Source organism: Achromobacter sp. FW305-C-30-7, assembly GCF_058783105.1.
In genome coordinates, this window is sequence record NZ_JBYSYI010000001.1 from 726,374 (window position 1) to 840,375 (window position 114,002).

The 114,002-nt window shown below is 66.8% G+C and carries 95 protein-coding genes (2 of these 95 running past the window's edge); 45 read left to right on the top strand and 50 right to left on the bottom strand.

What is annotated here, in order from left to right; all coding sequences use genetic code 11:
• The 7 genes from AC3WOB_RS03470 to AC3WOB_RS03500 form a co-directional block, all read right to left on the bottom strand.
• Window positions 1-8 carry the start of a serine hydroxymethyltransferase gene (locus tag AC3WOB_RS03470; RefSeq protein ID WP_492274195.1) on the bottom strand. It extends 1,315 nt beyond the left edge of the window, so 8 of the gene's 1,323 nt are visible here — the first part of the coding sequence; the start codon lies at window positions 6-8; the stop codon falls past the left edge of the window.
• Window positions 9-27: 19 nt separating this feature from the next.
• A complete protein-coding gene (locus tag AC3WOB_RS03475) occupies window positions 28-1,227 on the bottom strand; it encodes a benzoate/H(+) symporter BenE family transporter (protein WP_492274196.1) in 1,200 nt (399 codons plus the stop codon).
• Window positions 1,228-1,384: 157 nt separating this feature from the next.
• On the bottom strand, window positions 1,385-2,245 hold the full coding sequence (locus AC3WOB_RS03480) for a patatin-like phospholipase family protein (protein ID WP_492274197.1): 861 nt from the start codon (window positions 2,243-2,245) through the stop codon (window positions 1,385-1,387).
• On the bottom strand, window positions 2,246-4,243 hold the full coding sequence (locus AC3WOB_RS03485; protein WP_492274198.1) for an NAD(P)-binding domain-containing protein: 1,998 nt from the start codon (window positions 4,241-4,243) through the stop codon (window positions 2,246-2,248).
• Window positions 4,244-4,286: 43 nt separating this feature from the next.
• A complete protein-coding gene (locus tag AC3WOB_RS03490; RefSeq protein ID WP_013396353.1) occupies window positions 4,287-5,252 on the bottom strand; it encodes a Bug family tripartite tricarboxylate transporter substrate binding protein in 966 nt (321 codons plus the stop codon).
• Window positions 5,253-5,285: 33 nt separating this feature from the next.
• Window positions 5,286-6,278, bottom strand: coding sequence for a ketopantoate reductase family protein (locus AC3WOB_RS03495; RefSeq protein ID WP_492274199.1), 993 nt, complete (start codon window positions 6,276-6,278; stop codon window positions 5,286-5,288).
• Window positions 6,279-6,325: 47 nt separating this feature from the next.
• Window positions 6,326-7,084 carry a class II aldolase/adducin family protein gene (locus tag AC3WOB_RS03500; protein WP_492274200.1) on the bottom strand — a complete coding sequence of 253 codons (759 nt, stop codon included), beginning with the start codon at window positions 7,082-7,084 and terminating at the stop codon, window positions 6,326-6,328.
• Window positions 7,085-7,381: 297 nt separating this feature from the next.
• Here AC3WOB_RS03500 and AC3WOB_RS03505 point away from each other — a divergent pair, with 297 nt between their 5' ends.
• A complete protein-coding gene (locus tag AC3WOB_RS03505) occupies window positions 7,382-8,920 on the top strand; it encodes an AMP-binding protein (RefSeq protein WP_492274201.1) in 1,539 nt (512 codons plus the stop codon).
• A 16-nt stretch (window positions 8,921-8,936) separates the two neighbouring features.
• Here AC3WOB_RS03505 and AC3WOB_RS03510 read toward each other — a convergent pair whose 3' ends face one another.
• Together AC3WOB_RS03510 and AC3WOB_RS03515 are read right to left on the bottom strand one after the other, a co-directional pair.
• Window positions 8,937-9,845: a LysR family transcriptional regulator gene (locus tag AC3WOB_RS03510; RefSeq protein WP_492274202.1), complete on the bottom strand. Its 909-nt coding sequence runs from the start codon at window positions 9,843-9,845 to the stop codon at window positions 8,937-8,939.
• A 71-nt stretch (window positions 9,846-9,916) separates the two neighbouring features.
• Window positions 9,917-10,810 (bottom strand): LysR family transcriptional regulator, encoded by an 894-nt coding sequence (locus tag AC3WOB_RS03515; RefSeq protein WP_492274203.1) that lies wholly within the window; start codon window positions 10,808-10,810, stop codon window positions 9,917-9,919.
• A gap of 103 nt (window positions 10,811-10,913) precedes the next feature.
• On the opposite strand from AC3WOB_RS03515, the gene AC3WOB_RS03520 reads away from it, so the two are divergent.
• The 3 genes from AC3WOB_RS03520 (at window position 10,914) to AC3WOB_RS03530 (ending at window position 14,217) form a co-directional block, all read left to right on the top strand.
• Window positions 10,914-11,528 (top strand): NAD(P)H-dependent oxidoreductase, encoded by a 615-nt coding sequence (locus AC3WOB_RS03520; protein ID WP_013396347.1) that lies wholly within the window; start codon window positions 10,914-10,916, stop codon window positions 11,526-11,528.
• Window positions 11,529-11,564: 36 nt separating this feature from the next.
• Window positions 11,565-12,578 carry an NADP-dependent oxidoreductase gene (locus tag AC3WOB_RS03525; RefSeq protein ID WP_492274204.1) on the top strand — a complete coding sequence of 338 codons (1,014 nt, stop codon included), beginning with the start codon at window positions 11,565-11,567 and terminating at the stop codon, window positions 12,576-12,578.
• A gap of 103 nt (window positions 12,579-12,681) precedes the next feature.
• Window positions 12,682-14,217, top strand: coding sequence for an argininosuccinate lyase (locus AC3WOB_RS03530; protein WP_492274205.1), 1,536 nt, complete (start codon window positions 12,682-12,684; stop codon window positions 14,215-14,217).
• Window positions 14,218-14,295: 78 nt separating this feature from the next.
• Here AC3WOB_RS03530 and AC3WOB_RS03535 read toward each other — a convergent pair whose 3' ends face one another.
• The 6 genes from AC3WOB_RS03535 to AC3WOB_RS03560 all read right to left on the bottom strand — a co-directional run bounded on the left by AC3WOB_RS03535 (window position 14,296) and on the right by AC3WOB_RS03560 (window position 22,486).
• Window positions 14,296-16,776, bottom strand: a complete 2,481-nt coding sequence (locus AC3WOB_RS03535; RefSeq protein ID WP_492274206.1) for a heavy metal translocating P-type ATPase — start codon at window positions 16,774-16,776, stop codon at window positions 14,296-14,298.
• Window positions 16,777-16,967: 191 nt separating this feature from the next.
• Window positions 16,968-17,939: a copper resistance protein B gene (locus tag AC3WOB_RS03540; protein WP_492274207.1), complete on the bottom strand. Its 972-nt coding sequence runs from the start codon at window positions 17,937-17,939 to the stop codon at window positions 16,968-16,970.
• An 8-nt stretch (window positions 17,940-17,947) separates the two neighbouring features.
• Entirely contained in the window at window positions 17,948-19,822 is a 1,875-nt protein-coding gene (locus AC3WOB_RS03545) for a copper resistance system multicopper oxidase (protein WP_492274208.1), read from the bottom strand.
• 42 nt (window positions 19,823-19,864) lie between these two features.
• On the bottom strand, window positions 19,865-20,356 hold the full coding sequence (locus AC3WOB_RS03550) for a cupredoxin domain-containing protein (protein ID WP_207469619.1): 492 nt from the start codon (window positions 20,354-20,356) through the stop codon (window positions 19,865-19,867).
• 76 nt (window positions 20,357-20,432) lie between these two features.
• Entirely contained in the window at window positions 20,433-21,815 is a 1,383-nt protein-coding gene (locus AC3WOB_RS03555) for a heavy metal sensor histidine kinase (protein ID WP_492274209.1), read from the bottom strand.
• The gene (locus AC3WOB_RS03560) at window positions 21,812-22,486 is read right to left on the bottom strand and encodes a heavy metal response regulator transcription factor (protein WP_492274210.1); all 675 of its coding nucleotides are present in this window, start codon (window positions 22,484-22,486) and stop codon (window positions 21,812-21,814) included. Before AC3WOB_RS03560 ends, AC3WOB_RS03555 begins: the two co-directional genes overlap by 4 nt.
• Window positions 22,487-22,611: 125 nt before the next feature.
• On the opposite strand from AC3WOB_RS03560, the gene AC3WOB_RS03565 reads away from it, so the two are divergent.
• Both AC3WOB_RS03565 and AC3WOB_RS03570 read left to right on the top strand, forming a co-directional pair.
• Complete coding sequence (locus AC3WOB_RS03565; RefSeq protein WP_492274211.1) at window positions 22,612-22,758, top strand: hypothetical protein; 147 nt, start codon at window positions 22,612-22,614, stop codon at window positions 22,756-22,758.
• 14 nt (window positions 22,759-22,772) lie between these two features.
• The gene (locus AC3WOB_RS03570) at window positions 22,773-23,915 is read left to right on the top strand and encodes a glycosyltransferase (protein ID WP_492274212.1); all 1,143 of its coding nucleotides are present in this window, start codon (window positions 22,773-22,775) and stop codon (window positions 23,913-23,915) included.
• A gap of 17 nt (window positions 23,916-23,932) precedes the next feature.
• Here AC3WOB_RS03570 and AC3WOB_RS03575 read toward each other — a convergent pair whose 3' ends face one another.
• The gene (locus AC3WOB_RS03575; RefSeq protein WP_013396337.1) at window positions 23,933-24,055 is read right to left on the bottom strand and encodes a putative transporter small subunit; all 123 of its coding nucleotides are present in this window, start codon (window positions 24,053-24,055) and stop codon (window positions 23,933-23,935) included.
• Window positions 24,056-24,083: 28 nt separating this feature from the next.
• Window positions 24,084-25,775, bottom strand: coding sequence for a sodium:solute symporter family protein (locus AC3WOB_RS03580; protein WP_492274213.1), 1,692 nt, complete (start codon window positions 25,773-25,775; stop codon window positions 24,084-24,086).
• A 637-nt stretch (window positions 25,776-26,412) separates the two neighbouring features.
• Between AC3WOB_RS03580 and AC3WOB_RS03585 the strand changes: the two genes are divergently transcribed.
• Entirely contained in the window at window positions 26,413-27,615 is a 1,203-nt protein-coding gene (locus tag AC3WOB_RS03585; protein WP_492274214.1) for an amidohydrolase family protein, read from the top strand.
• Here AC3WOB_RS03585 and AC3WOB_RS03590 read toward each other — a convergent pair.
• The gene (locus AC3WOB_RS03590; protein ID WP_492274215.1) at window positions 27,599-28,471 is read right to left on the bottom strand and encodes a LysR family transcriptional regulator; all 873 of its coding nucleotides are present in this window, start codon (window positions 28,469-28,471) and stop codon (window positions 27,599-27,601) included. The two genes, AC3WOB_RS03585 and AC3WOB_RS03590, sit on opposite strands and share 17 nt — an antisense overlap.
• A 130-nt stretch (window positions 28,472-28,601) precedes the next feature.
• On the opposite strand from AC3WOB_RS03590, the gene AC3WOB_RS03595 reads away from it, so the two are divergent.
• Complete coding sequence (locus AC3WOB_RS03595) at window positions 28,602-29,273, top strand: ankyrin repeat domain-containing protein (RefSeq protein ID WP_492274216.1); 672 nt, start codon at window positions 28,602-28,604, stop codon at window positions 29,271-29,273.
• Between the two features lie 71 nt (window positions 29,274-29,344).
• Here AC3WOB_RS03595 and prpF read toward each other — a convergent pair whose 3' ends face one another.
• From prpF to AC3WOB_RS03635, 8 genes are all read right to left on the bottom strand, one after another.
• A complete protein-coding gene (prpF, locus tag AC3WOB_RS03600) occupies window positions 29,345-30,529 on the bottom strand; it encodes a 2-methylaconitate cis-trans isomerase PrpF (protein ID WP_013396331.1) in 1,185 nt (394 codons plus the stop codon).
• 64 nt (window positions 30,530-30,593) lie between these two features.
• Window positions 30,594-33,203 (bottom strand): Fe/S-dependent 2-methylisocitrate dehydratase AcnD, encoded by a 2,610-nt coding sequence (gene acnD / locus AC3WOB_RS03605; RefSeq protein ID WP_013396330.1) that lies wholly within the window; start codon window positions 33,201-33,203, stop codon window positions 30,594-30,596.
• Window positions 33,200-33,910: a GntR family transcriptional regulator gene (locus tag AC3WOB_RS03610; RefSeq protein ID WP_013396329.1), complete on the bottom strand. Its 711-nt coding sequence runs from the start codon at window positions 33,908-33,910 to the stop codon at window positions 33,200-33,202. Before AC3WOB_RS03610 ends, acnD begins: the two co-directional genes overlap by 4 nt.
• A 139-nt stretch (window positions 33,911-34,049) precedes the next feature.
• Window positions 34,050-35,852, bottom strand: coding sequence for an NAD(P)/FAD-dependent oxidoreductase (locus AC3WOB_RS03615; RefSeq protein ID WP_492274217.1), 1,803 nt, complete (start codon window positions 35,850-35,852; stop codon window positions 34,050-34,052).
• A 193-nt stretch (window positions 35,853-36,045) separates the two neighbouring features.
• A complete protein-coding gene (locus tag AC3WOB_RS03620; RefSeq protein WP_492274218.1) occupies window positions 36,046-37,938 on the bottom strand; it encodes a sigma-54-dependent Fis family transcriptional regulator in 1,893 nt (630 codons plus the stop codon).
• A gap of 106 nt (window positions 37,939-38,044) precedes the next feature.
• Window positions 38,045-39,016 (bottom strand): Bug family tripartite tricarboxylate transporter substrate binding protein, encoded by a 972-nt coding sequence (locus AC3WOB_RS03625; RefSeq protein WP_492274219.1) that lies wholly within the window; start codon window positions 39,014-39,016, stop codon window positions 38,045-38,047.
• A 31-nt stretch (window positions 39,017-39,047) separates the two neighbouring features.
• A complete protein-coding gene (locus AC3WOB_RS03630; protein WP_492274220.1) occupies window positions 39,048-39,836 on the bottom strand; it encodes an alpha/beta fold hydrolase in 789 nt (262 codons plus the stop codon).
• Window positions 39,833-40,426 carry an amino acid synthesis family protein gene (locus tag AC3WOB_RS03635; RefSeq protein WP_054452076.1) on the bottom strand — a complete coding sequence of 198 codons (594 nt, stop codon included), beginning with the start codon at window positions 40,424-40,426 and terminating at the stop codon, window positions 39,833-39,835. The genes AC3WOB_RS03630 and AC3WOB_RS03635 overlap by 4 nt, the downstream gene beginning before the upstream one ends.
• A 126-nt stretch (window positions 40,427-40,552) precedes the next feature.
• Between AC3WOB_RS03635 and AC3WOB_RS03640 the strand changes: the two genes are divergently transcribed.
• Complete coding sequence (locus tag AC3WOB_RS03640; RefSeq protein WP_013396323.1) at window positions 40,553-41,461, top strand: LysR family transcriptional regulator; 909 nt, start codon at window positions 40,553-40,555, stop codon at window positions 41,459-41,461.
• An 8-nt stretch (window positions 41,462-41,469) separates the two neighbouring features.
• Here AC3WOB_RS03640 and AC3WOB_RS03645 read toward each other — a convergent pair whose 3' ends face one another.
• Entirely contained in the window at window positions 41,470-42,375 is a 906-nt protein-coding gene (locus tag AC3WOB_RS03645; RefSeq protein ID WP_013396322.1) for a LysR substrate-binding domain-containing protein, read from the bottom strand.
• 102 nt (window positions 42,376-42,477) lie between these two features.
• On the opposite strand from AC3WOB_RS03645, the gene AC3WOB_RS03650 reads away from it, so the two are divergent.
• Window positions 42,478-46,020, top strand: coding sequence for an indolepyruvate ferredoxin oxidoreductase family protein (locus tag AC3WOB_RS03650; protein WP_492274221.1), 3,543 nt, complete (start codon window positions 42,478-42,480; stop codon window positions 46,018-46,020).
• 13 nt (window positions 46,021-46,033) lie between these two features.
• Here AC3WOB_RS03650 and AC3WOB_RS03655 read toward each other — a convergent pair whose 3' ends face one another.
• Window positions 46,034-47,719: a GGDEF domain-containing protein gene (locus AC3WOB_RS03655; protein ID WP_492274222.1), complete on the bottom strand. Its 1,686-nt coding sequence runs from the start codon at window positions 47,717-47,719 to the stop codon at window positions 46,034-46,036.
• 278 nt (window positions 47,720-47,997) lie between these two features.
• Window positions 47,998-49,038 (bottom strand): T6SS phospholipase effector Tle1-like catalytic domain-containing protein, encoded by a 1,041-nt coding sequence (locus AC3WOB_RS03660; protein WP_013396319.1) that lies wholly within the window; start codon window positions 49,036-49,038, stop codon window positions 47,998-48,000.
• Window positions 49,039-49,376: 338 nt separating this feature from the next.
• On the opposite strand from AC3WOB_RS03660, the gene AC3WOB_RS03665 reads away from it, so the two are divergent.
• The gene (locus AC3WOB_RS03665) at window positions 49,377-50,132 is read left to right on the top strand and encodes a 5'-methylthioadenosine/adenosylhomocysteine nucleosidase (protein WP_492274223.1); all 756 of its coding nucleotides are present in this window, start codon (window positions 49,377-49,379) and stop codon (window positions 50,130-50,132) included.
• Between the two features lie 12 nt (window positions 50,133-50,144).
• On the opposite strand, the gene AC3WOB_RS03670 is transcribed toward AC3WOB_RS03665, so the two are convergent.
• Window positions 50,145-50,309: a hypothetical protein gene (locus AC3WOB_RS03670; protein WP_207469650.1), complete on the bottom strand. Its 165-nt coding sequence runs from the start codon at window positions 50,307-50,309 to the stop codon at window positions 50,145-50,147.
• Window positions 50,310-50,374: 65 nt separating this feature from the next.
• Entirely contained in the window at window positions 50,375-51,793 is a 1,419-nt protein-coding gene (locus AC3WOB_RS03675) for a tetratricopeptide repeat protein (RefSeq protein ID WP_492274224.1), read from the bottom strand.
• A 168-nt stretch (window positions 51,794-51,961) separates the two neighbouring features.
• Here AC3WOB_RS03675 and AC3WOB_RS03680 point away from each other — a divergent pair, with 168 nt between their 5' ends.
• Window positions 51,962-52,405, top strand: coding sequence for a hypothetical protein (locus tag AC3WOB_RS03680; protein WP_492274225.1), 444 nt, complete (start codon window positions 51,962-51,964; stop codon window positions 52,403-52,405).
• Here AC3WOB_RS03680 and AC3WOB_RS03685 read toward each other — a convergent pair.
• Both AC3WOB_RS03685 and AC3WOB_RS03690 read right to left on the bottom strand, forming a co-directional pair.
• Window positions 52,402-52,671, bottom strand: a complete 270-nt coding sequence (locus AC3WOB_RS03685; RefSeq protein ID WP_013396314.1) for a PAAR domain-containing protein — start codon at window positions 52,669-52,671, stop codon at window positions 52,402-52,404. The genes AC3WOB_RS03680 and AC3WOB_RS03685 overlap by 4 nt on opposite strands.
• A 36-nt stretch (window positions 52,672-52,707) precedes the next feature.
• Window positions 52,708-52,959 (bottom strand): hypothetical protein, encoded by a 252-nt coding sequence (locus AC3WOB_RS03690; protein ID WP_013396313.1) that lies wholly within the window; start codon window positions 52,957-52,959, stop codon window positions 52,708-52,710.
• A gap of 173 nt (window positions 52,960-53,132) precedes the next feature.
• Between AC3WOB_RS03690 and tssA the strand changes: the two genes are divergently transcribed.
• Window positions 53,133-54,239 (top strand): type VI secretion system protein TssA, encoded by a 1,107-nt coding sequence (gene tssA, locus AC3WOB_RS03695; protein WP_492274226.1) that lies wholly within the window; start codon window positions 53,133-53,135, stop codon window positions 54,237-54,239.
• 55 nt (window positions 54,240-54,294) lie between these two features.
• Here tssA and AC3WOB_RS03700 read toward each other — a convergent pair whose 3' ends face one another.
• From AC3WOB_RS03700 to AC3WOB_RS03720, 5 genes are all read right to left on the bottom strand, one after another.
• Window positions 54,295-55,089: an OmpA family protein gene (locus AC3WOB_RS03700; RefSeq protein WP_492274227.1), complete on the bottom strand. Its 795-nt coding sequence runs from the start codon at window positions 55,087-55,089 to the stop codon at window positions 54,295-54,297.
• A gap of 2 nt (window positions 55,090-55,091) precedes the next feature.
• A complete protein-coding gene (gene tagF / locus AC3WOB_RS03705) occupies window positions 55,092-56,075 on the bottom strand; it encodes a type VI secretion system-associated protein TagF (RefSeq protein ID WP_492274228.1) in 984 nt (327 codons plus the stop codon).
• Window positions 56,072-59,776: a type VI secretion system membrane subunit TssM gene (tssM, locus tag AC3WOB_RS03710; protein ID WP_041656560.1), complete on the bottom strand. Its 3,705-nt coding sequence runs from the start codon at window positions 59,774-59,776 to the stop codon at window positions 56,072-56,074. Before tssM ends, tagF begins: the two co-directional genes overlap by 4 nt.
• A gap of 119 nt (window positions 59,777-59,895) precedes the next feature.
• A complete protein-coding gene (locus AC3WOB_RS03715) occupies window positions 59,896-61,284 on the bottom strand; it encodes a hypothetical protein (protein ID WP_492274229.1) in 1,389 nt (462 codons plus the stop codon).
• Between the two features lie 28 nt (window positions 61,285-61,312).
• Window positions 61,313-62,164: a M15 family metallopeptidase gene (locus AC3WOB_RS03720; protein ID WP_492274230.1), complete on the bottom strand. Its 852-nt coding sequence runs from the start codon at window positions 62,162-62,164 to the stop codon at window positions 61,313-61,315.
• 238 nt (window positions 62,165-62,402) lie between these two features.
• Between AC3WOB_RS03720 and AC3WOB_RS03725 the strand changes: the two genes are divergently transcribed.
• From AC3WOB_RS03725 to AC3WOB_RS03775, 11 genes are all read left to right on the top strand, one after another.
• Window positions 62,403-63,245, top strand: a complete 843-nt coding sequence (locus AC3WOB_RS03725) for a hypothetical protein (RefSeq protein ID WP_492274231.1) — start codon at window positions 62,403-62,405, stop codon at window positions 63,243-63,245.
• A gap of 26 nt (window positions 63,246-63,271) precedes the next feature.
• Complete coding sequence (locus AC3WOB_RS03730; RefSeq protein ID WP_492274232.1) at window positions 63,272-66,577, top strand: type VI secretion system Vgr family protein; 3,306 nt, start codon at window positions 63,272-63,274, stop codon at window positions 66,575-66,577.
• 37 nt (window positions 66,578-66,614) lie between these two features.
• The gene (locus AC3WOB_RS03735; protein ID WP_013396304.1) at window positions 66,615-68,999 is read left to right on the top strand and encodes a phospholipase D-like domain-containing protein; all 2,385 of its coding nucleotides are present in this window, start codon (window positions 66,615-66,617) and stop codon (window positions 68,997-68,999) included.
• Between the two features lie 61 nt (window positions 69,000-69,060).
• Window positions 69,061-69,414: a hypothetical protein gene (locus tag AC3WOB_RS03740; RefSeq protein ID WP_492274233.1), complete on the top strand. Its 354-nt coding sequence runs from the start codon at window positions 69,061-69,063 to the stop codon at window positions 69,412-69,414.
• On the top strand, window positions 69,407-69,763 hold the full coding sequence (locus AC3WOB_RS03745; RefSeq protein WP_492274234.1) for a hypothetical protein: 357 nt from the start codon (window positions 69,407-69,409) through the stop codon (window positions 69,761-69,763). The genes AC3WOB_RS03740 and AC3WOB_RS03745 overlap by 8 nt, the downstream gene beginning before the upstream one ends.
• 397 nt (window positions 69,764-70,160) lie before the next feature.
• Window positions 70,161-70,511, top strand: coding sequence for a hypothetical protein (locus tag AC3WOB_RS03750; protein ID WP_492274235.1), 351 nt, complete (start codon window positions 70,161-70,163; stop codon window positions 70,509-70,511).
• A gap of 157 nt (window positions 70,512-70,668) precedes the next feature.
• Window positions 70,669-71,022 (top strand): hypothetical protein, encoded by a 354-nt coding sequence (locus AC3WOB_RS03755; RefSeq protein ID WP_492274236.1) that lies wholly within the window; start codon window positions 70,669-70,671, stop codon window positions 71,020-71,022.
• 280 nt (window positions 71,023-71,302) lie between these two features.
• Window positions 71,303-71,620, top strand: coding sequence for a hypothetical protein (locus tag AC3WOB_RS03760; RefSeq protein WP_492274237.1), 318 nt, complete (start codon window positions 71,303-71,305; stop codon window positions 71,618-71,620).
• Window positions 71,613-71,981 (top strand): hypothetical protein, encoded by a 369-nt coding sequence (locus AC3WOB_RS03765; RefSeq protein ID WP_492274238.1) that lies wholly within the window; start codon window positions 71,613-71,615, stop codon window positions 71,979-71,981. The genes AC3WOB_RS03760 and AC3WOB_RS03765 overlap by 8 nt, the downstream gene beginning before the upstream one ends.
• 9 nt (window positions 71,982-71,990) lie before the next feature.
• The gene (locus AC3WOB_RS03770) at window positions 71,991-72,353 is read left to right on the top strand and encodes a hypothetical protein (protein ID WP_492274239.1); all 363 of its coding nucleotides are present in this window, start codon (window positions 71,991-71,993) and stop codon (window positions 72,351-72,353) included.
• A 20-nt stretch (window positions 72,354-72,373) separates the two neighbouring features.
• A complete protein-coding gene (locus AC3WOB_RS03775) occupies window positions 72,374-72,724 on the top strand; it encodes a hypothetical protein (RefSeq protein WP_492274240.1) in 351 nt (116 codons plus the stop codon).
• Between the two features lie 23 nt (window positions 72,725-72,747).
• Here the strand turns inward: AC3WOB_RS03775 and AC3WOB_RS03780 are convergent, their stop codons facing one another.
• The 5 genes from AC3WOB_RS03780 to tssJ form a co-directional block, all read right to left on the bottom strand.
• Entirely contained in the window at window positions 72,748-73,374 is a 627-nt protein-coding gene (locus AC3WOB_RS03780; protein WP_492274241.1) for a hypothetical protein, read from the bottom strand.
• Window positions 73,355-78,556: a type VI secretion system tip protein TssI/VgrG gene (tssI, locus tag AC3WOB_RS03785; RefSeq protein WP_492274242.1), complete on the bottom strand. Its 5,202-nt coding sequence runs from the start codon at window positions 78,554-78,556 to the stop codon at window positions 73,355-73,357. The genes AC3WOB_RS03780 and tssI overlap by 20 nt, the downstream gene beginning before the upstream one ends.
• 39 nt (window positions 78,557-78,595) lie before the next feature.
• Entirely contained in the window at window positions 78,596-79,375 is a 780-nt protein-coding gene (gene icmH / locus AC3WOB_RS03790) for a type IVB secretion system protein IcmH/DotU (RefSeq protein ID WP_013396294.1), read from the bottom strand.
• 9 nt (window positions 79,376-79,384) lie between these two features.
• Window positions 79,385-80,731, bottom strand: coding sequence for a type VI secretion system baseplate subunit TssK (tssK, locus tag AC3WOB_RS03795; RefSeq protein ID WP_013396293.1), 1,347 nt, complete (start codon window positions 80,729-80,731; stop codon window positions 79,385-79,387).
• A gap of 81 nt (window positions 80,732-80,812) precedes the next feature.
• Entirely contained in the window at window positions 80,813-81,430 is a 618-nt protein-coding gene (gene tssJ, locus AC3WOB_RS03800; protein ID WP_237709949.1) for a type VI secretion system lipoprotein TssJ, read from the bottom strand.
• 189 nt (window positions 81,431-81,619) lie between these two features.
• On the opposite strand from tssJ, the gene AC3WOB_RS03805 reads away from it, so the two are divergent.
• The 20 genes from AC3WOB_RS03805 to AC3WOB_RS03900 all read left to right on the top strand — a co-directional run bounded on the left by AC3WOB_RS03805 (window position 81,620) and on the right by AC3WOB_RS03900 (window position 106,865).
• Window positions 81,620-82,300: a hypothetical protein gene (locus tag AC3WOB_RS03805; protein ID WP_454696452.1), complete on the top strand. Its 681-nt coding sequence runs from the start codon at window positions 81,620-81,622 to the stop codon at window positions 82,298-82,300.
• Between the two features lie 44 nt (window positions 82,301-82,344).
• The gene (gene tssB / locus AC3WOB_RS03810) at window positions 82,345-82,869 is read left to right on the top strand and encodes a type VI secretion system contractile sheath small subunit (protein ID WP_013396290.1); all 525 of its coding nucleotides are present in this window, start codon (window positions 82,345-82,347) and stop codon (window positions 82,867-82,869) included.
• On the top strand, window positions 82,862-84,355 hold the full coding sequence (gene tssC / locus AC3WOB_RS03815) for a type VI secretion system contractile sheath large subunit (RefSeq protein ID WP_492274243.1): 1,494 nt from the start codon (window positions 82,862-82,864) through the stop codon (window positions 84,353-84,355). The genes tssB and tssC overlap by 8 nt, the downstream gene beginning before the upstream one ends.
• Window positions 84,356-84,395: 40 nt before the next feature.
• Window positions 84,396-84,899 carry an Hcp family type VI secretion system effector gene (locus tag AC3WOB_RS03820; RefSeq protein WP_006395404.1) on the top strand — a complete coding sequence of 168 codons (504 nt, stop codon included), beginning with the start codon at window positions 84,396-84,398 and terminating at the stop codon, window positions 84,897-84,899.
• Between the two features lie 62 nt (window positions 84,900-84,961).
• The gene (tssE, locus tag AC3WOB_RS03825) at window positions 84,962-85,447 is read left to right on the top strand and encodes a type VI secretion system baseplate subunit TssE (protein ID WP_173145517.1); all 486 of its coding nucleotides are present in this window, start codon (window positions 84,962-84,964) and stop codon (window positions 85,445-85,447) included.
• 54 nt (window positions 85,448-85,501) lie between these two features.
• On the top strand, window positions 85,502-87,340 hold the full coding sequence (gene tssF, locus AC3WOB_RS03830; RefSeq protein ID WP_492274244.1) for a type VI secretion system baseplate subunit TssF: 1,839 nt from the start codon (window positions 85,502-85,504) through the stop codon (window positions 87,338-87,340).
• Window positions 87,304-88,395, top strand: a complete 1,092-nt coding sequence (tssG, locus tag AC3WOB_RS03835; protein ID WP_492274245.1) for a type VI secretion system baseplate subunit TssG — start codon at window positions 87,304-87,306, stop codon at window positions 88,393-88,395. Before tssF ends, tssG begins: the two co-directional genes overlap by 37 nt.
• A gap of 18 nt (window positions 88,396-88,413) precedes the next feature.
• Window positions 88,414-91,113 carry a type VI secretion system ATPase TssH gene (tssH, locus tag AC3WOB_RS03840; RefSeq protein ID WP_492274246.1) on the top strand — a complete coding sequence of 900 codons (2,700 nt, stop codon included), beginning with the start codon at window positions 88,414-88,416 and terminating at the stop codon, window positions 91,111-91,113.
• A 14-nt stretch (window positions 91,114-91,127) separates the two neighbouring features.
• The gene (locus AC3WOB_RS03845) at window positions 91,128-93,830 is read left to right on the top strand and encodes a type VI secretion system Vgr family protein (RefSeq protein ID WP_492274247.1); all 2,703 of its coding nucleotides are present in this window, start codon (window positions 91,128-91,130) and stop codon (window positions 93,828-93,830) included.
• A 17-nt stretch (window positions 93,831-93,847) separates the two neighbouring features.
• On the top strand, window positions 93,848-94,693 hold the full coding sequence (locus AC3WOB_RS03850; protein WP_492274248.1) for a DUF4123 domain-containing protein: 846 nt from the start codon (window positions 93,848-93,850) through the stop codon (window positions 94,691-94,693).
• Window positions 94,683-97,319 carry a T6SS effector BTH_I2691 family protein gene (locus tag AC3WOB_RS03855; protein WP_454696447.1) on the top strand — a complete coding sequence of 879 codons (2,637 nt, stop codon included), beginning with the start codon at window positions 94,683-94,685 and terminating at the stop codon, window positions 97,317-97,319. The genes AC3WOB_RS03850 and AC3WOB_RS03855 overlap by 11 nt, the downstream gene beginning before the upstream one ends.
• A 17-nt stretch (window positions 97,320-97,336) precedes the next feature.
• Window positions 97,337-98,248 (top strand): DUF6708 domain-containing protein, encoded by a 912-nt coding sequence (locus AC3WOB_RS03860; protein ID WP_492274249.1) that lies wholly within the window; start codon window positions 97,337-97,339, stop codon window positions 98,246-98,248.
• Window positions 98,249-98,347: 99 nt separating this feature from the next.
• Complete coding sequence (locus AC3WOB_RS03865) at window positions 98,348-99,046, top strand: glutathione S-transferase N-terminal domain-containing protein (RefSeq protein WP_454696445.1); 699 nt, start codon at window positions 98,348-98,350, stop codon at window positions 99,044-99,046.
• A gap of 215 nt (window positions 99,047-99,261) precedes the next feature.
• The gene (locus AC3WOB_RS03870) at window positions 99,262-100,608 is read left to right on the top strand and encodes a c-type cytochrome (RefSeq protein ID WP_492274250.1); all 1,347 of its coding nucleotides are present in this window, start codon (window positions 99,262-99,264) and stop codon (window positions 100,606-100,608) included.
• Complete coding sequence (locus AC3WOB_RS03875) at window positions 100,601-101,509, top strand: c-type cytochrome (RefSeq protein WP_013396278.1); 909 nt, start codon at window positions 100,601-100,603, stop codon at window positions 101,507-101,509. Before AC3WOB_RS03870 ends, AC3WOB_RS03875 begins: the two co-directional genes overlap by 8 nt.
• Before the next feature lie 62 nt (window positions 101,510-101,571).
• Entirely contained in the window at window positions 101,572-102,498 is a 927-nt protein-coding gene (locus AC3WOB_RS03880; protein WP_013396277.1) for a LysR family transcriptional regulator, read from the top strand.
• Window positions 102,499-102,575: 77 nt separating this feature from the next.
• Complete coding sequence (gene tcuA / locus AC3WOB_RS03885; RefSeq protein ID WP_492274251.1) at window positions 102,576-103,991, top strand: FAD-dependent tricarballylate dehydrogenase TcuA; 1,416 nt, start codon at window positions 102,576-102,578, stop codon at window positions 103,989-103,991.
• A complete protein-coding gene (gene tcuB / locus AC3WOB_RS03890) occupies window positions 103,978-105,207 on the top strand; it encodes a tricarballylate utilization 4Fe-4S protein TcuB (RefSeq protein WP_492274252.1) in 1,230 nt (409 codons plus the stop codon). Before tcuA ends, tcuB begins: the two co-directional genes overlap by 14 nt.
• A 74-nt stretch (window positions 105,208-105,281) precedes the next feature.
• Window positions 105,282-106,259: a Bug family tripartite tricarboxylate transporter substrate binding protein gene (locus AC3WOB_RS03895; protein WP_492274253.1), complete on the top strand. Its 978-nt coding sequence runs from the start codon at window positions 105,282-105,284 to the stop codon at window positions 106,257-106,259.
• Between the two features lie 39 nt (window positions 106,260-106,298).
• Window positions 106,299-106,865, top strand: a complete 567-nt coding sequence (locus AC3WOB_RS03900; protein ID WP_492274254.1) for a WG repeat-containing protein — start codon at window positions 106,299-106,301, stop codon at window positions 106,863-106,865.
• Between the two features lie 15 nt (window positions 106,866-106,880).
• Here AC3WOB_RS03900 and AC3WOB_RS03905 read toward each other — a convergent pair whose 3' ends face one another.
• From AC3WOB_RS03905 to AC3WOB_RS03935, 7 genes are all read right to left on the bottom strand, one after another.
• Complete coding sequence (locus AC3WOB_RS03905) at window positions 106,881-108,293, bottom strand: aminotransferase-like domain-containing protein (protein WP_492274255.1); 1,413 nt, start codon at window positions 108,291-108,293, stop codon at window positions 106,881-106,883.
• 27 nt (window positions 108,294-108,320) lie between these two features.
• Window positions 108,321-108,464 carry a DUF2474 domain-containing protein gene (locus AC3WOB_RS03910; RefSeq protein WP_013396269.1) on the bottom strand — a complete coding sequence of 48 codons (144 nt, stop codon included), beginning with the start codon at window positions 108,462-108,464 and terminating at the stop codon, window positions 108,321-108,323.
• Window positions 108,464-109,471 (bottom strand): cytochrome d ubiquinol oxidase subunit II, encoded by a 1,008-nt coding sequence (gene cydB, locus AC3WOB_RS03915; RefSeq protein ID WP_013396268.1) that lies wholly within the window; start codon window positions 109,469-109,471, stop codon window positions 108,464-108,466. Before cydB ends, AC3WOB_RS03910 begins: the two co-directional genes overlap by 1 nt.
• A gap of 4 nt (window positions 109,472-109,475) precedes the next feature.
• The gene (locus tag AC3WOB_RS03920) at window positions 109,476-110,912 is read right to left on the bottom strand and encodes a cytochrome ubiquinol oxidase subunit I (protein WP_013396267.1); all 1,437 of its coding nucleotides are present in this window, start codon (window positions 110,910-110,912) and stop codon (window positions 109,476-109,478) included.
• A 342-nt stretch (window positions 110,913-111,254) separates the two neighbouring features.
• The gene (locus AC3WOB_RS03925) at window positions 111,255-111,950 is read right to left on the bottom strand and encodes an alpha/beta hydrolase (protein ID WP_492274256.1); all 696 of its coding nucleotides are present in this window, start codon (window positions 111,948-111,950) and stop codon (window positions 111,255-111,257) included.
• An 81-nt stretch (window positions 111,951-112,031) separates the two neighbouring features.
• Window positions 112,032-112,910, bottom strand: a complete 879-nt coding sequence (locus tag AC3WOB_RS03930; protein ID WP_492274257.1) for an EamA family transporter — start codon at window positions 112,908-112,910, stop codon at window positions 112,032-112,034.
• An 18-nt stretch (window positions 112,911-112,928) separates the two neighbouring features.
• On the bottom strand, window positions 112,929-113,546 hold the full coding sequence (locus tag AC3WOB_RS03935) for a nitroreductase family protein (RefSeq protein ID WP_013396265.1): 618 nt from the start codon (window positions 113,544-113,546) through the stop codon (window positions 112,929-112,931).
• Between the two features lie 138 nt (window positions 113,547-113,684).
• Between AC3WOB_RS03935 and AC3WOB_RS03940 the strand changes: the two genes are divergently transcribed.
• Window positions 113,685-114,002 carry the 5' end (the start) of a LysR family transcriptional regulator gene (locus AC3WOB_RS03940; protein WP_013396264.1) on the top strand. The gene runs 579 nt beyond the window's last position, so only the first 318 of its 897 coding nucleotides appear in the window; its start codon is at window positions 113,685-113,687; the stop codon falls past the right edge of the window.

Consider the following 114,002-nt stretch of genomic DNA (forward strand, 5'->3'; position numbering starts at 1 on the left):
ATGAGCATGATGTGGCAATGAGAAGCGTCAGGCGTTGGCGGCCAGGGTCCGCTGGCCACCGTGGATCAGCAGGTGCGCGGTCAGGCCGGCAACCAGGCCCCAGAACGCGCCGCCCACGCCCAGCAGGGTGACGTTGGCAGCGGTGGCCAGGAAGGTGATGAGGGCGGTCTCCCGAGTGCGGGCGTCGGCCATCGCATTGGCCAGGCTGCCGCCGATGGCGCCCAGCAGGGCTAGTCCCGCCAGCGTGGTGATGAAGGCCTTGGGCAGAACCATGAACAAGGTCGCCAGTGTGACGCCGAACGTGCCGACCAGGATGTAGAACACGCCGCAGGCCAAGCCAGCGATGTAGCGCTTGGCGGGGTCCGCATGCGCGTCGCGGCCGGTGCAGATCGCGGCGGTGATCGCCGCCACGTTGAAGGCGTGCGCGCCGAACGGCGCCATGACAAGCGAGCCCAGTCCGGTCACGGTCAGGATGGGGCTCGCGCTGGTCTTGTAGCCGTCGTTGCGCAGCACCAGCATGCCGGGCATGTACTGCCCCGTCAGCGTGATGATGAAGAGCGGCAGGGCCACGCCCAGCAAGGCCTGCAGCGAGAACTGCGGCATCTGGAAGACCGGCGCGGCCAGGCTGAGGTGGACGGCCGAGAAGTCGATTCGGCCTTGCGCGATGAGCAGGCCCAGGCCGATGACCAGTATGCCGACCACCGCGAAGCGCGAGGTAAAGCGTTTGAGTAACGCATAGGATATGACCAGCACGATGACCAGCAGCGGATCGGCGCTGGCGCCGCCGAAGGCATTGACGCCGAATTGCAGCAGGATGCCGGCCAGCAGGCCGGCGGCGATGCCGCCTGGAATCATGCGCACCAGCTTTTCGAAAGCGCCGGACAGGCCCAGCACGATGAAGCCCAGCGCCGACAGGATGTAGGCGCCGATGACCTCGCCATAAGGCGTGAACGGCATCACGGTCGCAAGAAACGCCACGCCTGGCGTGGACCAGGCCGTGATGACCGGCGCCTTGTAACGCCAGCTCAGCAGCGCGCCTGTGACACCCACTCCGACGGAAACCGCCCATACCCAGGAAGTGGTCTGGGCCGGCGACAGTCCGGCCAGCTCAGCCGCCTGGAACACCAGCACAAAGGTGCCGCCGTAGTTCACCAGCACAGAAATCAGCGCAGCGACGGTGGGAGAAAAGAAATCGGCGGGTCTCAGGCCTGCCGGCGATGCGTTCATGTATTGCTCCGCGTTCATGGTGGGGCCTGGCCGCGCGGCCAGGCTTGAACGGGGAGTCTAGGTTGCTCGCGGTATGTTGATACCTGCCACATTGAGAGTCATGGGCAGACCGCTTTCTGGCTGGATCCACGGTGCCCGCCTTGAATGCGGGGAAGGATCAGCGCCACACCTCCCGCACTGTTTGCGCGATTGCAGTGGCCTGGCGCAGCCCGGCCTCGGCGGCCTCGGCACGACGCGCCGGGTCCAGCACGTTGTCGCCAATGGACTGTACGCAGGCCTCGTCGGGCAGTACGGCCTGGACCTGGCTGCCGGCCTCGCGCAGCGCCTGCAGCTCGCGCCGCAGATGCCCGCTGACCGGATTGCCGTCGCGAAACCCCAGCGGCGCCAGCACCACGACTTGGCTGTAGCCGACAGCCATGTCGGCGTTGGTCATGGAACGGATGCCGCCGTCCATGTAGGCCGAGCCGTCGATGGGTACGGCCGGCCAGGCGCCCGGCACGGCGCAGCTGGCGGCGATGGCGTCGATGAAATCCACCTGGTCGGCGGCGCTGAAGCTGCGCCCCTCGCCGCTATGCGCGTCGACGGCAACGACACGCAAGGGGCGGCTTGGCCAATCGCTTGCGCCGAGGCGGGCGGCGATAATGGCGCGGCGTTCGGCCAGTGTGGGCGTGGCGCTGCGCAAAGCATAGGCGCCGATGCGCCGCCGTGCCAGTTGCAGGTCGGCGCCCACTTTGCCGTACAGCGCGTGGTTCTTGTCGTCGGCGGCTTGTTGGGAGTAAGGCCGGAAATGTTCGGCGCCTGTTCCGTCCAGTTGCGTCGCCAGCAGCTGCATGGGTGGGACGCCCCGCGCCAGTTGCGCGCTGGCGACGGAACCCGCGGAGCAACCGATGAACAAGTCCGCGGCGGCGAGGTCGATGTCCTGGCGTGCCAGGCCCGCCAGGATGCCGATCTCCCAGGCCAGCCCGGTCACGCCGCCGCAGCCCAGTACCAGGCAGCGCCTCTTTTGCGCGTACGGCATTCAGGCAGTCTCGACGCGGGTGGCGGCGGACGGCTCGGCCTCGCCAATCTTGGGCGCAGGGCGGTAGTGGTAGTCGCCCATGTCCGTCTTGCGCAGCATGTGCCAGTAGTCGTCATTGCGGAACGGCGTGGGCGCGACCACTTTGCCATGCGCGTTGCGATACCAGTTGCTCATGCCCTTGTGGGTCCAGATCATGCGGTCATGCGCGGCCTGCACGCGCGCGTTGTAGGCGTCATGGCGATCCTTGCGCACCTCGATCTCGAAGCGTCCTCCAGCCCGCTCCAGGCCTTGTTGCAATAGACCCATGACGTAGCGTACCTGGGTCTCCAGCAGGGCGACGACGCTGCCGCCGTGGCCCAGCGCGGTATTGGGGCCGGCCAGGATGAACAGGTTGGGAAAGCCCGGGGCGGCTACGCCCATGAAGGCTTCGGCGCCCTTTTCGTCCCAGGCCTCGCGGATCGAGCGTCCGCCGCGGCCGTAGAGCTTGAACGAGGACAACAGGTTGATCGCGTCGAAGCCGGTCGCGACCACCAGCACGTCCAGTTCATGCGCATTGCCGCTATCGCTCACCACCGCGCTTTCCGTGACCCGGGCGATGCCGCCCGTGACCAGCTTGACGTGGTCCCGCGCCATGGTGCGGAACCAGCCGTTGTCCATCAGCATGCGCTTGCCGAAGGGCGGGTAGTCGGGCAGCACCTCGGGCAGCAGATCCTGGCGTTCGCCGAGTTCCGTCTTGATGTAGCTGGTGAAGTGCTCGCGATGCTTGTCGTTGATCTCATTGATGGCGCGATCGGGATACCGCCATTGTGGATCGATTTGCAAGGTCGCGTGGACCCGGTCGTTGAAGATCCAGGCCAAGCGCTGGCGATACCACTCTTGGTAGTACGGCACGTCGCGCAGCAGGAAGCGGACGTCCTGGGGCACGGGCTTCTGAAATTTCTCGAACGGCGCGGCCCATTGCTTGGAGCGCTGGAAAACGGTCAGGGAGCGGACGTCGTCGGCGATGGCTGGCACGACCTGCATGGAGCTGGCGCCGTTGCCGATGATGCCCACGTTCTTGCCGCGCAGGTCCAGGCCTTCCGGCCAGTTCGCCGTATGGAAGCAGGGACCCTTGAAACTCTCCAGGCCGGGTATGGGGGGCAACTTGGGCACGTTCAGCAGGCCTACCGCGCTGATGACGATGTCCGCCGCATAGTCCTCGATCTGGCCGTCCTGCTTGATCGTGCGTACGTTCCAGCACAGCGCGGCTTCGTCGTAGCGGGCGGACTCAACGCGCGTATTGAAGCGGATGTTGGCGCGCACGCCATGCTGGTCGGCGACGCTTTCGAAATAGCCCTGGATCTCGCCCTGCAGGGCAAAGTAGCGCGACCAGTCGTGCTTGGCGAAGGAGTACGAGTAGATATGGTTGGGTGTGTCCACGCCCGCGCCGGGGTAGCGGTTCTCGTACCAGGTGCCGCCGACTTCGGCGTTCTTCTCGATCACCACATAAGGAATGCCTGCGCCTTGCAGGCGGATCGCGGCGCACAGGCCAGCCACGCCTGCGCCGATGACCAGGACCCGATAGCCTCGCGGCACCTGGAACGCATCGCGTTGCGCCAGCGCGAAGTCCGGATCCAGCCCCAGCCAGGCGGCGATCATGGGGCCGTAAGAGTCAGGAATCGCTTCCCCGATGCTGGTGCGCAGCATGGAGACCAACTGTTCATGCGTGGGTGCGGGCAGCCTGGGCGGCTGGCCGCGGCGGTTGAGCAGAATGGCCGAGTACGCGGCTTCACGGATCTCTTCCTGCACGGTTTCGGGCAGGCCGCCGGGATCGTTGTCTTCGAGGCCGCGGATGCGCGAGCACTGGTAGCGCCCGGACAGCCATTGCGTGTCGCCCGTCAGGTGCACCAGCACCATGAGCAGCGTGGGAATGTTGGCGCTGGCCAGCGCACGCTTGAGCGTGGCCTCCCACACGTCGTTGCCTAGCGGGTTTGCCGGGGCCGGGGTATCGCGATGCATGTAAGGGTCCTTGCAGGAATGGCGGGGGATATGGGGTTGCGGCCTATTCGGCGGTGGCGCCGGACTTCTTGATCAGTTCGGCCCATTTGGCGCTGTCGCTGACGATGAAAGCGCCAAAGTCGGCAGGCTTGGTGAACAAGGCGTCCAGGCCCATCTTCTTGAATTGCTCCTGCACGTCGGGCGCCGTCTTCATTTTCTGCAAGGCTGCCTGCAGCTTCTCGACGACCGCGGGCGGCGTGCCGGCCGGGGCCACGATGCCCAGCCAGGGCATGGCGTCGTAGCCGGGCAAGCCGGATTCCTCCACGGTGGGCAGGTCGGGCAGCACCGAGGACCGGGTCTTGGTGGTCACGGCCAACGGGCGCACCTTGCCGCTGTCGAGGAAGGGCTGAGCAGCCGCGATGTCCACGAACAGCATGTCGACTTCGCCGCCCGCCAGAGAGGTCAGCGCCGGCACGCTGCCCTTGTAGGGGATGTGGGTCATCTTCAGGCCGGTCAGCGCGGCGAACAGCTCGCCCTCCAGATGATTGGAAGTGCCATTGCCGGAGGACGCGAAGGTGGCGGACTTGCCGTCTTTCTTGAGCGCGGCTATCAGGTCCTTCACGTTGGATGCCTGGACCTGCTTGCCCGTCACCAGCACGTGCGGCACGCTGGCGATGAGCGACACGGGCTGGAAGTCCTTGACCGGGTCGTAATTCGCGGTGTTCTTGTACAGGCTGGGAGCGATGCCGAGGGACGATGCCGCCATCAGCAGCGTGTAGCCATCGGCCGGCGCCTTGGCCACATAGGCCGAGGCGATCATGGTGCCGGCGCCGGGCTTGTTGACCACCACCACCGGCTGACCCAGATCGCTTTGCAGCTTGGCCGCGATCTGACGGGTCATCACGTCGGTGACGCCGCCAGGCGTAAAGGGCACCACGATGTTGATGGGCTTGTTGGGATAGTCCTGGGCGTGCGCGGCGGCACCCGCGCAGATCAGGGTTGCGGCCAGGCAGTTCGATAGCCATTTCATGGTTTGTCTCCTGTGGTTTTCTAGGTGTGGCGTTCAGGTGGAGCCTGCGCTGAGGTTCCGGTGCCGGATCAGTCCCCACACCGTGTTGGCGTAGGGCATGTCCAGGTTCAGCTTTGCTGCGATCTCGATCATGGCGCCGACCAGGGCGTCGATTTCCAGCGGCTTTCCTTGTTGGGCGTCCTGCAGCATCGAGGTCCTGGCGGCCCCGGCGCTGGCGGCGGCCTGCATGCGTTGCTCCACCGTCACCGGCAGCGCAAGTCCGAGCGCCTGGCCCAGCGCCAGGTATTCGCCCAGCATGGCGCGCGCCAGTGTGCCGAGGTGGGGATCGCGGACCATGGCTTCCATGGTGGCGTTGGCCAGCACGCTCAAGGGGTTGAAGGTGGCATTGCCCATCGCCTTGATCCAGACCGCTTGATGGATCCCGGCGCTGACCTCGCATTGCAGGCCCGACGTCCGCAGCAGGTCAGCCAGCCTGCTGGCTCGGGCGGACACGTGGCCGTCAGGCTCGCCGAGGGTGAGGTGGTTGCGGGCGTTCTGCGCCGCGATGCCGGGCGCCGTGGAATTCGCCGCGATGTACACCACCGCGCCCAGCACCCGGTCCAAAGGCAGCGCTTGCCGGAGGATGCCGCGGCCATCGACCGATTGCAGTGGCGCATCGCGCAGCGGGTTGTCCAGCGTGGCCAGATACCACCAGGGGATGCCGTTCACGGCCGGCACCACGGCGCCTTGCGGCGCGAGCATCGGCGCCAGGTGCGCGGCGATATCGTCCAGCGCCTGTTGCTTGACCGCAAGAATCAGGTAGTCCGCGTCGCGCACCTGGCGCGGATCGTCGGTGGCGCGCACCGGGTAGTGGCGCGTGACGCCGTCAGCCGTCAACCCGACGCCACGCTGCCGCAAGGCGGCCAGCGTCTGTCCGCGGGCGATCATGGTCACCTCGCAGCCTGCCTGGGCCAGGCGCGCGGCGAGCAGACAGCCGATCGCGCCCGCACCATATACCGCGACGCGGCATTGATGAGCATCTTCCATTTCTACTCTGCGAAAAAAGGGCCGCCGGGAGGGCGGCGCGGTTGCCGCTATTCCTGGTATTCGGGCCGGATGCGTTGCAGCAGCCGGAGCAGGGGAGGCCAGTGCTTGTGGCGGGAGGGGCGGTCGAGACGGTCGAACTGGCGGCCGACCTTCTCGGCGACTTCGGCGGCGGGCGTCACCAGCGGCAGGCCGCCGGCCAGCGCCGCGACCTGCGCCTGGCAGGCGCGCTCCAGGTAGAACATGGCGTCGAAAGCATCAGGCACGCTGGCGCCGCAGACCAGCAGGCCGTGATTGCGCAGGATCATCGCGCTGTGCGGACCCAGGTCGGCGATCAGGCGTTGCTGTTCGTCCATGTCCAGCGCGACGCCTTCGTAGTCGTGATAGCCGATGCGGTCGTGAAAGCGCATGGCATGCTGCGAAATCATGAGCAGCCCGGCCGCTTGCGCGGACACGGCGATGCCGGCGGCGGTGTGCGTGTGCATGACACAGGCCGCGTCGTGGCGGACGCGGTGGATGGCGCTATGGATGACGAAGCCGGCGGGGTTGATGCCCAGGCCGGTCTGGTCCAGCAGGATGCCGCCATCGATGTCCACCTTGACCAGGTTGGACGCGGTGATCTCATTGAACATCAGGCCGTAGGCATTGATCAGGAAATGCGGCTCGGCGCCGGGAACCCGCGCCGAGATATGCGTGTAGATGTGATCCGTCATGCGCATCTCGACGGCCAGGTTGTAGGCCGCGGCGAGGTCCACCCGCACTGCCCATTCCTCGGCCGAAACCTGGTCCTTGATCGATGCCTCTTGCACGGCGACTCCTCCGGTTTTGCATTCTTCTTGGTCTGGCCGGCGCTTTTGCCGCGTGGCCTGTTTCAACCGGAGTATAGGTTTTCCGACCGCTTCCGACTAAGCAAACGTTTTGATGGAAACGCATAAATCCCATCAATCATTCAGCCATGCCGGCATGCATGAAAAACCTTGATGGATATGCATAAAAACGTTTGGCTAGTGCGGCGAAAAGCCGCTGCCTATACTGATTTTCCTACCCATGGGCGCGCCTGCAATAAGTCTGCGCGCCATTGAAAAATCAGAAAAGCTGGAGGCTGGATGGACGCTGCAGGAAACCGCACGATCACGGATTTGCTCGATGAACAGGCGCTATGCCACGGGCATCGGCTGGCGATTGTGCATGAGTACCAGAACGGCGACATCAGCCAGTTGAGCTACATCCAGTTGCGCGAGGCGGCCCGCGGATTTGCCGCAGGCCTGCAGGCGCGCGGCGTGATGCCGGGCGACCGCGTGTTCGTGTTCATGGGCAACACCGCGGAGTATGTGCCGCTGTGGATGGGCCTGATGCTGGCGGGCGCCGTCATCGTGGCGGGCAACATCTACCTGACCGCGCCGGAAGTCGCCTACCAGCTTGAGCATTGCCAGCCTGCGCTGGCGCTGGTGGAGCCGACGCACGAGGCCCTGATACGCGAAGTCTGCGCCGGCATGGCGCAGCCGCCGGACATCGTGGCGGTTGCGCGCGGCAGCCTGGGACCGGAAGGCCTGAGCGGCGCGCTGGCGGGGGCACCGGCGGATTACCAGGCGCCCGACCAGGGTAGCGACGATCTGGCGCAGATCCTGTACACCTCTGGCACGTCGGCGCGGCCCAAGGGCGTGATGCTGACACAGGCCAACCTGCTCTGGTGCGGCCAGGCGGGTGCGGCCAACAGCGGCCTGAGCCGCAGCGACCGCGTGTTCAACAACAAGCCGCTGTTCCACGCCAACTGCCAGGAGACGGTGCTGTCCTGCCTGACGGCGGGCGCCACCGCTGTGATCGGCGAACGCTATAGCGCGACGCGCTACCTGCGCCAGCTCATCGAGCACCGCATCACGATATGCAGCCTGTCCGGCATGCTCTGCCGCACCTTGCTGAACCAGCCGCCCACGCCTTTCGACCAGGCGCACCAGGTACGTTACGCAGGTTATGCCATCAATATTTCGGAAGCCGAGATCGCGGCGTTCATCGAGCGCTTCCGCATCCCGCTGCGCAACGGCTACGGCCAGTCCGAGACCATGCTCTATATCACCTTGCAGCCGCATGCCTCGCCGTCCTCCTACCCGTCCATCGGGCGCGCCACGCCCGACCGCGAAGTGTTCGTGGTCGACGACGACAACCAGCCGGTGGCCGCGGGCGCGGTGGGTGAGATCGTGGTGCGCGGGCGTCCAGGGCGCACGCTGACCCTGGGCTATTACCGCGACCCGCCGGCTACCCAGGCCGTGTTTGAAGGCGGCTGGCTGCATACGGGAGATTTGGGCTATCAGGACGTCAAGGGCAACTTCTTTTTCTTCGGCCGCAAGAAAGAGGTGATCAAGCGGGCCGGCGAGAACATCTCGGCCGCGGAGGTGGAGGAGGCCTTGATGGGGCATCCCGCCGTGCGCGACGTGGCCGTGGTGGGCATACCGGATCCGGTTCGTGACCAGTCGGTCAAGGCCTTCATCGTGCTGCACGCCGGGCATCAGGCGGATGCGGATGCCATCAAGGCCTTTTGCGCCCAGCGGCTGGCGTACTTCAAGGTGCCCGAACAGGTGCAATTCATGGCGGAGCTGCCGCGCAACGCCAGCGGCAAGGTGCAGAAGCGGGCGCTGCTAGATGCCTGAACGCCGCCGTGGGTCGTCAGGCCTTGCTGGTGGCGGCCTTGCCCAGCCGGGTCAGGGCTTCGGCGACCTGATGGACGATGGCCTGGCCTTGGTTGCGGTGGATGGCGATGGTGAACTCCAGCGTCAGCGGAGTCCGTGTCGGGTCCACCAGCGCCAGGGTGCCGGCGCGAACCTGTTCGGCCACCATCATTTCCGGCAGCTGCGCGATGCCGCCGCCAGCTTCGACGACTTCGATCAGGCTGTTCAGGCGATTGCAGCTGCAGATATTGTCCAGGTTGGCGCCCATGTCGCGCAGCTCGTCCTGCGCCGGGCCGAAGAAGCCCGACGGGCGCGACACGCACCACAGCGGTTCTGTCTGCAATAGCGATTGCATGGTGCGCGGATGGCCGTCAGCGTCGCTCAGCAGCCGGGACGAGACCATCCACGACATGCGGGTCTTGCCCAGCGATTCGCAGATGAACTGGTCGTCGCGCAGATGATTGGCCATGATCGCAATGTCCAGCGCGCCGGACGTCAGATGCTCCTGCAGCTTGACCGCGAGGTCCAGTTCGATCTCGTAGGAGATGCGCGGCAGGGCGCGGCGCAATTCGGGCACCACGCGTGAAAACCAGGTCATGGAAATCTCGCCCATGCCGATACGCACCGTGCCGGCCGCATTGTTGACGGCCTCCGCGTCGGTGAAGGCGTCTTCCACCGCCAGCAGCAGCGGTTCCACGCGTTCGACGAAGCGGCGCGCGGGCACCGTCAGTTCCAGCCGGCGGCCGCGCTTTTCGAAGAGAGGAAAACCCAGCGACTGCTCCAGCTCCTTCATGCGCGCCGAGACGGCGGGTTGGGAAGTGTGCAGGCGCTCGGCCGCGGCGCGGAAGCTGCCCAGCTTGGCGATCTGGCACAGGGTTTCGGCATTGGTCAGATTCGGACGAGGCATGGGCGCATGTAGTGGTTTTTGGGCCGTATGTTAAGGCTAAAGGACGCGGACAAGCTGTCGGCGCCGCGGTTTCACGCGGATTTCTGGCTCTCCTCGCGCAGTATCTGGCCCAGGCGGCGCGCGCCAGGCCCTGCCGCGTCGGGATCGGGGTAGACGAGGTACAGAGCGCCCCAGCGCTGCGCGCCGTCCTGCAGCGGCAGCGGCTTCAATTCGCCCGAGGCCAACTGCTCGCGGATCCAGTCTTCCGGATACCAGGCAAAGCCCATGCCCATGCACGCCGCGCGTATCGACGTGCTCTTGTGGCTGAAGGTGATGCGCTGCTCGGTCACGTCCCAGACGCTGGGCCGCAAGCGCTGCCGGCCGCTGTCGCGGATCACCAGATGGCGGTGCGCCTTGAGGTCTTCGAGCGACAGCGGCCGGTTCATCAGGTGCAGGGGATGCGAGGGTGCGGCGGCGGCGACCGCGCAGTAGCGCAGTAGCGCGTCGCCGACATGGCCGGCCGGGATGTGGTCGGCGCAGATGGCGAGGTCGGCCTCGCCCGAGAGCAGCAGCTCATCCGTGCCGCCGACCACCGATTCTTGCAGTTCGATGCGGGTCTCGGGGAACTCGCCGGCAATCTGGTCCAGGCAGCGCAGCAGCAGGTCCGTCGGGAACAGGCTTTCCACGGCCAGGGTCAGCATCTGCTCCCGCCCCTTTGCCAGATTGGCGGCCGCCCGTTCCAGGCGCTGGGCTTCGCCCACCAGCGACTTGCCGCGCCGGTAGAGGATCTTGCCGTCGTCCGTCAGCAAGGCCTTGCGTCCGTCCATGGCGAACACCGCCACGCCCAGCCTTTCCTCGATCTGGCGGATGGCATAGCTGATGGTCGACTGCGATTTGCTGAGCGCGCTGGCGGCCTGGGCGTAGCCGCCGGCGTCCACCACGGCGACCAGGGCCTGCCATTGCTCCAGCGAGATTCTAGGTGGCATATATATCTACCAATTAGATAAATATCTGCGAAATATTGAACTATTTTATCTGTTTTATAGATGATTAAATGGGTTCATCGTCATCAAGACAGAAGGAACCCAGATGAACATCCTGGTCATCACCGCCGGCGCGCCGGCCGATACATTCTCCGCGGCGCTTGCCGAGCGCTATGTGAACGGCGTGCAGTCCGGCGGCCACGCGCGGGTCATATGGGCCGATCTGCGCGCCGAGGCGTTCGATCCACGCATGACCGAAGCCGACCTGGATTTCTACCGCGGCAAGGGACCCTTGCCCGGTGACGTGCGGCGCGAGCAATTGCGCGTGGAGGCTGCAGACCTGGTCGTGCTGGCGTTCCCGATCTACTGGTGGGCCATGCCGGCGTTGGCCAAGGGCTGGATCGACCGTGTCTTCACCAAGGGATGGGCTTTCGGCGCCGCCGGGGGACAGCCGGGTCGACTGGCCGGCAAGCGCGTGCGCCTGATCGCGACCGGCGGCGCCGGCCCGCATGCCTATGACGAGTACGGCTACCGCGCCGCCATTTCCACCCAGATCGAACACGGAATTCTCTATTACAGCGGCGTGAGCGACCTGCGCACGCACCTGTTCCTCGACGTCGAGAGCGGCGACGAGGACGCGCGGCATCGCAACCTGTCCGATGCATACGGGTTCGGCCTTTCGCTTGCCGCGACAGGCGCCGGGACTCCTCCCGCGCGCTGAACACTTCCTCCCCTACTCTTTTCAATGAGGTTCGCCATGTCCATCACCACCCGGGAAATCCACCTGAAGAACCGCCCCACGGGGCTGCCCACGCCAGACGACTTCACGCTGGTCGAAACCACGCTGCCCGCGCCCCGGCCAGGGCAGATCCTGGTGCGCAATCAGTGGATGTCGGTTGACCCGTACATGCGCGGCCGCATGGATGAGCGCAAGAGCTACATCGCGCCCTTCGCGCTGGACCAGGTGCTCGAAGGCGCGGCGGTCGGCGTGGTCGAGCAGAGCGCCGATCCGCGTTTTGCCGCGGGCGATCGAGTGGTGCACTTCGCCGGCTGGCGCGAGCATGCGTTGATCGACGCCGCGCATGCCACCGCCGTCGCCGACGACGGCATCGCCTTGCAGACCTACCTGGGCGCCCTGGGCTTTCCTGGCCTGACGGCATACGTGGGGTTGACTCGGATCGCCAACGCGCAAGCGCGTGAAACCATCTTCGTGTCCGCAGCCAGCGGCGCGGTCGGCAGCGTGGTGGTCCAGATGGCGAAGCAGATGGGGTTGCGCGTCGTGGCGTCCGCCGGTTCGGAGGACAAGGCGCGCTGGCTGCGCGACGTGGCGGGGGCCGATGCGGTCATCGATTACCGCAACGCGCCCGATCTGACCGCGGCGCTGGCCCAGGCCGCGCCGCAGGGCATCGACATCTACTTCGACAATGTCGGCGGCGACCATCTGGACAGCGCGTTGGCCTTGGCCAACGACCATGCGCGTTTCGTGCTGTGCGGCATGATCTCGGGCTACAACGAGGGCAAGCCGGCCATCGGCGTGCGCAATCTGTTCTCGGCCATCGAAAAGCGCATCAAGCTCCAGGGCCTGATCGCCTCCGACCACATCGACGTGCTGCCGGAGTTCATTCCCCGCATGAGCGCGTGGATCAAGGCGGGACAGGTGCAGTTGCGTGAAACGGTGGTGGACGGGCTGGAGCGCGCGCCGGAGGCATTCATCGGCCTGTTCAAGGGCGCCAACACTGGAAAGATGCTGGTCAGGCTGACCAAGTCCTGAAGACCCGGCCCGCGCGGGCCGGCCGCAGGCTCGGTGAAATCCGCCATTTCCCGCCGCCTGGCCCGCCGATACACTGGCCGCTCGCCATCCAAACGAGACAGCCATGAGACAACTACTTCCCGCCCTGGGCGCCGCGCTTGCCTTCACGTTCGGCGCCCAGGCGTCGGCCCAGCAAGCCCAGCCCGCGGCCTCCGTGCCGCGCGATCCGTTCTTCTGGCTGGGCGAGATCAACAAGGCCACCGCCGTCATCAACACTGACGAGGGGTTGCTGGACAAGACCATGGCGCCGCGCCTGGCCGCCGGCGTGGCCAAGGTGATCAGCGACGGCAACCAGCCTGGCGCCAAGCGCCCGTCCAGCGTCATCACCTTCGAACCGTTGTTGATCAAGGCGGTGGGCGAGGACGTGACGCTGCTGCATGCGGGGCGTTCCAGCCAGGACATGCACGCGACCTACCGCAGCGCCATCCTGCGCGACAAGCTGCTGGATCTGGCGGCCCAGCTGAACGCCACGTCCACCACCCTGGTGGAATTGGCCGGCAAGCATGCCGCGACCATCGTGCCGAACTACACCAACGGCGTGGCGGCCCAGCCCAACAGCTACGGACACTATCTGCTGGGGCAGGCCGCCGGCATGGCGCGCGACGCGCAGCGCATCCGCGAAGCCTATGTGCGCATCGACCGCTCGCCGATGGGCACCACGGTGCTCAACGGCACCAGCTGGCCGCTGGACCGCAAGCGCATGGCGCAGTATCTGGGCTTTGCCGCGCTGGTGGACAATGCCTATGACGCCTCGCAGATTTCATCCATGGACCAGCCCGTGGAAGTCGCATCCATCGTCACCAGCATCGCGCTGCGCACCGGCAACTTCGTCGAGGATGTGATGACCCAGTACGCCCAGCCGCGTCCCTGGATCCTGCTGGAAGAGGGCGGCGGCAACACCTACGTATCCAGCGCCATGCCGCAGAAGCGCAACCCCGGCCTGCTCAACGACACCCGCAGCGACGCGTCGACCGCCGTGACGCTGGCCATGGGGCCGGTAGTGCAGACGCACAACATCACGCCGGGCATGAGCGATCCCAAGGACGTGAAGCAGAACTCCGCCATGGTCGACGCCGGCATCTCGGCGCTCAAGCGTTGGGACCGGGTGCTGAAAGCCATGGTCATCAGCCCCGACCGGGCGCTGGAAGAGCTGAACAGCGACTGGACGGCGTCGCAGGAACTGGCCGACGTGCTGATGCGCAAGTACAAGCTGCCGTTCCGCGACGGCCACCATTTCGCGTCCGAGGTCGTGAGCTACGCCAAGACCAACAATATCAAGCCGCTGGACTTTCCGTATGAGCAGGCGCGCCGCATCTATGCCGATGCCATGAAGGACTCGAAGTACGGCAACGAACTGCCGATGAGCGAGGCGGAGTTCCGCTCGACGCTGGACCCGGTCGCCATCGTCAAGAACCGTGCGACTTCGGGTGGTCCGCAGCCAGCGGAAATGGACCGCATGCTGAAAGAGGCGCGCGCGCAGTTGGCAGAACAGGATGCCTGGATCAAGGAACGCCGCGCCCACATCAACGATGCGCTGGCGGACCTGGATAAGAAATTCGGCGCGCTGGTTGCCAGCGCGCCGAAAGAGAAGGGCCAGTAGGGGCCGGGTCATGGCGGCCTGTCGCCAGGCCGCTGGCAGCCCGCGCTTGCGGCCTGGGCCGGGAGCGCGGAGCGGACCTCAGCCGCGGGCCGGGAAGGGCGCCGCGAAGCGGCGCAGCCGCAGCGCATTGCTCAGGACGAACACGCTGGACAGGGCCATCGCGCCCGCCGCGAATACCGGCGACAGCAGGCTGCCGTTGACCGGATACAGCAGGCCGGCCGCCACCGGAATCAAGGCCACGTTGTAGGCGAAGGCCCAGAACAGGTTCTGCTTGATGTTGCGGATGGTGGCCTTGGACAGGGCGATGGCGTTGGGCACGCCGCCCAGGTCGCCCGACATCAGCACCACGTCCGCAGCCTCGATGGCGATGTCCGTGCCGGTGCCGATGGCCAGGCCCACGTCCGCTTCGGCCAGGGCCGGCGCGTCATTGATGCCGTCGCCGACGTAGGCGATGGGACCATATTGCTGCTTCAGGCGCTGCACCGCCGCGACCTTGCCGTCGGGCAGCACTTCGGCGACCACTTCGTCGATGCCGAGTTGGCGGGCGATGGCCTCGCCGGTGCGGCGGTTGTCGCCGGTGATCATGGCGACCTTCAGGCCCAGGTCATGCAGGGCGCGGATGGCGGCGGCAGTGGTTTCCTTGATGGGGTCGGCCACGGCGATCATGGCGGCCAGCTTGCCGTTGATGGCGGCGTACAGCGGGCTCTTGCCCTCGTCGCCGAGACGCGTGGCGTCCGCGCCGAAGGACTCGACGCTCAGGCCCAGCTCACGCATGTAACGGTCGGCGCCGATTTCCACCAGGTCGCCGTCCACGCGGGCGCTCACGCCGAAGCCGGTAATCGATTCGAACTGCGAGATCGTGCCCAGCGCGATGTTCTCGCCGCGCGCCGCGTCCACGATGGCCTGCGCGATCGGGTGTTCCGACTTGGCTTCGACGGTGGCGACCTTGCCCAACACGGCAGCGCGTTCGAAGCCCGGCGCGACGATCAGGTCGGTCAGTTCGGGACGGCCCTTGGTCAGCGTGCCGGTCTTGTCCACGGCCACGACCTGGGCATCCTTCAGCGACTGCAGCGCTTCGCCCTTGCGGAACAGCACGCCCATCTGCGCGGCGCGGCCGGTGCCCACCATGATCGAGGTCGGCGTGGCCAGGCCCATGGCGCAGGGGCAGGCGATGATCAGCACGGCCACGGCATTGACCAGCGCGAAGGTCAGGGCGGGCTCGGGTCCGAACGTCAGCCAGATGATGAAGGTCACGACCGCGGCCGCCATCACGGCAGGCACGAACCACATCGTGATGCGGTCCACCATGGCCTGGATCGGCAGCTTGGATCCTTGCGCCTGTTCGACCATGCGGATGATCTGCGCCAGCAGCGTGTCGCCGCCGACCTTGGTGGCGCGGAACGTCAGCGCGCCGTTCTGGTTGACGGTGCCGCCGACCACTTCCGAGCCGGGCTGCTTCTCCACCGGGACGGGTTCGCCGCTGATCATGGACTCGTCGATGTAGCTGTTGCCTTCCACGACTTCGCCGTCCACCGGGATGCGCTCGCCCGGGCGGACTTCGATCAGGTCGCCCGCCACCACTTCTTCGATGGCGAGTTCCAGCGTTGCGCCGTTGCGGACGACGCGCGCGGTCTTGGCTTGCAGGCCGAGCAGGCGCTTGATGGCTTCGGACGTGTTGCCCTTGGCGCGGGCCTCCATGTAGCGGCCCAGCAGGATCAGCGCCACGATGACCGCGGCCGCCTCATAGTAGACGTTGACCGTGCCGGCGGGCAGCAGTTGGGCCGCGAAGGTGGCGACCACCGAATAGGCGTAGGCGGCGGACGTACCCACCGCCACCAGCGAGTTCATGTCGGGCGCGCCGCGCAGCAGCGCGGGGATGCCCTTCTTGAAGAAGCGCAGCCCGGGGACGAACAGCACGATGCTGGCCAGCACGAATTGCAGGTACCAGCTGTTCTGCGTGCCTATGGTCTCGGCGATGACGTGGTGGAACGCCGGCACGATGTGGGCGCCCATTTCCAGGATGAACACCGGCAACGCGAAGATCGTGGCGATGGTCAGGGCGCGCTTGAGCGACTTCAGTTCGGCGGCCTGGCGTTCGGCCACGGCGTCGGTGTCGCTGGATTCGGCCGAGAGGGTTTTCGCTTCATAGCCAGCCTTGGCCACGGCCTGGATCAAGGCGCTGGCGGGCACGCCGCCGGTGGAGGTGATGCTGGCGCGCTCGGTGGCGAGGTTGACGCTGGCGTTGCTGACGCCGGGCACGGCCTTCAGGGCTTTTTCGACCCGGCCCACGCAGGAGGCGCAGGTCATACCCGAGACCGAGAGTTCTATCGTGGTTTCGGCGACGGCGTAACCCGCTTTCTGTACCGCCTGCACCGCGGCGGCGACGTCCGGCGCGCCTGCAAACGTGATGTCGGCGCGTTCGGTCGCCAGGTTGACGCTGGCCTGGTTGACGCCCGGCACGGCCTTCAAGGCCTTTTCGACCCGACCCACGCAGGAGGCGCAGGTCATGCCTTCGATGGGCAGGCTGACCGCGACGCTGTTTGCTGGGATGGCACTCATATCCGCTCCTTGAAAACTTGGAATTTCATGCTGATGGCTGCACTATAAAGATTCCAATGATGTCAAGGTCAAGCGTTTGATTGCCGCGGGTCGTCCAAGGGAAAAAATAGCGGCCGCAGTTGTTGCAGCCGGTGGTTTCTAAAATGGGGACGTGCTTAGGCCGGCACCCGAAAAGGGGCCGCCGGCCAGGCTCAGAACCAGATGCGCACGCCCGCCAGGATGGCGCGCTCGGAGCGGCTTTCACCCGCTTCGCTGGCGTAGCTCGCGGTCTTGCCGAACTTGCGTCCGAACGACACGCCGACATATGGCGCAAATTCGCGCGTGACTTCGTAGCGCAGCCGCAAGGAGAACGATGCGTCGGACAGGCCGGAGCCCACGCCGCGCGCCTCGTCATTCTTGCCATTCAGGCTGGCTTCGATCTCGGGCGTAAGGATCAGGCGCTGCGTGAGCAGCAGGTCGTATTCCGCCTTCAGCGCCAGCGCGGTCCTGCCCGAACCGCCGACATAGCCGGTGATCTCGGTTTCGATGCCGTAGGGCGCGACGCCCTGCACGCCGAATGCAGCCCAGTTGCGCTTTGGACCGGTGCCAAAGTCTCGCCGAGCGCCCAGCTGCAGGTCCCAGAACGGCGAAATCGTGTGGCTCCAGAAGGCTTCGATCTTGGCGTCCGTGTTGCCGTTGAGGCGATCGCCTTCGCTCTTGATCCACAGCTTGTTCAGGTCGCGGCCGATCCAGAACTGGCCGTCCCATTGCAGGCTGGTCTGTTCGTTGCGGTCATAGGCGACGCCGAGCTTGTCGAACAGCAGATGGCTGGTGACGACGTTGTCCATCATGTGCGGATGGATGCGGTAAGCGGCGTAGCGCTGCTCCGTGCTGCCGTCGCTGGAGGGCAGGGAACCCACCGGCGGGCCTTGGCGCGAGGATTCGTCCATGCCGGGCATCGAACCGTGGTCCATGCCCTGCATGGAACTGTGGTCCATGCCCTGCATGGAACTGTGGTCCATGCCTTTCATGGCGCCATGATCCATCCCCGGCATCGAACCGTGGTCCATGCCGTTCATCGTGCCGGCCGGCGTTTGCGCCAGGGCCAGCCCGGAGGCGGCGGAAAGGAGGGCGGCGCCCGCGACGAGCCCGGGCCAGTGCTTTCTGGATGTGGTTGTTCTCATTATTCCCCCTATTCCACGACGACCGCGCGGAACATGCCGGCCTCCATGTGGAACAGCAAGTGGCAGTGATAGGCCCAGTTGCCGCGCGCGTCCGCGCTGACGCGGTAGCTGAGGCGCTGCGCCGGGTTCAGGCTGATCGTGTGCTTGCGCACCTGGAAATTGCCGTCGGCGGACTCGAGGTCGCTCCACAAACCGTGCAGGTGGATGGGGTGCGTCATCATGGTGTCGTTGACCAGCACGAAGCGCACGCGCTCGCCGTACTTGAGCACGATGGGCTTGGCCTCGGTGAACTTCAGTCCGTTGAACGACCACATGTAGCGGTCCATGTTGCCGGTCAGGTGCAGCTCGATTTCTCGGGTCGGCTGCCGGTTGTCCGCGGGTTCGACCATCGAGTGCAGGTCGGCATAGGTCAGCACGCGGCGGCCGTTGTTGCGCAGGCCCACGCCGGGATCATCCAGCCGGGTCGAGACGATGTCGGGCAGCATGGAGTTGGCGGGACTGCGCTCGGCGGGGTAGGGATGCTTGACCTCGACCATGCCGCCTTCGCTGGCGCCTGGGCTACCAGACATGGCGCCATGGTCCATGCCGCCGTGATTCATGCCTGCCATGCCCGCCATTCCAGCCATACCGGCGTGGTTCATCCCACCCATGGCGCCTTGACTCATGCCGCCCTGCGCGCCATGGTTCATCGCGCCTTGAGCGCCGTGGTCCATGCCCCCTGCCTGCCCCCCGCCCATGTCCATGCCGGGCATGTCGTGCGCCATGCCCATGTCCATCATGGTCAGCACCTGCACCGGGTCCAGCGCCGGGATCTCGGCCTGCATGCCTTCGCGCGGCGCCAGCGTGCCGCGGGCATAGCCGGAGCGGTCCATGGCCTGCGAAAAGATGGTGTAGGCACGCTCGTCCTGCGGTTCGACGATGACGTCATAGGTCTCGGCCACGGCGATGCGGAACTCTTCCACTTCCACGGGCCGTACGGCCAGGCCGTCGGCGGCCACCACCGTCATCTTCAGGCCGGGGATGCGCACATCGAAGTAGGTCATGGCCGACCCGTTGATGAAGCGCAGGCGGATGCGCTCGCCCGGACGGAACAGGCCGGTCCAATTGCCTGCAGGAGATTTGCCGTTGGTAAGGAAGGTGTAGGTGGCGCCCGAGACGTCGGCCAGGTCGGTCTGGTTCATGCGCATCTTCTGCCACATGAGACGTTCGTTCAGCGCGTTCTTCCAGCCGGACTTCTCCGCGTCGTCAATCAGGCTGCCGACGGTGGGCTGGATGTAGTTGTAGTAGTCGGGCATCACCTTGAGCTTGCGGAACACGCTCATGGGATCTTCGTCGGTCCAGTCGGACAGCAGGACGACATAGTCGCGGTCGGCCCGCACCGGGTCGGGGCGCTTGGGATCGATCACGATGGCGCCATACAGTCCCGTCTGTTCCTGGAAGCCGGAATGGCTGTGGTACCAGTACGTGCCGCTCTGGCCCACGTCGAACTGGTAGGTGAAGGTCTCGCCGGGGGCGATGCCGGGAAAGCTCAGGCCGGGGACGCCGTCCATGCCGGTGGGCAGGATGATGCCGTGCCAGTGGATCGAGGTGTCCTCGCGCAGGCGGTTGGTGACGCGCAGCGTGACGCGGTCGCCCTCGCGCCAGCGCAGCGTGGGCGCGGGCAGCATGCCGTTGACCGTGGTCGCGATGCGGGGCGCGCCGGTGAAGTTGGCGGGGCTCTCGCCGATCTCCAGGTCGAACTCGGTGCCCGACAGCACGCTCTGCCGCGCCGGGGCGGCCTGCGCCCACGACGACGGACTCCACAGGCCCATGCCGGCCAGCGCGCCGCCCGTGGCCAGGCCCTGCACAAACCGGCGGCGCGGATTCGAAACTGCTCTACTCATGCTCTATCTCCCCGGTAGCCGGACCGGCATCCCGGCAGTGGATTACTTGACGGAAACCGCGCCCTTCATGCCGGCGGGATAGTGTCCGGGCTCAAGGCAGGCAAAGGCGACGCTGCCCGCCTTGTCGAAGGTCCAGACGATGTCGCCGGCCTTGCCTGCTTCCAGGGACACGGAGTTCGGCTCCTCGTGGCGCATGCCCGGATCCTTGAGCATCATCTGGTAGTGGCCGTCCAGGTCCGCGGGCGTGCCCAGCACCATTTCGTGGCGGATCTTGCCGGAGTTGGTGACCTTGAAGCGGATGGTTTCGCCCGCCTTGACGTCGATCCTGTCCGGGGTGAAGCGCATGGCGTCCGTCATGTCGACGGCGACCGTGCGCGAGACTTTGGCGGGGTTGCCGGGCTTGCCGATGGCGGCGACGGCATCATGCCCGCCGCCGTGGCCTGCGCCGTGGCCGGGGGCGGCCATGGCGCCGAAGGAAAGCAAAAAGGCGCCCGCGGCGACGGCGCCCTGCGCGAGTTTCACCAGTTTTTTCATGCGTATCCTCTAGACTCGAATTGGGGTGGAGGCGCCACTTTAGTGACGCGCTCCACACCGCAACCTGTCGGGAGGATTACTTTCCTGTAATGTTCGGCGCCCGGGCCAGGGTGAAGCCGACTTCGGTGCCCTGTCCGCCGCAGCGGGCGAACGCGTTGCCGCCGTGCATGCGGGCGATGGCCCGGACGATGGCCAGGCCCAGGCCGTGCCCGTCGGCGCGCCGGCTGCACGCATCGTCGCCCCGGTAGAAGCGGTCGAAGATGCGCGGCAATGCCTGGGGCGCTATCGGCGCGCCGGGGTTCCGCACCCTGATTTCGATTTCATCCTGCCGGGTGACGCAATATAGGTCGATGTCGCGTCCCCGAGGGGTGGCCCGGATGGCGTTGCTGAGCAGGTTCGCGATGGCGCGCCGCAGTAGCCGCGGGTTGGCCATCAGGACGGCGCCGCCGTGCGCCGCCAGGGAGACGCCGGCATCGTCCAAGGCGGCCTCGTAGTACTCGGCCACGCGGGCGACCTCATGGTGCACGTTCACCTCTTGCAGGTCTCCCGCCGGTTCGCCGCCGTCGGCGCGGGCCAGGAACAGCATGTCGTTGACCAGGGCCTTCAAGCCTTCCAGCTCTTCCAGATTGGATTCCAGCACCTCGCGCAGTTCCTGCTCGGAACGCGGAGATGACAGGCTGACCTCGGCGCCGCTGATCAGCGTCGCCAGCGGCGTGCGCAGTTCATGGGCCACGTCGGCGTTGAAGCCCTCCATCTGCTGGTAGGCCGTCTGCACGCGGCCCAGCATGCCGTTGAAGGTATGGGTGAACTCGCGTAGCTCCCGGTCGATGCCCTGTTCCGGCAGGCGCACCGCAAGATTATCCGGCTGGATGCGGGATGCCTGTTGGGACAGGCGGCGGATCGGCAACAGGGAGCGCCGCACCGCCCATGCAGACAGCACCACGGTGGCGCCGACCCAGACTACGCAGATAAGGACCAGCGCGGTGGCGAAGGTATACATGAACTGCGTGCCGGGCCGCAGGTTCACGGCCACGGTGAGCTCGGCGCCGGGTAGCAGCGCGCCTTCCAGCGGCACGCGTAGTCCGCGCATGTTCCAGCCGTCCTGCGTATGCAGCCTGATCTCGCGCCCGGAGAGCGGTCGGATATCCACGGGCGGCGCATCGCCGTAGAACACGCTGCCGTCGGCGAGCGCGATCCAGGTCTTGAGGTTGCCGTGGCCGACCATGATGTTGTCCAGCGCGCCGCGCAGATCCTGCATCTGCGCTAGCGTGGCCTGCATGCCGATGAGATGGTTGATGAGCTCCAGCTTGCCTGCCACCTCAGTCATTTCCTGGCGCTGAACCTCGCGCTTCAGCGCCCAGAACAAGGTGCATCCGGCAATGCTGGACACCACCAGGGCGATGACGCCGAGCAGCAGCGTGAGCCGGATTTCGATGGACGCGATGCGGGGCAGCTTCATTTTTCGCGCAGCTCCAGCACATAGCCCATGCCGCGCACGGTATGCAGCAGCTTGGTCTCGAACGGGTCGTCGATCTTCGCCCGCAGGCGCCGCACGGCCACCTCGATGACGTTGGTGTCGCTGTCGAAGTTCATGTCCCAGACCTGCTCCGCAAGCACGGTCCTGGACAGCACCTGGCCATGGCGCCGCAGCATCAGCGTCAGCAGCGTGAACTCCTTGGCGGTCAGGTCCAGGCGGATGCCGCCTCTTTGCGCCTTGCGCCGCGCCAGGTCCATCTCCAGGTCGGCGATTTTGAGCAACGTGGATTCCTGCCCGCGGCCGCGGCGCAGCAGCGCCTGGATCCGCGCCAGCAGCTCGGAAAAGGCGAACGGCTTGAGCAGATAGTCGTCCGCGCCGCCCTCCAGGCCGCGTACCCGGTCTTCCACCTTGTCGCGGGCGGTCAGCATCAGGACGGGCGTCTGTTTGTGCTTGCGCAGGTCCGCCAGCACGCCGAAGCCGTCGACGCCGGGCAGCATCACGTCCAGCACCACCACGTCGTAGTCGCCTTCGATGGCGGCGTGCCGCCCGTCTATGCCGTCGCGGGCGATGTCGACCACGTAGTTGTGTTCGGTCAGTCCTTTGCGGACGTAGTCCGCGAGCTTTCGTTCATCTTCGATCAAGAGGATACGCATGGGGCGCCTCGCTTTCCTTGCACAAATGTAATGAGTCGGTCCGGCTTCTGTAATTGCCGACTGCGTAGAGTTCAGCGTGTCGGCCAAGTTCCCGCTTGGCGGCGCTGAAACACAAGGAGCGATCCGTGAGTGCTCGAAAATCTATCTCGAAGAGCTTTGAAACGGCCAACGATGAAATCGCCGTTGCGGCGCATTATGCACCCTGCGTGTGGAAATGTGCGCAGCAGTTCAGGCGGATACCGGCCGATGCCGCCGATCCGTCCGGCGCCTGAACCGGCGCTCCGCAATGAAAATCCTGTACACCAATTTCCATCGCGGCGATGGCGGCGGGCATACCACCTACGTGCTGTCGCTGGCGGGCGCGCTGCGCGACGCGCACGATATCGTCGTGGCCGCGCCGCAGGGAAGCCGCTTGTTCAAGGCGGCCTTGGCGATGCCTGGCGTGCGGGCCGAGGCGCTGGATTTCCGCGGAGGCATGCTGGCCGCGCTGCCCAACGCTCGCAGGCTGCGTCGGCTGCTGCTGCAGGAGCGTTTCGACGTCGCGCACGTCAACGGCTCGGCCGATCATCGCGTGTGCATGCTGGCGGGCCTGGGACTGGGGGCCGACAGCCCCGCGGTGGTGTACACCCAGCACAATGACCGGCCCCCCAACAGCTTCGGCGCGCTGCTGCGCGCGCGCATGGCGACGGACCTCGTCATCTGCGTGTGCGAGCATACGCGTCGCAGACTGATGGGCAGCGCGTTCGGGCGCTGCGCCTTGCGCACCGTGCGCAATGGCGTGGACGTGGAACGGTTCAGGCCGCAGGCAGAGGAAGCCGTGGCGCAAGCCCGGCGCCGCTGGCTGTCCGAGGCGCATGCGGGCCGCCTGGTGGTGGGAAGCAACGCTGGCACTGCGGACTACAAGCGCTGGATGGACATGGTCGAGGCCGTGTCGCTGCTGCCGGCAGGCCAGCGCGAGCGGATCGTCGTCATGATCGCAGGCAAGCTGCCTGAGGAGCCGCAACGCCGGCGCGTGCGTGAGCTGGGCATGGAAGATCAGGTCATCTTTCCGGGCTTGCTGGACGATGTCCGGTCGTTCGTGGCCGCGCTGGACCTGGGATTCGTGCTGTCCTCGGCGATGGAGACCATCTCGTTCGCCTGCCGGGAGATGATGGCCATGGGCGTGCCGGTCATCGTCAGCAATGCCGGCGGGCTGGCCGAGAACGTGCACGCGGGATTGGACGGTTGGGTGGTTCCGGCGCGCGCGCCGGAGGCCGTGGCGGATGTGCTGCGCGAGATCCTGGCGCAGCCGCAACTATTGGGTCCGATGGGACGTGCGGCCCGGGAAAAGGCCGTGCGGGACTTCGCCTTGTCGCGCTTCGTGGCGGACACGCACGCGGTCTACCTGGAGGCGCTGGCGCAGGCCCAACGTCCGTTGCGGCTGGCCTGAAAGGCAACGGCCACTCGTCAGACCATCGATTTTCCGCTGCGCCTGGCCGCGCGTATGTCCTGCCACAGCGTCGCGCACAGCAGGGCCAGGATAAGGGCGGAAATGGCGGGCCACACCAGGAAGTAGAACGTCAACCACATATCAGTCTCCTTGTTGCTTGAGGAATGTTCAGCCTTGGGCCGGCTGGATTTCGGGCCGTTGGGCGGGCGCCGCCGACATGGCTTCCTGCGCTTCCTGGAAGGACGTCACGCGCTCTGCGAGCAAGCTGAAATCGAAGCGTTGCTTGCTGAGCAGGCTCAGCCCGGCGCAGACCGTGGCGCTGACGCCGTAAGCGGTCAGCGAGCCCATCAAGACGATGTATTCGCGCAGGGTGCCCACGAAAACAGGCAGCATGACGAGCATGCCCGCCGCGCCCACGGCAAGGGCCGCGGTGCGGCCGAAGAAGCCGAATGTCATGAGGCCCAGCACCACGCCGCCGCCGATGGCCGAGCAGATTTCGAAGAACACGGCGAGCCCGCCAGTGATGGGCAGCAGTTCGAAACGCACGATGCTGAACAGGACCACGGCGCTGAGCACGGCGCTGACGAATGCGCGGTTGTCGACGCGGTCCCAGTAGAAGCTGGCGATGACGGGAAAGACGATGGCGCCCCACAGCGCGCCGACGAACACCAGCATCACCAGGATGTCCAGGCGCAGGCTGGCGAAGATCACGCCTATCATTGTTGCGACGATCATGGTGCAGCGGCCCCACCACAGCATGCGACGCGGATCGGGGCGGCCGCCGGCCAGATTCTTGGCGTACACATCGGTCATGACGATGGCCGACAGGGCGGCCAGATCGGAATCCGCGGTCGAGGACAGCGAGCCCACCACCAGCAGGAAGAACAGCGCGATGCCGAAGGGCGGCAGATAGGTCGACGCCATCTGCGGGATGATGTTGTTCATGTCGCCGTTGGCGGGTTCCAGGCCGACGAAGAGCGCCAGCAGTCCCAGCATGCCCAGGCCGATCACGACGGCGCCGTAGCCGGCGGTGGCGGTGAGGAAGGTGGGCTTGATCAGGTCTTCGCGCACCGCGAACAGGCGCTGGGCGATGGTCTGGTTGCCGATGGCGTAGGCCAGCACGGCCACGAAGTAGGGGGCGCCCTGTTCCAGGATGGCGCGGGTGGAATAGAAGTCCGCCTGGTCGGCGCTCAGGCGCCACATGTTTTCCGAGAGCAGGTCCGGTCCGCCCGCATTGAAGAAGATGAGCGGAATGATGATGACCGCCGCGATGATCATGGCGGCCAGCTGCGCGAAGTCCGTCATCACCGAGGTGCGGAATCCCGACCACAGCGTGTAGGACAGCACGCCCAGGCCGGCGATGAGCACGCCCTGGATGAAGGTCAGCGGGCTCAGGATAGAGACCAGCGCGCCGGCCGCGGTGAAGTTCACCATCAGGCTGATGCAGCTGCCCACGATGTTGGAAACCGCCATGATCATCTGGCTGGAGGTGCCATGCCGCGCATGGATGACCTCGGCCAGTGTGTGGGCCTTGGGGGCCACCTGGCGAAAGCGTTTGCCGAAGGGATAGATGAAGAGAATCATCAGCGCACCCCAGAAGCCATAGTGCAGTGGGCCCGACAGGCCGTACTTGTAGCCCGATGTGGCGCTGGCGTAGAACGATGCGGCCCAGATCCAGGTGGCGATCATGCTGGCGGTGGACAGGCCGAAACCGACCGCGTTGTTCGACACCATGTAGCCGTCCACGTTTTCGTTCTTCTGGCTGATCAGCAGCGACATGAGGAACGTGGCGCCATAGAAGCCCACGAGCAGCAGGATGGCGGTGGTGCTGGATAGCTGAAAGAATTCTGTCTCTTGCATCGTCTTCGTCCTCTCTCCTTGACAGCGTGTTCATGACGGACAGTCATGGCTGCATGAAGGCCGTTTTTCGCGGGATGCGCAGGGCGGCAAACCCCGATGACGTAGCCGAAACACCAGGCGAGCGGCCGTAGGCGCGATCGCATGCCTGCCCGGCAAGGGCGCGACAAGCACGGGCCTCGGACGGACAGCAAAAAGGCACACCGTATAGGTGTCTTGCTGCCGCATTGCGCAGAACGCTGGTTGCTTTAGACGTTGCTCGATGCGGCGAGCGATGGTCCTGCCTGGTAAGCAGGAAAATTGTTCCGCAGCCTTTACGGCCGGGTTTGGGTGTTTCGGCGTTGCACGCCGGGCCGCTGTGCGCGGCCTTGTGATGGATGCTTCCAGGCGACGTGCGTCGTCTGGCTGCATGCGTAATGAACTACAACAGCGGCCAAGTATAGGGACATACCCCGCTCTAGTCCAGCATGCGTTCATCAGGCGTACACGCGGCGCGAGTGATGGGGCCGTGCTATTGCGCTTCGCATTGGCAAGTATCGCAACACTTAATTGGCCGTGGCGGGCGCGCTTCGATAAGGTGACAGGGTTCACTCAAGCGGCCGTGCCGGCGGCATGGTTGCGCGCAATACCAAGGCGAAACATGACAGACCGCGTATACATCAATGCCGTCGGCGCCGACGGCCATCCTCTATCCCTGCATGTGCGCGATGGCCGCATCCTGGCGCTGGGCGCCGAGCCGCCCGTCGCGGGCGCGGCGCAGGTGACCGACCTGCGCGGCCACCTGGTGCTGCCAGGCTTTGTCGATGGCCATATCCACCTGGACAAGAGCTTCGTCGGCGACCGCTGGCGGCCGCACCGGCCCGCGGCCAGCCTGCGCGAACGGCTTGCCATCGAGAAGCAGGAGTTGGCCGCCGCGCCGCCCATCGAGGGGCGCGCCGATGCGCTCATCGCGCAAGCTGCGGCGTTCGGCACGGTGGCGATGCGCTGCCACGTGGACGTCGACGCCACCACCGGGTTGGGCAATCTGCACGCCGTCATGGCGGCGCGCCAGAAGTGGCGCGGCATCGTCGATATCGAACTGGTGGCGTTTCCGCAGGCCGGCGTGATGTCCTGTCCCGGCACGCCGCAATGGCTGGAAGCAGCCGTGCGCGAAGGCGCCGAGGTCGTGGGCGGAATCGATCCTTCCACCCTGGACGGCGATGCGGAAGGGCAGCTCGATTGCGTGTTCGGGATTGCCGAAAGATTGGGCGCGAAGATAGACATCCATCTGCACGAGCCCGGCGATCAGGGCGTAGAACAGATTGCGAGGATCGCCGCGCGCACGCGGGCGCTGGGCCTCGCTGGCCGGGTCGCCATCAGTCATGCCTACGCATTGGGTGACGTCGGCCAGCGGGAGCTGGAGGACGTGGCGCGCAAGCTGGCCGACGCCGGCGTGGCGATCATGACGAATGCTCCGGGCGATCGTGCCTTCCCGCCGGTACTGGCGCTGCTCGCGGCTGGCGTGCGCGTGTTCACGGGCAACGACAACATCCAGGATTGCTGGTGGCCCTATGGCAATGGCGACATGCTGCAGCGCGCGATGCTGATCGGCTATCGCTCGGGCTTCTACACGGACGGCGAATTGCTGACGGCCTTGCATATGGCGTCGCACGCCGGAGCCGAGGTGCTGGGCCTGCAAGGCTACGGCCTGCAGGTTGGCAACGAGGCAAACTTCGTGGCGCTGCCTGCTCCTAACGGCGCGGCCGCGGTCGCCGCCGTGCCCGCGCAGCGCTTCCTGTTCCGCAAGGGCGAACCCGTGGGCGAGGCTGCGCAGGCCTATGCCAACGTCAGGCCGGCGGCGTGACCTGCGCGGCGCGTTCCTCGCAGAAGTCCTGGAGCGCGCGCCGCAGAGCGTGGCCGGCATCGCTGAGCCGGCCACGCGCGTAGAGTGACAGTTGCAGGCCGCGGGGCGCGGGAAATCCTTCCTCGGGCGTGAGCCACCGGTGTTCGGCCGTGGCGCAGGCGCAAGGCAGCAGACTGATCCCCAATCCCGCCGCGACCGCTGCGCTGAGGCTGGGCAGGCTGGGGCTGGAAAAGCGCACGTGCCAGGGCTTGCCGCTGGTCTCCAGCATGGCGGTCATTTCCTGCCGGTACAGTGCGCCGGACGGAAACGCCACCAGCGGCACGGCGGTATCGGGCGCGGGAGGCGGCGAACTGCGCGCGGTGATCCAGCACAGGGGCTCGGGCCAGTGCGCATCGCAATCGGCATCGACTTCCCATTGCTTGACCAGCAGCAGGTCCAGTTCGCCATCGCGATAGCGCCGCAGCAGCTCGTGGCTGAGTCCGCCTTCGACTTCCACGCGCAGCCGCGGATAGGCCGCTTCGACGGCGGCGAGGGTGGGCATCAGCGTCGCGCCCATGAAGTCTTCGGGCGCGCCCAAGCGCAGCACCGCGCTGGCCTGCGCGGCGGCCACGCTTTCGCGCGCTTCGTCGGCCAGGCGCAGGATGCTGCGCGCGTAGCCCAGCAGGCGCTCGCCTTCCTCGGTGGGCAGGACATGGCGTTGGGTGCGGTCCAGCAAGCGGCAGCCCAGGTTCTCTTCCAGCCGGATGACGTGCTGGCTGACCGTGGATTGCGTCAGGTGCAGGAGTTCGCTGGCGCGGGTGAAGTTACCCGTGTCCACGACGGTGAGGAAACTACGCAGCAGGACAGGATCTAGCATTGGAATGTCCACTCGAATCTATCAAGCCAATTAATTTCATAATACTTGGCCCGGCCGCCATACTAGGCGCTTCGCGGGGCCGTCAGCCGATCCGGCCGGCTCCAAGGCTGTTGATCTGGAGGAAGTACTCATGCCTATCTTTCGTGCAGGCCGCATCTGGCTGGCGGCATTCCTGTTGAGCGTGGGAGGCGTGGCCGCGGCCGCCGGTCCAGACTCCGCGCTGCTGGCCGCGGCGGGCAATGGCGATGCTGCCCGCGTCAAGCAGCTGCTGGGGCAGGGCGCCGCCGTGGACACGCGCGATGCGGAAGGCAATACGCCGCTGCTGCGCGCGACCCAGGGCAACCACGTCGAGGCCGCCCGTGCCTTGATCGAAGCCGGCGCCAACGTCAACGCGCAGAACGCGATCCGCGATAGCGCCTACCTGCTGGCCGGCGCCCGCGGCTTGCGCGAGATCCTGGCGCTGACGCTGGCGCACGGGGCCGATCTGAAAAGCACCAACCGCTACGGCGGCACAGCCCTCATTCCCGCGTGCGAACGCGGCCACGTCGAGGTGGTGGACATGCTGCTGCGCGCGGGCGTGGACGCGGACCATGTGAACAACCTGGGCTGGACCGGTTTGCTGGAAGCCGTGATCCTGGGCGATGGCGGCGCGCGCCACCAGGCCATCGTCAAGCGCCTGATTGAAGCCGGCGCCGACGTCAATCTGGCCGACGGCAAGGGCGTGACGCCGCTGCGCCATGCGCGCGAGCGCGGGCAGACCGAGGTTGTGCGTCTGCTGGAGGCTGCGGGAGCGAAGGGCTGAGGCGCTTGCGCCGGGCAAAAAAAAACGGGGCTTGAAAGCCCCGTTCTTCATGCTGCGGACGGCAGGCCGGATCAGAAACCCTCGCGCGGCACGTGCACGCGGCCTTCCATCAGTACGCGGGCGCTGCGGCTCATGAGGGCCTTGGTGACCTTCCATTCGCCGTCCACCAGCTTGGCCTCGGCGCCGACGCGCAAGGTGCCCGACGGATGGCCGAAGCAGACGTTGTCGCGTTCACCGCCGCCCGCGGCCAGGTTGACCAGCGTGCCCGGCACTGCCGCGGCGGTGGCGATGGCAACGGACGCGGTGCCCATCATGGCGTGGTGCAACTTGCCCATGGAGAGCGCGCGCACCAGCACGTCGATGTCGCCCTGGCCGATCTGCTTGCCGCTGGAGGAAACGTATTCCTTGGGGGCCGCCACAAAGGCGACCTTGGGCGTGTGCTGGCGGCTGGCGGCTTCTTCGAGCTTCTTGATCAGGCCCATGCGCAGGGCGCCGTGGGCGCGGATGGTCTCGAAGCGCGCCAGCGCGGCGGCGTCGCCGTTGATGTCGTCCTGCAGCTCCGTGCCGCGATAGCCCAGGGCTTCGGCGTCCAGGAAGATGGTGGGGATGCCGGAGTTGATCATGGTGGCCTTGAAGGTGCCGATGCCGGGCACTTCCAGGTCGTCCACCAGGTTTCCGGTCGGGAACATGGAGCCGCCATCGCCTTCCTCGGCCGGATCCATGAACTCCAGGCGCAGCTCGGCGGCGGGGAAGGTCACGCCGTCCAGTTCGAAGTCGCCGGTTTCCTGCACCGCGCCGCCGGTCATGGGCACATGGGCGATGATGGTCTTCTGGATGTTGGCCTGCCAGATGCGCACGACGGCGATGCCGTCCCGCGGCACGCGGGCCGGGTCGACCAGGCCGTTGGTGATGGCGAACGGCCCCACGGCGGCCGACAGGTTGCCGCAGTTGCCGCTCCAGTCCACGAAGGGCTGATCGATGGAGACCTGGCCGAACAGGTAGTCCACGTCATGCTCCGGACGCGTGCTCTTGCCGACGATAACGGTCTTGCTGGTGCTGGAGGTGGCGGCGCCCATGCCGTCGATCTGCTTGCCGTAGGGATCGGGGCTGCCGATCACGCGCATCAGCAGCGCGTCGCGCGCGGCGCCGGGCGCGCGCGCGGACTCGGGCAGGTCGTCGAGCTTGAAGAACACGCCTTTGCTGGTGCCGCCGCGCATGTAGGTGGCGGTTATCTTGGTCTGGGGAGCATGGGTCATGGGGCAGTCCTGATGATGGGTATGGGGCGGCGGGCGTTGCGGCGCCCGCCTTGCCGATGACGGATCAGCCGGCCTTCCTGTCGGCGCCGGAGGCTTCCAGGAAGTCCTGGGCGAAGCGCTGCAGTACGCCGCCGGCTTCGTAGATCGAGACTTCCTCGGCGGTGTCCAGGCGGCAGGTCACGGGGACCTGGACGGTTTCGCCGTTGCGGCGGTGGATCACCAACGTCAGGTCGGCGCGCGGCTTGCGTGCGCCGATGACGTCATAGCTTTCGGTGCCGTCCAGGCCCAGCGTCTTGCGGTTCACGCCGGGCTTGAATTCCAGCGGCAGCACGCCCATGCCGATCAGGTTGGTGCGGTGGATGCGTTCGAAGCCTTCGGCCACGATGGCTTCCACGCCGGCCAGGCGCACGCCCTTGGCGGCCCAGTCGCGCGACGATCCCTGGCCGTAGTCGGCGCCGGCCACGATGATCAGCGGCTGCTTGCGGTCCATGTAGGTTTCGATGGCTTCCCACATGCGCATGACCTTGCCTTCGGGCTCCACGCGGGCCAGCGAGCCCTGCTTCACCGTGCCGTCTTCGTTCTTCACCATTTCGTTGAAGAGCTTGGGGTTGGCGAAGGTGGCGCGCTGCGCGGTGAGGTGGTCGCCGCGGTGGGTGGCGTAGGAGTTGAAGTCCTCTTCGGGCAAGCCCATCTTGTCGAGGTATTCGCCGGCGGCGCTGTCCAGCAGGATGGCGTTGGACGGCGACAGGTGGTCGGTGGTGATGTTGTCGCCCAGGACCGCCAGCGGCAGCATGCCGCGCAGCGTGCGTTCGCCGGCCAGCGCGCCTTCCCAGTAGGGCGGGCGGCGGATGTAGGTGCTCTGCGCGCGCCACGCGTACAGCGGGCTGACGGCGGCCTTGCGGTCGTCCTGGATGCCGAACATGGGGGCGTAGACCTTGCGGAACTGCTCGGGCTTGACCGCAGCCTTGACCACGGCGTCGATCTCTTCGTCGCTGGGCCAGATGTCCTTCAGGCGGATCTCGCGGCCGCTGGCGTCCGTGCCCAGCACGTCGCGTTCGATATCGAAGCGGATGGTGCCGGCGATGGCGTAGGCCACCACCAGCGGCGGCGAGGCCAGGAAGGCCTGCTTGGCATAGGGATGGATGCGGCCGTCGAAGTTGCGGTTGCCGGACAGCACGGCGGTGGCGTAGAGGTCGCGGTCGATGATTTCCTGCTGGATCACGGGGTCCAGCGCGCCCGACATGCCGTTGCAAGTGGTACAGGCGAAGGCGACGACGCCGAAGCCCAGCTTTTCCAGGTCGGCGGTCAGGCCGGCTTCGTCCAGGTACAGCGATACGGCCTTGGATCCCGGCGCCAGCGAGCTCTTGACCCAGGGCTTGCGGCTCAGGCCGGCGCGGTTGGCGTTGCGCGCCAGCAGGCCGGCGGCGATGACGTTGCGCGGATTGCTGGTGTTGGTACAGCTGGTGATGGCGGCGATGATCACGGCGCCGTCGGGCATCAGGCCCGGTTCGTTTTCCACCACGCCGGAGATGCCGCGTTCGGCCAGGTCGCTGACCGGCAGGCGGCGATGCGGATTGGACGGGCCGGCCAGGGTGCGCACCACGCTGGACAGGTCGAAGCGCAGCACGCGCTCGTACTCGGCATTCTTCAGGCTGTCGGACCACAGGCCCGCGGTCTTGGCGTAGTTCTCGACCAGGGCGATCTGCTCGTCCTCGCGGCCGGTCAGGCGCAGATAGTCGATGGTCTGCTGGTCGATCGAGAACATCGCGGCCGTGGCGCCATACTCGGGCGCCATGTTCGAGATGGTGGCGCGGTCACCCAGCGTGAGGCTGGCGGCGCCTGCGCCGTAGAACTCCAGGTAGGCGCCCACGACCTTCTCCTTGCGCAGGAATTCGGTCAGGGTCAGCACGATGTCGGTGGCGGTGATGCCGGGCTGGGCGCGGCCGGTCAGCTCCACGCCAACGATGTCGGGCAGGCGCATCCACGAGGCGCGGCCCAGCATGACGTTTTCGGCTTCCAGGCCGCCCACGCCGATGGCGATCACGCCCAGCGCGTCCACGTGCGGGGTGTGGCTGTCGGTGCCGACCAGCGTGTCGGGGAAGGCCACGCCGTCCTGCGTGTAGATGACGGGCGACATCCGCTCCAGGTTGATCTGGTGCATGATGCCGTTGCCCGGGGGCACGACTTCGATGTTGCGGAAGGCCTGCTTGGTCCAGTCGATGAAATGGAAGCGGTCTTCGTTGCGGCGGTCTTCCACGGCGCGGTTCTTGGCGAAGGCGTCGGGATCGTTGCCGCCGTACTCCACGGCCAGCGAGTGGTCGACGATCAGCTGCACCGGCACCACCGGGTTGACCTTGGCGGGGTCGCCGCCCTTGTCGGCGATGGCGTCGCGCAGGCCGGCCAGGTCCACCAGCGCGGTCTGGCCCAGAATGTCATGACAGACCACGCGCGCCGGAAACCAGGGGAAGTCCAGGTCGCGGCGGCGCTCGATCAGCTGCTTCAGCGAGTCCGTCAGCATGGCCGGATCGCAGCGGCGCACCAGGTTTTCCGCCAGCACGCGCGAGGTGTAGGGCAGGCGGTCATAGGCCCCGGGCGAAATCGCCTCGACGGCGGCGCGGGTGTCGAAGTAGTCCAGGCGGGTGCCGGGCAGGGGCTTGCGGTAGTTTTGGTTCATGCCTCGGTGCGCTGCAGGTTGCCCTGCGCGATCTGCTGTTCGATGTTGATACGGGATGCGCGGATGTGGCGGCGCATCAGGATTTCAGCCAACTCGCCATCGCCGTCGGCGATGGCGTCCAGAATGCGGTGGTGTTCGGCGTAGGCCTGCCGTGGGCGGTTGGGCGTTGTCGAATACTGGATGCGGTACATGCGCGCCAGTTGGTAGAGCTCGTCGCACAGCATGCGGAACAGCATCTGGTTGCCGCTGCCCTTGACGATACGGTAGTGGAAATCGTAGTCGCCTTCCTGCTGGTAATAACCCAGTCCGGCCTGGAAGGCCTCATCGCGCTCGTGCGCTTCCAGCACGGCGCGCAGCTCGGCGATTTCGGAGGGCGGCATGCGTTCGGCGGCCAGGCGGCAGGCCATGCCTTCCAGCGATTCGCGGATTTCGTAGAGTTCGGACAGTTCCTGCTGCGACAGCGACACCACGCGGGCGCCGGCATGGGGCACGCGCACCAGCAGCTTCTGGCCTTCCAGCCGGTGCAGGGCTTCGCGCAGCGGGCCGCGGCTGACGCCATGGATGCGGGCCAGTTCGGGCTCGGAAATCTTGCTGCCGGGGGCGATTTCGCCTTTGACGATGGCGGACTGGATCTTGCGGAAGATGTGTTCCGCAAGCGTCTCGTGATCGCCTGGGGCGGCGCCAGGCAGGGTCAGCACCTTGCTCATTGTGTTGACAATCTTTCCGGTTTTAGAGAAAACGGTCAGAAAAAAACGCCATCTGGCGTTGGATTGTCAACAATTTACCCTGATGCCCACCTGGGCGCAAGCCCGGTTGCCGGGGTCGGCAACCAGACGGAACGGGCGCCTAGCGCTTGTGATGCACCTCCTGCAAGCCATAGACCTGCACCGGCACGCCCGCCTGCCGAGCCTTCAGCTGCAGCGACAGGTACTGCGAGTAATGCCGCGACTGGTGCAGGTTGCCGCCGTGGAACCACAGGGCCTGCTGCTGGGTGGGCTTCCACATGTTGCGCTGTTCGCCTTCCCAGGGGCCGGGGTCTTTGGTGGTGTCCGAGCCCAGGCCCCAGCACTTGCCGACCTTGTCGGCGACGTCGCGGCTGATCAGGTCCGCGGCCCAGCCGTTCATCGAACCGTAGCCGGTGGCGTAGACCACCAGGTCCGCGGGCAGCTTGACGCCGGATTTCAGCACCACGGCGTCGCGGGTCAGGTGGCTGACATCGGTACGCGATTGCAGCTTGATGCTGCCGTCGATGATCAGGTCGCAGGCGCCCACGTCGATGTAGTAGCCGGAGCCGCGCCGCAGGTACTTCATGAACAGGCCCGAGCCATCGTCGCCCCAGTCCAGCATGAAGCCGGCGTCTTCCAGCTTGGCGTAGAACCCGGCGTCGCGCTGGCGCATCTGCTCGTAGAGCGGGATCTGGAACTGCGCCATGATCTTGTAGGGCAGCGAGGCGAAGGTCAGGTCGGCCTTGCGCGTGGTCATGCCGTTGGCCAGCGCCTGTTCGGAATACAGGCCGCCCAGGCCGATGTCCATCAGGGTCTCGGAACGCACGATGTGGGTGGACGAGCGCTGCACCATGGTGACGTTGGCGCCGCCTTCCCACAGCGCCGCGCAGATGTCGTGCGCGGAGTTGTTGGCGCCGATCACAACCACGTTCTTGCCGCGGTAGGCGTCGGGGCCGGGATGCTGCGAGGAGTGCTGCTGCTCGCCCTGGAATTCGTCCTGGCCGGGGAAGCTGGGGATGTTGGGTTTGCCGGACATGCCGGTAGCCAGCACCAGCTGCTTGGGTCGCAGCACCACGGGCTTGCCCTCGCGCAGCACCGTGACCTCCCATTCCTGTTTCTGCTCGTCGTAGCGCGCCGATTGGCAGACGGTGGAGGTCCAGTAGTTCAGCTCCATGATCTTCGTGTACATCTCCAGCCAGTCGCCGATCTTGTCCTTGGGCGCGAAGACCGGCCAGTTCTCGGGGAAGGGGATGTAGGGCAGGTGGTCGTACCAGACCGGATCGTGCAGGCACAGGGACTTGTAGCGCTTTCTCCAGCTGTCGCCGGCGCGCTCGTTCTTTTCGATGATGATGGTGGGTACGTCCAGCTGGCGCAGGCGCGCGCCGAGGGCGATGCCGCCTTGTCCGCCACCGATGATGAGCACATAGGGCTGGGCCTGGTAGCCGAGCTCGGCGGCTTCCTGCTCGCGCTTTTCCAGCCAGGTCTGGCGGCTGCGGCTGCTGCCGTGTTCAGCGCCCTTGGGCCGCCGCAGGCCGCTGGGTTCCTCGTGCCCCTTGAGTTCGGACATGGTGGTCAGCAGGGTCCAGATCTTGCCGTCCTGCACGCGGATGTGGCCGTAGCCGCGGGCTCGGTTGGTCTCGATTTCGATCCAGCCTTGCAACAGGCCGGCCTCTTGCGACACCGCCTCTTTCGGGTCCAGGCTGAAGCGCACCGGTTCCACCTGCGCCAACTGGTGTTGCAGCATGTCGCGTATCTGCTCGTGTCCTTCGAGCGTGCGCAGGTTCCAGGTGAACAGCACCAGGTCGCGCCAGTAGCAGTCGTCCTGGAACAGCGCGGCGACGCCATCGATGTCCTTGTTGCCCAGCGCGGTGTTCAGGCGCGCGAGCACGGCGTCCAGGGCGGCGCCGGCTTGATCGGTCTGCATGTCTAGTCTCCTTGCCCGTGGCGGGCGTCGTTGTCGAGGCGGACCGTGGGACGGTCTGCTGGCGGCCCCGGCCTGTGCCGGCCGGTGGGCGTCGATAACGATCAAGCAATCGGCGTGCCACCCTTGCCGCCCAGGAGGGCGGGGCGGCAGGCCGTGGCGGCGCGCCACACCTGTGGCGTTGGGGTGTGGCGCCTCAGGAGCGCGAGGCCAGGCCGTGGCGCCGCATCTGGCGATGCACGGTGGAACGGTCCACGCCCAGGCGTCGCGCGGCTTCGGAGACGTTGCCGTCGCAGCTGGCGAGCATGGCGCGCAAGGCGGCCTCTGCCGGGCTGGCGGCGGTCGTTGCCGGCGCCAGTGCGTCGGGCAGGTCGGCGGGCTCGATCACGCCGTTCTCGCACAGCGCGGCGGCGACCGCGATGGCGTTGGCGAGTTCGCGGATGTTGCCGGGCCAGGCATGCGCCTTCAGCGCCATCAGCGCGGCGGGCGCCAGCACGGGGACGCCGGATTCGTCCTGGTGGCGCGCCAGCAGGCGGGCGATGAGCCATTCCAGGTCGGCGCGTTCGCGCAGCGGCGGCACGGTCAGCGTGGCGGCATTGATGCGGTAATAGAGGTCTTCGCGGAAGCGCCCCTCGCGCACCAGCGCGGCCAGGTCGCGGTGCGAGGCCGACACCAGGCAGAGGCGCACGGCGCGCGGCGCGTTGGCGCCGATGGGCGTGACCTCGGATTCGGCCAGGACGCGCAAGAGGCGGCTTTGCAGCGCCAGCGGCATGTCGCCGATTTCGTCCAGGAACAGCGTGCCGCCGTCGGACTCCTCGATCAAGCCCTTGCGGCCCTTGGTGGCCGCGCCGGTGTAGGCTCCCGGCAGATAGCCGAACAATTCGCTTTCGATCAGCGATTCCGGGATCGCCGCGCAATTCACGGCGACGAAGCGCCCCGCGCGCTGGCTGCCGTCGTGGATGGCGCGGGCCAGGTATTCCTTGCCGACGCCGGTTTCGCCTTGCAGCAGGAGCGGCAGGCCCTGGCGGGCCAGCTTGGCGGCGCGCGTCAGCATGGCTGCCATGCGGGCGTCGCCGCCGTCCAGGCCGCGCAGCGCGGACGGCGCGCCGCGCACCGCCATGCTGGCGCCGCGCGCAGGCCGGTTGGGTTCGATGGCGTGCGCGAACAGCGCATTGCCGTCGCGGGCCACGATCAGGCGCTGCTGCGGCGCATGGGCGCGGGTGTAGCGCGGCAGGTCGTCCAGCTGTACATCGAAGAAACGAGTGACGGGTTGACCGATCAGGCCGGCGGGATGGCGCCAGTCCAGACCGGCCGCGCGCGCCAGCAGCTTGGCGCCGGTATGTGTCATGCCCAGGATGCGGCCAGAGCCGTCCAGCGAGATCGCGGCCTCCGGATCCACGTCCAGGAATTCAGGCGAGCGCGCGAAGCGCAGCACCCATTCGTTGCTGGTGCGCGCCATCAGGTTAGCCATTTCGATGCGGCGCGTGGTGCCGGTGACCAGATGCAGCGCCAGGTTCTGGCTGGCTTTCAGGATGGGGGAACTGAGCAGCGAAATATCCAGCACGGCCGCCAGCTCGCCGTCGGCGCTGTAGATCGGCGCGGCGGTGCAGGACAGCGGCGTGTGGGTATTGTCGAAGTGATCGGTCTGGTGGATGGTGAGCGCTTCGCCGCTTTCCAGGCAGGCGCCCACGGCGCAGGTGCCGGCGCGCTGTTCAGACCATTCCGACCCCAGATAAAGCCCGGCCTTGCGCAGGCTGGCGGTCTGCTGCGCATCGCCCAGGAATTCCACGGTGACGCCCTGACGGTCGGCCAGCAGCAGCACGTAGTTCTGGCCGGCGACCTGGCGGAACAGATGGTCCAGGCCGGACCGCGCAATGGAAATCAGCGCTTCGGACTGCTGGCGGTGTTCGCGCAGCCTGCCGTCCGGCACGATATAGGCTTCGCAGGCCTGGGCGGGGTCCAGCCGGTACTGGTCCAGGCAGCGCAGCCAGCTGCTGACCACGTGCGCGTCGCGCTGCGTGGGCCGGCCCTGGCCGACCTGTTCGATCTCGCGGATATGGGCGGAGTGCAGGGATTCCTGACTAGGCATGTCGTCTCCATGTTGCGCCCGATCTGCGCCGGATCAACGGGCAGCATGCACAGAGGACGACACGCCTGTAAATGCTGGTTATCCAGCATCGGGACGAAAGGGGACGCTACAGGTCGACCTTGACCTTGCCGGCCTGCACCAGCCCCGCCACGTCGCGTATTTCGGCCAGCAGCGCCTGTTGCAGCTGCGCGGGCGTGCCGCCGGTGGGCTGGAAGCCTTGTTCGCCCAGCTTGGCGCGGACTGTCTCGGTCTGCAGCGCGCGGTTGATGCCCCGGTTCAGCGCCGCGATGGCGGCTTCCGGGGTGCCGGCGGCGCAATAAGTGCCGAACTGGATTTGTGCGGAGAAGCCGGGATAGCCGCTTTCGGCCACCGTCGGAATGTCCGGGTACTTGGGCAGGCGCTCCGCGCTGGTCACGGCCAGCACGCGCAGGCGTCCGCCTTGCAGATATGGTTCAACGGCGGCGACGGTGGCGACCACCACCTGGATCTGTCCGCCCAGCAGGTCCGTCATCATCGGGCCTGTGCCACGGTACGGCACGTGCAGCATGTCCATGCCGCAGGCTGCCTGCAGCAGTTCGGTTGCCAGGTGCTGCGGCGTGGCGTTGCCGGGGGAGCCGAAGGTCAGCCCCTTGGGCTCGCGCTTGGCCTGGGCGACGAGTTCGCCCAGCGTCTTGGCGGGCAGGTCGGCGTTGACCGCCACCATGTAGGGCGAACGCGCGATGGGGCAGACGGGCGCCAGCTGCTTGAGCACGTCCTCGGGCGGCCTGGCGTAGTAACGCACCGAAGGCACCAGCCCGGCGAATAGCAGCACGCTGCCGTCCTTGGCGCCGTTGGCGGTGTAGTCGGCGCCCAGCATGCCGCTGGCGCCGGGCTTGTTTTCGACCACCACGGGCCGGTCGAGCGCGCCTTCCAGCGTGGCCGCGATCACCCGGCCCAGCACGTCGGTGCCGCCGCCCGGCGGGAAGGGCACGATGACGCGCAAGGGGGCTTCACGCGCGCTGGCGGCGCTGCTGACCGCGGCAGCCAGCGGCGTGAGGGCCAGGGCCGCCATGTTCTTCAGGATGGTTCTGCGATTCATGTTGTTTGTCTCCGTATCCACTCTACGCGGGTCAGGCCAGGTTTGCCGCGCCGCTCGCCGGCAGAAAAAATCCACGCAGCGCCGCCGCCACGATGGCGGGCTCCTCCACCGGAAGCATGTGCCGCTGGCCCGGCACCACCTGCGCGCGGGCGTGCGGCAGGGCCTCGGCCAATTCCAGCGTCATGCGCGGGGTCGAGCCGACGTCCAGTTCACCCGTCAGCACCAGGGCGGGGCAGGCGATCCCCGGCGCGGCCTGCGCCAATATCGGGTCGCCCTGCGCGAACACGCGGTATGCAGCCAGGAAGCTGGCGCGGTCGTTGTCCAGCAGGCGCTGGCCGATGCAGGCCACGCGTTCTGGACGCGCGGCCTGGAACGCGGGCGTGAACCAGCGTTGCAGCGAGACTTGGGCGGCGGCTTGCGGGTCTTGGGTTGCTGCCGCGTCCAGCCGCGCGAGCACGGCGCGCGCCTCCTCGGGGCTGCGGCGGAACACCGTGCTCAGCAGGGCCAGCCGGTTGACGCGTTGCGGGCAGGCGGCGGCATAGGCGCCCGCGATCAGGCCGCCCATGGAGTAACCCAGCAGGTTGGCGCTTTGCCAGCCGGCGCGGTCCAGTTCCGCGTCCAGCTGCGCGATGAAATCCTGCACCGTTACGCTGGCGTCGATGGCGGGGGCGTGGCCGTGGCCCAGCATGTCGTAGCGCAGCACCTCGAAATCCGGCTCCAGCAGCGGCGCCAGGTCGTCCCACAGCGTGTGGTCCAAGCCGACGCCATGCAGCAGCACCAGCGGCTCGCCGCGTCCAGTACGCCGAGAATGCGGACTCATTTGGCTTGCGCCTCGCGTTCCAGTTCCTGCAGGTCCGAGTAGCGGTTGCCAATCCGGTGATGCGGACGCCCGGAGGTGGCCGCGCCCAGGGCGATCACGATCTCGTCAGGCGCGGGCGCGTCGTTGATGGTGGTCTGCACCGTCAGGTAGTGCGAACGCAGGCCTTCGTCGAGTTTGTGCATCAGCGGCACGGTGATCACGCAGCCGGGGCCGCCGCGCATATTGGTGAAGCTCAGATAGCTGGTGCCGCCGACCGCGCCGCGATAGGCGTTGCCGAAGCGCAATGTGTGGATCAGCGCCGACGCGTGTTCCACTTCGCCGGCCGTGCCCACCACCGCGGCCTTGCCATAGGCTTCGACCTGATCGGCGGAGCCGGCCTGGCGCAGGATTTCGGCGACCAGCAGTTCGCCCAGGGGCGGCGCGGCTTCCAGAATCTTGGGCCGCAGGTCTTCCTGGAACGGCTGGCCGGCCCAGGGATTGCGGATCACGGCCGCGGCGATGACCATCACCAGCGGCCGCTCGGCTGCGCGGCCGCCTTCGATCAGAGTTTTTTCCACATAGCTGACTACCTTGCGCACTTGCAAAGACATAACCGCTGCTCCAATGCCTGTAGGAATGAAAGACGAGGCCATTGTTCGCGGTGGAGCAGAGTTTTGACAATCCAAATTAACTCAAGTTAATTTCGGAAAATCCGAATTTTCCAATGCCTTCGATCCATGTCCGCGCCCTTGAAGATCCAGCACCTGCGCCAGTTCCTGCTGGCGGCCGACCACGGCAGTTTTCGCCTGGCGGCAGAAGGCACGTTCCGTTCGCAGGCAGCGGTGTCGGCGGCCATGCAGGACCTGGAGCAGCAGCTGGGGGCGCCGCTGTTCGAACCCGGCAAGCGCGCCCAGCTCACGCCCCTGGGCCTTGCGGTGGCGCCGCTGTTCCGCGAATTGCTGGTCACCCACGACCGGGTGCTGGACGCGGCGCGCCAGTTCGGCCTGGGCAGCCAGGGGCCGGTGTCGCTGGCGGTGATGCCGTCGCTGGCCGATGAATGGCTGCCGCGCCTGCTGGAGCGCTATGCGCGCAGCCACCCCGCGATCCGCATCCGCGCCATCGACGAGTCCTCGCAGGATGTGCACCGGCTGGTGCTGAGCGGTGAAGTACAGGTAGGCGTGGCGGGACAGGTGCCGCGCACCGCGGAGGTGGCCTTCGCGCCCGTGGCGCGCGACGCCTTCGGCCTGGTGTGCCGCAAGAGCCATCCGCTGGCGCGGCGGCGCGGCCCCGTGCCCTGGGCGGCGCTGGCGGGCGAGCGCCTGATAGGCAACGCCACCTTCGACACGCTGAAGAACCGGCAACTGGGCGGGGCCATCGAAGACCCGTTCATGGTGGTGTCGAACCGCGCTTCGCTCCTGGCCAGCGTGGTCAGCGGCCTGGGCGTGACCGTGCTGCCGGTGCTGGCGCGGCCGGCAGCCGCGAGCGGGCTGGCCTTCGTGCCGCTGGCTGAACCCACGGTGGAACGCATCGTGGGCGTGCTGACCCGCAAGGAAGAAACCCTGCTGCCGTCGGTGGCGGCCATGCACGCGCTGGCCTTGCGTTCATTGGCCCAGTTCACGCGCCGCAAGGGCGCGATCCTGGTGTAGCGGGCGCCTCAGACGCCGCAGGCGTAGATCATGAACTGGCGGAAAGCCTCGGCGGGCTTGGCCAGCCGCGCTTGCGGATCCCAGAGCAAGCCGGCCTCCATGGGCGGGACGGCGTCGGTGATGGGCACCGCCTCGATCTTGCGGCCTTCCAGCGACCAGGGACGGTAGACCATGTCCGACAGCATGGTGACGCCGAAGCCGTGCGCAACCAGCCCGCGCAGCGCCTCCATCGAGCGCGTGCGGAACGCGATGTCCGGCTGCAGGCCGTGGGCGCGCCAATAAGCGAGGGCAGAGCGTTCGCCTTCATCCATTTCCAGCAGGATGTAGGGATGGCCGGCAATGTCGGCCAGCGACGGCGCCGAGGCCTGCGCCAGCGGATGGCCGGACGCGGTCCATAGCTGCCGCCGCGAGCGCACCAGCACCTGATGTCCGAAGCGTTCGCGCCGCTCCACATTGGATAGCAGCGCCACGCCCAGCTCGACCTCGCCGCTGGCCACGGCGGCTTCGATCTCGGGCCGGTCCAGGTCGACCAGATCCAGCTCTACGTCGGGATAGCGCCGCCGGAAGCGCGCCAGCAGGTCGGGCAGGAAATAGCCCAGCACCGTGTAGGACGCCGCGATCCGCACCGCGCCGCGCAATGCGTAACGCTGGAAGCCGGGCTCGCGCAGGGCGTCGTCCAGGGAGTCGAGCACTTCGCGCGCGCGCTGATGGAAGTTGTGCCCTTCCGGCGTCAGCGTGACGCCGTGGGGATGGCGGTCGAACAGCCGCACGCCCAGCTGCGCCTCCAACGCCAGAACGGCGTTGGTGACCGCGGACTGCGAGACATGCTCGTCGGCGGCGGCCATGGAAAACCGGCCGGTCCGGGCGGCCGCGGCAAAGTACCGCAGCTGGCGCAGGGTGACGTCATTAGCCATGTGTTTATCGAATACCTGATACCTGAATATATGAATATACGATAACCAGCCTGCTTCCTACACTGCGGCAAAACACCAAAAACCGCAACGCAGGAGACAAGCGTGAACGCCCCACAACCCGCAGGCGCGGCCGATACCCATGGCCTGACGCTGGACGACAAGTACACCCGCACCCAAGGGCGCATCTACCTGAGCGGCACCCAGGCCCTGGTGCGGCTGCCGTTGTTGCAGAAGCAGCGCGACCAGCAGGCCGGCCTGAACACGGGCGGCTATATCTCGGGCTATCGCGGCTCGCCGCTGGGCGGCCTGGACCAGGCGTTGTGGAAGGCCAAGCGCCACCTGCAGGCCAACGACGTGGTGTTCCAGCCTGGGGTGAACGAGGACCTGGCCGCCACGGCAGTGTGGGGCTCGCAGCAGCTGAACCTGTTCCCGGGCGCGGCGCGCGATGGCGTGTTCGGCATGTGGTACGGCAAGGGACCGGGCGTGGACCGGTCGGTGGACGTGCTCAAGCACGCCAATTCCGCCGGCAGCTCGAAGCATGGCGGCGTGTTGATGCTGGCGGGCGACGACCATGCCGCCAAGTCCTCGTCGGTGGCGCACCAGTCCGAGCACGTGCTGATCGCCAGCGGCATACCGGTGCTGTATCCGTCCAATGTGCAGGAATACCTGGATTACGGCCTGCACGGCTGGGCGATGAGTCGCTACACCGGGCTGTGGGTGGCCATGAAATGCGTGACCGACGTGGTGGAGTCCAGCGCCTCGGTGGAAGTGGATCCCGACCGCGTGCAGATCGTGCTGCCAGACAACGCCCTGCCCGAAGGCGGCTTGAACATCCGCTGGCCCGACACGCCGCTGGCGCAGGAGGCGCGGCTGCTGGACCACAAGTGGTATGCGGCGCTGGCCTATGTGCGTGCCAACAAGCTGAACCGCGTGGTGCTGGATTCGCCGCAGGCGCACTTCGGCATCATGACCGCCGGCAAGGCTTATCTCGACGTGCGCCAGGCGCTCAACGACCTGGGCCTGGACGAAGTCGCCTGTCGCGAGGCCGGTATCCGCGTGCTGAAGGTGGGCTGCATCTGGCCGCTGGACGCGCAGGACGCGCGCGAGTTTGCCACTGGCCTGAAAGAGATCCTGGTGGTGGAGGAAAAGCGCCAGATCCTGGAGTACGCGCTGAAGGAAGAGCTTTACAACTGGCGCGACGACGTGCGGCCCCGCGTCTACGGCAAGTTCGACGAGCGCGACAACGGCGGCGGCGAGTGGTCCACGCCGCGCGGCGGCTGGCTGCTGCCGGCGCGCCACGAACTGTCGCCGGCACTGATCGCCCGCGCCATCGCCGCGCGCCTGGAAAAGGCCGACCTGTCGGACGCGCTGCGGGCGCGCATTGCGGCGCGGTTGGCAGTCATCGATGCCAAGGAGCGCGAAGCCGCCCGGCCCACCCTGGTGGAAGAGCGCAAGCCCTGGTTCTGTTCGGGCTGTCCGCACAATACCTCTACTCGCGTACCCGAAGGCTCGCGCGCCGTGGCCGGCATCGGCTGCCATTACATGGCGATGTGGATGGACCGCAATACCGACACCTTCAGCCAGATGGGCGGCGAGGGCGTTGCCTGGCTGGGCCAGAAGGACTTCACGTCCGAGCGCCACATTTTCGCCAACCTGGGCGACGGCACCTATTTTCATTCGGGGCTGCTGGCGATACGCGCCGCGGTGGCCGCGCGCGCCAGCATCACCTACAAGATTCTCTACAACGACGCGGTCGCGATGACAGGCGGCCAGCCGGTGGACGGCGTTCTGACCGTGCCGCAGATCGCCGCACAGATGCAGGCCGAAGGCGTGGTCAAGACCGTGGTGGTGACTGACGAACCGGAGAAGTACGTGGGCGCCGCCGCGTTGCCGCAGGCGGTGGCGGTGTATCACCGCAAGGCGCTCGACGAGGTGCAGCGCGCGCTGCGCGACATCGAAGGCACGACGGTGCTGATCTACGACCAGACCTGCGCCACCGAGAAACGCCGCCGCCGCAAGCGCGGCGACTATCCCGATCCACCGCGCCGCGCCTTCATCAACGAGGCGGTCTGCGAAGGCTGCGGCGACTGTTCGGTGCAATCCAACTGCCTGTCCGTGGAGCCGCTGGACACGCCCCTGGGTACCAAGCGCCGCATCAACCAATCGTCCTGCAACAAGGATTTCTCCTGCGTGGAGGGCTTCTGTCCCAGCTTCGTCACCGCGGAAGGCGCGACCCTGCGCAAGCCGGGCGCGGGCAGGACGTCCCCGACACTGCCCGAACCGCCGCAACCCGCCTTGGCGGAAATCCCCCCGCTAGGGGCCTATCGCGTGGTGATCGCGGGCGTGGGCGGCACCGGCGTCGTGACCATAGGCGCGCTGCTGGGCGCGGCCGCGCATCTCGAAGGCAAGGGCGTGACGGTGCTGGACATGGCCGGGTTGGCGCAGAAGGGCGGCGCCGTGCTCAGCCACGTGCAACTGGCCCATCGTCCCGCGGACCTGCATGCCACGCGCGTGGCGCTGGGCGAGGCTGATCTGCTCATCGGCTGCGACGCGCTGGTGTCGGCGTCGCCGGAAGTGCTGTCGCGCTTGCGGCCGGACCATGGCCGCGCCGTGGTGAACAGCAGCGCCGCGCCTACCGCCGCCTTCCTGTCGCAGCCCAGCTGGCGCTTTCCCGGCGCGCAGGCCGAGGCCGCGCTGGCACGCAGCACGGGCGGCAATTGCGATTTCATCGAGGCCGGGCCGCTGGCCGAGGCCCTGCTCGGCGACACCATCTACGCCAATCCGCTGCTGCTGGGCTATGCCTGGCAGCAGGGCGGGCTGCCGCTGTCACTGGACAGCCTGCGGCGCGCGATCGAACTGAACGGCGTCTCGGTCGAGAAAAACCTGGCGGCTTTCGAACTCGGCCGGCAGGCCGCGCACCGCGGCGCCGATGTGCTCAAGCCGGCGCCGCGGGCGCAGGTGGTCGCGCTGCCGGAGTCCCTGGACGGCCAGATCCAGCGGCTGGCGCAACACGTGCGCGCCTACCAGGACGAGGCCTACGCCGCGCGCTTCCTGGCAGCGGTGGCGGCGGTGCGCGCGCGCGAGGCCTTGCTGCCGGACCCGCAACGCTTCGAGGTGACACAGACTGTCGCGCGCCATCTCGCCAAGCTCATGACCTACAAGGACGAATACGAGGTCGCGCGCCTATACGTGGACCCGGCCTTCAAGGCGCGGCTGCGCGAGCAATTCGAAGGCGAGCCCGGCCGCGACTATCGCCTGCGTTATCACCTGGCGCCGCCAGCGCTCGCGCGGCGCGACGCGCGGGGGCGGCTGCAGAAGCGCATATATGGTCCATGGATGGCGCTGGCGTTCCGCGCGCTTGCGCCGATGAAGCGGCTGCGCGGCACCTGGCTGGACATATTCGGCCAGACCGCCGAACGCCGCATGGAACGCCAACTGGCCGCCGACTACCTGGCGCTGGCCGAGGAGTTCTCACGCACGCTCGACGCGACCAATCGCGGCGCGGCGCTGGAACTGGCCGCGCTGCCGGACACGATCCGCGGCTATGGTCACGTCAAGGAGCAGAACGTCGAACGGGTGCGTGCGCAGCAAACCGGGCTGTGGGAACGCTACCGGGGGCAGGCGCGGGAAACGCTGGCGGCCTGAGGCGCGCGCTGCGTCAAGCCGCGTTCTCCAGCAGTACGCAATTACGCCCGTTCAGCTTCGCCTTGTACAGCAGTTCGTCGGCGCGGCGGGACAGGTTCTCCAGCGCCGCCGTGTCGCCGCTGCGGGCGTGGGCGACGCCGAAGCTGGCGGTCATGCTGAAGCGGGCCGCGCCGCCGGCGCTGATCTGCGTGCGCGCGATGTTCAGGCGCATGCGTTCGGCCACGTCCCGGACGGGTTCGGGACGGCGGCTGCGGCACAGCACCGCGAACTCTTCGCCGCCCACGCGCGCAACCACGTCGGATTGCCGGAAGGTGCTGCGGCATAGGTCCGCCACGGTCTTGAGCGCTTCGTCGCCCGTGGCGTGGCCGTGCGTGTCGTTGATGGATTTGAAGTGGTCGAGGTCGAACAGGATGAAGGCCAGGCCGTCGCCATCGTCGTGGCGCATGTCGTCCAGCGCGGCTTCCAGGCGTTTTTCGAAAGCGCGGCGGTTCAGCAGGCCGGTGAGGAAATCCGTTTCGGCCATGATGGCGAGGTCTTGGATCAGGCGGTCGCGTTCCAGCTCCAGCTTGCGCACGGCGGCGGCGTTGTCGTTGAGCACATCCAGGGCCTTGAACATGCTGTTCACTTCGCCTCGGTACTGGCCCGCAGGGATGGCCGGCACTTCGCCGCCTTTGGCGATGGCGCCGATGATGTTGGTGGCGCGGACGAAGGGCCGGATGACGCGTTTGCGGAACATGGCCAGCCCGAGTATCAGGGCGGCGGTGAGCATCGCCGCGGCCGCCAGGGTGGTCAGCAGGACGCGGATCGCGGCCTGGCGGTTTTCGCCGATGCGCCGCTCAACGTCGTTGAGCATGAGATCGCGGAACCGGACGATGGACTTCATCTGCGGCACGTAGTTCGCGCCCAGTTCGTACATCGAAACGAGCGAGTCTTCCGGGGCCCGCTCGGCAATGGCGCGCACGCTGTCGAGGTAGTTCATGCCCTCGCCGAAGTACTGCTGCTGCAGTTCGCGATAGGCGAGCGATGAGGCATGGCGCGGCATGCTGGCGATGTTGGCCTCGATCAGCGCGCGCAGTTCGTCGATGCGGCCGATCACGCGCTCGATCCTCAACTGGTCGCTGGCGGTGAGCGTGCGGCGTTTGCTCAGGGCCGGCGCAAAGGTGGATCCCACCAGCCCTGCCTGCTCGCGCAGTTCGCCCGCCAGCAGCGCCAAGGACAGCAGGTCGAAGTCCTCGCCCTGGTTTCTGGCAACCAGGCCGATGCCGTCGGACATGGCGGCACGCAGCTCGGGCACCAGCGCGACCATGTCTCCGACCACCGTCCAGAGGTTGTAGCCGGAGACGTTGGCGCGGGGCGCGGCAATCGCCGCGTCGGCGCTGGCGCGGGCGTTCAGCAGGGATTCGCGGATGCGCTGGATGTTGGTGAATTCGCGGGCGCCGTTGGGATTGAGCGGCGCGCGGTACAGGGCAAGCAGGTCGGCGATCTGTGCGTTGGTGCGCTGGCGCGCCTGGTCCAGCGCGTGCAGGATGTGTTCGGGGACCGGCAGATCGGAACCCAGCGCCGAGTTCATGGGGCCGCGTTCGGCGGAGACCGCCTCCATCGTCATGAGGGTCGTGCGGACCACGATGAAGCCTCGCATGGCATCGTCGGTGGCGGCCAGCGACCGCCAGTTCTGCTGCACCACGATCACGGTCAGCATGGAGACCGGCAGCGCTACGCCTGCAGCCAGTGTCAGGAAATACCTTTCAAGGGATTTGAGAGCAAAGACATTGCGGAACATGCGTAAACATCGGCTCGGAACAATGACTGGTGGCCGGAGGTTACTTGAAATGGGCCATGGGCAGCATGGTTTTCCCGCCACAGTCCGACGGGCCGAAGTTTGTATCGTATTAAGTCGCAAAGTCTCATTTTTGAGCGCATTACATCACTCTGTTGCGAGTGCTTTCATCGTCTGCGCCGCCTTGGGCGGCGGGCGGGTCACGGTGGCGCGACCGGCAGTTTTTCGAGTGCGTCCTTGAAGTCCGGATACTCCTTCAGGAAGTCCAGGCTGAGCCCGAACCGCTTCAGCAGCCGTTCGTCCACGGTCAGGTTGAGCACGGTCGCGCCATCCCACAACCTGGGGCGCTTTTTCACATGGATCAGCACTTTGTCGGTGAACTCGCGATAGGAGTCGTGCGGCTGGCATTGTTCATAGTCGGTGGCGATGCGTTGCGCCAGCCCGGCTTCCAGGCCGGCCTGGCGGGCCTTCTCTTGCAGCCATGAGGCCGGCAGCGTTTGCAGGCTGCCGTCCCGGTAGCCGCCGCCGACGTCGGAATGGGCGCCGATGAACCAGCGTTGTTCGACCGGCCTCTCGGGCGGCCGGGGCTCGGAATTGGCCAGGCGCGTCCACAGGGTTGGTGAGTACGGTTCGCGGAACTCGTTGGTGGCGATGGCGTGATAGGCGTGATGGACGTGGTTGCTCAGTTCGGTGTCATGGAAGTTGTAGAACTTCGAAAAACCGGGGAAGGGGATGCCGCCCACCGGTATGCCCAGGCTGCCGACCGTGTCCCAGACGCCGACGAAATGCACGTCCGTCTCGCGCGAGAAGTTCACGCGGAACGACGAGGCCTCCAGCGACGTGGGGATGCAGTCGTCGCGATAAAGCGCATAGGCTTCGGCCACGTTGTTGTCGGAAGGATCGTTCAGCAGGCCGCATTTGCGCACCATGCCGGCCAGGCTGCGGGCGGAATAGGCGCCGCGGCTGAATCCGAAGAGGAAGATGCGGTCGCGCGCTTCATGGCGCTGGCAAAGCCAGCGGTAGCCCGCGCGGATGTTGGCCGACAGCCCCGCGCCAAAGGCGCCGCCGGCGAACTTGTCGATGGCGGCCCACAGGCCTTGGCCTTGCGTGCCCACGCCTTCGATATAGAACGTTTCCTGCGTGGAGGTCTCGGGCGCCGCTTTGTAGAGTTCGTAGACGTTGGTGCGGTCGTTGGGTTCGTTCCAGGTCCCATCGAAGAATACGGCTAGATTCTTCACCATGATCGTTCTCCACAGATTGAGTCCTGCGATGAATCTGCTTGCTGCATGGCCCGCGTCCTGCGCGACGTAAGCTAGCACGCGGCGCGGAGCGATCCAGGCGGGTGGTTTCCCTGCTGATCGGATGTACACCGTACTTTTGACTAGCTAATCGGTAGCCATCCAAGACGGCTGCTGGCGTTGCCGGCTGGCGCACGCACAGCAGGACGTCCGCACTACATCAAAAGTCGCCATCCGTGCCTTGCACGCCCGCGCCGGGGCGTCCGTTGGCGGTGGCTTCATGCTTGGGGTATGTTGCGCACTGGGCGGCCGCGGGCCGCGCATGATCAGAGAAGAGGTACATGGGACGTTTAGCCATACTTGGCGCCCTGCACGAAGAAATCGCCGATCTGCTCGCGGCGATGGATCCGGGCGCCACGATTCACCATGTCGCCATGCGCGACTTCCACGTCGGCACCTTGTGGGGCACGCCTTGCGTGATTGCGTTGAGCCGGATCGGCAAGGTGGCCGCGGCCGCGACTGCGTCGATCGTGATTCAGGAGTTCCATGCCACGCGGGTGATCTTCACGGGACTGGCGGGTGGCCTGCACCAGGACGTGGCGGTGGGCGATGTGGTCGTGGCCAGCGCGCTGATGCAGCACGACATGGATGCGCGTCCTCTGTTCGGACAGCACGAGATTCCCTTGCTGGGCCGCGTACGCTTCGACGCGGACGCGGCCCTGAGCGCGCGGCTGCTGGAAAGCGCAGGACAGTTCGCGCGCGGCCAAGCGGGTTTGCCTGCGGGACAGGCCGCGCAGCCGCCGCGGGTGCACCATGGACTCATCGCCACCGGCGACGTTTTCGTCAACAGCAATGACTATGCGCACCAACTGCGCCAGCGCCTGCCCGATGCGCTCTGCCTGGAAATGGAGGGCGGGGCGATGGCGCAGGTCTGCTACGAATTCGGCGTGCCCTTCGCGGTGTTGCGCGTGATCTCGGATCAGGCCGACCACGCCGCGAAGGCGGATTTCACCGATTTCCTGGTGAATCTGGCGCGGGTCTATACCGCTGGCATCCTGGCGCCCCTGCTGAAGTCGGGGGCGTTGCGCGAAGCCTGAAGCGGGCGGTTTTCAGCGGCCGGTGTCGGGATAGTTGGGGCCGGCGTCGTGGAATCCGCCTTCGCTGTAGGGATTGACGGCGCCCGGATAGGGCGGGCCGCCATTGCCCGGCGCGCAGCCGGCCAGGACCAGGGCCGTGGCCGTGAGGGTAAGCAGGCGGATCAGGGCGGATTTCATGATGGTCTCCTGCGCGAGCCCGCTATTGCGAGCGTGCGGTGCGCGGCTTGTCTACCGGGCTTATTTTACGCTTCGGCGGCAGCGCTGCGCTGCTCGCCGTGCCGGGTCTTGCGCTTGGTCTGCGGCGCAGAGCAGCGCTGCTGGTAGACCGCTACCGCGCTGGAATTCGCCGCCTGGAAGTAGGGGTGCGGCTGGCCGGCCTCGCGCAGCGCGTCGTGCATGCGCTGGCCCCAGACGCATTGCGCCTGGGCCTGGTCCCAGAGCCGCGCGGCCAGTTCGGGCTGGCCGTGGCGCCACAGCGCCAGGCCGTAGTCGGCCACGATTTCCTCATTGCGCGGAATCTCGCGGTAGGACCGCTTCATGAGCGCCAGCCCGCCATCGACGTCACCCCGCAGGGTCAGGATCCAGCCCAGGGTTCCCTGGTTGTACGGCCCGGGTCCGAGGGTCTCGATCGATTTGCGCGCCTGGGTTTCGGCTTCGGCCAGATGCTCGGGAAAATCCGCCAGGTAGTAGGCGATGCTGTTGGCCCAGTCGGGCTCATCCGCCTGGGGCTTCTGCGCTTGCCGGCGCTGCAGTTCCAGGGCGTCCTCCAATGCCAACTGGGGCAGGCCCAGCAAACGCTCAAGTTTGTAGCGTTCTTGAAGCTCGTCGTGATCCACAGGCGTGGACGAGACAGACAAGGACTCGGCGCGGGCGCGGTCCAGCCACTGCCGCGCCAGATCGGCCCGGCCGGCCATCAGCAGTAGATTGGCCATGTCCAGCTGTTGCCGCGGCTGCGCGCCGCATTCCGTGGCGTCCACCAATTGCAGCGCGCCCGTGGCATCGTTCTGGCTGAACCTGCGGTTGATGGCGTCCAATGCGTCAAAGCACTGCCGGTTCTCCGCCACGCTGGCGTCGACCGATATCGACAAGGTGGCGGCTGGACGGTCGTGGCTGAAGTACGCCGTATTGCCCTGGGCGGTGCTGTAGCCCAGGTCCGCCCACTGTTCACCCCATCGCACTTGCATGGTGGTGAGGTAGGGCCAGCCTCCAAGCGGGTCTTTTTCCCCGCTGGTTTGCAGCTGGAAGACGGTGCCCCAGGCGCCGTCGCCGATGCGCCGGATCAGCGTGTAGTCCTTCGCAGGATGTGCATCGCGGGTCCAGATCCAGGCGCTGCGGCCCAGCGCGTCGGTGACGCCATGCACGATGCCGTCCTGGCTGGGTGTGCCCTCGATGGACTGGCCTTTTTCGGTCAGGAACAGACGGTAGGGCGTATTGGGGGCGATCGCGTTGCCGCGGCTGTTGTCCAGCCTCAGGATCAGATAGCGCCCATGGCCGCCCTTGCCGTACTGGGGCATGCCCTCGGGCGGTGCAGAGGGCGTGCTGTGGGTCGCGGATTTCCTGGGGGACGCGCTGCCAGCGGCTTGTGCGGGAAAGACGGTCTGCGCCAACGCGAGCGCGCCTGACAACAGCAAGGGGTACAGCCTGGAGGGCGGAAGCGTCATGGGTGCTGCTGGTGGTCTGATCGATGGGGTCTGTGAGACAGGCGGCCATTCTCTCAGAGAACGGCGGATGCCGCGCAAGCGAGTTGGTTGGCCGGATGTGGCGGGCGCACTCCTGTGGCATGCTTGCGTCCGCGCCCGCCGCTACACGCGGCGCATTCCTGCCCCATCATGCCGAAACTGCTACTGCGTGTCTGTGATTTCCTGCTGCTGTCCGCCGCCGCGGCGCTCTTTGGCGCTTGCCTGACGTCGGTGCTGAAGACCGACGCCTACGGTTGGATGATTCCGGAAGCGCCCTTTCTGTACGGGCCGTTCGAGTTCTACGTCGATTCCGCCTTGGCGGGCTTGGCCGGCGTGCTGGCGCTGGCGCTGGCCGAGCGCATGGCGCGGGTGCGCGCCTCGGCCGCATGGCGGGGCGCGGCGACGCTGGCCGCCGCGCTGGTCGCGCTATATCTGGCGCCGCCGGCGCCGCAGGTGTTCGGCAATACCTGGGCGCCGGGCGAGGCCACCATGGAATTGTTCGTGGCGCAGCTGCACATGGTGTTGCCCATCGCGTTCACGGTGCTGGCGCTGCGTCTGGGACTGCGGCGCGCGTTCGCGCGGCCTGCGGCTTAACCCTGCTCCAGACGGTAGAACTGCTGGCTGGCGATCAGCGTCGCGCCGCAGGAGGTCTTCATGCCTTCCAGCGCGGTGCGCCGGTCGGAACTGACGGCGGCCGCGCCCTCGACGATGGTGTGGCTGCCGCCGCATTTGGGGCAGGTGACGCGGTCGCCCAGCCGGGCCATGGGCTGGCCGAAGATCATGACTGTTTCGTCGCCCGTGACGACCACGCCGCCATGCGAGGTGCGATCGCCCTTGCGTATTACCGATAGCTGCGCCATGGCTGCCTGTTGCCCTGTTGGTTTGGTTATGTGTGCTTACAGATAGGTGCCGTCCGGAGCCTGCCGCGGCGTGCCGATGACGAACGTGCCGTCGGGCGCCATGCGGACCGGACCGTCGCCGCCCAGGTAGCGGCCGTCGGGCGCACGCTGCGGTTTGCCGGCGACGTAAGTGCCGTCCGGCGCGCGGGTGATGGGGCCGCCGTCGCCGACGTAGCTGCCGTCCGGGCAGCGGCGCGGCTTGCCGTTGATGAAGCGGCCGTCGGGCATCATGTGGAATGACTTGTTCATCGCGGTTCCTTGTCCTGGGGAACCCGCATGATATCCACGGTCCGTGATGCGTTTTGTAATAGGACGTGTCATCTTCAAACGCAACGCCGTTACAGATATGGGAGGATCGGTCCTCTTCGCGTAGCCCGCCCCAGGGGCCGGCGGCCGCGATCCTGCCATCCGACAAGACCAATATGAGCGATATCGACACACTGCTGCAGCCCATTGCGGGCGATGCGCCTTGCGGCGCCGACCTGGTGTTTTCCGCCGAGTTCGACGCCATACGCGAAGCCCGCCGCCACGATGATCCGAATCTGGACCAGGGCGACTGGGTCATAGCCATCAAAGAGGCCGACTGGCCGGAAGTCATCCGCATCTGCACCACGGTGCTGCGCGAACAGAGCAAGGACGTGCGCGTGGCCGCCTGGCTGGCCGAAGCCTGGGCCAAGACGCGCGGCTTTGCCGGCCTGCGCGACGGCTATCTGCTGGTGGACGGCCTGTGCCGCCACTACTGGGACGGCCTGCATCCCGTGCCGGACGAGGGCGACGTGCAGCAGCGCGTGGGCAATCTGGCCTGGCTGCTGGCGCGCTCGCAACAGCTGATCCGCGAACTGCCGCTGACGCAGTCCGAAGGCGGACGCTATGGCGCGGCCTTGTGGGACAGCGCCTCGCAACTGGCCAACGCGGTCAAGCGCGCGCCGCAGAATGCGGTCGAGATCACCCGGGGCAAGCTCACGCTGGATCAGTTCGATGCCGCGCGCCGCGACACGCCGCCGGTCTTTTACTCCGAACTGGAAGGCAATCTGCAAAGCTGCTTCGCGGCGGTGGACACGCTGGAGCAGACCCTGGCGGAGCGCCTGGGCGACGAGGGCCCGGCCTTCTCGCCGGTGCGCGACGCGCTGCGCGACGTGACCGAACTGACCCGCCGCTTCGCCCGCGACGCTGGGCTGCTGGTGCGCGCGGATACCGCGGCGCCGGCCGCTGCCCCCGCCGCGCCCGCAACCGCCCGGATGGAGCCGACCTTGTCCACAGCCGATCCCGTACCCGCCGCGCCCGCGTCCGCGCCTGCGCGCGGCCCGCTGCAAACGCGCGACCAGGCGCTGGCGCAGCTGCGCGAAGTGGCGGAGTTCTTCCGCCGCACCGAACCTCACAGCCCCGTGGCCTATCTGGCCGACAAGGCCGCCAGCTGGGGCGAGATGTCACTGCACCTGTGGCTGCGCACGGTCCTCAAGAACGGCGACGCGCTGTCCGGACTGGAAGAGCTGCTGGGCGTGCCCAAGCCGCCGGACCACAACGGCTGAGCGTAGTCATTGCTTGCATGAGCCGGCCCCTGCGGGCCGGCCTGGCGCCAGGCTGCTAGCGGCTGGCGCGGAACTCGATGCGGCGGTTCTTGGCGCGGCCTTCCGCGGTGGCATTGGTGGCGAGCGGCTGGTCAGGTCCGGCTCCCAGCGTCTCGAAGCGCGCGGGCGGCAGCCCCTTGTCCACCAGATAGGTCTTGACCGCATCGGCGCGCGCCTGGCTCAACGCCAGGTTGGTGCTGCGGCTGCCGGAGCTGTCGGTATGGCCGATGATCTGCACCTTGTCGCTGTGCAGCTTGGGCACCACGTCCGCCACCTTGTCCAGCAGTTCGCGGCCGCGCGTGGTGAGCGTGGCGCTGCCGGTCTCGAATTCCACCACGCGGTTGGTCAGGACCTGGTCCAGCAGCCCCTGTTCGTCCTTGCTGGCCGACACGCGCAAGCCGTTGACGATCTTGTAGGTGGGGTTGAGCGAGGTCGCGAAGGCGCTGGCGATCTGCTGGCGCGAGGCTTCGTTCTGCACCTCGCCGCGCAGGCGGATCTGGGTGCCGTCGATTTCCAGCTGGCCGCGGTTGATCTGCTTGAGCGGCTGGCCGATGAGCTTGCCGACATGCTCGGACCAGTTGGGCGGCGCGACCACGCCGCCCACGTCGATCTGGTCGATGACGTTGCCCACGCCGTACACCTGCTGCAGCCGCGCCAGCACGTCGGCCTTGGTGGCTTCGTCCGGCACGGCGCCGCTGGCCACGACCTGGCCGGGCTGGGGAATGACGTTGGCGGGCACCACCGTGGCCGCGTCCTGGGCCGCGGCCGTGCAGGCATACAGCGCCGCCATGAGCAAAAATGAGAGGCGCATGGTCAGGCTCCGGTAAATACTTCGAGAAAGGTGTCCAGCGCCAGGCGCAAGGACAGGCGCGGCTGGTCCAGGTAGCTGGACAGCTTGGCCAGGCCATGGCTGGCCGACACGTGGTTGCGGACCCAGGGCGCGTCCTCCAGCACGATGTGCTGTTCGGCATAGGCCTGCGGCGTGGACAGCAGGCTGGCCAGCGTCTGCGGCGAGGCGCCGCGGAAATCCACGGCCAGCCGGTGCTTGCCGGCGATGCGGCCGATGAAGATGGTGATCTCGAAGTCGGCGCGCGACAGGAAGGGCGAGATCAGCGTCATCCAGTAGGCGGCCACCAGATTGATATAGAGCGGATCGTCCGGCAGCGGCAGCGACAAGCCCTTGTCCAGCTGCGAGGAGCCGCTGGACATCACCGGCCCCAGCAGGATGCCCAGCGCCAGGATGATGTCATGCACGCGCGCGGCGTGGCCGTTGCCGCGCAGCATCGCTTCCAGCCGTTCCACGGTCTGCAGGTCGACGAAAGCGTCGAAGCCGTCGTCGGCCGCCGTGCGGATCTCGCCTTCCAATTCGTTGAGCGTCTGTAGCGCGGAGGCGGGATCGCCGTCCTGCATCAGCAGTGCGGCGGTGCCGCTCATGCGGTTCCACATGCGGCTAAAGGCGATGGGGCTGCGGGCGATAAAGGCCAGCGGCTTCTGCACTTCCACCGAGGTGGCGGACAGGAAGGGATAGCGGCGGCCCGACAGGTCCTGGCTGGGTTGCAGGTGGCCCGCGATGGCCAGCTTGCCGCGCGATCCCAGAATGGCGAACGGCATGGGCTCGGCCTCGTCGTACAGCGCCTTCCAGTGCGGTTCCTGCGCCAGCATCTCCATGGTGCTGGCGACCCAGGCGTCCAGCGTGGCCATCAGCTGCGGATGCGAGGTGTTCTTCACGAAATCGCCGCGGCTGGGAATCTTGCCGAAGTAGGCCGTGCGGAACAAGGGGGACTGCGGGTTGCTCATTGCGGCGCTCCGGGTTGCGTCTGGGCGGAGGATTCGGGAGAGGCGCCGACCACGGACGAGGGCAGGCGCAGGTTGCGCAGGCCCTGGCTGCCGCCGGGCTCGCTGCCGCCGGCGCCGGGCGCCTGGGCGTTGCTGATGATGCGCAGCTTCACCGGCACCGTCACGTTGGATTTACCCCAGCTCATGTTGAAGCTGCCGTCGGCGTTGGCGGTGCGCTGGGCGGTGGCGATCAGACGCTCCAGGCCGAAGCGGCCGGGCTCGTTGACGATCTCGACCACGCTGCCATCGAAGGTGGTGGCGGTGATGCGCGCGCCGGGGGCGCCCTGGGCGTTGGGCCACACGAAATTGACCCATTGCGGCGGGGTGTTGCGGTAGCGCAGCTGCTGTCCGTCGATCTCGATGGTGTATTCGGTCACGCCGGCGGCGGGCTTGGGCTGGATCTGGAACAGCGTCTGCGGCTGGCTGGCTGCGCCGCTGCCGGCCGCGCCGCCGGAGAGCGGGGCCACCCACTGCGCGAAGTTGGCGGTGAAGGTGGGCTGCAGGCTCACGCCCATGTCGCCCCAGGTGCGCGCCGTGAGGATGTCGCCGCGGCGCACGGTCAGCGGGCCCAGCGTGTCGTTGACGTACTTGGCGATGCTGCCCTGCGGACCGAACACCTGGCCGATTTCATCGCTGCTGGCCTCGACGCTGGCGCGGCTGGCGAAGGGATACTTCTCGGCCAGCGTCTGGTTGAACGGGCGATAGATCTGGGCGTTCCAGACCTTGTTCAGCTCGGATTCCGCCGGCTGCATGGTCACGGCATAAGCCTGGATCAGCGGACGCACCAGCAGCGGACGCAGCGTTTCGCGCTGCGTTGCCGACATGCCGGCCAGCATCTGCTCGTCCACCAGCTTCAGCGCGTCGGCCAGTTCCGAGTCCTTGCCTTCCAGCGTCTGGCGCATCAGCGTCAGCGCGCCGGGGCCGGGGTCGCCCTGGTTGTTCAGCAAGTTGAAGCGGGTGCGGATCTTCGACAGCGCGCCCATGTAGTTGCCCAGCAGCGACTGGTTGTCGCGCGTGACCACCAGGCGCGCCACGTCGGAGAACTCGCGTCCCACCGGACCCATCGGAATCGCCTCGCCATTGGCGGCGGTGGCGGGCGCGGCGGACGGCGGCGTCTGGCGCAGGATGACGCGCTTGAACCAGCCCACGACGCCGCTCTGCGCCTGCTGCAGCCCGGCGTTGATCAGCGAGGGGTTGTCCCAGGAGGTCTGTTCATAGGTGGTGTTGATGAGTTTGGCGATGGGCGAGGTCTGAGGATCGCCCAGGCGGTTCATCGCGCCCACTGATTGCTCGAAGCTGGTGAAGGGCTTGATCGTCACGCCGCGCAGGAATTTCTGCCACTCCTCGGCGTACTCGGTCTTGTACATCGTCGCCAGGCTTTTCTGGATCTGCTCGGGGCTGCCTTCCAGCGTCAGGTCGTCGCGGGCGTTCACGCCCAGCACCCAGTCGCTGGTCTGCACTTCCTTCTTGGCGGCTTCGCCGATGGCGGGCTGGATGTACTGCTCCCAGGCTTCGCGGGTGAACGTGCCGGGGATGGCATAGCTGCCGGCGACCACGCCCGCGTCGTTCTCGCCGACGATGCGCGCCACCGTCATGGCCTGGAAGCGGGTGGCGGCGCGTGCCTTAAGGGTGGCATAGGCGCGTTCGCGCGCCGGCATGCCCTGCATCACGGCGCGCAGGCTGCCGCGGGTCTTCTCGACCAATGCCAGATTGGTGTCGATCTGCGGCCAGCCTTCGTCCTGCGCCCGGCCGACATAGAACGAAATCAGGCGCTCGGCGCTGCGGATCAGCTGGTCGCGCGGCATGGCGCCGCGGTTGGTCTCCAGCCAGCCGCGCCAGAAGCGCGTGATCTGGTCGGACAGGTGCGTGGGGTCCACATGCTGATGATTCGCCATCATCAGGTAGGTCTTGAGCGCGTTGTAGGCGTCGTCGGCGTTGGTGGGCGAGGCGTCCTGGAACAGGGTGTCGCCGCCCGCCGCGTGGGCGGCGCGGGCCTGCTGCGGCGCAGGCTGGGGCGCGCCGCCGCTGGCCGCGGTGGCGGACGTGTCGACCTTGGCCAGGAAGTCCTCCAGGCTGGTCTTCACCGGCGCCAGCATGAACTGGCGCGCGCCGTTGTAGTACTCGGCCAGCAGGCGCTCCTTCAGCACGTCGCCCTGATACAGGCCCAGCCCCAGCGACCAAGGCCGGCTGGAGGAATAGCGGTCCAGCTGCTCGATGCGATCCTGCAGGATCTCCATCGCTTCCAGCCGGCTTTGCAGGTCGGTGCGCTCGCTTTGCAGGCGCACCACCTTGTCGAGATCGGCCTGCACGTTCTGCGCCAGTTGCCGGTTGCCCAGGTAGGACCAGCTCCAACCGCCCAGCACCAGCCCCAGCGCCAGCACCAGGCCGAAGAAGGCCAGGTAGCGCATGCGCGTCTTGGCGGGACTGGCGTGCTGGCGCACCAGCTTCTTGTCGGCGAAGATCACGCTGGAGAACAGGTCGCGCAGGAAGAAGCCGTTGTTGGAGGTCACGCTGCGCGTCTGTGCGCGCTGCGCGGGACGCAGCTCGAAGCGTTCGGCCAGCCGCTCGGTGGAAGTGCTTTGCGTGACACCTTCCTGCAGCGCGCTGGTGAAGTAGAAGCCGCGGAACACCGGCTTGTATTGGAATGGATTGGTCTCGAACAGCGTCGACAGGAAGGTCCGCAGCGCCGGCTTGATGCCGGCGAATTCCAGCGGAAACGTCAGCAGGCCCGGCGGCAGGTCGCGGCTGTTGCGCAGCGAGATCTGCGCCGTGCCCATTTCCTTCAGGCCCTCGTACAGCTCGTCGAAACGGCTGTCGAACAGCGCCAGCACGTCGCGGTTTTCCTCGGCGCCATAGGGCAGGGTCGCGCCCCACACGCGGTCGCGCTCGCTTTGGTCGCTGTCGGAGAAGAACTCGCTGAAGCCCGAGATCAGGTCGGCCTTGGTGAAGATGATGTAGACCGGCGCGAACACTTCCAGGCGGTCGGTCAGTTCCTGCACGCGCTGGCGCAGGTTCTTGGCCAGGTTGATCGCGAACTCGGGTCCCGCGCCCGTCAGCTCGTCGATGCTGGCGGCCACGATGATGCCGTTGATGGGGGCCTTGGGACGGTGCCGCTTGAGCAGGTCGAGGAAGCCCATCCATTCGTTGCGGTCTTCTTCGTGCACCGAGTAGCGGCCGGCGGTGTCCAGCAGAATGCCTTCGGTGGTGAAGAACCAGTCGCAGTTGCGCGTGCCGCCCACGCCGCGCACCGCCGCGCCGTTCTTGTCCGCGAAGGGAAACTGTAGGCCGGAATTGATCACGGCGCTGCTCTTGCCCGCGGCTGGGTTGCCGATGACGATGTACCAGGGCAGTTCGTACAGGGCTTCGTTGCCAGAGGTCTGGCCGATCTTCGAGGTCTTGATGGTGCGCACCGCCTGCGTCAGCCGCGTGCGCAGCGCTTCCACGTCGTTGCGGTTGGCGGCCGCGCCGGTCTGCACCTGCTGTTCCAGCATGTCGCCCAGGTTCTTGTTGGCCTTGCGGGTGCGCCGCCGGCGCCACAGATAGGCGCACAGCCACAGCAGCACGCATACGCCCAGGGCGATGCCGGCCCAGGCCAGGCCGATCTCTACCGTGTCGGCGAACAGGAACAGGAATACCACCAGGGCCAGCAGTCCCAGCGCCATGAAGGTGCGCGGATTGGCCAGCGCGCGCGAAGACCAATGGCGGCCTTCGCTGATGGCGCGGGAGGTGCCGGATAGAAGATCGGAGGGGCTGCGCATGGTTTGAGCTATGTTCTTGTGGGTCAGGCGGGGAGGGGTTCGGAGGGCGACACCAGCACCAGCGTCCGCAGCGCCGGGTCCTGGGTCATGAGGGCGAGCACGGGCGCGCCGGCCTGGGCGCAGGCGGCGCCCGCGATGGCTACGGTCAGCAGATGCGCGGCCGCGCCGGTGTGGCCGCAGCCGGAGCCGACTGCCAGGCAGTCCTGGTTCGGATCCAGCGCCGGAAACAGCGCGGAGGCCAGGCCAGCGGTCTCCAGCGGGCGGCTGCCGCGGTGGTCGGCATCGCTGATCAGCGATGCCACGCCGTCGGCGGGCTGACCATGCTCCGCGAGGAACTGCGTGGCCAATTCGGTCAGGCGGGGTTCATGCAGCGCGCCGCGCGCGTCGGCGGCGACCGCGCGCTGTGCCTGCGCCGACAGGATCAGGGATAGCGCGAAGTCGCTAGGCGCGGGCTCGCCGCCGGGCGCCTGGGCGGCCAAGTCCAGCAACAGGCCGGCCGCGGCTTCGCCGGGGACTTGGCCCTGCGGATTGGTGTTGGACATGAGCCGGCCGGCGGCGTCCCAGCGCTCAACGCGCGTGGCATCGATGTAGGAGTCGGCGACAGCGACCAGGCGCAGCGCGGCGCTGCGCGTGGTCAGCGGTTCCTGCGCTAGCTGGCGCAGCAGGCCGTCGCAGGCGAGTGCGTCTGGCGCGGCGTGCAGGCGCTGGACGATGCGGCTGGCCGGCCAGGCCGCGGCCGCGCGCGCCTGGTCCGCGGCATGGTCGCGCACGGCGTCGGGCCATTCGGCCGGCAGCAGCAATTCCAGCTGCAGCAGCGGCCAGGCTTCGTCGCGTTGCGGCTCGCCCTGATTCAGCACGATGCCGCGCGCCTCCTGCGACAGCGTCTCCACTACCTCCGCCAGCAGGGCGGTTGCGCGCAGGCGCTCTTCTTCGAGCGCGACGGCCGGGGCGCCGGCTTCGCGCGCAGCCGCGCGCAGCGCATCGGTATCGAGTTGCGGCGCGCGCGCGCTGAAGACCGGAAAGCCCTGCGTGTTCTTGAAAGAGGGATCCAGGTCCGGACGCTGCTGCGCAGCCAGCGCCGCGTGGATCGCGGCGGGCTCGCTGCCCGTCGCAGCACTGGCCGCGCTGGCCAGCACGCGCAGGCGCGCGGCCTCGGGTACGGGCTCGGCAGCCTGCGCGGCGCCGTCCTGCGCGGGTTGCGCCGGCGCGGCTCGCGCCTCGCGGCGCGCACGCATGATGCGTGCGCCGCCCCAGGCCGCGCCAATCAGCGCCAGCGGCAGCGCGAACAGATAGAGGCCGATGTCCACGCCCGTGGGCAGTGTGCGCGATTCCTGCCACCAGATGATGACGGCGAGCCAGACCACGCCGAAGATTAGGGCCAGCAGCAGCCCGGTTTTGAGTATGCGGGTCATCGATGCGATTTGACGTTTGCGGAGTTGATCATTGCGCGGCTCCGCCGTTGCGCCGCATGACGCCGGGTCGGCGTAGCTCGGTGTGGCCGAAGTCCATCATCTTCCAGCGGCCGCCCCAGGTCAGGCCGACGCGTTCGGCGGTTTCGCCGAAAAGTTCGTAGCCGCGCATGGCCCAGGGGTCCTTTTCGGATACGACCACCTTGCCGTCGCGCAGGAAGGCGCTGTCCGCGGCCAAGCCGAACTGGTGATAGCTCTGATAGGCGCCGGCATTGGTCACGTGCGAGCCCATCTTCGCGAGTTCCGCCTGGCGGTCCGGGCTGCGATAGCCTTCGATCAGCACCATCTCGTAGCCGTGCTCTTCGCGCATCACGCGGTACGCGGCCAGCAGGCGCTGGCGGTAATCGGCGTCCAGCAGGTTCCAGTCGCGGCTGGCGCCGCCCAGGTTGGGACGCACCAATTCCACTTCGCGCGTAGTGAAGACTTCAGGCGGCAGAGGGGGCGGCGGGACCAGTCTTTCGCCGGTCAACAACGCCTGTATGCGAGGGTCCGGACCAGCGGTCCGATCGTCGTAAACAAATGTGTGATTGTGTCGCATGACGAAAGCGAAAAGTGACGGAAGCAGCACGACCAGCAGGCCCGCGGCGATGTGCCAGCGGTAGGCCGAAAACGCGCCGCCAGCCTTTCCAACGCCCGTGCGCAGCGCCTGAGCCGAGCCGCCCACGGCCCCGCCGGCGTGACCCGCGCCGCGCGTCACACCCTGGCGTATCCCCTGCGCGAGCGCGCGCGCTCCCCGTGCTACGGCCTCCCGCAGAGAGGGGAAGACGAACAACGCGGAGACGCCGATGGCGAGTAGAAAGTAGAGAGGCAGCAGGAGCAGCAAGGAGGTCCCTCAGTTACGAAGGCGTAATCTTTTGTTCTATTTGAGATTCAGGCAAGCGCTTGGACGTTGCAAAACGCGTCCGTGACTTAGAACTCGTAACAAGAAACGGTGATGCGGAAGAAGTCATCAGGTATTCTCGAACCCCTTGGTTACAGGGGTGCAGACCATCCCTGCAGACACGGGACTTCGCATGGCAGAAGACGAAAAAAGATCGCGATCACCGACCTCTGTTCCCAGCTTGCTCGCAGGACGCTCACCGTCACCGGATGAACGCGCGGCCTCGCGCATCCTCGCCGCGCTCGAGGGCCGCGCGCCGGATGCGGAGGTCAAGCACCTGGCGCCCAAGCGCCGTTCCCGCTTGCCGCTGGCCTTGCTGCTGTTGTTGCTGACAGGCGCCGCGGGCGCGGTGTTGTACAGCGTGTTCGATACGCCGCCGCTGCCTGTGCTCGCTGAATCCACCCCGCCGGCCGCGCAATCGGTGCCGCCCGCCGCCGTTGCGCCCACGCCGACTGCCCGAGTGGCCGCCGCCGATCCCGGCATGCAGCCTTCATCCGCGGCCGTCATCGAAGACCATCCCCTGGCGCAGTTGGGACGTCCCACTGCCGATGAGGAGCGCATGCCCGAGAATCCCCTGTCGGCGCTGGCCGTCACCGCCGCGCCGCCGCCTCGCGCCGCGGTGCAGGCGCAGGCCGCCGCACCCAAGGCGGCTGGGCCAACGGTGCAACGCGCGGAGCATGCCGCCAATGGCGGCGCGCGCACGAACACGCCGCAAACTTCGCCCAAGGCGCCGTCCCAGGCCGCGCCGCAGCGCGCCAAGACGCCGCGCAACGATTCCGACGCCGCGCTGCTGGCGGCACTGATGTCCTACGGCCTGCCGCCCGCATCGCCGCCCGGCACCAAGGTTTACAAGAACGACGGCGTCTTCGTCCGCGAACTGCCGGGCTCGCCCCTGGCGGCGCGCCTGGAGCAATGCCGCAAGCTGGGTTTCCTGGAAAGCGAGCAATGCCGCTTGCGCGTGTGTTCGGGCTATTGGGGCACTGCGCCCGAATGTCCCAATCCGCAAGCCCAGGTCGAACCCTGAGTCTTCAGAGAAGGTTTTTTCCTGCAATGGATCCGACTGCAACGCCCGGCCTGTTCAGTTCCGACGCCCGCCTCTACAGCCTGGAAGGCGAGGGCGCGCTCGCCTCGCTGCAGGTCGAGGGCTGGATCGCGCGCGAGGCCCTGTCGGGCATCGCCCAGACGCGCGTAGTCGCGCTGGCCGACAACGCCGGCCTGGACTTGCGCGACATGATCGGACGCCCCGTGACCTTGTGGACCACGCGCGCCGACGGCAGCCGGACGGGCCGTAGCGGCCTGATCCGCGAAGCCGAACTGCTGTCGGGCGACGCGGGCCTGGCGCGTTACCGCCTGACGGTCGCGCCCTGGCTGTGGCTGGCCACGCAGCAGCGCAACAGCCGCATGTTCGAAGCGCGCCCGATACTGGACATCATCGGCCACGTGCTGGGCGCGTACGAAGGCTATGTGCATCGCGTGGCGCCGGACGCGTCCGAAGCGCTCGCAGGGCTGGCGCCGCGCCCCTACACCACGCAGTACCGCGAAACCGATTACGCCTTCATCAGCCGCCTGCTGGCCGAAGCGGGACTGGGCTGGACGGTGGTCGAGGATCCCGAAGTCCCCGCGCGGCATGTGGCGCTGATCTTCGCCGACAGCCGTGGCTTGGCCGAGGACGCCGAGTCCGCGGGCGGCGGCGTGCGCTTTCATCGCGCCGCCGCGACCGAATCGCGCGACACCGTGCAGGCCCTGGCGCGCCAGTGGCGGCGCGGCCCGGACCGCGTCACTGTCCTGGGCTGGCACGGCGGCGGCAAGCGCGCGGTGGCGGCCGAGGCCTTGGCGCGTCCCGCCGATGGCGGCGAGGACGCCGGCCTGGAATGGTACGAGGTAGCCGGCCACGGCAGCTTTGCCGATGAGGCCGAAGCGCGGCGCCAGGCGAATTTGGCGATGGAAGCCGTGCAGGCCGCAGCAGAGACCTTTGTCGGCCTGGGCGGCGTGCGCACCTTCCGTTCCGGCACGCGCTTCACCTTGCAGAACATGTCTCCGCTGGGTCCCGCCGCTGAAGAGGGCTTCGAACCCGCCTTCGCGCTGGACCGGGTCGAGCACGTCGGCATCAACAACCTGCCGCCCGAGACCCGCGCCTCGCTGGCACAGCGTCTGGGCGGGTTGGACGCGCATCTGGCGCTGGATGCCGAGGCGCCCGACGCGCCAGGCGCAGCGCGCGCGGGCGCCGATCCGGCGCGGCCCGACGCTGAAGTGCTGGCGAAAGCACGCGAGGTCGGCTACGCCAACCGCTTCCAGGCGGTGCGTTGCGACCGTCCCTGGCGGCCGGCCCTGCCGCAGGCGCGCGGCGCACGCCTGAGCGGCGCGCCTTCGGTCCATGGTGTGCACACAGCCATCGTCACGGACGCGGACGGCGCGGCGCAGCCGCGGGAGCAGGACGAGATCCTGCGCAACAAGCGCGGCGACGTGCGCATCCGTTTCCATTGGCAGGCCGACGGCGCGGAGGAGCTGGCCAAGAGCCGCTGGGCCCGCGTGGCGCAGCGCCAATCGGGCGCAGGCATGGGCATGAGCTTCGTGCCCCGCATCGGCCAGGAGGTGCTGGTGCGCTTCCTGGACGACGACGTGGATCAGCCCGTCGTCGTGGGCGCGCTGTACAACGGCCGCGGCGAGGGCGGCACGCCCGCCACGCCGGGCGGCCGCGACGGCGGCCAGGCCGACACCCAGGTCTACGCCGCCGCGCGCGATACCGCGCCCAGCGCCCAGGCGAACCTGGCGGGAGGCAACGCGCCCGCCTGGCATGGCGCGGCCGGCGGCGACGAAAACCACCGCAACGCCGCCGCGCTCAGCGGCTTCAAGAGCAAGGAGTTCGGCGGCTCGGGCTACAACCAGATCGTGTTCGACGACAGCGACGGACAACTGCGTTTGCAGATCAAGAGCAGCCAGGAAGCCAGTGAACTGAACCTGGGCCACCTGATCCATCAGGCTGGCAACTACCGTGGCGGCCTGCGCGGCCTGGGCGCCGAGTTGCGCACGGACGCTTACGGCGCCGTGCGCGGCGGCGCGGGCGTGCTGCTCAGCACCTACGCCGGGACCGGCGCCACCGCCGGCCCCGCAGGCGAAGCCGCGGGCTTGCAGGCGCTGGCCAGCCAGGCCGACCAGATGGCGCGTTCGCTGGACGGCGTGGTCGGCGCGCACCAGGGCCTGCGGCTGGCGAGTGCGCTCGGCTCCAGGGGGCCCGAAGCCAGTGTGCTGGATGATGGCAAGGCGCCGCTCGCGGCCATGCATCGTGCCGTGTCCGGCACCGTTGCGGGCGACAGCCTGGATGGCGCGCGCGGCGACGCCTCGGCCAAGCACACGCAGGCGGCCGACGGCAAGGTGCCGCACCTCACCGATCCGGTCGTGCTGATGGCCGCGCGCGCCGGCCTGGCGCAGGTCGCCGGCGAACACATGCAATACGCCGCCGGCGAGACCGTGCACTGGTCTGCCGGCAAGGACCAGAACCTGGCCGTGATGGGCGCGCTGCGCGTGCATACCGGGCAGGGCCTGGGCATCGTCGCCGGCCTGCAGCAGGGCGGCGCGGATTCCGGCCTGGACCTGATCTCCGCCACCGGCGACGTGCATGTCCAGGCCCAGCACGACATCCTGCGCGTGCAGGCGCAGAAGGACATCACCATCGGCAGCGCGCAGACCTCTGTCGAATACGCCGCGCCCAAGCGCATCCGCATCGCCACCGCGGCCGGCGCCAGCATCGTGCTGGAAGGCGGCAACATCACGGTGACCGCGCCGGGGCGGATCGATGTGAAGACGGGGAACAAGCAGTTTGCGGGCCCGGACCAGATGTCCTATGCCCTGCCCGTGTTCGTGCAGAGCGCGCCCGCACCGATGAAGCTGGCGCTGCGCCTGCAGGACATGCCGGGGGCGCACGGCATCGCGCCGGAAGGCGAGACTTGGCGCATCGTGAAGGTGCCTGCGGAACTGAACGTGGTTCAGCAGGGTGGGCGCATCAATCCCCAGGTGTTCGATTCCTCGGAGTGGTCCGAGGTCTTGGGCGAAGGGAAGACGCCCGCCAGCGGCGAACTCGACCTGTCGGAAGCGCAGCAGTACGCGGTCCACAGCGAAGTGATGGCGAATCCTGGCCGTGTGTGGCTGATCAGCGGCCTGACCGCGCAAGCCATGACGCCGGCGCGCTGGACGACAAGCTCGGAGCAGGCGACGTCGGAGCGGATCCTCGATGCCCTGAATTTTGCGCGCAAGGGTTCGGAACTGGACACGGCGCACGCCGACTGGCTGTCCGAGCATGCCTTGGCCGACGGGTCGGCGCAGGGCATGGAGACGCTCAAACCCAAGACGAAGGCATAAGGCAGCCGCCCGCCGGCTTGCGTTCAAGAAAAAGGCCATGGATAAACTCGACATAGACCAGTACACCGCGCAGATCGTCCCGGACACGATGACGACGGTATCGGGCCAGTACTTCGACCTGAACCAGCCCTTCGCCATGCCGCGCTACGGCAACCGCTGCGAGTCCTACATCACCGGCCGGGACTACATGGCGGCCGTGGCGGCCGCGATCCGCGGGGCGCAAAGCTTCATCATGATCGCTGACTGGCAGATGGACTACGACGTGGAACTGGAGCGGCGCGGCGAGGAGGGCCACCCGGGGCGTTTGTCTTCGTTGCTGGCGGCCGCGATCGAGCGCGGCGTGCACGTTCGTATCCTGCTTTACGATTCGATCAGTATGGCTCTAGATACGCACGATGACACGACACAGGACATGTTGCATGGCTTGCCCAAGGGCAAGGGTTCTATCCGTGTCATGCTGCAATATGCCAATACGGGGCGGGTTCCTGCAACAAACACTTTTTTTTCCCATCACCAGAAGTTCGTCCTGGTGGACGGAAAAAAAGCATTTCTGGGCGGAATCGATCTGGCCTACGGCCGCTGGGAAACGCCGTCCTTCGATGTCGTCATCGACCCGAAGATCCACGTGCTGAACGACGCGTACAACGCGCAGCTTGTGGCAGCCAGGAAGCCGACCCAGTCAGAACTGGACCTCACCCGGGCCTCAGGGGGACTGCCGGGATTTGAGCCTCCGTTGGGCGGAACTCTGCTCGATCCCTTGCGGCAGCCGCGGGAGCCATGGGAAGACGTGGCCATGAAAGTCGAGGGACCAGCGGCCTTCGACGTTTTTCTGAACTTCGTGTTGCGTTGGAACAGCTTCGCGCGCGCGGGTACCAATGTGTTCGATCCCAGCATGGATGCGAGTTGGTTCGACCGGGCGAAAGGGTCTCAGCATTTGCTTGATCCGCAGACGCGCGGCAGCGGCAATGCCACGGTGCAGATATGCCGTTCGGCCTCGTCGCAACAGTTGCAGGATGAACTGAAACTCTGGGGCGACAATTACAAGTACGTCAACGACGACTGGAAGACTCCCAACCCGAAGCGCCGCAAGATAGTTCAGGCCGCCCGGGCGAAGTGGGCGGCCAACCATCAGACCAGCATCCGGGATGCGATGGTCAACAGCATCCGGTCGGCGCAGGCCTACATCTACATCGAGAATCAGTTCTTCATTTCCGATTGCGGGGTGGATCAGCTCGGCAAGAAAACTTCGCCGGGGACGAATCCCATCATTCCGGAACTGGCCAATGCGATAGGGGCAGCCATCTATGCGGACCGGCCCTTCCATGTGTGGCTGGTACTGCCCGAACATCCGGAAGGCCTGTTGGAAGAGCCGGCGACCCTCTCCCAGACGTGGTGGGCGCTACAGGGCGTCAAGCGCGCGCGCAACAGCCTGGTGCATCGAATCAACGCCACGCTGTACGCCAAGCACAGCAAGACCAGGAAGGTGGCTCAGCCAGCCCAGACGAACGCGGACATAGCTGTTGCGCTTGCCAATTGGGGCATGGCGGACGAATGGCGCAAGTACCTGACGGTGTTGAATCTGCGAAATTACGGTTCGACACGTCTGGGTGTTGTTACGGAGATGGTCTACGTACACAGCAAGCTGACCATCGTCGACGATGCGGTCGCCATCATCGGCAGCGCGAATATCAACGATCGCAGCCTGAACGGGAACGGCGATACCGAACTGGCCGCCGTGGTAGTGGACGACGACGGGGCTGCGATGACCGACGTTGGCGCTGGCGTGAGAGTCGTGACGCGGAAATTCGCCCGAGACCTGCGCATGAAGCTCTGGCGCAAGCACTTTGGCATGATGGTCGAGAGCGGCTCGACGGGCGTCCAGAAAGCCGCCGGGGTACCGCAAGGAATCAGCCTGGAGAGACCTTTGGATCCCTCCAGCATCCAGGCTTTGCAGAAGCTCGCGCACGATAACCGCGAGGCATACAGCGCTGTTTTCCGGCATACGCCTCGCAACAGTTTCCGCAAGCTCCTGGATGGACGGAAAGCCTTCCCTCCGATCTATACACAGGTCAAGAAGTACGAGGTGAACGGCGTTCCAATCGGCAATGTCGGGCCGGACGGCAAGCTGCGTGATGGCTATATTCTGGTCGACGGTCCGCCCTCTGGGAAATACGATTTCACCAAGTTGCCTGATTTGCAGCCGACGTACATGGCGAATTCAGAGCATAAGATCGAACAGGCAATTGCCTATTTGCGTTCCAAAGTTAAGGGGTTTTTCGTTGAAATGCCCTTGGCGTGGGGAGCTGGCGAAGGCGATACGCCGAAGCCGCCGGGACGCGTCCTGGATAGCGTCATTGCGGAGCAGACGAATAAGCCTAAGGAAGATATTCTTGAAAACAAGAGAGAAGAACAGGCCGCATGATGAGGTTCTTGTTCGCAGTGCGGCAATGGATGCCGCCAGTTGACGCCCTAGGAGACAAGTCGTGCGTGAATTCTTGATCTGGGCTGCCGATATGGCGTTTCAGACCGCGTACGCCCTGGTGTACGTGCTCCCGCTAGTCTGCGTCGTGGGGATTGCGGTTCATGTCTGGCCGCGTCGCTTCGGCGCGTTGGGATCGTCGGCCTCGCGTACGGGCCTCGCGATAGTCATGGCGGCCGTATGGCTGTTGGCAATCGTGGGAACTTTTCTGCTCTTCTATGTTTCGCGGAGCTACTCCCGGGAGCATGGTTTCGTCCTGATCGCTTTTCTTGCCTATATGGCGCCGTCGCTGGTCTTGTCTCTGATCGGATTGATCGTCCGATACAAGACTCGCGCGAGAGGCGAAGAGGATGATTGACGTTCCGCTTACGTTGCTAAAGGCGGGAGAGACCTTCGCCACGGAAACGATATCGTTGCTGCCCGTGGTATGGGTCATCGGCTTGCTATTGTGTATCGAGTCCGACTTGCCATTGTTGCGTTCGACGACCTGGCGTCTTTTGCGGAATGTGATCGTGGCGCTGATGGCGCTGTTTCTGGTGTACGTAGTTGTCTACGCAATATACGGTTCGGCGGTGGCTGTTTATTTCGACGATCACGGGTTTACGAACCTTACTCTACGCACCTTGTCCACGATGTGGGTGTCGATCGCGCTGGCATTGGCAGGAGTTGTGCTGTGGATTCATCGTCGATCCAGGCAGAACTCATGACGATTCTTCGAAAATAGAACAGAAGAGCGGGCGGCTGGATGGAGGTCTGGTTTGCGGGAAATCTTGATAGCGCTCGCTGAATTCGGAGTTCTGATCGTCCGATCCTCCTGTTACGTATTGCCGCTTGCATGCGTGTTGGCGGTGATCATCCATCTTTGGCCACAGCGCTTTGGCAAACTGGGAACGCTGGCTTCCAGGCGTTGTATTTCGGGAGGAATGGCAGCGATTTGGGTGTACGCGCTGTCATTGCTTTTCCTGCTTTATTGGGTTGCTATCCGATATGACAATGGATACGGCTATGCGATGCTCGGGCTGATGACTTACATGAGTCCATCGCTCATCATGTCTCTCATTGCGTTATTGGTTCATTGGCGAGTGGCGCGGAGGGATCGCGAACATGTATGAGTTCCCCGTCAATATTCTTCTTCTTGGCAAGTCTCTGGCCGTAAGCCTCTTTCAGCTTCTTCCAGTTGTTTGGGGTGTAGGAATTCTTTTATGCGTCGAGTCCGCTCTTCCTGGGCTGTCGCCGAAAGTTTGGCGTAGGGTACGGGATATCGTGGCCGTCATGATGGCCGTTTTTCTGTTGGTGTGCGGCGTCTATGTCATCTTCGGATACAGCGTTGCCGCCATTTTCGATAAGCCCGGATATTTTCGTATGACCGGGGATGCCTTGTGGGCATTGTCGCTATCCATCGGGATGGCGGTGCTCGGAATGGTGATGCGTGCGCGTGTCCGACCCGTCGTATAGATTGCGTTTTTTTGAGGGCGTTGCCGAAATAGGGCTGCGCATCACGGAACCTCTGAAGGATGTGCTGTTGCTGGTCTTCGGAATAGTCGTTCAGGTGTGGCCGGACGCCTCTGCCAGAGCGCCAGCTCAGTTTCACTAGATATATTGGGAGACGGCATTGGACCACTTGATCCTCTGGTCCGCCGAAATGGCGTTTCGGACGGCGCAGGCTCTGATGTACGCGCTGCCACTTGTCTGCCTTTTCGGCGTCGCTGTCCAGGCCTGGCCTGGCAGATTTGGGGTTTTGGGATCTTCAGCGTCACGCAGGGCATTTTCCTTTGTCATGATTGCGGTCTGGCCCTTCGCCATCGCGGGCGCATTGTTGCTCAATCATGTCACCGAGAACTATTCGCGGTCTTATGGTTTTCTCTTGCTCTCCTTCCTGGTTTATTTGGGGCCGTCGATGATCTTGTCGCTCATCGGGGGGATTGTCCGATACAGGGTGCGCCGGGCGGAAAGGGGCAATGGTTGACAACGTGGCGCCAGCGCTTCGGGGAATGGGTCGGGCGTCGGATCTCTGATGGCGCCGGCAGGGCCTGAATGGCCAGCCGATTCGAACCATCCATGTCGTCGTTCGACTTGTGGCCGGCGGTGCGGTTACTTTTCTGCTCCGCTTGCCCTACTATCTGGGGCCATCGCTGATCCTGCCTCGGATCGGCCCGACACTGCGCCACAGATTGCGCTGAGAGTATCGGTTCTAGCCCAGGGAGAAGAATTTGCGCGCGGTCCTTGCTGCGATTGCCGAGTCTGGCATGTTGATGGCCCAGTCGACGGCCTACCTGGTGCCGGCGGCGGGCGTCCTGGCGCTGATCATCTGCCGGTGGCCCCAGCATTTTGGCCGGCTGGGGACGCGGTCCTTCAGACGCGGGATATCGGCTGGAATGCTGGCCGTCTGGGTTTTTGCGCTGGCCCTGTTGGGCATGTTCTATTGGCTGGCGACCAACCATGACAGCGGCTACGAGTTCCCGCTGCTTGGGCTGATGCCGTACATGAGCCCGTCTCTACTTACCGCCTTGATCGTCCTGCTGGTCCATCGGAGAATGGCGAAGCGGGAGCGCGGCCATGAATGAGGTATATCCCGCCAATGTCCTGCAGTCCGGCGAGTTGCTGGCCTGGGGGATTTTCCAGATAGTTCCGCTCTGGTGGGGCGCTGGAATCCTGCTGTGCCTGGAGTCCAATCTTCCGGGGCTTTCGCCCAGAGCGTGGCGCGCCGTGCGCGATGCCACGATTGCGCTGATGGCGGTGTTTCTGCTGGCTTGCATTGCGTACGCCATCTTCGGCTATGGCGTCGCCGCCCAGTTCGATAAGCCGGAGTATTTCGACAAGGCGCTGGAAGCCTTGCGCTTGCTGTCCCTGTCGATGGGAATGGCGGTGTTCGGGCTGGCATTGCGCGCGCGTATCGGGCGCCGCGCCCTTCGCCACAGCGGCTAAAATCCCGTCATGCTTCCGCCCCAAGTCCTCGTTGCCCTTTTTGTCCTGCTGCTGGCCGTCGTCATTCCGCTGTTCGCCGTGACCATCCAGCTGAGCCGTTACATCCATTGGTCCTTCTGGGCCGACAAAGCCACGCGCGGCGAACGGCCGCATTTCACGGGACCGGTGCTGGCGCTGGTCTTCAGTACCCTGGCTGCCAGCGACTTCGTGGGCTACGAACCCTTTCTGACGATCTCGGCGATGAACCCGGTGCCGATCGAGGCCAGGGCTTACTTCACCGTTGCGATGCTGGCGCTGGCCGTCTGGTGCTGGGCTTATGGGCGGTCGATCCGGGACCGCGTGCTGCGCATGATCGGGGTCCGCGCTTCTTAGCCGCCGGCCAGGTTCGACGCATGATCTCGATCTACGATCTTCTTGCGTTTGGGGCCCTGGCATTGGCCATCTGCGTGCCGTTCGCCGCGACGGCGATACAACTTATCCGCCTGCTCTGGTTCGTCACGGGCGAGAAGGAGACGCGCGGCACGCGTCCGCGCTTTACGGGACTGGTGCTGGCGATGTTTTTCAGTTCGCTTGCGGCTACCGAGCTCCTGTCGGTGGAGCCTTTCCTGACCTTGTCCCACCTCAATCCCGTGCCGCAGCAGCACCGGGTGGAATTCATGATCGCGATGCTGGCGCTGGCCCTTGCGGGCTGGATATGGGGCGGTGCGATCTGGAACCGCCCGCGCCGCCAGTCTGGCGGCTGAGGCAGCTGCCGCAAACAGGCCGCTTACTTCGCCGCCTGCACCTCGATCTTCACCGTGTTCGAGCGCACGCCGTTCGATTCGATATACACCTCGTAGACCGCCGGGTCCTTCGGCAGCTGCACCTGCGCCGCCAGGTCGGTGCTGAACTGCGTGCCGACGCTGATGCCCGGGCTGATGGGGATGCCCTTGGGCGGACGCGAGCTGGGGATTTCGTCCACCTCCATGCCGGGCCGCTTGCGCGGCTTGTATTCGTAGGCCACGCCTTCGTAGACCGCCTTGGTCTGCGTATTGACGGCGACGAAACGCGGCAGCTTCTGGTTCTGCGATACGGGAATGATGCCTTGCGCGCAGACCGGGATGACCAGCGCGCCGGAGGCCTGCGGCCGCACGCGCGCGGGCGCGGCGATGTTGAGCTGGTCGTCGCTGCCATGGTTGGGCGGGATGCAGGCGTGGTCGTTCGCCGTGCCGATGGGGGCGGTGGCGAACGAGGGCGGATCGATCCAGTCGGTGTTCATCGTGGTCTTCTGGGTATGAGGGGTGGGGCGCGCGGCCGTGGCGGCGACAGGCGCGGCCATGGCCATCGCGGCCGCGAGCAGCAGGGCCAGCGCGGGCGCCAGGCGGCGCCGCGCGTCAGAACGAGGGCCAGCCATTGGACATGTCCGTCTTGCGTACGGCCTGGGCGCAGCTGGCGCAGAAGCGGATGCTGACGCAGTCGCCGCCGAACATGACGCAGGAGCCGGTGTGGCTGGGATCGGCCTGGCTGGCGGGCAGGCCGAAGTGGCAGTGGTTGCCGAACTGGGAATAGAAATACGGACCCTTGTCGAGTTTGGACGAGTCCATTTCGGCTTCGTCCGGGTGGGCCCGAGCCCACTCGGGCCCGCTGGGCGTCATGCCGATCAGGTGGCCGATCTCGTGCACCAGCGTCTGCTGCAGATAATCCAGCGTGTTGGGTTCCCAGGGGCTCATCGCCGCCACGCCAAGGAGGTTGGTGCCGGGGAATGCCACGCCGCCCGCGGAGCTTTCCATCAAGCGGACCTTCAGGATGATCTTGCCCGAGGTCGGCACGGGAACCAGGCCCGCCATGCGGATGTTGAGGGCGTGGCAGGCCTTGGGATTCGCCGGGTCGTAAGGCACCGGGGTCAGGCGGTCCTTGGGTATGGCGACCTGCCTGATGCCGGCCGCGGGGTCGGTGTACTCGAACAGGCATTCGACGTACCAGTCCACGCCAGGCTCGATGTGATACCACAGGAAGCTGAGGTTGCCATCGGCGCCGACGAACTGCACCTGCTTGTCGCCTGCGCCGGGACCGGCCGAGGCTTGCACGTAAATGGGCTGGACGGGCAGCATCGAGGCCAGCCGGTCGATGTGGCAGACGACCAGCGTATAGGGCTCGTGGTCCGGGCCCTGCGACCCCGGGTAGACGGAGGCGGCCAGCCGGCGCAGGCGTTCATAGCCGTCGTCCGTGAACACGTCCATGTTGGCGTCGCCGCGCGTGCTGACGGGCGGCAATTGCACGACGTCCACGCCGTGCCGCGCGTATTCCGTCGCGGTCGGCTGGAAGCCGTGGCGGCGCGCCAGCGTCTCGGGGCCGGGCAGCATGATCTCCTGGATATACAGGCGGCGGGCGGTTTCGACCTGTTCCGTGGAGATGATCTGGTTCTTGTCGTTCACCACCTCGAACGTATAGGTGTTCAGGCCGGCGGCGGGCAGGGTGATGTTGTCGACCACCTTGGTGCCGTCGGCGTCGGTCACGTAGCTGTAGGAGCGCTGGTTGGGTTCGCGATACAGCGGCTGGCGGCTTTGCTCGCGCGCGGAGTACACCGCATTGCCCGGACGCGGGCTGACCTTGACGCTGAAGCGATGCTGGCCGCCCTTGTTGAAGCGCACGCGGATCCTGGGCTTGTTGGTCTGGCGGTCCAGGCTGTCGAGCGCCTGGCCGTCGTTCCAGACCTCGTCCTCTTCCTTCAGGTTGACGTACTGGAGCTTGGCGCCGCTCCTGGCCCGGTAGGCGGACGGCGTGGGCGCGCCGGCATCCGGCGTCCCGGCCGGGGCGGCGCCGCCTGCATCCTGGCCGCCGGGCGCGCCCGCAGGCTTGGCGACGGGGCCGGGCAAGCTGACGCCGGCCATTTCCATGACCCGCTTGGCCATCGCCGGATAGGGCGAGTTGGCCACCGCGGGGATGTTCATGATCGCCTCCGCCACCTTGGGCAGCGTGACGTTGGAGATCGTGGGCGATTGCAGGATGGCGCCGACCACGGACGGAATCGCGGAGTCGGTCAGGCCCGGCGTGCTGAGGATCGCGCCCGCCACTGCCGGCAGATTGCCCTGGTTGACGTCGGGCATGGTCAGCAGCGAGTTCACGGCCGTGCTCAGCGCGGCGGGACGGCCGCCCATGGCGCCCATGGCCTGGGTCATGACCGGGCCGATGGCGGATCCCACGCCGCCGCTGCCGGCCGCAGTCAGACTGGAGGCGGCGCCCAGCGCGGAGGCGGCGGTGGCGTTGCCCATTGCCGTGGCGGCGCCGGAAGCGCCCGACAGCACGCCCGAAGCGGATGGACCGGCTCCCGCGGCCGGCGTGGCGAGGCTGGACGCCTGCGAGGCCAGGTCCGACGCCTGCGACGCCATGCCTCCGGCCTTGGACACGGCGCCTGCCGCGTCGGTCAGCGCCTGGGGCATGGATACGGCGCCGGCCAGCGCGTCGCCTGCGCCCTGCGTCATGGTGGATAGGCCGCCATCCATCAGCGATGGCGTTGCCATGCTGGCCAGGGATTGCGTGGCGCTGCCTGCCGCCGAAGCCGCGGCGCCGTTCGCGAACGAGGGCGCCACATTCTGCATGGCGGTCTTGGCCATGCCGCCGGCCTTGGTCATGGCGCCGGACATCAGGTCCGAGCCGGCATCGCCCGCGGCCTTGAGGGTCTTGCCGGCCATCGCGCCCAATTCCTGCACGGGCTTGAGCGCTTCGCCGGCCAGGGTCTTGGCCTGGTTCAGCATGCCCGACGCGCCCTCGGCTGCGGCGGTCAGGCCCTTGGATACGGCAGTCGCGCCGCTCGCAAGCGCGGCGCCCGCGCTGCCAAGCACGGAGCCTTGCGCACCTGCCGCCGCAGCCGCCGTGGGGGCTGCGGCGGCAGGTGCGGTGGCGGCTACCGAGCCAGTCGCGCCGGCGGCATTCAGCGCGTGGCCGGAGCTGGCCTGCGCCTGCAGCTTGGCCTTGGGCCGGTGCACCAGCTCGGCCGTGACCAGCATCGGGTCGCCCACCTGCGTGGACGGCAGCGCGGGCAGCGCGGCCGCATCGCTGGCCGGTCCGATCAGATTGTGCGACGCGCCCTTGACCGAGAACATGCCCGGTCCTTTGAACAGGATGTCGCCGCCATTCATGACGATGCTGGCGCCCGCGGCCTGCAAAGTGATGCTCTTGTTGGCGAGGATCTCGATGCTGTCGGAGGTGGATGTGACGGTGATGTCCTGGCCGGCCAGCATCTCCAGCATGTCGGTATGCGCGTGGATCGACACCGGCGATTCGGCGGCGACGGCGCGGATGCCTCCGTCCTGGACGAACAGGCTGGTGGAGCGGCCGGAAGCCGTGGCGAAGGTCTGGCGCGCGGCCACGTGGCCGTCCGCCAGCGCAGTGACGTGCAGGTTCTCGCCGGCGTGCAGGATGGCCGAGGCGGGCGTGGCAAGGTTGAGGGAGGACGGCGCGTCGATCAGCATGCGGGCGCCGTCGATGCGCTCGACCGCCTCGGTGCCGCTGCGTTCGCCGCCGCCGGCCTTGACCGCCTGCTGGCCCCCAACGCTGCCCGGATAGCGGCCATCGCCCTTGGGGTCGATGGCGCGGGTCAGCGCGTCATATTGGCTGGTGGCCGCGAGCGCGCGCGCCTGGCGCTTCGTTCCCGCGGCATCCAGGCGTTGCGCCGCATGTTGCGCGCCGCGCAGGCGCGTCAGCGCTTCCTGTGCGTCGGCCTGGGTGGACCGCGCGTCTTCGCGCGCGCTGGCGGACACGAGCATGCCTTGCCCGGAGCGCACCACGGTCCAGGCATCCGAGCGCAGTTCGAAGCCGGTGCCGCGCCATGCGCCGCGGTTCGATTCGTCCGCGGCCTGGTCGACCAGATAGCCCAGGCCCAGCTGCGTGGCGCCGATGGAGCTGGACAGGCGCGTGCGCATCTGCCGGGTCGTGTCGTCGAACAGCCACTGGCTGTGGCCCGCGTCGTCCAGGCCCTTGCTGTGCCAGCCGCTGAGCGTGCCAGGGTGGTTCGCCGCAGCGTCCTCGCCGGCGGACCAGGGCGGCAGGTCGGCATCGTTGTACAGCTGCGCCGAAGCCACGGGCTGGTCGATGTCGCCGTCCAGGAATTCGACCAGGACCTCGGTGCCTTTGCGCGGCAGATGGTGCGCGCCCCAATTGGGGCCAGCCTGCGCGCCGGCGACGCGCAGCCAGGTGCCGGAACTGTCGTCGCCCGGCGCGTTGCCAGTGTCGTCGCCATGGCTGCGATGCGCCAGGCCGCCCGGCAGCGGACGCGCGCCGCGCTGCCAGGGGAATTGCACCTTGATGCGCAGGTCGCGGCCCGAGGAAATGGGCGCGTCCTGCGCGGCCATCACCACGGCTGTCAGGCCCTCGGGGGCCGTGGGCTTGGCGCGCCAGCCGGGCGCAAGCGGCGCGGCCGCGGGCAGGGCGCTGAAGCTGTTGCGGTACGAGCCGTGCTCCAGGTCGGATTCGCCCAGCGCCCGTGCGGCCTGGCTGCCCAGATTGTTGGCGGCTTCGTGTTCAACGTGCAGCAACGTGTAGCGGTTGCCGCCCATCTCATCGACGGCCTGGCCCGAACCCGCGGCATAGCGGCTGTGCTGGGTCAGCGTGAAGTCATGGCCGGGCATCATCTGGCGGGCCGTGCCGCCGCCGTCAAAGCGCACCATGCGAGCTTCATGCGCCTGCAGGCTGCGCGCGGCTGCAAGTTCCGCGCCGTCGCTGTCGGCGTAGCGGCCGTGACCATCGTAGTCGTAGTCTTCAAGCCGAGGCACCGCGCCGGCCGGGACGTCGGACTGCGCATGCGCCGCGTGCGCAAGCAGCTTGCGGTCGTCCCAGGCCAGGCGGGTGACGGCGTTGGACTGCACCGCGCGGGCCCCGCCGAAACGCGTGATGCTGTCTTCGGTTTCAGTGGCGTCGCTGCGGTGAAAGCGCAGCGTGGCGTCGGGGCAGGCGGGCCGCGCCGCGCGAGTGTCGAACACGACCAGCCGGTGCCGCGCGCCGCCGGAGACTTCGTCCTGCTGCTCGCCCTGCTGATGGTCGAAGCGGAAGCTCAAACCGGCTTCGGCCAGCAGGCGCAGCACGAAAGCCAGATCGGTTTCGCGGTACTGCGTGCGCAGCGGGCGCGGCGCGGGCGGCTCGGCGATGTCGAAGGTGTAGGCCGCCTGCGGATAATCGGCGAAGATCTCGGTGAGGATGTCGGTGACCGACTTGTCCTGGAACAGGAAGCTGTCGCGGCGCAGGCCCAGGGCCGCCAGCCAGGGCGCGGCGTGCAGCCGGTAGCGCGCCAGGCCGCCGTCGGCGCCCAGCGCGTCCACGCCTTCGACCACCGCATGCCATTGGCGCCTGCCGCCATCCGCCAGCAGCACGCTGACGCTGATCTCGCGGCCCAGCAGGGCCTGTACGTCCAGTTCGGCCGAGGACGCCAGGCAGTCCAGCGTCAGGGCAAACAGTTCGGAGACGCCTTCGCGCAGGCTCATGCGCTCTACGGCGAGCGCCGCGTCCAGCGGCGTGCGCACTTGCAGCATGCGGGCGTTCTGGGAAAGGGCGGCAACATCCAGGCTGCTGAATCCGGCGGGCGCTTGGGAACGGTCGGTCATGGTGTGGAGCGGTCGGCCTGCGGCTGTCAGGGTAGCGAATCAGGGGAGCGAGATGGTCAGGTGCGCGGCGCGCGGCCCGATCTTGACGATGTCATGGTACGGAGCCATGGCGGTCTGCATGTCGCGGTTCAGGAAGTGGCTCATGCCCAGATAGGCCAGCAGGCCCAGCAGGGCGAACAGCGCGCCGATGCTCCACAGCGGCACGTCGCGCTTGAGCGTATGGGCGATCTTGTCGGGCAGGGGCCAATGCGGGGCGAAGCCCGAGCGCTTGCCGCGCAGCAGCGTGATCTCGTCGCCCAGCCGCGCCGTGAGATAGCCCAGCTTCTCCTGGCCTTCGATCATGTACTTGCCCTGGAAGCCCAGCAGCAGGCACATATAGAACACTTCCAGCGATTGCAGGCGCGGCGCGCCCTGCGCGCGCAGGTCTTCCAGGCGGGCAAAGAAGTTTTCGCCAGCGAGCTGTTCGCCGAACAGGGTCAGCTGCAGCGGCTGCAGCATCCAGGCGTCGCGGATGGAAAAACCGGAGTTCAGCACGGTCTCGTCCACCGCGGCGCAGAACGCGTACTTGGTGGCGTAGACGTCCTCGGCGGGGATATCCATCTTCTTGGCGCTGCGCTCGAAGTCCGCCAGGAACTGCTGCACGCGCGCCGAGAACGAAGCGGCGTCGACGGGTTCCTGGCCGCTTTTCAGCAGGAACAGCATCAGGAAGCCGTCGTACAGCAGGTCCAGCAAGGACTTCGCGGGGCGCGAACCGTAAAAATCGGCGGCTCGGGGAGGGAGCGAGGCTCCGGGCATCAGGGAAGGCGCGTCGGCGGTCATGGGCAGGCTCTAGCGGGTGACGGCGATGAGGTCCAGTTTCAGGTCGGGTATGCCCGAGGGGGCATAGATGGCGATGCTGCGCGCCTGCAGCATGCGGTCGTACAGCGAGCCACGCGTCTGCAGGGTGAAGTAGCACGCGCCCGGCTTGACGGGCACGGCGGGCGGCACCTGCGGCGTGTAGACGAGCTGCACGCCGGGCATGGCGGAAAGCACCAGCTTTTCCACGTCGTCGGGCGCGCCCACCTTGAAGCGCAGCGGCACGGTCTCGGCCAGTTCGCTGGCCGGCGTGGCGGCGGACACCGACAGGTAGAGTGCGGTGGTCTCGTCGAGCTTGCCGGAGTCCAGCCGGCCCACGTGGAACGAGGGGCGCAGCTCTTCCAGCACGATGGAGAAGTAGCGGGTGGAGATGACGGTGTCGAGCAGGTCGCGCAGGATCTCGTCCAATTGCGCGAAGGCCGCGCCCGGCGCATCGTGCTGATAGGCCGGCAGGTCCGCCAGCGTGTGCACCTTGGAGAAGGTCATGAGCGCGCCCGCCAGCCGCAGCATCTCCTGGAACAGGCGTTCGGGATGCAGCTGCGGATTGTGGAACAGGTGCGACAGCGCCGAATAAGCCTCGTTGCAGGTGTGCAGCAGCCAGAACGAGGCCACGTCGCCCGAGCGGAATTCGATGATGTTCTTGTTCGGCTCGCGGTGAAAGCCATACAGCGCGTTGACCTTGGCTTGCAGCGCGTCGAGCAGACGGCGCAGCTGCTCGAACAGCGCGCTGCAAGCCTGCACCGTGACGCTGGGGGCGACGAAACTGGTGTCCAGTTCATAGCCGGCGCTGGCGGTGCGGCGCACGCGCGCCACGGGGATGGTCAGCAGCGCGTCGCGCGGCTCGTGTTCCGACAGCAGGCGCACGTTCTTGCGCAGGAAGGCAAGTTCGGCCGTGCTGGCGTTGGTGTAGAGATCCGGCGCCGGGCTGTCCTGATGCGCATAGCGCGCGTCGAAGCCTTGTTCCTGGCGCGTGTCGCGGTAATTGCCGCCCACGTCCTTCATCGGATGCAGCGCCAGGTAGAACACCGCCGTGCTGGCGCCGTCCAGGCCGTCCAGCGCTACCGCGGGAGGCAGGTCGTCGTTGTGGGGCGCGCTGTAGATCTCGCCGTCGGGAAAGATCGCGGAGAGCTCGGTGGCGCGCAGCATGCCGTTGGCAAGCGCCGCCGCGTCGAAGCGCGCTGCGCGCAAGCCCCACGCATAGGGATGCAGCGCGCGGCTCATTTCCGCGAGGCGGGCCTCGTGGTACGCGTCTTGGCGTTGAAAGTGTTGGGGCCGCAGGAACAGCCCCTCTCCCCACAATATCTTCGCTGAATGGCTCACGTTTTTTGGCTCTTGCTTCTTATATAGAGAGGGCGTTGATGACGGCGGCGAGACGCGGCCATGGGCGCGGGCGGCTCGCGTTCAGCTCGGGCATTGCACCGAGCCGAGGCGGGCCGGGTCGAAGCCGGGCATGCCCGGCGGCAACACGATCTGTCCAGTGACCACGGACATCGCGCAGGCATGGGCGCCCATGACGATGCCGCTGTCCTCGGCGGTCTTTACTTCGAATACATATTTCCAGCGCTGCGGCGCGGGCGCGTAGAACAAGCCCGCGACAGCGATGTAGGCAGCGTTTTTCGGCACTTTTTCCAGGTGCTCGTAACGCTGTCCCGGCGTCAGGGTGACTTCGCGCGAGGCGATGATGCTGTCGCCCAATGCCGCCTTTTCGGCGTCAGTATCAACCAATTGCGTGAGCGGTGCGCGTTGAAATGCCTCGGCATTCTTCAAATAGTATATTTTCGTAACCACAGCCATGGGCTGGCCGCTACTCGCATTCAAATTTTCTCCGGCGTGTATCGCCAATTTCACATCGACGGGCGCATTCGGGTCCTTTTTCAGGCCCGCCATATCCATCATGCCGCCGGTCATTCCCGCCACCGCTCCGATCGCTGAAACCGCCGCGCAACCGCTGATTACGGGGCTTGCCGCGATGACGGCGGCCATCGCCACGCACCGAGAAAAATAGAGATGTTTTGACATGGCTCTTTATACCGGAAGGCTGCGACAACATACAGATCGCGGCACGATGAGCGAAGTTTCGTGGCAAGTTACATGACGTAATGCACTGTAGTGTGGCGCTAACAAAAGGTTGTTGAAATACGCGGCCTTGGTTACACCCTCCTACATGCCAAAAAAATGCACATATCCCGGGTTCTCCTCATCAGCGGAATGCTGGCCTTCCTCGCGGGCTGCGCCACGTCCCCCAAGCCGCAGACCGACGCCGAGTACAAGCAGTCGATGACGCACGCCACGCAGACCCTGGCGGGCAAGGGCAACGATCAGGCGGTCGCCGAGTTCCAGGAAATCGCCCTGCTCAATCCCGCACGCGGAGAGCCGTGGTCGTACATCGCGAAGATCCGCTTCGACGAACAGAAGTACGGCGAGGCCATCGTCGCGGCCGATGAAGCGCTGAATCGCGACCCCGAGGACTTCACAGCCAAGACCGTGCGCGCGGTGGGCGGCTTGCGCGTGGCGATGCAGTCGCTGGCCGATCTGCGCGCCAATGCGCTGCTCGCCGGCAATGCCCGCACCGATGCAGTGGCGCTGGCTGCCGCCATGCGTGAAACCCTGGGCCAGGACGTGTTGTTCCCCGAGGGCTACAAGCCCCCGCGTCCGCGCCAGCCGCGGCGCAACGATGCGCAGGGCGCAGCCGCCGGGCAGCAGGCCAAGCCCGCCGCCAATGCGGCGTCGGCCGCAACGCCCGCAACGCCTGCTGCAGGCGCCGCAGCAAACCCCGTCGCGAAGCCTGCGGCGAACACCGCCGCAACGCCGTCCACGGCTCCGGCGGGCACAGGCGCGGCCCCGGCCGGCCGCGCGCCGGATCCTTTCGGCAATCTCCTCAAACCCTGATCGGGCCCACGGCCTCTTCACTATGCACTTCGCTTGGAGCCCCCATGGCTAAGAAAGAAAGCGTTCAGAAAAGACTCCAGAAAGTACGTCCGCCGCGCGTGCAGCTGACCTATGACGTCGAGAAGGGCGACGCGATCGAGCAGAAGGAACTGCCTTTCGTCGTGGGCGTGGTCGGCGATTTCAGCGCGCAGTCCGAAGCCGAGCTGCCGCGCCTGAAGGACCGCAAGTTCGTCAACATCGACGTCGACAACTTCGACGACGTGATGCGCGGCCTGGAGCCGCGCGCCGCCTACCGCGTGAAGAACCGCCTGACCGACGAAGGCGGCACCTTCGGCGTGGATCTGAAGTTCCGCTCGGTCGAGGACTTCCGCCCCGAGGCGGTGGTGCAGCAGATCGAGCCGCTCAAGGAGCTCCTGGACATCCGCACCAAGCTGGCCGACCTGCGCAACAAGCTGGCGGGGAACGACAAGCTGGAAGACCTGCTGGGCGAAGTGCTCAGCAGCACGGAGAAACTGCAGCAACTGACCAGCGAAGCCGGCAAGAACGGCAAGGGAGGCAGCAATGAGTAATTCCGCCGCCGCGCAGAACATATCCGCGCCCGCCGCCACGGCCGATTCGGGCCTGCTGGACCAGATCGTCGAACAGAGCCGCGTGGCCAAGTCCACGGCCGAGCACGACCGCGCCAAGGATCTCATCGGCGAACTGGCCCGCGAAGTCATGAAGGGCACCGTCGTCGTATCGGACAACCTGTCCGCGATGCTGGACGCCCGCGTGGCCGAACTGGACCGCCTGATCTCGGCCCAACTGAGCGAAGTGATGCATGGCGCCGAGTTCCAGAAGCTGGAAAGCACCTGGCGCGGCCTGCATTACCTGTGCCAGGAGAGCAACACCGGGCCGATGCTGAAGATCAAGGTGCTCAACGTCACCAAGCGCGACTTGGTGCGCGACTTCCAGACCGCCATCGACTTCGACCAGAGCCTGATGTTCAAGAAGGTCTACGAAGAAGAGTTCGGCACCTTCGGCGGCTCGCCGTTCGGCGCGCTGCTGGGCAACTTCGAAGTCACGCGCCAGCCCGAGGACATGTACTTCATCGAGCAGATGTCGCACGTGGCGGCGGCCTCGCACGCGCCCTTCATCGCCTCGGCCTCGCCCGAGCTGCTGGGCCTGGACAGCTTTGCCGACCTGGGCCGCCCGCGCGACCTGGCCAAGGTGTTCGACACCGTGGAATACACCAAGTGGCGCAGCTTCCGCGACTCGGAAGACTCGCGTTACGTGGGCCTGACCATGCCGCGCTTCCTGGGCCGCCTGCCGTATGACCCGAAGGAAGGCACCTCGGTGGAAGGCTTCAACTTCGTCGAGGAAGTGGACGGCACCGATCACTCCAAGTACTTGTGGTGCAACGCCGCCTGGGCCTTCGGCGCACGCCTGACCGCCGCCTTCGCCGACTTCGGCTGGTGCGCGGCGATCCGCGGCGTGGAGGGCGGCGGCCTGGTGGAGAACCTGCCCACCCACACCTTCAAGACTGACGACGGCGAGATCGCCCTGAAGTGCCCGACGGAAATCGCCATTACCGACCGGCGCGAAAAGGAACTGAGCGACCTCGGCCTGATCCCGCTGGTGCATTGCAAGAACTCGGACTACGCCGCGTTCTTCGGCGCGCAGTCGGTGCAGAAGGCCAAGAAGTACAACACCGACAGCGCCAACGCCAACGCGGTGCTGTCGGCGCAACTGCAATACATCTTTTCGGTATCGCGCGTGGCGCACTACCTGAAAGCGATGATGCGAGACAAGATCGGCAGCTTTGCCTCCGCGCAATCTGTCGAGAGCTTCCTGAACCGCTGGGTCTCGCAGTATGTGCTGCTGGACGACAACGCGAGCCAGGAACAGAAGGCGCAGTTCCCCTTGCGGGAGGCATCGGTGCAGGTTGCCGAAGTGCCGGGACGTCCCGGCGTGTTCCGGGCCGTGGCGTTTTTGCGGCCTCACTTTCAGCTCGACGAGCTTTCGATTTCGCTGCGCCTGGTTGCGGAACTTCCCGCCCAGGCCCAGAAATCGTGATCACCGTCAGATTCGACGTTTTTAACTGGAGAGGCTATTAATGAAGGACATCTACGTCAAATTCGGCAATCCCGCACTCAAGGGCGAGTCGCAGGACAAGGACCATCCGGACTGGATTGAAGTCGGATCATGGCGCCATGAGATCATCCAGCCGCGTTCGGCTACCGCCTCCACCTCCGGTGGCCATACCGCCGAGCGCACCGAGCACGGCGAGATGGTCTTCACCAAGGACCTGGACGTGGTCAGCCCGCTGCTGTATCAGCACGCGTCCGGCGGCACCACCTTCGACGAAGTGACCATCGATTTCCTGCGCGCCGACGGCGAAGGCAACCGCGTCAAGTACCTGGAAATCAAGCTCAAGTACGTGATCATCTCGCGCGTGGCGCCGGAAGTCGTCAGCGAAGGCCTGCCGCACGAATCGTTCTCGCTGAAGTACGCCGCGGTGCAGTGGAAGTACACGCAGCAGAAGGTGGGCGGTAACCAGGGCGGCAATGCCCAGGGTGCATGGAGCCTCACCAAGAACGACAAGACGTACTCGGTCTGAACCTGACCGCATGAACGGCAAAGGCCCCGGCCGGTCCGGCGCCTTTGCCCAATGAGGCCGCGATGAAGGGATTCGAACCCAGCCTGTTCGACAAGCTGTTCGACGGGGACGGGCAGACACCGCATGCGCTGCGACGCCTGTCGGTGGAAGAAATCAAGGAAACGGTCGCGCGCGACATCGAGGCCCTGCTCAATACGCGCATGGTCTTCACCGAAGACTCGCTCAAGCGCTATCCGAATTGCCAGCGGTCCATCCTGACCTATGGCCTGTCGGATTTTTCCGGCCTGAGCCTGGCCAGCCACTACGACCGCGAGTTCATCTGCCGGTCGCTGGAGCAGGCGATCGCCCGCCATGAGCCGCGCCTGACGCATGTGCGGGTGTTGCTGCAGGTGGACAGCCGCGCGACCTCGGTGCTGTATTTCGCGATTACCGCGATGCTGGACGTGGGGCCTGCCCACGAGCCAGTGACGTTCGACGCGACGCTGCAGCCGTCGACCTTGCAGTACTCGGTGAGCAAGGGCCGGGCCAAGGCCGCGGCCGCCGCCTGATAACAAACCATGCACGCGGGCGCTGACGGCATGCCGCCAGCGAAGAAGGGAAAGATGGAAGAACTGCTGCCTTACTACGAACGCGAACTGGGTTTTCTGCGCGGTTCGTCGCGCGATTTTGCGCAGCGCTATCCCAAGATCGCCGCGCGGCTCGGGCTGTCCGGCGAAACCTGCGAGGATCCGCACGTCGAGCGGATGATCGAATCGTTCGCCCTGCTGGGCGCGCGCATCAACAAGAAACTGGACGACGACTATCCGGAGTTCACGGAAGCGCTGTTCGAGGTGATGTATCCGCACTACCTGCGTCCGTTCCCGTCGTGCTCGGTGGCGCAGTTCGACATGGGCGGCATGGCCTCGCAACTGACCGCGCCCGTGCGCATGGCGCGCGGCACGGAACTGAAATCGCATCCCGTGCGCGGCGTCGCGTGCCGCTTCCGCACGGCATACGACGTGACCCTGGCGCCGGTGAGCATCCGCCAGGCGGTGTTCGCCGCCACGGCCAACGCGCCATCGGCGGCCAGCCTGCCGGCAGGGGTGACGGGCCGGCTGTCGCTGACACTGGCCTGCCTGGCCGAGACCCAGAACTTTTCAAACCTGGCGGTGGACCGCCTGCGCGTCTACCTGCATGGCGAGCCCTCGTTCGTGGCCGCGCTGCGGGACTGTCTGTTCTTGCGCACGGCTGCGGCCTATCTGGAAACGCAGCCGGGCCGCTGGAACCGCATGCAGGACGTGCCGCTGGCAGAGGTGGGGTTGTCCGAGGACGAAGCCCTGATCGACTTCCCGGCCAGCTCGCATCCCGCCTACCGGCTGCTGGCCGAGTATTTCGCGTTCTCCGAGAAATTCAATTTCGTCGACATCGATCTGGCGGCGCTGCGGCGCGCGGCGGGTCCGGTGCGCGAAATCACGCTGCACCTGGCGTTGAAGGGGGGGCGCGCCGACTCGAATACGGCGCGTCTGCTGGAATCGGCCTCGTCCGACAACTTCCGGCTGGGCTGCACGCCCGTCGTCAATCTGTTCGCGCAGCGCGCCGACCCCATCCGCGTCACCCATGCGCAGGCCTCCTATCCGGTGGTGGCGGACGCGCGCCGCGCCTATGGCTACGAGATTTATTCGATCGACCGCGTGCGCCAGGTACGGCAGAACGCGCAGGGCGATTCGGTGGTGGAGTTCCGGCCCTTCTATTCGCTGCATCATGGCGAGACGCCCGATGGCGCCAGCCATTACTGGACCGCGCGGCGCAATTCCATGGTGGCCGAGCGCAGTCCCGGCTACGAAATGGAACTGTCCATCGTGGACATCGATTTCGATCCTTCGCTGCCGCAGACCGAGACCCTGAGCCTGGAGTTGACCTGCACCAACCGCGACCTGCCCGCGCATCTGGCGGTGGGGCAGCCGGGCGGCGACCTGTTCCTGGAAGGCGGTTCGATCGCGCGCGAAATCCGCATGCTGCGCCGGCCCACGCACACGCACCGCTTCCAGCAGGGGCGGGCGGCGCACTGGCGGCTCATTTCCCACTTGGCGCTGAACCATCTGTCGCTGGTGCATAGCGGTCTGCCCGCGCTGAAGGAAACGCTGCGGCTGTATGACCTGTCGCATTCCGCGGTGGCGGCGCGCCAGATTGAAGGGCTGGTCGGACTGGACTACAAGCCCGCCACGCACTGGATGCCCGGCGAGCCCTTCGCGACCTTCGTGCGCGGCATTGAAATCCGGCTCACGATCAACGAAGACAACTTCGTCGGCACCAGCCTGCATGCCTTCGTGGCGGTGATCAACCGCTTCTTCGGCCTCTACGTGCACGCCAACAGCTTCGTGCAGCTGGTCGTGCTGTCGCGCCGCGGCGCGGACGAAATCCTACGGTGCGCTCCATGCAACGGCGACGCGATCCTAGCGTAATCGAATCGCTGCTGGCCGAGCCGCAGCGCTTCAAGTTCTTCCAGGCCGTGCGGGTGCTGGAGTCGTGGTTCGCCCGGCAGGAAGGCAGCCGCGCGCGCAATGCCGTGACCACGCACCTGCGTTTCCTGAATTCGTCGTCGCTGGCTTTTCCCGCCAGCGAGATCGCGGCGCTGACGGCCTATGACAAGCAAGGCCAGGCGCTGGAGGACACCGAGTCAAGATTGGCGGCGCTGGCGGCAGGCAACCTGGGCCGGGTGGAAATCGAGCCGGCGTTCTTCGGCCTGCTGGGCGCGCAGGGCGCCATGCCGCTGCATTACACCGAGATCCTGAGCACCCGCGAGAGTTCGCGGCGCGACCGCGGTGCGCGCGCCTTCTTCGATATTTTCTCCAACCGGGCGGCGGCGCTGTTTTACGCTGCCTGGAAAAAGTACCGCATGCCCGTGCGGCACGAGACCGAACAGGACCATCACTACCTGCCGCTGCTGCTGGCGTTGGGAGGCATAGGCCATCCGGCGCTGCGCGACCGCCTGCAATCGGGACAGGGCCGGGTATTCGACGAATCGCTGGCGCACTACGCCGCGGCGGCGCGCCAGCGGCCGGTCTCGGCGACTTATCTGCAACGCGTGCTGGGGGACTATTTCCAGGTGGCGCTGCGGGTGGAGCAATTCGTCGGGCGCTGGTATCACGTACCGCCGCAGAACCGCACGCAGCTGGGCATGCCCGGCGCGGTGCTGGGCGTCTCCGCCATGGCCGGCGACCGCATCTGGCAACGCGATATGCGCATCCGGCTGTGGATCGGCCCACTGTCCAAAGAGGCGTTCACCGACTTCCTGCCTGGCGGCGCGCGCGCCCAGGCGCTGGAGAAGCTCCTGACCATGTTCGGCGGCATGAGCTTCGAGTACGAGGTGCGGCTGGTGATGGCCAAGGAAGACGTGGGCGGCAGCGTGCTGGGCGAAGGCGGCGGCGCGCGCCTGGGTTGGAATTCCTTTCTTTGCACCGAGGCCGTGGCGTCCGACCGCGACGACGCCAGCTACGAATTGCACACCATTCATTAAGACTAGACGACCTAGAACATGGCCACACCCTTGAAGACCCTGATTGGAAAGCTCAACCAGACCTGCCGCCAGGCGGCCGAGCGCGCTGCCAGCCTGTGCATGGCCCAGGGGCACTACGAGGTGGACCTGGAACACCTGTTCCTGGCGCTGCTGGAAAAGCCGGCCAGCGATTTCAGCATCGTGGCGCGGCGCAGCGGCATCGAGTCGTCGGTGCTGGAAGCGGACCTGAACGCCGAGATCCGCGGCTTCAAGAATGGCAACACGCGCACGCCGGTGTTCTCGCCGCATCTGCCGCGGCTGTTCGAGCATGCCTGGCTGATCGCCTCGCTGGACACGCAGACCACCCGCATCCGTTCCGGCCATCTGCTGCTGGCCTTGCTGACCGAACCGGATCTGGCCCAGTTGGCGCGGCGCGGTTCGCGCCTGTTCGAATCGTTCCGCCTGGACGAGCTGAAGCATGACTACGCCGCGCTGACGGCGGGCTCCGAAGAGGCGGGTCAGTCGGTGGCGCTGGGCGACAGCCCGGCGGGCGACGCCGGGCAGGATGGCGCGGCCGCCGCGGCCGGCCTGTCCAAGACGCCGGCGCTGGACCAGTACACCGCCAACCTGACGGAAAGGGCGCGCGAGGGCAAGATCGACCCGGTGATCGGCCGCGATGCCGAGATCCGCCAGATGATCGATATCCTGACCCGCCGCCGCCAGAACAATCCCATCCTGACCGGCGAAGCCGGCGTGGGCAAGACGGCGGTGGTGGAAGGGCTGGCGCTGCGTATCGTGGCGGGCGACGTGCCGCCGGCGCTGGCCGGCGTGGCGCTGCGCACGCTGGACATGGGCTTGCTGCAGGCTGGCGCCAGCGTCAAGGGCGAATTCGAAAACCGTCTGAAGAATGTGATCGACGAGGTCAAACAGAGCTCCACGCCCATCATCCTGTTCATCGACGAAGCCCACACCATGATAGGCGCGGGCGGACAGGCCGGGCAGAACGATGCGGCCAACCTGCTCAAGCCGGCGCTGGCGCGTGGCGAGCTGCGCACCATCGCCGCCACCACCTGGAGCGAATACAAGAAGTACTTCGAGAAGGACGCCGCGCTGGCGCGCCGCTTCCAGGTCGTCAAGGTGGAAGAGCCCAGCGAGGAACTGGCCGCCAGCATGCTGCGCGGCATGGCGCCGCTGATGGAGCAGCATTTCGGCGTGCGCGTGCTGGACGAGGCCATCGTCGCCGCGGCGCGCCTGTCGCACCGCTACATCAGCGGCCGCCAACTGCCGGACAAGGCCGTCAGCGTGCTGGACACGGCCTGCGCGCGCGTGGCCCTGGGCCGCAGCGCCACGCCGGCGCTGATCGACGACGCGCGCCACCGCCTGGCGCGCCTGGAGACCGAGCGTGCCGCCTTGCGCCGGGAAGCCGCGGCGGGCGCGGCACAGTCCGCGCGCCTGCGCGAACTGGACCTGGAAATGGACGCCACGCGCGCCGCGCTGACGGACGCGGAAGCGCGGCTGGCGCAGGAGAGCGAACTGGTCAGGCAGATCCACGCATTGCGCGAGGAACTGGAGGCGGCGGGCGTAGACGCCGCGCCAGAGCCCGCCGGCAAGCGCCGCTCGGGCAAGGCGGCCGAACCCGCCGCCACGCCCGGCCAGGCGCAACTGGCCGAATTGCAGCAGCAACTGCGCGCCTTGCAGGGCGAGGCGCCGCTGGTGCCCGCCTTCGTGGACGCGCAAGTCATCGCCGAGATCGTGTCGGCCTGGACCGGCATCCCGCTGGGCCGTATGGTCAACGACGAAATCCGCACGGTGCTGGAACTGCAGCCCCTGCTGGCCGAGCGCGTCATCGGCCAGGACCATGCGCTGCATGCCATCGCCCAGCGCGTGCGCACCGCGCGCGCCGGCCTGGAAGATCCCAACAAGCCCAAGGGCGTGTTCCTCTTCATCGGCCCCTCGGGCGTGGGCAAGACCGAAACCGCGCTGGCCGTGGCGGATGTGCTGTACGGCGGCGAACGCAAGCTGGTCACCATCAACATGAGCGAGTACCAGGAGGCCCATAGCGTATCGGGCCTGAAGGGCTCGCCGCCGGGCTACGTGGGCTACGGCGAGGGTGGCGTGCTGACCGAGGCGGTGCGCCGCCAACCCTACAGCGTGGTGCTGCTGGATGAAATCGAGAAGGCCCATCCGGACGTGCTGGAGTTGTTCTTCCAGGTGTTCGACAAGGGCGTGATGGATGATGCCGAAGGGCGCGAGATCGACTTCCGCAACACGCTCATCATCCTGACGTCCAACGTCGGCTCGTCGGCCATCATGCAGGCGTGCCTGAACAAGAACGCCGAAGAGCGGCCCGACCCCGAGGCCTTGCAGGAACTGTTGACGCCGCAGTTGTACAAGGCCTTCAAGCCCGCGTTCCTGGGCCGCATGAAGACCATCGCCTACTACCCGGTGGATGACGACGCGCTGGCCCGCATCATCGGGCTGAAGCTCGGACGTATCGCGCAGCGGGTCCAGGCCAACCACCGCGCCCTGTTCGAATGGGACGAGGCGCTGGTGGAGGCCGTGCTGGCGCGTTGCACCGAGGTGGATACCGGCGCGCGCAATGTCGACCACATCCTGAACGGCACGCTGTTGCCGCAGATCGCCGAGCAGGTGCTGGGCCGCATGGCGCAGAGCGAGGCCATCGCCCGCATCCGCGTGACCGCCGGCAAGAACGGCGATTTCCGCTATCGCCTTGCCTGACGCCGGAGCCTGACATGCCTTTGGACAACACCGGCCTTTCCCGAATGTCGATCGCGTCGGTCGATCAGGCCAATCGCCTGCTCGATTTGCGTACGCCGTTGGGTGCGAACCGGCTCGTGGCGGAAACGCTATCCGCCAGGGAAACCCTGTCGGACGGCGCGTTCCGGCTCGAACTGACCGCCCTGTCCGACGATGCCGGCATTCCCTTGTCCGAACTGCTGGGAAAACCGGCGACCCTGCGCCTGCAGACCGCATTGGGCCGCGACCAGCCGCGCGTCTGGAACGGCTACATCACGGCGGCGCAGTTCCAGGGCGCCAACGGTGGTATGGCGCGCTACGGACTGACGCTGGAGCCCTGGCTCGCTTTTCTGCGCGCGCGCCGCGACAGCTTTGCCTATCAGGACAAGACGGTCTTTGAAATCGTCGACAGCATCTTTGGCGACTATAAGGACCAAGGGGGTCTCGCGCCGCAGTGGCGCTGGGTGGTGAAGGACCGCGCCGCGTACGCCAAGCGCAGCCTGACCGTGCAGTACCGCGAGACCGACCATGCCTTCGTCGAGCGTCTGCTGGCCGAAGAGGGGCTGTTCTACTGGGTGGAGCACGAGGCCGGCGAAGGCGAGGACAGCCACACGCTGATCATCGCCGACCATAACGGCGCCTTCCAGCCCGGCCCGCAGGCCAGCGTGCGCTTCGCACGCGCCGATGTCACGGAGACCGAGGACAGCATCCAGCAGTGGAGCCGGCGCGCGCGCTGGCAGACCAACGCGGTGCGCATGGCCAGCTGGGACTACCGCAGCGCCCAGGCCAGACCAGTAGCGGCGCAGGTCGATGGCGGCGCCTCGAAGGGCGCGATGGATCTGGTCGTCAACGACTATCCCGGCCAGTACGCCTACGAGGACAGCGCGCAGGGCGAACGCCTGGCGCATATTGCGCTGGCCGCGCTGCGCGTGGGCCAGGACAGCTGCGAGGGTGCGGGCACCGTGCGCACGCTGGCGCCAGGCCAGCGCTTCGAACTGACCGGGCACTACCAGCAGGGCGGGTCCGACTACGTGGCGATCGCCGTGCGGCACGAGGCCCGCAACAATTTCGACGAGGACCTGGGCCGCGCCGTGCGCGAGGCGCTGGGCGAGAGCGGTCCGGAAGCGGCCGAGGCCGACTTCTACCGCAACACCTTTACCTGCATCGGCATCGATACTGAATTCCGCAAGGCCACGCGCGACGGACATGGCGAGCGCCTGCATCCCCGGCCCACCGTGTACGGCGCGCAGACCGCGCTGGTGGTGGGCGCGGAAGCGCCGGTGCATACCGATCGCGATCATCGCGTCAAAGTGCAGTTCCATTGGCAGCGTGGCAAGGCCTCCAGCAGCCGCCTGGAACATCCCTCGGGCGACGAGAACGCGCCCGCCAAGGATGAGCTGGGCACCTGGGTGCGCGTCGCGGAGCCCGTGGCGGGCGGCGACTGGGGCGGCAACTTCGTGCCGCGCGTCGGGCAGGAAGTGCTGGTCGAGTTCCTGCACGGCGACATCGACCGTCCCGTGGTGGTTGGCGCGCTCTACAACGGCGCGGGCGCCGAGGACGCGTCGCACAACCAGGTGCAGGGCGGCGCCGCCAACGCTACCGGCAACGCGCCCGCCTGGTTCGCCGGCGGCGCCGACGGCCATGCGCACAACGTGGTGATGTCCGGCTTCAAGACGCAGGCGCTCGCCAGCAGCGGGCAAGGCACCGGCGGCTACAACCAGCTGGTGCACGACGACACGCCGGGACAGGCGCGCCTGACGGCTTCGACCACGCAGGCCGAGAGCCGCCTGAACCTGGGACACATCAAGCAGCAGCGCGACAACGAAAGACTGCAGGACCTGGGCCACGGCGCGGAACTGTCGACCCGCGAGGCGGTGGCGCTGCGCGGCGGCGCGGGGCTGCTGATCAGCGCGGACGCGCGCAAGAACGCCAAGGGCGCGCTGCTGGATAGCGAGGAGGCGGGCCTGCAGATCGAGAACGCGATGCGCGCGGCCGAGGAACTGGCGCAGGCGGCAACGCGGCAGAAGGCCGTGCTGGAAGGCGATCCGGAAACGCTGCCGGCGCAGGACGCGCTGAAGCACGTGCTGGAGGTGATCGATGCGAAACAGGACGCGCCCGAAGGCGAGCCCGTCGCGGCCTATAGCGAACCGCAGCTCCAGGTGAGCGCGCCCAGCGGCATTGGGCAGTACACGCCGGCCGACGCATTTCTCGTGGCCGGCGCGACCTTGGCGCAGGTGGCGCCGGACGTGAACTGGGTCGGCAGCGCCAACCTTGCGATGGGCGTGGCGGGCGGCGCGGTGCTGTTCACTCTGGGACGCAAGGCTCCTGGCGGCAGCCCGGTGCAGGGCCAGGGACTGCTGCTGCATGCGGCCGGCGGCAAGCTGCGCCTGCACAGCCAGGACGCCAAGATGACGCTGTCCGCCGAAAAGGCAGTGACCTTCGCCTCGGCGCAGGCCGGTGTGACCGTGCAGGCGGCCAAGCGCGTGCTGGCAACGGCGGGCGGCGCCTACATGCGGGTGGAAGGCGGCGGCATTCAGCTGCATGCGCCGGGCAAGGTCGAGTTGAAGGCCGGCGTGCACAACTGGGTCGGCCCGGAAAGCAGCCAGGCGAATCTGGCCTTCAACGAAGCCAGTCCCTTGTGCGAAGCCCGGGTGCGCGGCGCGGCCCAGCGGGGCGGCGCCGTGGTGCCGCTGGGCTGAGGCGGGAGGACGGCTGCATGCTCGATTACCAGGCCTTCAACGCCTATGGCTTTGGCCTCATCCAGGATGAACGGACGCCCGGCGTGCCGGCCTGCGTCCAGGCCGAAGCCCTGGTGCCGCCGGCGCTGCGGAAAATGCCGGGCCTCATGCCCCGCTTGGTGGATCTGTCCGCCATGCCAGCGGCGGACAAGGCGCAGGCGCTGGCCAGCCTGAATCAGGCTCTGCTCGATGGCGCGGATCTCTGGCTCGGGCTGTTGCTTCACTCCGATCAGCCCGCCGATGCCGTTGCCGCGCATCTGCGGTCGCGGATGATCGTCGACATCGCGGGCCAGGGGCCGTGCTTCTTCCGTTTTTTCGACCCGCGCGTGTTGGTCCAGCTGCCATGGATGCTGGACCCGGCGCAGCTGGCCTGGCTTTGCGGGCCGGTGCAGCGCTTCGTGTTTCATCTGGACGGCGCATGGTGCGCCGTGGCGCGCCCCGACGCCGAGGCGGCGGCGCGCCCGAAGTTGGGCGTGGAGCAATCCTTTGCCTTGACCCAGATGCAGGCCCTGAATGAAGTGCTGTCAGATCTGGACACGCTGGAGCCCGACGGGCGCGTCGCCCTGGGCCAGGCAGTGATGGCGCATTTCCGCACGGCCCGAGAGCTGGGCCTGGCGACGGCGCAGGAACGCAAGGCGTTTGCACGGCATGGCCTGGACGTGCACCCCGCCTTCCACCGCCACGAGCGGGTACGCGCCTGCCTGGCAGCAATGCGGCCCGAAGATGATTACCCCTACCTTGCTGCGGTCCAGGATCTGTCTGATGAAGATTGGTCCAGCGTGCGCGCGGATATGGAACGAACTGGAGAGCCCGATGGCCGATGATGCAAAGAACTGCGGGAAGAAGCGCTCGTCGCTGGATTGCGGGGAGGATTGCCCGTTTCACCGGATCGGCCTGCCCATCATGCCGCTGCGCTACGCGGTGCTGAAGAACGACGGCGCCTTTCCGGCGCTGGACGGCGACCTGAACATGCCGCAGCTCGCCGAGAGGCCCCTGGGCGACAGCGCGCGCTATGGCGTGCGCCTGCTGCGCCCGGGCTATCTGTACGTCTATGACGAAGCGCGCTCTGAACTGAAGGGTTACTACGTCAACGAAAACGCCACCCTGTACAACTTCGATCTCGACAAGCCGGTGCAAGACTGCGACCGGACCTTTACTTGCACGATGGACCACGAAGCCAAGGCTTCGCTGCTGACCATTCCGAACGCCAAAAAGGCGACCTATGTCTGGCTGGCATATTCGGACGTGCAGTGGACCAAGGATGTGTGCAAGGCGCACAAGGGCAAGAAGGGCGCCGACATGCGCGAGCGGCACATGTTCAAGTTCGATGTGCAGGCTTGGCTCAGCAGCGGCAAGCATGCGAATGCCAAGAGCATCAAGACTCTGAAGGACACAGCCGCCGACTACCAGGTGCATCGCAAGCGCGATCTGGATCAACATCAGAAGCAGCAGTTCCTGGGTTGGAGCACCGTCGGCTATTACGACGTGAAGGGCTGGATGGGGGAAATGATCGAGAACGCCGCAGAGGCGTTCCTGCCCGGCAAGGGCCTGATGCTGGCGCTGCCGGACAGTACCGGCATCCTGCAGGATATCGCGCGGCTGATGCGGATCCGCTTTGACGATTTCGTCTCGAACAAGGAGGACTTGCGTCCGCTGACCGTGTCGAAGTCGATTGAGTCGCTGAGCGAAATCATCATGCAATCGGCCGAAAGCGACTTCCTGGAGCAGCGAGGCCGGGATGCGATCAACCACTCGGTCTATGGTACGACGACCCCGAGTATGGGAGCCGGCCCGGGAGGCGCGGGCGCGGGCGGGCTGGCGGTAGGCCAGCTACTGGCGGACTGGTTGATGCCCGAAAACAAGCAGCAGCGTATGGCCGAGGCGGAGAACTATCGCCATCCGACCGAGCAGGAGCGCGCAACGGTGCGCTGGGACGCCTGGAAGAAGTACTGCGAAAACTACGATGAGAACGCGCGCAGGGCGTGGCAGAAAGGGTTCGACGAGCGCCTGGCGAAATTTGACGCTGCGACCATCGTGCCCCTGGCAAAGGCGCACGTCGCTTGGATCACATGCCAGAAAACGCTGGATTCGTTCGAGTGCAACTACGACTCCAATAGCGCGGACAGCGGCGAGGTTTACCAGACAGTCTTCGCCTTGTGCATCGACGGAACCCAGGACAAGCGCATCTGCTTCAAGCAGTATACGGACTGGTTGCAGGGAGAGCCGGACGACACGCGCAACCTGCTGCTGCGCGCCATGTTCCACAACCAGGATTTCGTGGTCAAGAAAGTGGTTGAGGCGCATGAGGCTGCCCTCGACTGGAAAGCGATTCCCTGGGGCAATCTGCACGAGGCCTACAAGACCGGACTCAAGGTGCTGAGCGAAGGGCAGATGGACAAGACCGCGCGCCTGCTGGAGCAGCTCATGGGGCCGGTGGTGCAGGTGCTCAAGATGGGCGTGGATAGCGGCGTCGCACGCAAGCTGGCGATGTACGTGGGCCTGCTGGCGCGGCAGAACGTGGCGATCGTGGAGGTCGAAGGCGGGAAGAAGGCATTCCGCGCCGCGTTGATCCGCGAGGTCCTGCGCCAGCATGGCAGCCAAGTGAACATGCGGCAGATGGAGCAGGCGGTGGCCGATGAGCTACGGCGTTTGGAAGTGCGCGGCGAACAGCTGGAGGGCACCGACAAGAAGCGTTGGTTCATGCTGGTGGACAGGGATGCCGCAGCCAATGTGTCGTCGGACTTGCGGGCCGGCGACCGGGCCCGCGCCCTGGCGCAGACGACCATGACGGTCGAGGAATACGAAGCCAGGGAGCTGTCGCGCTGGCGCACTGCGATCAATACGGACGTCCGGGTCGGCGTTGTCGGCTGCCTGTTCCAGACCTTGGCGGTATACAAACTCTGGAGCGACCTGGAGTCGGCCATGCCGCACGAACGCAGCGACGCGAGCTGGAAATTCGTGGTTGGCATCGCATCGGCGGGCGGTTCGGTGGCCGACGTGCTGGGTGTGGCGCTCAAGTCCCGGCAGGCCGCCGGCATGCGGCTGGGCATGGGCGTGGGACTGGAAACCACGGGCTCGCTACTGGTGCGTTGGGGCGGCCGCATCGGGGTCGTCACCGGCGTCATCATGGCAGTGTTCGACCTCAAGTCCGCCAAGGACCAATTCGTGATCGAGAAGAACGGCCTGATGGGCGGCCTGTACATGGCCTCAGGTATCCTCAGCCTGGTCGTGATCGGTGCGTTCGCCCTGTCCGCCACGGTCGTGGGTCTGATCGCGGCGGTGCTCCTGATCATCGTGGCGATACTGATTGAAAAATTCAAGGGCAACAAGATTGATGAATGGCTCAAGCGTTGCCTGTGGGGCAAGCTGCAGGGCCAGTCCGGGACCGATTATTACTATGGAGTACAGCAAGAAATGAACAGCCTGCGCGTGGCGCTGGGAGGGTCGTGATGGACTTCACGGGGCTGATGTCCAGATTCCCCAACGACCGTCCATTGTCGGAATTCGACCGTGAACATCGCTTGCTGCAGAAAAAACGTCTCGACGTCCCGCTGCTGGCGCAGCTCTGCGTCGTGAAGATGAATTCCAACAGCTTGCTGTCGGTGGACCGCTGGTACGGCTGGCGGGGCTTCATCGCCTTGATCGGGGCCATAGGCGTGGCCTTTGGCGTGGGCGGCATCCTGATGCTGGCCTGGATCCTGGTGGTGGATAACGTGCCCAATGAGAATGGCCTCTGGGAGGCGATCTTCTTCGGCATGGCGATGTTCGCCGCGCTGGGGTTGGCTGGCGCCTGGGTCGCGTGCAAGGAGATGTTCCGCTGGACCTACTATCCGATTGCGCTGGATCGCAAGCACCGTCTGGTGCATGTGTTCCGGTTGGATGGCACCGTTTTGACCGCGCCCTGGGACAAGATCTACTTCACGCTGGGCCGGGGCAAGGGCACGTTCGGCTGGCTCAACTGGGACATACGCGGCCTGATCCTGGCCGAGGACGGCGTCACGGTGCAGGAGACCTTCGCCTTCTGCATCGCCACCAGCCGCGTGGAGAACGCCTATTCGCACTGGGAGTTCCTGCGCCGTTACATGGAGGAAGGCCCGCAGGCGGTGCTGGACGCGGTCCTGTACTGCATGCCGGTGGACGGCAAGCGCGAGAGCTTCGCCTTTTCCAAAGAGCGCGTTTTCGCCAACGACGCGCAAAGTCCGGGCTTCATGTATCTGATGATGATGCCGTTCAACTACTTGCACGCCATCATGCGCTGGGCAGTCATGCAGACCAGCAAGATCCCGGCGTTTCCGCCGGAGATCGAGGCTACGCTGCAGCCTGAGCCGGGCGACAAATACGTGCGCGACGCGTCGATGAATCCTGAGGATCTGCGCTAGGCGCGGCCCCTGCGGCGGCGCGGGCGCCTGTATTTGCGCCAGGCGGATTTGCGCTAGGATTACCCCGACCATTCCGCCCCTCCCCCTGGAGCCCCCCGCATGACCGACCTCAGCGCCTTCCCCATCACCAAGAAGTGGCCCGCCCGGCACCCCGACCGCATCCAGCTGTATTCGCTGCCCACGCCCAACGGCGTGAAGGTGTCGATCTTGCTGGAGGAGACCGGGTTGCCCTACGAGGTCCACCGGGTCAGCTTCGACGCCCGGGACCAGTTTTCCCCCGAGTTCCTGTCGCTCAGCCCGAACAACAAGATTCCGGCCATCCTCGATCCCAATGGCCCCGACGGCAAGCCGTTGGCACTGTTCGAGTCTGGCGCGATCCTGATCTACCTGGCCAGCAAGGCGGGCAAGTTCCTGCCGGCGGACACGGCGGGGCGCTACGAGACGCTGCAGTGGATCATGTTCCAGATGGGCGGCATCGGCCCGATGTTCGGCCAGCTGGGTTTCTTCCACAAATTCGCCGGCAAGGACTACGAGGACAAGCGTCCGCGCGACCGGTATGCGGAGGAGTCCAAGCGCCTGTTGAACGTGCTGGACCAACGGCTGGCGGGGCGCGACTGGGTAATGGGCGATGAATACACCATTGCCGATATCGCCATCCTGCCCTGGGTGCGCAATCTGGTGGGCTTCTATGGCGCGGGCGAGCTGGTGGAGTTCTCGCGCTTCAAGAATGTTGCACGGGTGCTGGAGGCTTTCGTGGCCCGCCCGGCGGTGGCCCGGGGCCTGACGATACCCGCCTGAGTCGGGGGGCGGCTGCGCGGCCGCTGCCTGAGCGGCCGCGTGCTTGCGGTTTCCCGTCGTCCGCTGCGGGCTTGCGGCAAATCAAACAAGCCCGCAAGTTATATGTTTTTCGGTCATTAACTTATTACTGAAAGGCGTAAGCTTCCTCCATAAGCTGGACAGGCCGTACGAACACCCCGACGTGCACGCTGCCCAGCGTGCAACGGAGGGCAGTAATGAAGAGGATCGGGATCAAGGTCGCGGTGGGCCTGCTGGCGGCTGCGGGCCTGGCCATCGGCGGCGCGCAGTTGCTGACCGCGAATCGCAAGGCCGACGCGGTGGCGTCCGTCGACGTCAACGACAGGCGGTTGGCCGAAGCCGGCGCCTACATCGCGCGCACGGGCGACTGCGTGGCCTGTCACAGCGTACCCAATGGCAAGCCCTTCGCGGGCGGCCTGGCGATGCAGACGCCGGTCGGCACCATTTATTCGTCGAACATCACGCCCGACAAGCAGACGGGTATCGGCGGCTACAGCTACGCGGATTTCAAGAACGCGGTTCAGTACGGCATCCGCAAGGACGGCACGCCGCTGTATCCGGCCATGCCGTATCCCTCGTACGCCATCATGCCGGACGCGGACGTCCAGGCGCTGTACGCCTACTTCATGTCGCAGGTGGAGCCCGTCAGCCAGCCCAGCGCGGATTCCACCATTCCGTGGCCGCTGAACATGCGCTGGCCCATGGCCTGGTGGCAGTTGCTGTTCGCGGGCAAGCGCGAGTTCGCGGCCCCGGCCGGCGCCGATGAAAAGCTGGTGCGCGGCGCCTATCTGGTCGAAGGCCCGGGCCACTGCGGCGCCTGCCACACGCCGCGCGGCCTGGCCTACCAGGAACAGGCGCTGTCCCTGGCGGACGGCGACGCCTTCCTGTCCGGCGCCGTGATCGACGGCTGGCGCGCCAAGAGCCTGCGCGGCGAGGCCCAAGGCCTGCAATCGTGGAGCGCGCAAGACATTGAACTGTTCCTGAAGACGGGCCGCACCGACAAGGTGGCGGCATTCGGCGCGATGGCCGACGTGGTTGAGCACAGCACGCGCTATTTCACCGATGGCGACCTTGCCAGCATCGCGGCCTACCTGAAGCAATTGCCTGCGACCGGCGGCAAGCTCGCCGCCTTCCCGCCCAAGGCCGACAGCACCACCGCATCCCTGCGCGACGGCCGCTACGACTCGCGCGGCGCGGTCATCTACGCGGAGCAGTGCGTGGTGTGCCACCGTGCCGACGGGCAGGGCATGCCGCGCATTTTCCCGGCGCTGGCGGGCAATTCGGCGGTGTTTGCGCAGAACCCACAGTCCATCATCCAGATCACGCTGGAAGGCGGCAGGATGCCATCCAACGACACGGATGCCATGACGTTCGCGATGCCGGGCTTCAAGCACCTGAGCGACCGCGATATCACAGACGTGATCAATTTCATCCGCACAGGATGGACCAACCAGGCGCCCGCGATCGGCGAGAAGGACGTCGCGCATATCCGCGAGTTCCTGGCCAGCAAGAAGCCGAACATCGGCGGAGGCAAGCATGAGTAAGCACATCAGGATCGCCGCGCTGCTGGCAGCTGCCATCGCCGTGGGCGGCTGGACGGCTGCCACGGCCGAACCCGAGGCCGCGGCGCCAGGCGCGCGCAGCACTTTCCCGGTGCTGGACAAGGACGGCAAGCGCCTGCCGGACTACACCATTCCAGCGGACACCCAGATCGCCGCGCAGCCCAACGCGGACCAGATCAACTACGGCAAGCGTCTCCTGACCGAGACGCGTCGCCTGCTGCCGCAGAACACGGGCGCCAGCCTGAACTGCAATAGCTGCCACGTGCAGGGTGGCAAGAAGCCGCTGGGTGCGCCCTACATCAACACGGTCAATTCGTTCCCGCAGTTCAATCCGCGCGCCAACCGGGTGGTGACGCTGGAGGATCGTATCAACGGCTGCTTCATGCGTTCGATGAACGGCAAGCCGCTGGAGAAGGACTCGGCGGAAATGCAGGCCATGATCGCCTACATGAAGTGGCTGGCCCAGGACGTGCCGCACGGCGCCAAGGTGCAGATCGAGAACGCCTGGCCGATAGACACCAAGCTCGTGCCCGACGCGGTGCGCGGCAAGAGCCTGTATGCGGCCCAATGCGCGTCCTGCCACGGCGCCAATGGCGAGGGCAAGAAGGACCATTCGGGCGATATCGCCTTTCCGCCCTTGTGGGGCGACGAGTCCTTCAATATCGGCGCGGGCCTGGCGCGCACCTACAAGGCCGCGGCCTTCATCCGCAACAGCATGCCGATGGGCGTGAACACGCATGGCAGCTGGGGCGAGGGCGGCGTGCTGTCGGACCAGGACGCGGTGGACGTGGCTGAATACTTCACCCACATGCCGCGCCCGGATTTCGCGGGCAAGGACAAGGACTGGCCGCAAGGCAAGAAACCGAAGGACGCGCGCTACTGAGGCGCCGCCGCCCAGCCTCTACAATCGGCCCTGTCATCCCTTATGGAAAGCCGGGGCCGCCCATGGAACTGCGCCAACTGCGTTACTTCGTCCGCGTCGTGGAGGCGGGCAGCATCGGCCGCGCCGCGCAGTCCATCGGCATGGTGACCTCGGCGCTCAGCCAGCAGATCAGCCGGCTGGAGGGCGAATTGTCCACCCGGCTGCTGCGGCGCAGCGCCAGCGGCGTGGAGCCCACCGACGCGGGGCTGGCGTTTTTCCGCCAGGCGCAGCTGGCGCTGCGCCACGCCGACGATGCGGTGCACGCGGCGCAGCAGGCCAGGCTGGCGGGCCACGTCAGCGTGGGCCTGCCTTCCACCACCGCCGCCATCCTCGGCGCGCCCTTCGTGCAAGCCATGAATGAGCGTTATCCCGACATCCGCCTGCATCTGGTGGAGGCGCTGTCGGGCCATTTGAGCGACATGCTCAACGGCCGCCTGCTGGACCTGGCCATCGTGTTCCAGGCCGAATCCGCGCGGCGCTGGAGCATTACGCCTTTGCTGGACGAGCCGCTGTTCCTGCTGGCCCATCCCGGCATGCCGGGTTTGCCGGCAGGCGACACCACCCGCATCGAAGCTATTGCGCATCTGCCGCTGGTCCTGCCCAGCGGACGCCACGGGCTGCGCGCGCTGGTCAACCACGCGTACCAGCAGTCGGGTCGCGCGCCGCTGGTGGCGGTGGAGGTGGATGGCCTGCCGGTGCTGATGGACGTGGTGCAGCTGGGTCATGTGGCCACCATCCAGCCCAGTTCCGCCATGGCGCGGATCGCGCCGGGTCAGTTGCACATGGCGCGCATCGACGACGCCCACCTGTACCGTCCCAATCTGCTGGCCAGCCTGTCCGAGGACGAGCTGTCGCCCGCGGCCCTGGCTGCCCGCCTGGTGCTGGCGGATGTCTCGCGCACGCTGGCGCGCGCGGGCAAATGGCCGGTGGTGACCCTTCACGATTCATGAAGACCTGTTGACGCCTGGCTGATATCGGCGGGTGCGCTTGCTCGCTACAGTCCGTTCCTTGGAAGAGGAACAATGGCATGGTCGATGTCTTGGTGGTGGGAGGGGGCAACGCGGCGCTGTGCGCGGCCCTGATGGCGCGAGAGGCCGGCGCCAGCGTGCTGCTGCTGGAAGCGGCGCCGCGCGAGTGGCGCGGCGGCAACTCGCAGCACACGCGCAATCTGCGCTGCATGCACGATGCGCCGCAGGACGTGCTGATCGAGGCCTACCCCGAGGAAGAATACTGGCAGGACCTGCTCAAGGTGACGGGCGGGCTGACCAACGAGCATCTGGCGCGCCTGGTCATCCGCGAATCCTCCACCTGTAGGGACTGGATGCGCCGCCACGGCGTGAATTTCCAGCCGCCGCTGTCGGGCGCGCTGCACGTAGCGCGCACCAACGCTTTCTTCATGGGCGGCGGCAAGGCTCTGGTCAACGCCTACTACCGCAGTGCCGAGGCGCTGGGCGTGCAGATCCGCTACGACGCCCCGGTCGACTCGCTGGAGCTGGACGGCGGGCGCTTCGTGGCCGCGCGCATCGGCGCTGAGCGCATCGAGGCGCGCGCCTGTGTGCTGGCGGCCGGCGGCTTCGAGTCCAACCGCGAGTGGCTGCGCGAGGCCTGGGGCCAGAACGAACGCGGCGAATGGCCGGCCGACAATTTCCTGATCCGCGGCACCCGCTACAACATGGGCGTGCTGCTGAAGTTCATGCTGGATGCGGGCGCGGACAGCATCGGCGATCCGTCGCAGTCGCATTGCGTGGCCATCGACGCGCGCGCGCCGCTGTACGACGGCGGCATCTGCACGCGCATCGACTGCGTGTCGCTGGGCGTGGTGGTCAACCGGGAGGCGCGCCGCTTCTATGACGAAGGCGAGGACTTCTGGCCCAAGCGTTACGCCATCTGGGGTCGCCTGACGGCCATGCAGCCGGGGCAGATCGCTTATTCCATCATCGACGCCAAGGCCGTGGGCCGCTTCATGCCGCCGGTATTCCCGGGCGTGCAGGCCGACACCTTGCCGGAACTGGCCGTGAAGCTGGGGCTGGATCCGGCGGTGTTCGAGCAGACGCTGCGCGACTACAACGCGGCCTGCCGCGTCGGCAAGTTCGACCACACCGCGCTGGACGACTGCCATACCGAGGGCCTGGCGCCGGCCAAGACGCACTGGGCGCGGTCCATCGACACCGCGCCATTCTATGGCTATGCCTTGCGGCCCGGCATTACCTTCACCTACCTGGGCCTGAAGGTGGATGACACCGCCGCGGTCCGGTTCAACGACATGCCCAGCGACAACCTGTTCGTCGCGGGCGAAATGATGGCTGGCAATGTGCTGGGCAAGGGCTATACGGCCGGGGTGGGCATGTCCATCGGCACGGCCTTCGGCCGCATCGCCGGCACCCGGGCCGCCGCCGCCGCGCGCGGCCGGCACCACGCGGAAGCACGATATGAAGCAGCTTGAAGCCCTGGCGCGCGAGGCGCAGTCCTTTTCCACGCCGCATGCCGAGGCGGCGCCCGTCATGGCCGAGCAGCCGGTGCGCTGGCTAGGCAAACAGGCCAAGCCCCAGGCGGAGCTTCTGACCGGCGATGAAACCGAAGTCGCCCGCGTCATGCAGATCTGCAACGCCTGCCGCTATTGCGAAGGATTCTGCGCGGTGTTTCCCGCCATGACCCGCCGCCTGGAATTCGGCAAAGCCGATCTGAACTACCTGGCCAATCTGTGCCACAACTGCGGCGCCTGTTTGCACGCTTGCCAGTACGCGCCGCCGCACGAGTTCGCGGTGAACGTGCCGCAGGCCATGGCCCGGGTCCGGATGCAGACCTACACCGATTACGCCTGGCCCGCGGCGCTGGGCGCGCTGTACAAGCGCAATGGCCTGGTGTTGTCGCTGGCGACCGCCGCCGGTCTGGCGCTGTTCCTGACGCTGGCCGTACTGATGGCGGGCGGCCTGTTCCACGAGCCGATGGCCGGCAACTTCTATGCCGTGTTTCCGCACAACACGCTGGCGCTGATGTTCGGCGTGGTGTTCGGATTCTCGATGCTGGCCTTGGGCGTGGGCGTGACGCGCTTCTGGCGCAATGTCAGCCCGGGGGCGGCCACGGGCGCCGCGGTAGCGGAGGCGGCGCACGACGCGCTGCGGCTGCGCTATCTGGATGGGGGGCATGGCAAGGGCTGCAACAACGCGGACGACGCCTTCACCTTGTGGCGCCGCCGGTTCCATCACTTCACGTTCTATGGGTTCATGCTGTGCTTCGCCGCTACCTGTGTGGCGACGCTGTACCACTATCTGCTGGACCTGCAGGCGCCGTATCCGTTCTGGAGCGCGCCGGTGCTGCTGGGCACGACGGGCGGCATCGGCCTGCTGATCGGGCCGGCGGGGCTGCTGTGGTTGAACTTCAAGCGCCATCCGCAGCAGGGCGACGCGGCGCAAAAACCCATGGACCGCGGCTTCATTGCGCTGCTGTTCCTGACCAGCGCCACCGGCCTGGCCTTGCTGGCCGGCCGCGACGGCGGCGCGATGGCGCTGCTGCTGGCGATTCATCTGGGCGTGGTGATGGCGCTGTTCCTGACCTTGCCCTACGGCAAGTTCGCCCATGGCATCTACCGTTCTGCCGCGCTGCTGAAATGGGCCATCGAGAAACGCCAGCCCAACAAGCTGCAGCTGGGCTCGGACTGAAGGGCCGCGTAGTCGCGGGGATTTGACGGCGCCCGCCGACGGCGCCGCGACCGATAACAAACCAGGAGACTTCAATGTTCCGTACTTCCTTGCTGGCGCGCACCGCGCTGGCCGCCTGTCTGCTGCCGGCCTTGCCGGCGGCGCAAGCCCAGTCCTTCCCCACGAAGCCGATCACGCTGGTGGTGCCGCATTCCGCGGGCGGCACCTCGGACATTCTGGCGCGCACCGTCGCGGCCGAGGCCGCCAAGACCCTGGGGCAGACCATCGTCATCGACAACAAGGGCGGCGCCAACGGCACCATCGCCGCCAAACAGGTGGCCACGTCCGCGCCCGACGGCTACACGCTGTTGCTGGCCACCGCCAGCACGCATGGCATCAACCCGTCCTTGTATTCGCGCATTTCCTACGACGCAGTGAAGGACTTCACGCCCGTCACGCTGCTGGCCACGGTGCCCAACGTGCTGGTGGTGGGCAAGCAGGTGCAGGCCGCGAACGTGCAGGAGCTGGTCGCCTATATCCGGTCGCAGGGCGACAAGATCAACATGGGATCGGCCGGCGCGGGCACGCCCGGCCACCTGGCTGGCGAGATGTTCAAGAGCGCCGCGAAGCTCCAGTTCACGCACATTCCCTATAAGGGCGGCAGCCCCGCCATCACCGACCTGATCGGCGGCCAGATCGACTTCATGTTCACCACCATCCCTGGCGTGCTGCCGCACGTGAAGGCAGGCACGCTGCGCGCGCTGGCGGTCACGTCGCCGCAGCGCTCGCCCGCTATGCCGGATATTCCGACCATGGCGGAATCGGGCCTGCCGGGCTTTCAGGCCGTGTCGTGGCACGGCATCGTCGCGCCGGCCGGCACGCCCGATGCCGTCGTCGCCACCTTGAACCAGGCCCTGAGCGGTGCGCTGGCGGCGCCGGCCGTCAAGCAGCGCCTGATGGAGGAGGGCGCGCAGGCTTCCAGCCTGAACACCGCGGCGTTTGGCGCCTTCATCCAGAGCGAGATCGCGGCGTGGGCCAAGGCGGTCAAGGACTCGGGCGCGACCGCGAACTGAGGCCGGTGGCATGCCGGGGGCGGTATCTTAGAATAGCGCATGCTGATAACTGCCCTGCTTACGACGCTGGTCCTGGCGTCGGGTAACGCCGCCGCCTTCGAGCTTTCCTGCATTTATTCGGACAAGACCGACGAAGGCGTGTTCGACATCGTGGAACACTGCGCCCGCGAGGAAAACGGCGGCATCGTCTTCAATCCCGAGATCCTGCGCCGGATGCAATTCGGCGACGATGGCTTGACGCCCGCAGGCGTCGGCGAAGCCTGGCGCTGGGTGCGGCCTGACGGCCGGTCGGTGCCGGTGATCACGTACGACAATGGCCCGGACGAGTTCGAGGAAGGGCTTGCGCGCGGGCGCCGGCCGGAAGGCATGGCGTACTACGACAAGCAGCTGAACCTGGCACTGGCCACCTCCTATGCGTGGGCCGAGCCTTTCAGCGGCGGCCTGGCCGCGGTCTGCAGCCGTTGCGTCATCGTGCCGGAAGGCGAGCACTCGGTGGTGGTCGGCGGCGATTGGGGCGCGATCGACCGCAAGGGCGCGTTGGTGCTGCCTCTGCGGCCGGACGCGGCATCCTTGCGCAGCGAACTGGAAGCCGCGAGAAAGCGCTGAGGGTTACGCCGGGGATCAGCCGCCGGCCAGCAGCTTGCCCAGCGTCGCCATGCCCTGTTCCATCTCCGGATTCCAGGGATGCCCGCCGTTCAACCGCAGGAAGTTGCCGAAGCCGCCGGACGCCGAAAACAGCGGACCCGGGGCGATGCTGATGCCGTGCCCGAGCGCCGCACGGTGCACCTTGAGCGTGTCGATGTGGGCCGGCAGCTCCACCCATACAAAGTAGCCCCCCAGCGGCCGCGTGGCGCGCGTGCCCTTGGGAAAGTAGCGGGCGATGGCTTGCAGCAGTTCCCCTTGCTGCTGGGCCAGCGCCTGGCGGAATTGGCGCAGGTGGCGGTCGAAGCCGCCCTTTTCCAGATAGGCGGCGATGGCGGCCTGGGTGGGCGCCGCGGTCGCCAGGCTGATGGTGAGCTTGTTGCGCATGATGCGCCGCGTATAGCGGCCGGCGGCCACCCAGCCCACGCGGTAGCCCGGCGCCAGGGTCTTGGAGAACGAAGAACAGTGCATCACGATGCCGTCGCGATCGAAGGCCTTGGCCGGGCGCGGGCGGCTTTCACCGAAGTACAGCTCGCCGTAGACGTCGTCCTCGATCAGCGCCACGTCGTGGCTGGCCAAGAGCCGCACCAGCGCTTCCTTCTTGTCGTCGGGCATCAGGCTGCCCAATGGATTCTGGAAGTTGGTCATGAGCCAGCAGGCCTTGGGGCGATGGCGTAGGATGGCCTGCTCCAGCGCTTGCAGGTCTATGCCTTCGCGCGGATGCGTGGCCACTTCGATGGCGTGCAGGTGGTTGCGTTCCAGCGATTGCAGCGCGGCGTAGAAGGTGGGCGACTCGACGATGACCGCGTCGCCGGGGCTGGTGACCGCCGCCAGGCTCAGGTTCAGCGCGTCCAGCGCGCCGTTGGTGATGATGATGTCGTCCACCGGCACCGACATGCCGTCGGCCAGGTAGCGCAGCGCGATGGCGCGGCGCAGCGCGGCGTCGCCCGGGCTGAGGTCGTCGATCGAGCCCCAGGGATCCAGGCGCTGGACCGTGGACGCCATGAACTTCGCCAGGCGTCCGTAGGGCAGCAGCGACGGGTTGGGAAAGGCCGAGCCGAAGGGCAGCATGTCGCGGCGCAGGGTAGCGTTGAGCACCTGCAGCACGTTGTCGCTGACGTCCACCGGATGGCGCCCGGCGTTGGCGCTGGACAGGCCGTCGAGTTCCGGCAGCGTGGCGTGCGGCGCGCGCAGCACGTAATAGCCGGAGCGGTCGCGGGCGCGGATCAGGCCGCGCGCCTCCAGCAGGTAATAGGCCTTGAACACCGTCGAGGGGCTGACCCCGCGGCTGGCGCTGGTCTGCCGCACCGAGGGCAGGCGGTCGCCCGCCCGCAGCAGGCCCGATCGGATCGAGGCGGTGATTTCTTCTGTCAGCCGTTCATAGCGCTTCATGGGCGGGTCCGTTTGCGTGGGTCGGAATCAGGTCGACATGCCGATGGCTCGCATCACCAGGCGCAGCGCATAGGCGGCCACGCCCAGCGCCGCGACGCTGCATGCCCAGATCATCGCCAGCCAGAGCAGGCGGCTGCGCCACGAGGGCAGGGAGGGTTGGGAGTGGTTCATCAGTGGAACTCCTCGCCGAGACGCACCTTGCCCCGGAACACGTAGTACGACCAAGCGGTGTACATGAGGATAATCGGAATGATCGCCAGCGCTCCCACCAGCGCGAAGCCCTGGCTTTGCGGCGGGGCGGATGCGGTCCAGATGGACACGTCGGGCGGGATGATGGCGGGCCAGATGCTGATGCCCAGGCCGCTGTAGCCCAGGAACAGCAGCGCCAGCGATAGCATGAAGGGACCGGCGTTGGGCATGCCCTTGACGCGGCGGATGAGGTCAAAGCCGGCCGCCGCGACCAGCAGTGGCACGGGCAGGAACCAGAACATGTTCGGCAGGCTGAACCAGCGCTGCGCGATCTGCGGCTGCGCCAGCGGCGTCCAGACGCTGAGCGCCGCGATCACGGCCAGCAGCGCCAGCGTCAGCGGCCGGGCGATGTCGCACATGTGGCGGTGCAGGCGGCCTTCGGTCTTCATGATGAGCCAGGTGCAGCCGAGCAGCGCATAGGCCACCACCAGTCCCGCGCCGGTGAACAGCGAGAACGGGCTGATCCAGTCCCAGGCGCCGCCCTGGTAGGCGCGGTCCACCACCGGGATGCCTTCGATGTAGGCGCCCAGCGTCACACCCTGGAAGAAGGTGGCGCACACGGAGCCGAGCACGAAAGCGCGGTCCCACAGCGGACGGTGGTGTTCGTCCGCCTTGAAGCGGAATTCGAACGCCACGCCGCGGAAGATCAGGCCCAGCAGCATGAACACCAGCGGCAGGTGCAGCGCGCTCAGGATCACCGAGTAGGCCAGCGGGAACGCCGCCATCAGGCCGGCGCCGCCCAGCACCAGCCAGGTTTCGTTGCCGTCCCACACGGGCGCCACGGTGTTGACCATGACGTCGCGTTCCTCGCGGTCATTGATCAGCGGAAAGAGGATGCCGATGCCCAGATCGAAGCCATCCATGATCACGTACATCATCACGCCGAACAGGATGATGACGGCCCATACCAGTGCAAGGTCGATGCCCATGGCCTCAGACTCCCGAATGCTTGCGTTGCGCGGGCTCGATGCCCGCCAGGGTGGAGGCGGCCGACAGCGGCCGCGAGGGCTGGCGCGGTTCGCCCGGGCCGCCCGACAGCGGCGCGTGGCCGGGGGCGGGGCTGGGACCCATGCGGATCAGGCGCAGCATGTACGACACGCCGGCGCCGAACACCAGCAGGTACACCACCACGAACAGCGCCAGCGTCAGTGTCAGTTCGCCCAGCCCGTGCGGCGTGGCCGCGTCGGCGGTACGCATGACGCCGTACACCACCCAGGGCTGACGGCCGATCTCCGTGACATACCAGCCCGCCAGGATCGCGATCAGTCCGGACGGCCCCATCCACAGCGCGAAGCGGTGCAGCCAGCGCGATTCGTACAGCTTGCCGCGCCAGCGCGACCACAACGCCCAGGCTGCCAGGGCGATCATCAGCATGCCCAGGCCCGCCATCACGCGGAACGACCAGAATACGGCCGTGGCGTTGGGGCGGTCTTCCGGCGGATACGACTTCAGGCCGGGGAACTGGCCGTCCCAGCTGTGCGTGAGGATCAGGCTGCCCAGGCGCGGGATGTTCACCGCGTAGCGCGTTTCCTCGCGCTCCATGTCGGGGATGCCGAACAGCGTCAGCGGCACGCCGGCGCCGGGCTCGTTTTCCCAATGGCCTTCGATGGCGGCGATCTTGGCGGGCTGGTGCTTCAGCGTGTTCAGGCCATGGAAGTCGCCGACCACGGCTTGCAGCGGCGCCACCAGCAGCAGCATGCCCATCGCCATCGCGAACATCTTCTTCACGGCCGGGCTGCGGTCGCCGCGCAGCAGGTGCCAGGCGCCGGAAGCGCCCACCATCAGCGCGGTCGCCAGGAACGCGGCGATGCCCATGTGCGCCAGGCGGTAGGGGAAGGACGGGTTGAAGATGACCGCCAGCCAGTCCGTGGGCACCACGCGGCCGTCCAGGATTTCGTAGCCGGCGGGCGTCTGCATCCAGCTGTTGGACGCCAGGATCCAGGTGGCCGACACCAGCGTGCCCAGGGCCACCATCACGGTCGAAAAGAAATGCAGGCCCGGCCCCACGCGCGACCAGCCGAACAGCATCACGCCGAGGAAGCCGGCTTCCAGGAAGAAGGCGGTCAGCACTTCATAGGCCAACAGGGGCCCGGTCACGCTGCCGGCGAAATCGGAGAAGAAACTCCAGTTGGTGCCGAACTGATACGCCATCACCAGGCCGGACACCACGCCCATGCCGAAGTTGACGGCGAAGATCTTGGTCCAGAAATGGTAGAGGTCGCGGTAGACGGTGTTGCGCGTGCGCAGCCACAGTCCTTCCAGCACGGCGAGGTAGCTGGCCAGGCCAATGGTGATGGCGGGGAAGATGATGTGAAACGAGATGGTGAAGCCGAACTGTATTCGGGCAAGCAATAGCGCGTCGCTATCCATGGCGGTATTCCTGACTTCTACGCCAGCGCGCCTCAACCGCCACAAGACGGCGTGCACTGACGGGTGTTTGAACTACACCCTGAAGTTAGAGCCGCAGCCCTTATCAGTACAGATTCAGAGAAAGCAGAAAAAAGCGGATCAGTTTGGATGGATTCTGGGATCTGCATCCATTATTCATAGGGAAAGCATCTGTGCTGCGGTTGTTTTCCGGTTTGCGAAGTTACAAAAAAAGCAGCACAGAAAAGGCGGGTGCGTCCCCTGATACGCTGATTTGGAGGCGCAGCCCGCCCGATCGGCGCATGGCCTCTACGAGGCGCAGCCCGCCCGATCGGCGCATGGCCTCTACGAGGCGCAGGCGCGCGCCGCTTCGTCGATCAGGCCGGCCACCTCGCCGGCGCGGGACGCGAGCGACGCGTGGCTCGCGTCCAGGGTGATGGTTTTGCGCGGATTCATGCGCGCGGCCATCCGCGTCTGGTTCTCGGGGGCGATCATCCGGTCCTGGCTGGAGATCTGATACCAGGATGGTTTGCTGCGCCATGCGGGGACGGATACCGTTTCGCCGAAGGCGCTGGCCAGTGGTGCCTTTTGCGTGACGGCCATGACCAGCCCTTCGTCGGCGGGCAGGTCCTGGCAGAAGCTCTCGTGGAACTTGTCGGCGCGCAGCCACAGGTAGCCGTCGCTGTCGGGCGCAAGATTGGGCGCGGCCGCCGGCAGGAGTTCCTGCGTGATGCCGCCGGGGCTTTCTCCCGCGTCCGGCGCGAAGGCGGCGATGTAGACCAGGCCGGCCACGTTGGGCTGGTTGCCGGCCTCGGTGATGACCGCGCCGCCATACGAATGGCCCACCAGCAACACGGGGCCCTTCTGCTGCGCGATCATCTTGCGTGTGCGTTCGGCGTCGTCGGCCAGGGACGTCAACGGCATTTCGACGGCATGCAGGTCTTGGTAGCCCTTGCGCGCCAGTTCCAGGATGACGCGGCTCCAGTGGGCGGCGCCGCCCCAGAAACCGTGGACAAGAATGATGCTGGGTTTGCTGCTCATGGTGCGGCTCCTTCCTCGGGATGGAGCAACGATCATGCGCGCGCCACGCCGGCGTCGCTACTGCTTTTGCGTGCCGGCGTGTTACAGCGGGCGAGGTGCGGGCGCGGCGACGGCCGGACGCTGCGCCCGCTGGCTCAGCCACACGCTGGCGACCACGATCGCCATGCCGGCGATCTGCGCGGCGCTCAGCTGCTGGCCCAAGAGGCCCCAGCCCAGCAGCACCGCCGTGATCGGGCTGAGAAAGCCCAGCGAGGACACCACCGCGGGTTCCAGCCGCGCCACGCCGCGGAACCAGAGCACATAGGTCAGCGCCGCGCCGATCAGGCCCAGGTAGGCGATGCCGGCCACGTTCAGGGCAGTCAGCGGCGGCAGAGCGGGCTCCGCGGCGAAAGCCAGCGGCACCAGCAGGATGCCGCCCGCCGTCAGCTGCCAGGACGTGAAAGTGAGCGCCGACACTGGCGGCTGCCAGCGGCGGCTGAGCACCGTGCCCAGGGCCATCGAGGCCGCGCTGATCAGCCCGGCCGCGATGCCCACGGGGTCCAACGCGGCCTTGGGCGTCAGCACCAGCAGCGCCACGCCGCCCAGGCCGCCCAGCGCCGCCAGCACCGACAGGCCGCGCACGGGCGTGCCCAGCAGGCTGCGCGCCAGCAGGATCACCACCAGCGGCTGGATCGCGCCCAGCGTGGCGGCCACGCCGCCCGGCAGGCGGTAGGCCGCCACGAACAGCAGGGCCCAGAAGACGGAGAAGTTCAGCGCGCCCAGGATGAAAGTGCGTAGCCACCAGATGCCGTGGGGCAGTTGGCGCACGGCCAGCAGCAGCAGGAGGCCGGCCGGCAGGGCGCGCAGCATGGCGACCGTCAGCGGGTAGTCCTGCGGCAGCATCAGGGTGGTGACAACATAGGTGCTGCCCCAGATGGCGGGCGCCAGGGCAGTCAACAGCAGATCGGAACCGCGGTTCATGGTCATGCTCCGAAGGGCTCAGGCGAGTTCGAGTACGTCGTTGACGGGGCGGCGCGGCTTCTGCGGCCAATTGCCTTCCTGCGCGTAGCCCATGGCGACCAGCATGACCGGCACTTCTTCCTGGCGCAAGCCGAAGGCTTCGGTCACGCCGGCGGCGTCGAAGCCCGTCATCGGGCTGGCCGCCAGACCCTGGGCCTGTCCCGCCAGCATCAGGGTGGAAGCGCCGAAGGTGGCGCTGCGCACCGCCTCGTCGCGGCGGGTCTGCGGCGAGTCGGTATAGAGGCGGCTGGCGGCGGCTTCCCACGACGGCACCATGGCCGCCGGCATGAAGCCCGCGTCCACCGAGCCTTGCAGGCGCTCGGCCATCCAGGCGGCCTGGGGCAGCACGCCCAGCACGATGAAGGTCACCGCCGCTTCGCTGACCTTGGGTTGGTTCCAGGCCAGCTCGCGCAGGCGGCGCTTGCCGTCCTGGCTGCGCACGGCGATGAAGCGCCAGTTCTGCAGATTGAAGGCGGTGGGGGCGCGGGTGGCCCAGGAGATCAGGGTGTGGATGTTGTCGTCGTCCACGCCGCGGGCGGGATCGAAGAAATTGGCGGAATTGCGTTGTGCGATTGCGTCGGTCAGGGCGTGGTTCATGGCTGCCATCCTTGGGTTTTGCTGAGATTGCCGGCGCCTCACATGCACGCCGATTCCATGAGCACAGACTAATTGAATCGTAGATTGGCGATAATATCCAAATCGATGGCAATATCATTCACTGATGGTGAATAATCAATGGATCATCTGACGGCGTTGAAAGTCTTCAGGCAAGTGGTGGAGCGGGGCGGCTTCGCGGCTGCGTCGCGGCAGATGGGCTTGTCGCCGGCCGCGGTCAGCAAGAACATCGCCGAACTGGAATCCCACCTGGCGGCGCGGCTGCTCAACCGCACCACCCGCCGCATGAGCCTGACCGAAGCCGGCGCGCGCTACTACGAGCAGGTGGCGCGCATCCTGGACGACCTGGGCGAAGCCGAGCAATCGCTGGGGCCGCTGCAGCAGGCGCCGTCGGGCACCTTGCGGGTCAGCGCGCCCATGTCGCTGAGCCTGGTCCGG

What these genes read in the sequence shown, in the direction of transcription:
- AC3WOB_RS03475 (WP_492274196.1), bottom strand. Translation starts at nt 1,227, where the DNA reads ATGAACGCATCGCCGGCAGGCCTGAGACCCGCCGATTTCTTTTCTCCC.
- AC3WOB_RS03480 (WP_492274197.1), bottom strand. Translation starts at nt 2,245, where the DNA reads ATGCCGTACGCGCAAAAGAGGCGCTGCCTGGTACTGGGCTGCGGCGGC.
- AC3WOB_RS03485 (WP_492274198.1), bottom strand. Translation starts at nt 4,243, where the DNA reads ATGCATCGCGATACCCCGGCCCCGGCAAACCCGCTAGGCAACGACGTG.
- AC3WOB_RS03490 (WP_013396353.1), bottom strand. Translation starts at nt 5,252, where the DNA reads ATGAAATGGCTATCGAACTGCCTGGCCGCAACCCTGATCTGCGCGGGT.
- AC3WOB_RS03495 (WP_492274199.1), bottom strand. Translation starts at nt 6,278, where the DNA reads ATGGAAGATGCTCATCAATGCCGCGTCGCGGTATATGGTGCGGGCGCG.
- AC3WOB_RS03505 (WP_492274201.1), top strand. Translation starts at nt 7,382, where the DNA reads ATGGACGCTGCAGGAAACCGCACGATCACGGATTTGCTCGATGAACAG.
- AC3WOB_RS03510 (WP_492274202.1), bottom strand. Translation starts at nt 9,845, where the DNA reads ATGCCTCGTCCGAATCTGACCAATGCCGAAACCCTGTGCCAGATCGCC.
- AC3WOB_RS03515 (WP_492274203.1), bottom strand. Translation starts at nt 10,810, where the DNA reads ATGCCACCTAGAATCTCGCTGGAGCAATGGCAGGCCCTGGTCGCCGTG.
- AC3WOB_RS03520 (WP_013396347.1), top strand. Translation starts at nt 10,914, where the DNA reads ATGAACATCCTGGTCATCACCGCCGGCGCGCCGGCCGATACATTCTCC.
- AC3WOB_RS03525 (WP_492274204.1), top strand. Translation starts at nt 11,565, where the DNA reads ATGTCCATCACCACCCGGGAAATCCACCTGAAGAACCGCCCCACGGGG.
- AC3WOB_RS03530 (WP_492274205.1), top strand. Translation starts at nt 12,682, where the DNA reads ATGAGACAACTACTTCCCGCCCTGGGCGCCGCGCTTGCCTTCACGTTC.
- AC3WOB_RS03535 (WP_492274206.1), bottom strand. Translation starts at nt 16,776, where the DNA reads ATGAGTGCCATCCCAGCAAACAGCGTCGCGGTCAGCCTGCCCATCGAA.
- AC3WOB_RS03540 (WP_492274207.1), bottom strand. Translation starts at nt 17,939, where the DNA reads ATGAGAACAACCACATCCAGAAAGCACTGGCCCGGGCTCGTCGCGGGC.
- AC3WOB_RS03545 (WP_492274208.1), bottom strand. Translation starts at nt 19,822, where the DNA reads ATGAGTAGAGCAGTTTCGAATCCGCGCCGCCGGTTTGTGCAGGGCCTG.
- AC3WOB_RS03550 (WP_207469619.1), bottom strand. Translation starts at nt 20,356, where the DNA reads ATGAAAAAACTGGTGAAACTCGCGCAGGGCGCCGTCGCCGCGGGCGCC.
- AC3WOB_RS03555 (WP_492274209.1), bottom strand. Translation starts at nt 21,815, where the DNA reads ATGAAGCTGCCCCGCATCGCGTCCATCGAAATCCGGCTCACGCTGCTG.
- AC3WOB_RS03560 (WP_492274210.1), bottom strand. Translation starts at nt 22,486, where the DNA reads ATGCGTATCCTCTTGATCGAAGATGAACGAAAGCTCGCGGACTACGTC.
- AC3WOB_RS03570 (WP_492274212.1), top strand. Translation starts at nt 22,773, where the DNA reads ATGAAAATCCTGTACACCAATTTCCATCGCGGCGATGGCGGCGGGCAT.
- AC3WOB_RS03575 (WP_013396337.1), bottom strand. Translation starts at nt 24,055, where the DNA reads ATGTGGTTGACGTTCTACTTCCTGGTGTGGCCCGCCATTTCCGCCCTT.
- AC3WOB_RS03580 (WP_492274213.1), bottom strand. Translation starts at nt 25,775, where the DNA reads ATGCAAGAGACAGAATTCTTTCAGCTATCCAGCACCACCGCCATCCTG.
- AC3WOB_RS03585 (WP_492274214.1), top strand. Translation starts at nt 26,413, where the DNA reads ATGACAGACCGCGTATACATCAATGCCGTCGGCGCCGACGGCCATCCT.
- AC3WOB_RS03590 (WP_492274215.1), bottom strand. Translation starts at nt 28,471, where the DNA reads ATGCTAGATCCTGTCCTGCTGCGTAGTTTCCTCACCGTCGTGGACACG.
- AC3WOB_RS03595 (WP_492274216.1), top strand. Translation starts at nt 28,602, where the DNA reads ATGCCTATCTTTCGTGCAGGCCGCATCTGGCTGGCGGCATTCCTGTTG.
- prpF (WP_013396331.1), bottom strand. Translation starts at nt 30,529, where the DNA reads ATGACCCATGCTCCCCAGACCAAGATAACCGCCACCTACATGCGCGGC.
- acnD (WP_013396330.1), bottom strand. Translation starts at nt 33,203, where the DNA reads ATGAACCAAAACTACCGCAAGCCCCTGCCCGGCACCCGCCTGGACTAC.
- AC3WOB_RS03610 (WP_013396329.1), bottom strand. Translation starts at nt 33,910, where the DNA reads ATGAGCAAGGTGCTGACCCTGCCTGGCGCCGCCCCAGGCGATCACGAG.
- AC3WOB_RS03615 (WP_492274217.1), bottom strand. Translation starts at nt 35,852, where the DNA reads ATGCAGACCGATCAAGCCGGCGCCGCCCTGGACGCCGTGCTCGCGCGC.
- AC3WOB_RS03620 (WP_492274218.1), bottom strand. Translation starts at nt 37,938, where the DNA reads ATGCCTAGTCAGGAATCCCTGCACTCCGCCCATATCCGCGAGATCGAA.
- AC3WOB_RS03625 (WP_492274219.1), bottom strand. Translation starts at nt 39,016, where the DNA reads ATGAATCGCAGAACCATCCTGAAGAACATGGCGGCCCTGGCCCTCACG.
- AC3WOB_RS03630 (WP_492274220.1), bottom strand. Translation starts at nt 39,836, where the DNA reads ATGAGTCCGCATTCTCGGCGTACTGGACGCGGCGAGCCGCTGGTGCTG.
- AC3WOB_RS03635 (WP_054452076.1), bottom strand. Translation starts at nt 40,426, where the DNA reads ATGTCTTTGCAAGTGCGCAAGGTAGTCAGCTATGTGGAAAAAACTCTG.
- AC3WOB_RS03640 (WP_013396323.1), top strand. Translation starts at nt 40,553, where the DNA reads ATGTCCGCGCCCTTGAAGATCCAGCACCTGCGCCAGTTCCTGCTGGCG.
- AC3WOB_RS03645 (WP_013396322.1), bottom strand. Translation starts at nt 42,375, where the DNA reads ATGGCTAATGACGTCACCCTGCGCCAGCTGCGGTACTTTGCCGCGGCC.
- AC3WOB_RS03655 (WP_492274222.1), bottom strand. Translation starts at nt 47,719, where the DNA reads ATGCTGACCGTGATCGTGGTGCAGCAGAACTGGCGGTCGCTGGCCGCC.
- AC3WOB_RS03660 (WP_013396319.1), bottom strand. Translation starts at nt 49,038, where the DNA reads ATGGTGAAGAATCTAGCCGTATTCTTCGATGGGACCTGGAACGAACCC.
- AC3WOB_RS03665 (WP_492274223.1), top strand. Translation starts at nt 49,377, where the DNA reads ATGGGACGTTTAGCCATACTTGGCGCCCTGCACGAAGAAATCGCCGAT.
- AC3WOB_RS03670 (WP_207469650.1), bottom strand. Translation starts at nt 50,309, where the DNA reads ATGAAATCCGCCCTGATCCGCCTGCTTACCCTCACGGCCACGGCCCTG.
- AC3WOB_RS03675 (WP_492274224.1), bottom strand. Translation starts at nt 51,793, where the DNA reads ATGACGCTTCCGCCCTCCAGGCTGTACCCCTTGCTGTTGTCAGGCGCG.
- AC3WOB_RS03680 (WP_492274225.1), top strand. Translation starts at nt 51,962, where the DNA reads ATGCCGAAACTGCTACTGCGTGTCTGTGATTTCCTGCTGCTGTCCGCC.
- AC3WOB_RS03685 (WP_013396314.1), bottom strand. Translation starts at nt 52,671, where the DNA reads ATGGCGCAGCTATCGGTAATACGCAAGGGCGATCGCACCTCGCATGGC.
- AC3WOB_RS03690 (WP_013396313.1), bottom strand. Translation starts at nt 52,959, where the DNA reads ATGAACAAGTCATTCCACATGATGCCCGACGGCCGCTTCATCAACGGC.
- tssA (WP_492274226.1), top strand. Translation starts at nt 53,133, where the DNA reads ATGAGCGATATCGACACACTGCTGCAGCCCATTGCGGGCGATGCGCCT.
- AC3WOB_RS03700 (WP_492274227.1), bottom strand. Translation starts at nt 55,089, where the DNA reads ATGCGCCTCTCATTTTTGCTCATGGCGGCGCTGTATGCCTGCACGGCC.
- tagF (WP_492274228.1), bottom strand. Translation starts at nt 56,075, where the DNA reads ATGAGCAACCCGCAGTCCCCCTTGTTCCGCACGGCCTACTTCGGCAAG.
- tssM (WP_041656560.1), bottom strand. Translation starts at nt 59,776, where the DNA reads ATGGCGCTGGGACTGCTGGCCCTGGTGGTATTCCTGTTCCTGTTCGCC.
- AC3WOB_RS03715 (WP_492274229.1), bottom strand. Translation starts at nt 61,284, where the DNA reads ATGACCCGCATACTCAAAACCGGGCTGCTGCTGGCCCTAATCTTCGGC.
- AC3WOB_RS03730 (WP_492274232.1), top strand. Translation starts at nt 63,272, where the DNA reads ATGGATCCGACTGCAACGCCCGGCCTGTTCAGTTCCGACGCCCGCCTC.
- AC3WOB_RS03735 (WP_013396304.1), top strand. Translation starts at nt 66,615, where the DNA reads ATGGATAAACTCGACATAGACCAGTACACCGCGCAGATCGTCCCGGAC.
- AC3WOB_RS03745 (WP_492274234.1), top strand. Translation starts at nt 69,407, where the DNA reads ATGATTGACGTTCCGCTTACGTTGCTAAAGGCGGGAGAGACCTTCGCC.
- AC3WOB_RS03750 (WP_492274235.1), top strand. Translation starts at nt 70,161, where the DNA reads ATGTATGAGTTCCCCGTCAATATTCTTCTTCTTGGCAAGTCTCTGGCC.
- AC3WOB_RS03760 (WP_492274237.1), top strand. Translation starts at nt 71,303, where the DNA reads ATGTTGATGGCCCAGTCGACGGCCTACCTGGTGCCGGCGGCGGGCGTC.
- AC3WOB_RS03765 (WP_492274238.1), top strand. Translation starts at nt 71,613, where the DNA reads ATGAATGAGGTATATCCCGCCAATGTCCTGCAGTCCGGCGAGTTGCTG.
- AC3WOB_RS03770 (WP_492274239.1), top strand. Translation starts at nt 71,991, where the DNA reads ATGCTTCCGCCCCAAGTCCTCGTTGCCCTTTTTGTCCTGCTGCTGGCC.
- AC3WOB_RS03775 (WP_492274240.1), top strand. Translation starts at nt 72,374, where the DNA reads ATGATCTCGATCTACGATCTTCTTGCGTTTGGGGCCCTGGCATTGGCC.
- AC3WOB_RS03780 (WP_492274241.1), bottom strand. Translation starts at nt 73,374, where the DNA reads ATGGCTGGCCCTCGTTCTGACGCGCGGCGCCGCCTGGCGCCCGCGCTG.
- tssI (WP_492274242.1), bottom strand. Translation starts at nt 78,556, where the DNA reads ATGACCGACCGTTCCCAAGCGCCCGCCGGATTCAGCAGCCTGGATGTT.
- icmH (WP_013396294.1), bottom strand. Translation starts at nt 79,375, where the DNA reads ATGACCGCCGACGCGCCTTCCCTGATGCCCGGAGCCTCGCTCCCTCCC.
- tssJ (WP_237709949.1), bottom strand. Translation starts at nt 81,430, where the DNA reads ATGTCAAAACATCTCTATTTTTCTCGGTGCGTGGCGATGGCCGCCGTC.
- AC3WOB_RS03805 (WP_454696452.1), top strand. Translation starts at nt 81,620, where the DNA reads ATGCTGGCCTTCCTCGCGGGCTGCGCCACGTCCCCCAAGCCGCAGACC.
- tssB (WP_013396290.1), top strand. Translation starts at nt 82,345, where the DNA reads ATGGCTAAGAAAGAAAGCGTTCAGAAAAGACTCCAGAAAGTACGTCCG.
- tssC (WP_492274243.1), top strand. Translation starts at nt 82,862, where the DNA reads ATGAGTAATTCCGCCGCCGCGCAGAACATATCCGCGCCCGCCGCCACG.
- AC3WOB_RS03820 (WP_006395404.1), top strand. Translation starts at nt 84,396, where the DNA reads ATGAAGGACATCTACGTCAAATTCGGCAATCCCGCACTCAAGGGCGAG.
- tssE (WP_173145517.1), top strand. Translation starts at nt 84,962, where the DNA reads ATGAAGGGATTCGAACCCAGCCTGTTCGACAAGCTGTTCGACGGGGAC.
- tssF (WP_492274244.1), top strand. Translation starts at nt 85,502, where the DNA reads ATGGAAGAACTGCTGCCTTACTACGAACGCGAACTGGGTTTTCTGCGC.
- tssH (WP_492274246.1), top strand. Translation starts at nt 88,414, where the DNA reads ATGGCCACACCCTTGAAGACCCTGATTGGAAAGCTCAACCAGACCTGC.
- AC3WOB_RS03845 (WP_492274247.1), top strand. Translation starts at nt 91,128, where the DNA reads ATGCCTTTGGACAACACCGGCCTTTCCCGAATGTCGATCGCGTCGGTC.
- AC3WOB_RS03850 (WP_492274248.1), top strand. Translation starts at nt 93,848, where the DNA reads ATGCTCGATTACCAGGCCTTCAACGCCTATGGCTTTGGCCTCATCCAG.
- AC3WOB_RS03855 (WP_454696447.1), top strand. Translation starts at nt 94,683, where the DNA reads ATGGCCGATGATGCAAAGAACTGCGGGAAGAAGCGCTCGTCGCTGGAT.
- AC3WOB_RS03860 (WP_492274249.1), top strand. Translation starts at nt 97,337, where the DNA reads ATGTCCAGATTCCCCAACGACCGTCCATTGTCGGAATTCGACCGTGAA.
- AC3WOB_RS03865 (WP_454696445.1), top strand. Translation starts at nt 98,348, where the DNA reads ATGACCGACCTCAGCGCCTTCCCCATCACCAAGAAGTGGCCCGCCCGG.
- AC3WOB_RS03870 (WP_492274250.1), top strand. Translation starts at nt 99,262, where the DNA reads ATGAAGAGGATCGGGATCAAGGTCGCGGTGGGCCTGCTGGCGGCTGCG.
- AC3WOB_RS03875 (WP_013396278.1), top strand. Translation starts at nt 100,601, where the DNA reads ATGAGTAAGCACATCAGGATCGCCGCGCTGCTGGCAGCTGCCATCGCC.
- AC3WOB_RS03880 (WP_013396277.1), top strand. Translation starts at nt 101,572, where the DNA reads ATGGAACTGCGCCAACTGCGTTACTTCGTCCGCGTCGTGGAGGCGGGC.
- tcuA (WP_492274251.1), top strand. Translation starts at nt 102,576, where the DNA reads ATGGTCGATGTCTTGGTGGTGGGAGGGGGCAACGCGGCGCTGTGCGCG.
- tcuB (WP_492274252.1), top strand. Translation starts at nt 103,978, where the DNA reads ATGAAGCAGCTTGAAGCCCTGGCGCGCGAGGCGCAGTCCTTTTCCACG.
- AC3WOB_RS03895 (WP_492274253.1), top strand. Translation starts at nt 105,282, where the DNA reads ATGTTCCGTACTTCCTTGCTGGCGCGCACCGCGCTGGCCGCCTGTCTG.
- AC3WOB_RS03900 (WP_492274254.1), top strand. Translation starts at nt 106,299, where the DNA reads ATGCTGATAACTGCCCTGCTTACGACGCTGGTCCTGGCGTCGGGTAAC.
- AC3WOB_RS03905 (WP_492274255.1), bottom strand. Translation starts at nt 108,293, where the DNA reads ATGAAGCGCTATGAACGGCTGACAGAAGAAATCACCGCCTCGATCCGA.
- AC3WOB_RS03910 (WP_013396269.1), bottom strand. Translation starts at nt 108,464, where the DNA reads ATGAACCACTCCCAACCCTCCCTGCCCTCGTGGCGCAGCCGCCTGCTC.
- cydB (WP_013396268.1), bottom strand. Translation starts at nt 109,471, where the DNA reads ATGGGCATCGACCTTGCACTGGTATGGGCCGTCATCATCCTGTTCGGC.
- AC3WOB_RS03920 (WP_013396267.1), bottom strand. Translation starts at nt 110,912, where the DNA reads ATGGATAGCGACGCGCTATTGCTTGCCCGAATACAGTTCGGCTTCACC.
- AC3WOB_RS03925 (WP_492274256.1), bottom strand. Translation starts at nt 111,950, where the DNA reads ATGAGCAGCAAACCCAGCATCATTCTTGTCCACGGTTTCTGGGGCGGC.
- AC3WOB_RS03930 (WP_492274257.1), bottom strand. Translation starts at nt 112,910, where the DNA reads ATGAACCGCGGTTCCGATCTGCTGTTGACTGCCCTGGCGCCCGCCATC.
- AC3WOB_RS03935 (WP_013396265.1), bottom strand. Translation starts at nt 113,546, where the DNA reads ATGAACCACGCCCTGACCGACGCAATCGCACAACGCAATTCCGCCAAT.